At 72.3% G+C, this 100,828-nt stretch carries 73 protein-coding genes, 2 pseudogenes and 5 CRISPR repeat arrays; of the genes and pseudogenes, 37 read left to right on the forward strand and 38 right to left on the reverse strand.

The features are described 5' to 3' along the window. Positions 1-522 precede the first annotated feature (522 nt). Positions 523-1,648: direct repeats of the CRISPR family, unit length 29 nt; unit sequence GGAGCGATCCCCGCGAGCGCGGGGCCGAC. A gap of 710 nt (positions 1,649-2,358) precedes the next feature. The 3 genes from AB0P03_RS25980 to AB0P03_RS25990 all read left to right on the forward strand — a co-directional run bounded on the left by AB0P03_RS25980 (position 2,359) and on the right by AB0P03_RS25990 (position 6,357). Next, complete coding sequence (locus AB0P03_RS25980; RefSeq protein WP_363588674.1) at positions 2,359-3,516, forward strand: XRE family transcriptional regulator; 1,158 nt, start codon at positions 2,359-2,361, stop codon at positions 3,514-3,516. Then, entirely contained in the window at positions 3,513-4,040 is a 528-nt protein-coding gene (locus AB0P03_RS25985) for a hypothetical protein (RefSeq protein WP_363631026.1), read from the forward strand. Before AB0P03_RS25980 ends, AB0P03_RS25985 begins: the two co-directional genes overlap by 4 nt. 163 nt (positions 4,041-4,203) lie before the next feature. Beyond that, positions 4,204-4,596: a CRISPR direct-repeat array (repeat unit 29 nt; unit sequence GGAGCAATCCCCGCGTGTGCGGGGCCGAT). A 330-nt stretch (positions 4,597-4,926) separates the two neighbouring features. Then, a CRISPR array of direct repeats spans positions 4,927-5,563; the repeat unit is 28 nt; unit sequence GAGCGATCCCCGCGAGCGCGGGGCCGAT. A gap of 614 nt (positions 5,564-6,177) precedes the next feature. Further along, positions 6,178-6,357, forward strand: a complete 180-nt coding sequence (locus AB0P03_RS25990) for a helix-turn-helix transcriptional regulator (protein WP_363631121.1) — start codon at positions 6,178-6,180, stop codon at positions 6,355-6,357. 238 nt (positions 6,358-6,595) lie between these two features. Here the strand turns inward: AB0P03_RS25990 and AB0P03_RS25995 are convergent, their stop codons facing one another. Continuing rightward, positions 6,596-7,111 carry a hypothetical protein gene (locus AB0P03_RS25995; protein ID WP_363631027.1) on the reverse strand — a complete coding sequence of 172 codons (516 nt, stop codon included), beginning with the start codon at positions 7,109-7,111 and terminating at the stop codon, positions 6,596-6,598. Positions 7,112-7,781: 670 nt separating this feature from the next. Between AB0P03_RS25995 and AB0P03_RS26000 the strand changes: the two genes are divergently transcribed. Further along, positions 7,782-8,540, forward strand: coding sequence for a GntR family transcriptional regulator (locus tag AB0P03_RS26000; RefSeq protein ID WP_363621546.1), 759 nt, complete (start codon positions 7,782-7,784; stop codon positions 8,538-8,540). A gap of 1,309 nt (positions 8,541-9,849) precedes the next feature. Here the strand turns inward: AB0P03_RS26000 and AB0P03_RS26005 are convergent. The 4 genes from AB0P03_RS26005 to AB0P03_RS26020 all read right to left on the reverse strand — a co-directional run bounded on the left by AB0P03_RS26005 (position 9,850) and on the right by AB0P03_RS26020 (position 13,222). After that, positions 9,850-11,112: a cytochrome P450 gene (locus AB0P03_RS26005; protein ID WP_363631029.1), complete on the reverse strand. Its 1,263-nt coding sequence runs from the start codon at positions 11,110-11,112 to the stop codon at positions 9,850-9,852. A gap of 4 nt (positions 11,113-11,116) precedes the next feature. After that, a complete protein-coding gene (locus AB0P03_RS26010; RefSeq protein ID WP_363588662.1) occupies positions 11,117-12,175 on the reverse strand; it encodes a cytochrome P450 in 1,059 nt (352 codons plus the stop codon). A gap of 134 nt (positions 12,176-12,309) precedes the next feature. Continuing rightward, positions 12,310-12,390 carry a tryptorubin family RiPP precursor gene (locus AB0P03_RS26015; protein ID WP_224285092.1) on the reverse strand — a complete coding sequence of 27 codons (81 nt, stop codon included), beginning with the start codon at positions 12,388-12,390 and terminating at the stop codon, positions 12,310-12,312. Between the two features lie 211 nt (positions 12,391-12,601). After that, positions 12,602-13,222 (reverse strand): TetR/AcrR family transcriptional regulator, encoded by a 621-nt coding sequence (locus AB0P03_RS26020; RefSeq protein ID WP_363631031.1) that lies wholly within the window; start codon positions 13,220-13,222, stop codon positions 12,602-12,604. An 87-nt stretch (positions 13,223-13,309) separates the two neighbouring features. Here AB0P03_RS26020 and AB0P03_RS26025 point away from each other — a divergent pair, with 87 nt between their 5' ends. Further along, positions 13,310-14,797, forward strand: a complete 1,488-nt coding sequence (locus tag AB0P03_RS26025) for an MFS transporter (RefSeq protein ID WP_363631033.1) — start codon at positions 13,310-13,312, stop codon at positions 14,795-14,797. Between the two features lie 207 nt (positions 14,798-15,004). Here AB0P03_RS26025 and AB0P03_RS26030 read toward each other — a convergent pair whose 3' ends face one another. The 3 genes from AB0P03_RS26030 to AB0P03_RS26040 are packed head-to-tail and all read right to left on the reverse strand — an operon-like array spanning position 15,005 to position 25,806. Next, complete coding sequence (locus AB0P03_RS26030) at positions 15,005-22,420, reverse strand: thioester reductase domain-containing protein (protein WP_363631035.1); 7,416 nt, start codon at positions 22,418-22,420, stop codon at positions 15,005-15,007. Positions 22,421-22,477: 57 nt separating this feature from the next. After that, positions 22,478-23,335, reverse strand: coding sequence for a methyltransferase domain-containing protein (locus AB0P03_RS26035; protein ID WP_363588654.1), 858 nt, complete (start codon positions 23,333-23,335; stop codon positions 22,478-22,480). Next, positions 23,332-25,806, reverse strand: a complete 2,475-nt coding sequence (locus AB0P03_RS26040; protein ID WP_363631037.1) for a lantibiotic dehydratase — start codon at positions 25,804-25,806, stop codon at positions 23,332-23,334. Before AB0P03_RS26040 ends, AB0P03_RS26035 begins: the two co-directional genes overlap by 4 nt. A 242-nt stretch (positions 25,807-26,048) precedes the next feature. Between AB0P03_RS26040 and AB0P03_RS26045 the strand changes: the two genes are divergently transcribed. Further along, on the forward strand, positions 26,049-27,227 hold the full coding sequence (locus tag AB0P03_RS26045) for a M20 family metallopeptidase (RefSeq protein WP_363631039.1): 1,179 nt from the start codon (positions 26,049-26,051) through the stop codon (positions 27,225-27,227). Positions 27,228-27,334: 107 nt separating this feature from the next. On the opposite strand, the gene AB0P03_RS26050 is transcribed toward AB0P03_RS26045, so the two are convergent. From AB0P03_RS26050 to AB0P03_RS26110, 13 genes are all read right to left on the reverse strand, one after another. Further along, a complete protein-coding gene (locus tag AB0P03_RS26050; RefSeq protein ID WP_363586667.1) occupies positions 27,335-28,006 on the reverse strand; it encodes a VOC family protein in 672 nt (223 codons plus the stop codon). Next, positions 28,006-29,109 carry an FAD-dependent oxidoreductase gene (locus tag AB0P03_RS26055; protein WP_363631041.1) on the reverse strand — a complete coding sequence of 368 codons (1,104 nt, stop codon included), beginning with the start codon at positions 29,107-29,109 and terminating at the stop codon, positions 28,006-28,008. Before AB0P03_RS26055 ends, AB0P03_RS26050 begins: the two co-directional genes overlap by 1 nt. Further along, complete coding sequence (locus AB0P03_RS26060; protein WP_363631043.1) at positions 29,081-30,163, reverse strand: hypothetical protein; 1,083 nt, start codon at positions 30,161-30,163, stop codon at positions 29,081-29,083. The genes AB0P03_RS26055 and AB0P03_RS26060 overlap by 29 nt, the downstream gene beginning before the upstream one ends. After that, positions 30,156-31,421, reverse strand: a complete 1,266-nt coding sequence (locus AB0P03_RS26065; RefSeq protein ID WP_363631045.1) for a metallopeptidase TldD-related protein — start codon at positions 31,419-31,421, stop codon at positions 30,156-30,158. Before AB0P03_RS26065 ends, AB0P03_RS26060 begins: the two co-directional genes overlap by 8 nt. Beyond that, entirely contained in the window at positions 31,418-33,733 is a 2,316-nt protein-coding gene (locus AB0P03_RS26070; RefSeq protein ID WP_363631047.1) for a lantibiotic dehydratase, read from the reverse strand. Before AB0P03_RS26070 ends, AB0P03_RS26065 begins: the two co-directional genes overlap by 4 nt. Beyond that, the gene (locus tag AB0P03_RS26075) at positions 33,730-35,220 is read right to left on the reverse strand and encodes a hypothetical protein (protein WP_363631048.1); all 1,491 of its coding nucleotides are present in this window, start codon (positions 35,218-35,220) and stop codon (positions 33,730-33,732) included. Before AB0P03_RS26075 ends, AB0P03_RS26070 begins: the two co-directional genes overlap by 4 nt. 8 nt (positions 35,221-35,228) lie before the next feature. Further along, positions 35,229-37,550 carry a lantibiotic dehydratase gene (locus AB0P03_RS26080; protein WP_363631050.1) on the reverse strand — a complete coding sequence of 774 codons (2,322 nt, stop codon included), beginning with the start codon at positions 37,548-37,550 and terminating at the stop codon, positions 35,229-35,231. After that, a complete protein-coding gene (locus tag AB0P03_RS26085) occupies positions 37,547-40,045 on the reverse strand; it encodes a lantibiotic dehydratase (RefSeq protein ID WP_363631052.1) in 2,499 nt (832 codons plus the stop codon). Before AB0P03_RS26085 ends, AB0P03_RS26080 begins: the two co-directional genes overlap by 4 nt. Positions 40,046-40,049: 4 nt before the next feature. Further along, on the reverse strand, positions 40,050-41,837 hold the full coding sequence (locus AB0P03_RS26090) for a hypothetical protein (protein ID WP_363631054.1): 1,788 nt from the start codon (positions 41,835-41,837) through the stop codon (positions 40,050-40,052). Between the two features lie 14 nt (positions 41,838-41,851). After that, the gene (locus tag AB0P03_RS26095; protein WP_350882471.1) at positions 41,852-42,067 is read right to left on the reverse strand and encodes an ammosamide/lymphostin RiPP family protein; all 216 of its coding nucleotides are present in this window, start codon (positions 42,065-42,067) and stop codon (positions 41,852-41,854) included. A 190-nt stretch (positions 42,068-42,257) separates the two neighbouring features. Further along, positions 42,258-42,899, reverse strand: coding sequence for an NAD(P)H-dependent oxidoreductase (locus AB0P03_RS26100; RefSeq protein ID WP_363631056.1), 642 nt, complete (start codon positions 42,897-42,899; stop codon positions 42,258-42,260). 86 nt (positions 42,900-42,985) lie between these two features. Beyond that, entirely contained in the window at positions 42,986-43,816 is an 831-nt protein-coding gene (locus AB0P03_RS26105; RefSeq protein ID WP_363631057.1) for a BTAD domain-containing putative transcriptional regulator, read from the reverse strand. A 301-nt stretch (positions 43,817-44,117) separates the two neighbouring features. Continuing rightward, positions 44,118-44,438, reverse strand: coding sequence for a hypothetical protein (locus AB0P03_RS26110; protein ID WP_363631058.1), 321 nt, complete (start codon positions 44,436-44,438; stop codon positions 44,118-44,120). 848 nt (positions 44,439-45,286) lie between these two features. Here AB0P03_RS26110 and AB0P03_RS26115 point away from each other — a divergent pair. After that, positions 45,287-45,652, forward strand: coding sequence for a hypothetical protein (locus AB0P03_RS26115; RefSeq protein ID WP_363631060.1), 366 nt, complete (start codon positions 45,287-45,289; stop codon positions 45,650-45,652). 33 nt (positions 45,653-45,685) lie between these two features. On the opposite strand, the gene AB0P03_RS26120 is transcribed toward AB0P03_RS26115, so the two are convergent. Then, positions 45,686-46,663: a hypothetical protein gene (locus AB0P03_RS26120; protein ID WP_363631061.1), complete on the reverse strand. Its 978-nt coding sequence runs from the start codon at positions 46,661-46,663 to the stop codon at positions 45,686-45,688. Positions 46,664-46,990: 327 nt separating this feature from the next. After that, positions 46,991-48,839: a CRISPR direct-repeat array (repeat unit 29 nt; unit sequence GGAGCAACCCCCGCGAGCGCGGGGCCGAC). A gap of 172 nt (positions 48,840-49,011) precedes the next feature. On the opposite strand from AB0P03_RS26120, the gene cas3 reads away from it, so the two are divergent. The 8 genes from cas3 (at position 49,012) to cas2e (ending at position 58,544) form a co-directional block, all read left to right on the forward strand. Then, entirely contained in the window at positions 49,012-51,897 is a 2,886-nt protein-coding gene (gene cas3, locus AB0P03_RS26125) for a CRISPR-associated helicase Cas3' (RefSeq protein WP_363631063.1), read from the forward strand. A 232-nt stretch (positions 51,898-52,129) separates the two neighbouring features. Continuing rightward, on the forward strand, positions 52,130-53,845 hold the full coding sequence (gene casA, locus AB0P03_RS26130; RefSeq protein WP_363631065.1) for a type I-E CRISPR-associated protein Cse1/CasA: 1,716 nt from the start codon (positions 52,130-52,132) through the stop codon (positions 53,843-53,845). Next, positions 53,835-54,437, forward strand: a complete 603-nt coding sequence (casB, locus tag AB0P03_RS26135; RefSeq protein WP_363631066.1) for a type I-E CRISPR-associated protein Cse2/CasB — start codon at positions 53,835-53,837, stop codon at positions 54,435-54,437. Before casA ends, casB begins: the two co-directional genes overlap by 11 nt. A gap of 46 nt (positions 54,438-54,483) precedes the next feature. Continuing rightward, entirely contained in the window at positions 54,484-55,623 is a 1,140-nt protein-coding gene (cas7e, locus tag AB0P03_RS26140) for a type I-E CRISPR-associated protein Cas7/Cse4/CasC (protein ID WP_350882453.1), read from the forward strand. Then, positions 55,623-56,477, forward strand: coding sequence for a type I-E CRISPR-associated protein Cas5/CasD (gene cas5e / locus AB0P03_RS26145; protein ID WP_363631069.1), 855 nt, complete (start codon positions 55,623-55,625; stop codon positions 56,475-56,477). Before cas7e ends, cas5e begins: the two co-directional genes overlap by 1 nt. Positions 56,478-56,481: 4 nt before the next feature. Next, the gene (gene cas6e, locus AB0P03_RS26150) at positions 56,482-57,243 is read left to right on the forward strand and encodes a type I-E CRISPR-associated protein Cas6/Cse3/CasE (RefSeq protein ID WP_363631071.1); all 762 of its coding nucleotides are present in this window, start codon (positions 56,482-56,484) and stop codon (positions 57,241-57,243) included. Positions 57,244-57,246: 3 nt separating this feature from the next. Continuing rightward, a complete protein-coding gene (gene cas1e, locus AB0P03_RS26155; RefSeq protein ID WP_363631073.1) occupies positions 57,247-58,269 on the forward strand; it encodes a type I-E CRISPR-associated endonuclease Cas1e in 1,023 nt (340 codons plus the stop codon). Continuing rightward, a complete protein-coding gene (gene cas2e, locus AB0P03_RS26160) occupies positions 58,266-58,544 on the forward strand; it encodes a type I-E CRISPR-associated endoribonuclease Cas2e (RefSeq protein ID WP_350882445.1) in 279 nt (92 codons plus the stop codon). The genes cas1e and cas2e overlap by 4 nt, the downstream gene beginning before the upstream one ends. 18 nt (positions 58,545-58,562) lie before the next feature. Further along, positions 58,563-59,081: a CRISPR direct-repeat array (repeat unit 28 nt; unit sequence ATCGGCCCCGCACGCGCGGGGATGTTCC). Positions 59,082-59,192: 111 nt separating this feature from the next. Here the strand turns inward: cas2e and AB0P03_RS26165 are convergent. Next, positions 59,193-59,330 (reverse strand): annotated as a pseudogene (locus tag AB0P03_RS26165) (exodeoxyribonuclease III); the annotation flags it as partial. A gap of 125 nt (positions 59,331-59,455) precedes the next feature. Between AB0P03_RS26165 and AB0P03_RS26170 the strand changes: the two are divergent. The 3 genes from AB0P03_RS26170 to AB0P03_RS26180 are packed head-to-tail and all read left to right on the forward strand — an operon-like array spanning position 59,456 to position 60,986. Next, a complete protein-coding gene (locus tag AB0P03_RS26170; RefSeq protein WP_350882443.1) occupies positions 59,456-59,611 on the forward strand; it encodes a hypothetical protein in 156 nt (51 codons plus the stop codon). Between the two features lie 12 nt (positions 59,612-59,623). Beyond that, positions 59,624-60,625 (forward strand): recombinase family protein, encoded by a 1,002-nt coding sequence (locus tag AB0P03_RS26175; protein ID WP_363631122.1) that lies wholly within the window; start codon positions 59,624-59,626, stop codon positions 60,623-60,625. Continuing rightward, a complete protein-coding gene (locus AB0P03_RS26180; protein WP_363631075.1) occupies positions 60,597-60,986 on the forward strand; it encodes a hypothetical protein in 390 nt (129 codons plus the stop codon). Before AB0P03_RS26175 ends, AB0P03_RS26180 begins: the two co-directional genes overlap by 29 nt. Positions 60,987-61,021: 35 nt before the next feature. Here the strand turns inward: AB0P03_RS26180 and AB0P03_RS26185 are convergent, their stop codons facing one another. Next, positions 61,022-63,889: a hypothetical protein gene (locus AB0P03_RS26185; RefSeq protein WP_363631076.1), complete on the reverse strand. Its 2,868-nt coding sequence runs from the start codon at positions 63,887-63,889 to the stop codon at positions 61,022-61,024. A gap of 609 nt (positions 63,890-64,498) precedes the next feature. Here AB0P03_RS26185 and AB0P03_RS26190 point away from each other — a divergent pair. From AB0P03_RS26190 to AB0P03_RS26215, 6 genes are all read left to right on the forward strand, one after another. Continuing rightward, positions 64,499-65,014 carry a Pycsar system effector family protein gene (locus AB0P03_RS26190; protein WP_363631078.1) on the forward strand — a complete coding sequence of 172 codons (516 nt, stop codon included), beginning with the start codon at positions 64,499-64,501 and terminating at the stop codon, positions 65,012-65,014. A gap of 42 nt (positions 65,015-65,056) precedes the next feature. Next, complete coding sequence (locus AB0P03_RS26195; protein ID WP_363631080.1) at positions 65,057-65,710, forward strand: Crp/Fnr family transcriptional regulator; 654 nt, start codon at positions 65,057-65,059, stop codon at positions 65,708-65,710. Between the two features lie 107 nt (positions 65,711-65,817). Beyond that, entirely contained in the window at positions 65,818-66,648 is an 831-nt protein-coding gene (locus AB0P03_RS26200) for a hypothetical protein (RefSeq protein WP_363631082.1), read from the forward strand. 53 nt (positions 66,649-66,701) lie between these two features. Then, positions 66,702-68,942, forward strand: coding sequence for a hypothetical protein (locus tag AB0P03_RS26205; protein ID WP_363631084.1), 2,241 nt, complete (start codon positions 66,702-66,704; stop codon positions 68,940-68,942). Positions 68,943-69,058: 116 nt separating this feature from the next. Further along, entirely contained in the window at positions 69,059-69,616 is a 558-nt protein-coding gene (locus AB0P03_RS26210) for a hypothetical protein (protein ID WP_363631086.1), read from the forward strand. A 600-nt stretch (positions 69,617-70,216) separates the two neighbouring features. After that, entirely contained in the window at positions 70,217-71,287 is a 1,071-nt protein-coding gene (locus tag AB0P03_RS26215; RefSeq protein ID WP_363631088.1) for a DUF4236 domain-containing protein, read from the forward strand. A gap of 366 nt (positions 71,288-71,653) precedes the next feature. Here AB0P03_RS26215 and AB0P03_RS26220 read toward each other — a convergent pair whose 3' ends face one another. Then, the gene (locus AB0P03_RS26220; protein ID WP_363631090.1) at positions 71,654-72,457 is read right to left on the reverse strand and encodes an exodeoxyribonuclease III; all 804 of its coding nucleotides are present in this window, start codon (positions 72,455-72,457) and stop codon (positions 71,654-71,656) included. A 276-nt stretch (positions 72,458-72,733) separates the two neighbouring features. On the opposite strand from AB0P03_RS26220, the gene AB0P03_RS26225 reads away from it, so the two are divergent. After that, the gene (locus AB0P03_RS26225) at positions 72,734-73,507 is read left to right on the forward strand and encodes a GntR family transcriptional regulator (RefSeq protein ID WP_363586693.1); all 774 of its coding nucleotides are present in this window, start codon (positions 72,734-72,736) and stop codon (positions 73,505-73,507) included. A gap of 187 nt (positions 73,508-73,694) precedes the next feature. Here the strand turns inward: AB0P03_RS26225 and AB0P03_RS26230 are convergent, their stop codons facing one another. The 3 genes from AB0P03_RS26230 to AB0P03_RS26240 form a co-directional block, all read right to left on the reverse strand. Continuing rightward, positions 73,695-74,873, reverse strand: a complete 1,179-nt coding sequence (locus AB0P03_RS26230; RefSeq protein WP_363586694.1) for an ROK family protein — start codon at positions 74,871-74,873, stop codon at positions 73,695-73,697. A gap of 247 nt (positions 74,874-75,120) precedes the next feature. Then, entirely contained in the window at positions 75,121-75,270 is a 150-nt protein-coding gene (locus AB0P03_RS26235; protein ID WP_363586695.1) for a hypothetical protein, read from the reverse strand. Positions 75,271-75,290: 20 nt separating this feature from the next. Beyond that, complete coding sequence (locus tag AB0P03_RS26240) at positions 75,291-76,910, reverse strand: hypothetical protein (protein WP_363631091.1); 1,620 nt, start codon at positions 76,908-76,910, stop codon at positions 75,291-75,293. 431 nt (positions 76,911-77,341) lie between these two features. On the opposite strand from AB0P03_RS26240, the gene paaK reads away from it, so the two are divergent. From paaK to AB0P03_RS26265, 5 genes are all read left to right on the forward strand, one after another. Continuing rightward, positions 77,342-78,598: a phenylacetate--CoA ligase PaaK gene (gene paaK / locus AB0P03_RS26245; RefSeq protein ID WP_363586719.1), complete on the forward strand. Its 1,257-nt coding sequence runs from the start codon at positions 77,342-77,344 to the stop codon at positions 78,596-78,598. A 282-nt stretch (positions 78,599-78,880) separates the two neighbouring features. Then, positions 78,881-79,906: a substrate-binding domain-containing protein gene (locus AB0P03_RS26250; RefSeq protein WP_363586697.1), complete on the forward strand. Its 1,026-nt coding sequence runs from the start codon at positions 78,881-78,883 to the stop codon at positions 79,904-79,906. 45 nt (positions 79,907-79,951) lie between these two features. Then, a complete protein-coding gene (locus tag AB0P03_RS26255; RefSeq protein WP_363586698.1) occupies positions 79,952-80,683 on the forward strand; it encodes a 50S ribosomal protein L11 methyltransferase in 732 nt (243 codons plus the stop codon). Positions 80,684-80,749: 66 nt separating this feature from the next. After that, the gene (locus AB0P03_RS26260) at positions 80,750-81,217 is read left to right on the forward strand and encodes a GNAT family N-acetyltransferase (RefSeq protein ID WP_363631093.1); all 468 of its coding nucleotides are present in this window, start codon (positions 80,750-80,752) and stop codon (positions 81,215-81,217) included. A gap of 129 nt (positions 81,218-81,346) precedes the next feature. Beyond that, positions 81,347-81,985, forward strand: coding sequence for a hypothetical protein (locus AB0P03_RS26265; RefSeq protein ID WP_363631095.1), 639 nt, complete (start codon positions 81,347-81,349; stop codon positions 81,983-81,985). A 78-nt stretch (positions 81,986-82,063) separates the two neighbouring features. On the opposite strand, the gene AB0P03_RS26270 is transcribed toward AB0P03_RS26265, so the two are convergent. The 3 genes and pseudogenes from AB0P03_RS26270 to AB0P03_RS26280 all read right to left on the reverse strand — a co-directional run. Continuing rightward, positions 82,064-83,500, reverse strand: a complete 1,437-nt coding sequence (locus AB0P03_RS26270; protein ID WP_363631097.1) for an aminopeptidase P family protein — start codon at positions 83,498-83,500, stop codon at positions 82,064-82,066. A 192-nt stretch (positions 83,501-83,692) separates the two neighbouring features. Beyond that, positions 83,693-83,905, reverse strand: coding sequence for a DUF397 domain-containing protein (locus AB0P03_RS26275; protein ID WP_363586720.1), 213 nt, complete (start codon positions 83,903-83,905; stop codon positions 83,693-83,695). Between the two features lie 36 nt (positions 83,906-83,941). Then, positions 83,942-84,112: pseudogene (locus AB0P03_RS26280) on the reverse strand (DNA-binding protein); the annotation flags it as partial. Between the two features lie 190 nt (positions 84,113-84,302). Here AB0P03_RS26280 and AB0P03_RS26285 point away from each other — a divergent pair. Next, a complete protein-coding gene (locus tag AB0P03_RS26285; RefSeq protein ID WP_363631099.1) occupies positions 84,303-84,689 on the forward strand; it encodes a hypothetical protein in 387 nt (128 codons plus the stop codon). A 61-nt stretch (positions 84,690-84,750) separates the two neighbouring features. Here AB0P03_RS26285 and AB0P03_RS26290 read toward each other — a convergent pair whose 3' ends face one another. From AB0P03_RS26290 to bioB, 4 genes are read right to left on the reverse strand one after another with little or no spacing between them, the layout of a single operon-like run. Next, positions 84,751-85,197 carry a hypothetical protein gene (locus AB0P03_RS26290; RefSeq protein WP_363631101.1) on the reverse strand — a complete coding sequence of 149 codons (447 nt, stop codon included), beginning with the start codon at positions 85,195-85,197 and terminating at the stop codon, positions 84,751-84,753. A 54-nt stretch (positions 85,198-85,251) separates the two neighbouring features. Continuing rightward, the gene (gene bioD / locus AB0P03_RS26295; protein WP_363631102.1) at positions 85,252-86,010 is read right to left on the reverse strand and encodes a dethiobiotin synthase; all 759 of its coding nucleotides are present in this window, start codon (positions 86,008-86,010) and stop codon (positions 85,252-85,254) included. Beyond that, entirely contained in the window at positions 86,007-87,311 is a 1,305-nt protein-coding gene (locus tag AB0P03_RS26300; RefSeq protein WP_363631104.1) for an adenosylmethionine--8-amino-7-oxononanoate transaminase, read from the reverse strand. Before AB0P03_RS26300 ends, bioD begins: the two co-directional genes overlap by 4 nt. A gap of 22 nt (positions 87,312-87,333) precedes the next feature. Further along, the gene (gene bioB / locus AB0P03_RS26305; protein ID WP_363631106.1) at positions 87,334-88,566 is read right to left on the reverse strand and encodes a biotin synthase BioB; all 1,233 of its coding nucleotides are present in this window, start codon (positions 88,564-88,566) and stop codon (positions 87,334-87,336) included. Positions 88,567-88,872: 306 nt separating this feature from the next. Here bioB and AB0P03_RS26310 point away from each other — a divergent pair, with 306 nt between their 5' ends. After that, positions 88,873-89,724, forward strand: a complete 852-nt coding sequence (locus AB0P03_RS26310; protein ID WP_363631108.1) for a hypothetical protein — start codon at positions 88,873-88,875, stop codon at positions 89,722-89,724. A gap of 61 nt (positions 89,725-89,785) precedes the next feature. On the opposite strand, the gene AB0P03_RS26315 is transcribed toward AB0P03_RS26310, so the two are convergent. After that, positions 89,786-92,296, reverse strand: coding sequence for a DUF3516 domain-containing protein (locus tag AB0P03_RS26315; RefSeq protein WP_363586708.1), 2,511 nt, complete (start codon positions 92,294-92,296; stop codon positions 89,786-89,788). A gap of 153 nt (positions 92,297-92,449) precedes the next feature. Here AB0P03_RS26315 and AB0P03_RS26320 point away from each other — a divergent pair, with 153 nt between their 5' ends. Together AB0P03_RS26320 and AB0P03_RS26325 are read left to right on the forward strand one after the other, a co-directional pair. Then, on the forward strand, positions 92,450-93,649 hold the full coding sequence (locus AB0P03_RS26320; RefSeq protein ID WP_363631110.1) for an 8-amino-7-oxononanoate synthase: 1,200 nt from the start codon (positions 92,450-92,452) through the stop codon (positions 93,647-93,649). 83 nt (positions 93,650-93,732) lie between these two features. Next, positions 93,733-94,254, forward strand: a complete 522-nt coding sequence (locus AB0P03_RS26325) for a hypothetical protein (protein ID WP_363631111.1) — start codon at positions 93,733-93,735, stop codon at positions 94,252-94,254. A gap of 26 nt (positions 94,255-94,280) precedes the next feature. Here the strand turns inward: AB0P03_RS26325 and ligD are convergent, their stop codons facing one another. Then, positions 94,281-95,288 (reverse strand): non-homologous end-joining DNA ligase, encoded by a 1,008-nt coding sequence (gene ligD / locus AB0P03_RS26330; protein WP_363631113.1) that lies wholly within the window; start codon positions 95,286-95,288, stop codon positions 94,281-94,283. Between the two features lie 128 nt (positions 95,289-95,416). Here ligD and AB0P03_RS26335 point away from each other — a divergent pair, with 128 nt between their 5' ends. Further along, positions 95,417-96,478: an ATP-dependent DNA ligase gene (locus tag AB0P03_RS26335; protein ID WP_363631115.1), complete on the forward strand. Its 1,062-nt coding sequence runs from the start codon at positions 95,417-95,419 to the stop codon at positions 96,476-96,478. Between the two features lie 80 nt (positions 96,479-96,558). Here AB0P03_RS26335 and AB0P03_RS26340 read toward each other — a convergent pair whose 3' ends face one another. Then, the gene (locus AB0P03_RS26340; protein ID WP_363631117.1) at positions 96,559-97,992 is read right to left on the reverse strand and encodes a serine hydrolase domain-containing protein; all 1,434 of its coding nucleotides are present in this window, start codon (positions 97,990-97,992) and stop codon (positions 96,559-96,561) included. 467 nt (positions 97,993-98,459) lie between these two features. Here AB0P03_RS26340 and tdh point away from each other — a divergent pair, with 467 nt between their 5' ends. Together tdh and AB0P03_RS26350 are read left to right on the forward strand one after the other, a co-directional pair. Continuing rightward, entirely contained in the window at positions 98,460-99,488 is a 1,029-nt protein-coding gene (tdh, locus tag AB0P03_RS26345; RefSeq protein ID WP_363586714.1) for an L-threonine 3-dehydrogenase, read from the forward strand. A 32-nt stretch (positions 99,489-99,520) separates the two neighbouring features. Beyond that, positions 99,521-100,714, forward strand: coding sequence for a glycine C-acetyltransferase (locus tag AB0P03_RS26350; RefSeq protein ID WP_363631119.1), 1,194 nt, complete (start codon positions 99,521-99,523; stop codon positions 100,712-100,714). Positions 100,715-100,828: the final 114 nt, after the last annotated feature.

Genomic DNA, 100,828 nt, shown 5'->3' on the forward strand with positions numbered 1-100,828 from the left:
CGGATGATTTCGCCGATTTGGGTGTGGGCCGCACAACGGGACCACCTCTTGTCGGCCACAAATAGTCTCGCCTATAAGCCAGTTGCCCACGCTGGCGACGGGGGTGTCATACCCCGACCTGGAGGTCGACACCTTTCCGAAGGAGAAAGAAGCACGCGTTCGATTGAGCCCGTGTGGGCACCATGGCGGTTTCCGAAGACCCGGATGTCTCCCCAGAGATCACGCCATGGGCCCGAATCTGGGCCCATGACTGACCGAGCACCAGAACTAGCGGGATACGACGGCATGCCCCAAGGTCAACCGGGCGTTCCCGTCGACCAAGGACCACGCGAACGTGGCACACGGGACGAAGGAGCAGCACCAGAAAGTCCTGGCCTCCACCGACGACGGCATCCCCCCCAACTGCCGGGAGGGCCGGGAGCCGTCGCCCAGGTAGCGAGCCGACCAAGATCCCCCTGATGCCGACAACCCCCACCCGGAGGCGCGAGGCGGAAACGGCCTGCGGGCCGGGGAGCCGGGCCTGGAGCGATCCCCGCGAGCGCGGGGCCGACATCGACAGCGGGGCCCTGGCCCCTGGCGACCCGGAGCGATCCCCGCGAGCGCGGGGCCGACGACTTGAGCGCGGAGGTGTCGCTGGTCTGGCCAGAGCGATCCCCGCGAGCGCGGGGCCGACCCCTCCTGCTGGTAGCCCGCCCACCGGGCAAGGGAGCGATCCCCGCGAGCGCGGGGCCGACGGGACCACGGCTATGACCTCCTCCCCGCTGAGAGAGCGATCCCCGCGAGCGCGGGGCGACATGAGGTAACGCTGGGCGGTGCCGTGTTCACCGGAGCGATCCCCGCGAGCGCGGGGCCGACGACGGCGCGTTCGGTGGCCAGCTCGGCCTCCAGGAGCGATCCCCGCGAGCGCGGGGCCGACTGCTCCTGGACCCGCCGCTCCAGCTCGGCGAAGGAGCGATCCCCGCGAGCGCGGGGCCGACATCCCAGGCATCTGCGCCACCATGCCTGCCGCAGAGCGATCCCCGCGAGCGCGGGGCCGACAGTCACGGAGTGGCAGTAGGCCCACGGCCAAGGGAGCGATCCCCGCGAGCGCGGGGCCGACGTCAAGTCCTTGCGCAGGGTGGAGCCGCTCACGGAGCGATCCCCGCGAGCGCGGGGCCGACCTCACCGCCCACCAGACCGCCAACGACACGCTGGAGCGATCCCCGCGAGCGCGGGGCCGACGGGTCCTGCACGATGACGACGTACCGGCCCTCGGAGCGATCCCCGCGAGCGCGGGGCCGACTCCCCGGCGGCCAGCTGCAGATCCTCGATCCGGGAGCGATCCCCGCGAGCGCGGGGCCGACGAAGGGGCGGCGACGGCGAAGAACCAGATGGTGGAGCGATCCCCGCGAGCGCGGGGCCGACCGATCGTCAAGAGGTCCGTCCAGGTGTGCGGGGGAGCGATCCCCGCGAGCGCGGGGCCGACGTGATGCCGCCCAGCTCACCCAGAACCTCCCGGGAGCGATCCCCGCGAGCGCGGGGCCGACGTTGAGCCAGGTGCCCAGCGACGTCCCGTCTTCGAGCGATCCCCGCGAGCGCGGGGCCGACGAGGGCAAGATCAGCAAGCTGGCCTCCGACGCGGAGCGATCCCCGCGAGCGCGGGGCCGACACTTCCTGACCTGCGGCGATTCGTGTCAGGGACCGTCAGTTGATTCAGTTCGATTAGGCAGGCGGCGCGTGACGGACTTCATGCCTCTTCCTCTCGACGAGACCAGCTTCCGGTGGTCACCGGTGTGATGGGCTGGTCTCCCGAACCATCCCCGCGAGCGCGGGGCCGAGCTCTCCCAAGCCGTCCCCTTGGCCTTGTTCGGGGAACAATCCCCGCGTGTGCGGGGCCGACACCGCGGCCTTCGCCTTGATGGTGCCGAAGGTGGAGTAATCCCCGCGACAGTGGGGCCGACCCGTGCCACTGAACCGGCACTGATGCTAGCGGAGAGCAACCCCCGCGAGCGCGAGGCCGACTGCTGCTGAACGAGGAGGCGCGCCGCGTCACAGTTCTGCAGATCATCAGCCTCTCCTGACCGGCTGCGCAGCCGTGTCCTGGCCTACGCAGGGAGGGCTTGGGTGGACGCATCCCCGAAGCAATGACGTGCGGCGTGGTCTGTACCAATGATTGCAGCGGCCATTGCCGATCTGGCTCGCCACTGCGCCTGGCGGCGCCCAATCGCCGTGTGGCCGCGATTGTATCTCCACAGGTCAGGGTGCCTGTCGAGGCGTCGCCGTCAGTGCGCGCCGCGCACTCACTCAGGCGGGTGAACCCCAGGTCACAACCTGGTCATGTCGATTGCGAGAATCGCAACGCGACTGTACGGTCGCAGCATGGATGCCGGACTGATTGAACGCGTGCGTCAGGTCATCGGCTCAACGGGTGAGACCCAGGCCGTCATGGCGGAGCGCATTGGAATCTCCCCAGACAAGCTGTCGAAGTCTCTTGGCGGGAAACGCCGCTTCACCTCCCTCGAACTAGCGCTGATCGCCGATTTCGGCGGCAGAACCGTTGACTGGCTGCTGCGCGGCGTCGAGCCGCGCTCGGCGCTCGGCGCCGCCGCGCGGAAGGCGGGCGCCTGCGAGCACACCACCGACGAAGTGCGCACACTCCTGGGCCGGTACGAGCAGGTGATCGACGCCTTGGCGCGGATCGGGAGTGACCTGCCGAGGCGCGCCCACAACCGCCCAGAGGGAATCGACGGCACACAGCTCGCCCAGGCCGCCCTGGAAGCAGTGGGAACCGACCCCTGGACCCTCTCGACCCAGAACCTCGCCTCAAGTTTCGAGCAGGCCTTCGGCGTGGAGATCGCGGGCGTCGATCTTCCCGACAAGCTGGACGGCCTGTCCTGGTCGACCGACAGCTTCGACCTCATCCTCGTTGCCAAAACCAATGTGTGGACACGCCAGCGGTTCACCCTTGCCCACGAACTCGGCCATATCCTCGCCGGCGACGCGCATGACGAGGCAGTCGTCGAGAAGGTGCAACCGGGCCGGTCGACCACTGCGATGGAAGTGCAGGCGAACGCGTTCGCCGCGGAGTTCCTGATGCCGCGTACCACTGTTCTGGCCGACGCCCGGGACCGAACGGCCGGCGGTGACCTGGTGGCGGAGCTGGCCTGGAAGTACCGCGTGTCGCCGAGCGCGATGGCAACCCGGTTGAAGGTGTTGGGAGTTCTGACTGCTGATCAGCGCAGGCAGTGGGGCGCGATGTTGACAGCCGACGGCGCCAGGATCGCCGGCGCCGCGGGGGCCCTGGAGCAGCACATGGTCAACACCGAGCGCAGCCAACGTGGTTGGCATCCTCGACGACTAACAGAGCTGGCAATCAAGGCTTATGCTTCGGGTGATACGACAGTCCGGCCGCTGGCAGCCCTCCTGGACCTCGACCCGGACGTGCTCCTAGACCTCCTGGAGCCCGCCCAGCTCGAGCCTGAGCAGCAGCAGGCGGCACCGTCCGATCCCGGAACGGAGCTCGCGTTCAGCCCATGATCATCTGCTTTCCCGACAACACGGTCCTGTGCAACTTCACGTCCGTCTCCAGGCTCGACATCCTGGAAAACGTACTGAGCGGCCGGGGCCGATGGACGGAAGCAGTGGCGTACGAAGCCAAGCGATCATCTCGATTTCTGCCGGCCCTGGACCCACCTGACGTCTCCCGCTGGCTGGGGGATCCGATCGAAGTCGACGACCCCGAGGCCGTGGAGCGGATTCGACAGGGTGTGTTCTTCGGCAGCCCGTCGGATCCGCTCAAGCATCTCGGGGAGTCCGAGACCCTGCACGTCATCAGCACCCGGGTGGAGTTCAAAGAGGCCACGTGGATCAGCGACGACAAGGCGTCGCTGGACCTCGCGCGACACAGAGGGATCCCGACGATGCGCACCAAGGACGCGATGGCGGTGGCGTGCGTGGGGTTCATCGTCTCGAAGCAGGAGGGGTTCGCCCTTCTCCAGCGAATGGTGACGAACGGTCAGTCCATACGGCTGCCCGCCACCGCAGACGATCTGATGCGCTGAACACGCCGCTGCGCTCCACCCCGGGGTCTTCGGGGTGGGGCGCAGCGGCGTCCGGCGTCGCCACGCCGAACACCCCGATCGGATCGCACGACAGTGGCTTCTTGAAGCCCTCGCAGGTGCGGGGCCGGTTGGGCCGCCGAGATCACCGGCCGGGGGATGCCAAGGAGCAATCCCCGCACGCGGGGCCGACCAGGTTGCGATCATGCCCGCCGAGACGACGTCGGAGCAATCCCCGCGTGTGCGGGGCCGATGTAAACCGGACTGCGTAGCGCAGGGCCAACGCGGAGCAATCCCCGCGTGTGCGGGGCCGATGGCAGTACGACCAACGGCGGCACGGGGCTCTGGGAGCAATCCCCGCGTGTGCGGGGCCGATTTGGCGCGGCCAGTCACCGGGTCGATGGGCCGGGAGCAATCCCCGCGTGTGCGGGGCCGATCGAAGAACGGCGCTCTCAAGGTGGACAAGGCCGGAGCAATCCCCGCGTGTGCGGGGCCGATGATCATTCGCAGGACGGCTTCGCCCCGGTCGAGGAGCAATCCCCGCGTGTGCGGGGCCGATACTTTCTGACCTGCGGTGATTAGCGACTGAGGGGCTTGATTGATTCAGTTCGATTGGTAGAGGTCCCGTCGAACAGCCGATGTGCTGTTGTCATTTCTTCTTGTCCCAGGGCTGGTTGTCAGTGTCGTGGCCTGACTCCGCGAAGCGTACCCGCGCGTGGAGATTGAGACGATGATTGAGGACTGCTGGCATCGGTACCTGTCCGAGGTCAGGGGCTGGCTGGGTGCGCTGTGGGGTAAGTCCGCCGGGTGGGTTGGGGATCTGCCACGGATCAGTCCCCACAAATGTGGCGCCAACAGCGTGAGTTCGGCGATGGCGATGTGCCCCGCAGAACAATCCCCGCGAGCGCGGGGCCGACGGAATGCGCTCCCACAGAGCTTCATCGGGATGGAGTAATCCCCGCGAGCGCGGGGCCGATCACCTGCTCCCACGTGCCTCCGAACACCCGCTGGAGCGATCCCCGCGAGCGCGGGGCCGATTCGCCTCTGCGCCACGTGGCGAGGTGCCCGTCGGAGCGATCCCCGCGAGCGCGGGGCCGATAGCAGGGCGAGCACCCGGGCGGGGGCGAACAGCGAGCGATCCCCGCGAGCGCGGGGCCGATCTGGAGCTGCGGCCCGGCCCCTACCGGATCACGGAGCGATCCCCGCGAGCGCGGGGCCGATCCTCGATCCGCCGCTGGTGCCCTGATGGCCCGGGAGCGATCCCCGCGAGCGCGGGGCCGATTCCTGGACCATCAGCCGCATGCCCGGCACCGTCGAGCGATCCCCGCGAGCGCGGGGCCGATGCCGGGACGGACGACCGGGCGAAACTGCACCAGGAGCGATCCCCGCGAGCGCGGGGCCGATGACACCGCCGGCCGCATCTACCGGCATCGCTGGGAGCGATCCCCGCGAGCGCGGGGCCGATCTCGGCAGCTTGCCGTCCGCGAACTCGCCCGCGGAGCGATCCCCGCGAGCGCGGGGCCGATACTTCCTGACCTGCGGTGATTAGCGGCTGAGGGGCTTGATTGGCTCAGTTCGATCGGTAGAAGTCCCGTCGAACAGCCGATGCGTTGTTGCCATCTTTCCTTGCCCCAGGGCTGATTGTCAGTGTCGTGGCCTGACTCCCTGAAGCGTACCCGCACGTGGAGATTGAGACGATGATTGAGGACCGCTGGCAGCGGTACCTGCCCGAGGTCAGGGGCTGGCTGGGTGTGCTGTGGGGTAAGTCCGCCGGGCGGGTTGGGGATCTGCCGCGGAGCAGCCCACGCAAGTGTGTTGCCAGCAGCGCGAGTTCGGCGATGGCAATGTGCGGAACAATCCCTGCGAGCGCTGGGCCGACGAGACTGTGAGCAGCTGGGTCCGGGTCAGGTCGGAGCAATCCCCGCGGGCGCGGGGCCGGTATGGCGTAGGTGGCGCTCAGAGTGTGCTCCCGGTTGGTCCCTTCGGGCTGCGGTGGGTCAATCCTGTCGAACGGATGCTCTATAAGTGGCGGCATATCGGTACAGACTTTTGATCACGATCCGGTCAGCATCAAGGGGTACCTGCCCCGTACCAACCCGACGAACAGCAGATCCGCGACCGGCGAGACGTCGGGGCCCGGATTCTCTCGCTCAGGCGACAGGCGGACCCCATGCAGGAGCGGCTTGGGGAGCGCGCCGGACTTGACCGGCGCACGATTGGGCGGATCGAGAACGGCCTCGCACCTGCGACGCTCGACCAACTCGGCGCCATCGCGCGGGCAATCGACGTGCCACTCTGGCGCCTGGTCCGCGACGAGTAGCCCTGGCCGGCCATCGGGCCGGTCAGGGCCTTGACCTGCTGCTACTCGTCTCGAAGCGGCTCCATGACGAACCCGAGCCGCGGGGGTACAGGCTCGCCGTCGGGACGTTCGAGCAATGGCCCGAAAGCTTCGAAGTCCTGCTGCCGGTAGCACGCGACCAGGTCTGCGTACCGCGGATCGATCCACTCCATCGGATGCCTCCTACTCGTGTGCCGGCAGCCTACGCGTTCCGAGTCCGCTATTCAGCGGGCTTGGTGCAGGGCTTCTCCGGTTTCTTCATCGGCCTGATTGAACAGCTGGGCGAGTGCTGACAGCTCGCCGCTACGGTCACCAGGCTGTCGTCCGTCGGCGGCCGCCACAGTTCCTGGTCGACCTCGAAGCCCGCCTCCCGGATGGCAGCTTGGGTCTGCTCCATGATGTCCTGGTCGAAGTTGCCCGGGTCGAATCCCGGGCTGTGGTGCACGAACCGGCCCTCGCGCTCGCATAACTCGGCGTACGCCTCGGTGTGGACGAGGAACGCGTGCCAGCCCTCGTCCACGATCCTGGACGGCGCCATGGCCAGGTGCGGGCGGCGGGCGCCCACAACCACGAACGCGATGGCTTCCCGGGTGATCCGGGTGGCCATCGCGACGTCCATGCCCTCGTTGTTGGAGAGCACGGTGGAGATGGCGGAGTCGAACGTCGCCGCGCTCACGAACTGCTCCGGAGCGGTCGGGGGCGGCGCCAGCGCCGGGGTGGGTTCGGGAATGATCATGGTAGTGCTCCTCTCGGTGTGTCGAGTGGTGCAACCTCCTGGGCTGACGTCGTCGTCAGGCCCGGGAGGAGGCGGAGGGTTGATCAGGGCGTTTCGACCTGATCGCGAGGGGCTGGTTCGGGCCACCGGTGGGAGATCCGCTCGGCAGGTTGCGAACGCAGGGGCACCCCGATCGGCCGCAGAGGCATACCAGCACCCGAGCACCGCACTCGTTCCACAGTCCGCCGGGACGCCCGTGGTGGGCGCCGAGTTGGCACTCTGCGCTGACGTAGCGCCGGGCCTGGGCTGTGTCCAGAGTGATGACGATGCCGGACGGGACGTCCGGTCTGGCGATCATTGCGGCTCCTCCAGTTCGGCCCAAACGACCACCGCGCCAGTTGCGTCCGTGGATCCCCATGAGGTGCAGGACTGCACGATGGCCAGAACATCAGCCCAGCGTTCGACTGATTCGTCGACAGGCGCGAGGACGCTCAGGCGCACTACTCCAGCGTTGGGGCGCGTAACGCGTACGTGGGCGCCTGTGGCCTGACCGAGCGCAGCCTTCACGGCTCCTGCGCACATGCCGATCTGCACCGATCCCTCAGTACATGTAAGGATTAGGTCTACACATACAGTAGGGCCTGGCCGCATACTCTGTCACCCACCGAGCACGGAACGTAGGAGGACATGCATGGCAGGCGACGCCGAATCCCCCTACCTCCGCATCGCAGACCACATCCGCGAACGGATCCTCACCGGCCAGCTCGCAGCCGGAGCCCAGTTGCCGTCTCTCGCTGCACTGCGTGAGGAATTCGGCTACTCCCACGGCGTCGGCCAGAACGCCTACCGGCTACTCGAATCCGAGGGCCTGGTCGTCGCCCGCCATGGCCGCGGCTACTACGTCCGCAGCCAGGAACCGCCCACCGTCCTGGTGCGCCGTCAACGCGTACCCCGCGGCGACGGCAGCCCGACGGAGGCCACCCTCGCCAGACAGGGTGTCGCCGGTACTTGGCGGCACGAATCTCAGCCGCGTGCCGCCGAGGCCCGCATCGCGGCCCGGCTGGAAATCCAGCCCGGCGATCCGGTGATGCACACGACCTACGTGTACCTGGCCGACGGAGACCCGGTGCAGCTCGCAGAGAGCTGGGAACCGATGGCCACCACTGGCGGCAGCTTGGTTGTCCTGCCCGAGGCCGGTCCACACGCTGGTATCGGCGTCGCCGACCGCATGGCGATCATCGGCATCGACGTGGGCGTGCCCGTTGAGCGCGTGAGTGCCAGGGCTGCCACGCGACCTGAGGCTCAGACCCTCGGCGTTGCACCCGCTGTCCCGGTGATGGCAATTGAACGGACCTACTACGACCAGGCCACCGGGCGCCCAGTTGAGACCGCAGACATCGTGCTCACCTCGCGCTGGGTTGCTGAGTACGGGCGCGCCCCACGTTCCTGACCTGCATGGTCCGATGCCAGTCGTGTGGTGGCGGCATGGCCGGTACGCCGACGGACGGTCCTGGTATGAGCCGGACGCGGACGGCGTGTGGCAGTGGACGCACGACACCCCGTAACGACGAAGCGCCCCCGCCCGGCCGAAGCCGAGCGGGGGCGGAGCGATCCCCGCGAGCGCGGGGCCGATAAGGAGCGCAAGGCCCGATACCGGCCGGCGGAGGAGCAATCCCCGCGAGCGCGGGGCCGACTGGGCCGTGCTGTTCCCCGGCGAGCCGGTGCTGGAGCAATCCCCGCATGTGCGGGGCCAACCCGTACAAGGTGGAGCAGGACATCGAGCGGCGGGAGCAATCCCCGCGTGTGCGGGGCCGATCGCAGATCGCCGTCGCCATCGCGCGGATCCCAGGAGCGATCCCCGCGAGCGCGGGGCCGATGGAGTTGGAGCCACCCACCATCGCGACCGATGGGAGCGATCCCCGCGAGCGCGGGGCCGATGCGTGGAAGTCCGCCCACGCGATATCCGAGCGGGAGCAATCCCCGCGGGCGCGGGGCCGATTCGGTGCCGTGGCCTTCGCCCTTGCACGGGCAGGAGCAATCCCCGCGGGCGCGGGGCCGATGCTTTTTGACCTGGGGTGATTAGCAGTCGAGGGGCCTGATTGGTTCAGTTCGATTGGTGGAGGATCCGTCGAACGGCCGATGTGTTGTTGCCATCTTTCCTTGCCTCAGGGGCGGTTGTCGGTGTCGTGGCCTGAGTTCTCGAAGCGTACTCGCACGTGGAGGTTGAGGACCGTCGGCAGTGATGCCCGTCCGAGGTTAGGGGCAGCCTGTTGCTGTCGTAGATGCTGGACGCTGGGGCAGTGGCCGAGATTATTCGGGGCCGCTGCCTGCCGATGGTGACGTGGCGGCGCCTGAATGGTCTTGCGGGGCCAGGTCTGTTCGCCTGGTTGTGCGGGATGCGCGGCTGAGGAGGTTGTCCGCCGGGTGGTGTTCATGTGGGACAGGTGCGCGGCGGGTGCTGCTGGGCGGAGCGTAGTGGGGCGGGGCAGGTCGCCGGTTGCCACGGTGAGTGTTGCTGGCCTTGGGGTAGTTGGCCCCGGGCATGGGGAAGGTCGTAGAGCTTCAACGCCGCCGCAGTGAGGCCTGGAAGTCGGCGCGTGGGAGCACGGCTATCAGGGGGAGTTGCCACTTACCGCGGTGGAGACCGTTCTGGTGTGTGGAGTTGGTCCTCGACGGGGTGCGTCGGATGGGCGGGCCCGGACCGAGCAGGTGATGTGCTCGGCCCCCACCGGCGCTGGGCGGGTGGGGGCCTGCCGGCGTCAGTGCAGCAGTAGCTGCAGGCTGAGCAGCCCGCGGTGCCTCGGGTTGTCCTGCCACTGCGCGGTCTCGGCCGGTTCGGCCAGGCGCAGGGCGGGGAAGCGGCGCAGCAGTTCGGTGAACGCTACCTCGGCCTGGAGGCGGCCGAGTTGTGCGCCGAGGCAGTGGTGGATGCCGTGGCCGAACGCGAGGTGTCGGGTGGCGCCCGGGCGGGTGATGTCGAAGCGGTCGGGGTCGGTGAAGACGGCCGGGTCGCGGTTGGCGGCGAGCAGGGCGATCTGGACGAACTCGCCGGCCGGGATCGTGGTGCCCGCGATGGTCACCGGCTCGGTCGTGCGGCGCAGCGAGGCGATGCTGAACGGGCTCTCGTAGCGCAGGACTTCCTCGATCGCGCCGGGAAGCAGTGCCGGATCCGCGCGCAGCGCCGCGAGTTGCTCGGGGTGGCCGAGCAGAGCGTGGATGCCGTTCGCGATCAGGTTGACGGTGGTCTGGTGGCCGGCGATGGCGAGCAGGAACGCCATCGAGGTGATCTCGGCCTCGGTCAGCCGGTCGCCGTCCGCCTGGGCGGCGAGGAGTTCGGAGATCAGGTCGTCGCCCGGGTGGGTGCGCTTGTGGTCGACCAGGGCGCGCAGGTAGTCCGCCATGCCTTCGGCGGTCTCCACCGAGACTTCGCCGTCCGCTCCGCCGTCCGCCTCGCCGTCCGCCTCCGGGGCGGCATCGACCGCGTTGCCCCGCACTTGGAGGTTCTCCCGTTCGGCCTGCGGCGCGCCGAACAGCTCGAAGACGACCGCGAGTGGCAGCGGCAGCGCGAACTCGCTGATCAGCTCGATCGAGTCGGGGCCGTCCAGCTGGTCCAGCAGTGCGCCGACGTGGCGCTCGACCATCGGGCGTAGGGTCGCCACCTGCCGCCCGGTGTAAGCCTGTTGGACCAGCTTGCGCAGTCGGGTGTGCTCCGGGGGGTCGGAGTTGAGCATGTGCGACATCAGGTCGCGGCCCGGGCCGCCCTCGGAGTTCCCGACGTGTCGGGCGAACGCCTCGGTGACGGCCTTCTTGCTCAGCCGGGGGTCGGTGAGGGCGGCCCGGCACTCGGCGTGGCCGGTGACGACCCAGCCTTCGAGTCCGGCCGCGCCGCCGAACCGGACCTTGCGGGCGCCGCCCTCGCTGCGCCAGCGGCGGTACGCGGCGTGCGGGTCGGCGTAGAACTGGCCGTCGGCGAGCTCCGGTTCGGTGGCGCTGTGTTCGGTGCGTATGTGTTCGGCGTGCATGTGATCAGTGTGTATCGCGTGGCTTCAGGACGCGGACCTCGCTGACGCCGAGCAGGCCGAGCAGCGGCACCTTGGCGGTCCGCTGCTCGGGGTCGACGACCAGGCCGGCCGTACGGATCTGGTCCAGCAGCAGCTCGGCGAGCGGCATCACCATGTGCCGGCCCCAGCAGCGTTCGGAGGAGTGCCCGAACGGCAGGTAGCCGGGAGTGCTGTCCGGGTCGAGGTGGTCCCAGCGCTCCGGGCGGAACTCGTGCGGGTCCTCCCACAGGGCCGGGTCGCGGTGCGAGAGCAGCGGCAGGACGAGGACGTCGTCGCCCGCGCCGATCCGCGGGTCGATCGCGGGGTACTCGGGCGAGGCGCGGCGCAGGATGTTCCAGGACGGCGGCAGCAGGCGCAGCGACTCGAAGATGATGTTCCGGTTCGGCGTGCTGTCGTCGAACGGCGCGCCGAGCCAGAGCGCGTTCGCGACCAGGGTGGAGATGGTGAAGCAGACCGGTGCGGCGGCTCGGCGGTACATGCCGAGCGCGTACCGTCGGTCCTGGTAGTTGGCGGCCTTCGCGGTGAGCTTGCCGAGCTCGGTGAGGTCGTCGCCGGGCTTGGGCCTGCCGGGCAGTGCGGCGCCGGCCGAGATCACCAACCAGGTGAGCAGCGGCGTCAGTTCGAGGTTGCGGCTCATCAGGATCCGCAGCCGGCGCGGGTCCCGGCCGAGGATGAGGTCGCGCAGGAAGAGGTGTCCGGTGAGCGGCCACGGGCCGGACAGGTCGATGTTCGGCGGCAGCGGGGCCTTCAGTGCCTCGCGCACGTCGCTGCCGATCGTCCGGGTCACCGAGGACGCCTCGGTGCGGGTGATCGAACGTCCGTGCAGCGGTTTGAAGGTGGGCCGTTCGATCTCGGTGGCGCGCCGGGCGGCGAGGATCCGGTCGGTGAGCTCGGGCCCGGCGACCCCGATCGTGTCGGGTTCGAGCCGGACGGCGTCCTTGCCCAGATGGTCCCTGAGCAGGGCCTCAAGTCGGGGGGAGAGCACGGTGGTTCGCGAACGGGCGGAGGCGGGGGAGAGGGCCATGTGATGTCTCCGAGACTTTGCCGGGACCGGTCTCCGCCCCCGCCCCGGGCCCGATCTCCCGGCGGAGGCCGCGAGGGGGGGCAGGGGCGGGGGCGGATCAGCTGTTCAGGTACCGGAGGTACCGATCAGCCGGCTTAGTACCAGATGTACCAAGCGCTGGCCTTCAGGCTCTTCTTGGCGAAGGACGCGTCACGGATGGCGAACAGGATCTTCATCTTTGGGTCTCCCTTTCGTTACCAGGTGGCTGAGCGAACGTAAGCCGACTCTGCAGTCGCCCTACAGACGTAGACACGCAGCCGGCTCCCCATCAGGTTCACTGTCGGGGGAGGTTCTTGTCGAGAGGCTCGGGGAGGTGGGGGGTTTGCCAGCGGATTTCCTGATTCGCCCCCCCGGCTTTCCTGATTTGCCCCCCGGCGGCTGACGGTGTCAGTCGCCGGAGCAGTCCGCGCACCGTCGCGGGCGCAGCCCGTCGAGGATGATGCCCAGGTAGCGGCGCCAGTCGGTGACCCCGGCCTGCACGACGTGGCAGAGGCCGATGTAGAGCGGTGACACGTCCGCGACGGTCAGGTCCTCCCGCACCGAACCCTCGGCCTGGGCGCGCTTGAGCACCTTGTCGGTGAGTTCGTTGAGTTCGGCGATCGCCGCTGCGTCGAACGTGCTGCCGCCGACCATCGCGGTGACCGTCTCCGCGTAGCCCCGGTCCTGTTCCTGCATGATTCCGCAGAACTCCAGGGAGCGGGCGAGGCCGTGCCAGGGGTCGGGGTCGGGGAGCACCTCGTTCCTGAGGAAGTCCAGGGTCTGCTGGAACCGGTGCTCCACGATCGCTTCCGCCAGCGATTCCTTGGTCGGGAAGTGGCGGTACACCGTCCCGACGCCCACCCCGGCCCGGCGGGCGATGTCGCCCATCTGCGCGTCCCGCCCGGACTCGGAGAAGGCGGCTCGGGCGGCGTCGAGCACCTTGAGCCGGTTGCGGGCGGCGTCGGAGCGCAGCTTGCCGCCGGTGGGTGTGCTGGAACGGGAAGGGGGAGGGGAAGGGGTGTTTGACAAGGGGAACCGCGCCTCCGTATCGTCGCCATCCGGAACCGTGAGTCCGATTCCGGTTACCACTTTAACCCACAGGAGCGTATCCCTCCCATGGCCGTGCCTCCCACTTCCTCCTTATCGACCTCGACCTCGACCTCCTCCCCGGATCCTCTCCGCTGGAAGGCGCTCGTCGTCCTGGCCGTCGCCCAGTTGACGGTGGTGCTCGACGCCTCGATCGTGAACGTCGCGCTGCCCTCGATCCAGCGGGACCTGCACTTCGCCGACTCCGACGTCCAGTGGATCGTCAACGCCTACGCACTCGCCTTCGGCGGCTTCCTGCTGCTCGGCGGCCGGACCGCCGATCTGCTCGGACGGCGGCGGGTGTTCATGACCGGACTCGGCCTGTTCGCCGCCACGTCGCTGCTCGGCGGTCTCGCACCGACCGCGGGCCTGCTGATCGCCGCGCGGGTGGGGCAGGGCCTCGGCGCCGCGATCATCGCGCCGGCCGCCCTGTCGATCGTCACCACGACCTTCACCGAAGGCGCCGAACGCAACAAGGCCCTCGGCATCTGGGGCGCGCTCGCCGGAGCGGGCGGTGCCATCGGCGTGCTGCTCGGCGGTGTGCTCACCCAGTGGGCGGGCTGGGAGTGGGTGATGTTCGTCAACGTGCCGATCTGCGTCGTCGCCGCCGTCCTCACGCCGGGGTTCGTCCGCGAGAGCCGCGGCCACGAGCGCACGGGCATCGACTTCGCCGGTGCCGCACTGGTCACCGGCGGTCTCAGCGTGCTGGTCTACGCGCTCGTGGACGCCGAGCGGGCGGGCTGGGGCTCGGCCAGGACCATCGGGCTGCTGGGCCTCGCGGCCGTCCTGCTGCTGGTCTTCGCCCTGGTCGAACTGCGCCTCGTCAAGCACCCGGTGATGCCGTTGCGGATCTTCCGCAACCGCAACCTCTCCAGCGCCAACGCGGTGTCCCTGCTGGTGGGCGCCGCGCTGCTGTCGATGTTCTTCTTCATCTCCCTCTACCTCCAGCAGGTGCTCGGCTTCTCCGCGCTGGAGGCCGGACTGTCCTATCTGCCCTTCTCGGCGGCGAGCATCGTCGCCGCCGGTGCGGCCTCGCAGCTGGTGACCAAGGTCGGGCCCAGGCCCGTCCTCGCCTGCGGTCTGGCGCTCACCGCGGTGGGGCTCCTGCTGTTCACCCGCATCCCCGCCGACGGCACGTTCGCCGGGGACGTGCTCCTGCCCTCGGTGGTCGCGGCACTCGGACTCGGGTTCTCGTTCGTGCCCGTGACCATCGTCGCCGTCTCCGGTGTGACACCGCAGGAGTCGGGTCTCGCCTCCGGCCTCATCAACACCACCCAGCAGATCGGCGGCGCGCTCGGCCTCGCCGTGCTCTCCTCGGTGGCCAACGCCCGTATCAGGGAGCTCCTTGAGGGCAAGCAGGCCGGTGGCCCGGCCACGGCCGACGCGATGACGGAGGGCTTCCGGCTCGCGTTCGCCGTCGGGGCGGGCTTCGCCCTGCTCGGCGTGCTCATCACCCTGCTGGCCGTACCCAGGGGCGAGCGCTCCGTGCGCGAGGACGTGCCGGTCACTCCGGTCTGACGAACGGCGGCCTCCGGACGCGCGACCGAACAACGGCGACCGAACGGCGGCGACCGAACAACGGCGACCGAACGGCGGCCTCCGGACGCACGAAGGCGCTCACCCTGCCCTCGACGGCTACGGGGTGAGCGCCCTCGCGTGCTCCCTGTACGACGGTGCGCGGCGGTGCGCGGCGGTGTACGGCGGTGCCTCGGTAGGGACGGTGCCTCAGTAGGACAGCCCCGGGCAGTACACCCCCTGCTGCGGCGCCGTGTACGAGCCGCGCACCACCAGCGTCTCCAGCCGCTCCAGGGCGATGCCCCGGGTGCGGAACGCCCAGCTCAGGGTCTCGGGCAGCAGCCGGCCCGGGATCCGCAGCCGGGGCGGCGCGCCGTCGGGGACGGCCCGGCGCATCAGCTCGCCGGCGCCCGTGTACAGCGCCCGTGCCGCGGCCTCCGAGGCCGCCGTCAGATGGCCCAGGTCGGACAGGCCCGTGGTGTAGCCGGCGAGCGCGCCGCTCGACCGGTCCACGACCACGTACGGCTGCGACCAGCCGAAGGCCCGCTTGGCCGCCATGTGGATCTCTCCGTCCCGCGCATGGCCGTTGACCGAGCGGTACAGCTCCTGGCACGCGGTCACGTCGTCCTCGGTCATCGCGCGCACCGTGAAGCCCGCCATGTTCGCCGGGGTGGGCGGCGCGTACCCGGCGACCAGGGACAGCTGCTCGTACGGGACGAAGCCGAGCGAGGAGTAGAGCCGGTACGCGCCCAGGTTGTTGGTCACCTGGACGGCCCGGACCGAGTCCCGGTCGTGCCGGGCGGCCGCGCCGATCACCTCGTCCATCAGCAGCCGGCCCACACCGCCGCCCTGCGCGCCGGGCGCGACGCTGAGCGGGCCGAAGGCGGCGACGGACTCGCCCAGGACCAGGAAGTTGGAGCCCGTCACGGAGCCCGCGCCGTCGACCGCCACGTAGGCGAGGCAGCCCGGGGCCGCGAGCCGGTCCCGGAACATCTCCGTCACCTCGTCCACCGACGACCACTCCGGAGCGAGACCGAGCGAGGCGTTCAGGGTGTTGAAGGCCTCGAAGCAGATGCCCGCCATCGCCGGAAGGTCCTCCCACGCCGCCTCCCGGACCCGGAAGGCCTGCGCGCCGCCGTCCACGGCGTCGCCGCCGGGAAGGTGGCCGGCGCCCGGCTCGGGGAAGTAGCCGACGCCCGGTTCGGGGAAGCGGCCGGCGCCCGGTTCGGGGAAGTAGCCGACGCGGACGAAGAACCCGACGTACTTCTCGAAGAGTTCACGCGTCATCGGCGGGCAGTCGACGCCGGTACCGGCCAGCAGCTCCCGGGTCTGCGAGGTGTCGACGGACAGGTAGTGGTTGCGTCCGCTGTAGATGGTCGATTCGAACGCGTCGATCATCGGGACCATCGCGTTGTCGCGGTCGGCGCGGATGCGCCGCACCCAGGCGTCCCAGCGGAGTTCGTCCAGGTGGTAGCCGAGGGAGCGGAGGGATTCGGTCATCGCGGAGAACGGGAGGTGCGTCCCGTTGGCGAGGTGGTGGTTGCGGCCCGCCGCCCGGTCGTCGCGGGACAGCCGCAGGATCGCCGCGCTGACGTGGTCGACCGGCACCAGGTGGAAGATGCCGGCGGGATCCTGCGGTACGGCGCCGGCCTGCACGATGCCCTTCATGCTCAGCCAGACGAAGTCGTGGGTCTGGCAGAAGCCACGCTCCGAGTCGCCGGAGATCTCGTCCACCCGGTAGACCGAGACCGGCAGGCCCCGCCCCCTGGCGAGTTCGATGATCTGCTCCGCCACCAGTTTCGTCTGCCGGTAGCCGGACGACAGCGCCTCGGCGGGGCCCGGCGGATCGGTCACCTGGAGGGCCTGCCCGGGGACCGCCTCCGCGGCGAACACACCGGTGGACGAGACGTGGTGGACGGGCACGGTGCGGTGCCGTGCGGCCAGGCGCAGGATCTCCGCGGTGCCCGTGACGTTCGCGTCCTTCAACGCCGAGTACGGGTAGAGGCCGTTGACGGTCGCGGCGGCGTGGTAGACGCTGTCCACGCTGCGGGCGAGGGCGTCGAAGCGTTCGGGGGCCAGCCCCAGCAGCGGCCGGGCGAGATCGCCGACGACCACGGACAACCGGTCCGGGTCGATGCCGTCCCAGAACTCGTACCACTCCAGGTTCTTGCGCAGCCGCGCCCACGCGTCCGCCTCGTCGGCCCCGCGGACCAGGCAGTGCACGGTCGCACGGGTCGTCCGCAGCAGGTCGCGCAGCAGGTACGCGCCCAGGAACCCGGTCGCACCGGTGAGGAGCACCTCCCGCGGGTCGTCCGCGACCCGGATCACCTCGTCGGCGGGGGAGACGTCCGCCGCCAGGACGACCTCGGCGGCGAAGTCCACCGCGTCCTCGTCGACGCCCGGCGTGGCGGACACCGCGGCCAGCACCTTCGCGAGCAGGTGGTCGGCGAGCACCGCCGGGGTCGGGTGCTCGAAGACGAGCGTCGGGCGCAGGCTCACCCCGCAGAAGTCGCTGAACTGGTTGCGCATCTCCACGGCCATGAGGGAGTCGACGCCGAGTTCGAGGAACGGCACGTCGGGGTCGATGGCGTCCGCGCTGTCATGGCCGAGCACCGCCGCGATCCGGGTGGCGATCCGGTCCACCATGTGGAGCAGCTGCTTCTCCTCGTCCAGTCCGGCGAGCACGCCGGCCAGACGGGCGGCGACCTCCGGGTGCTCACCCGGCTTGAGCACCCGCCCGGACGGGGTCGTCTTCTCGGCGGTCTCCCCGGCGGTCTCCCCGGCCGTATCCGCGGCCGTCTCCCCGGCCGTCTCCCCGGCCGTCTCCCCGGCCGTATCCCCGGCCGCCGACTCCACGGCCACGGTCGGTACCGGTGACGCGGCGGGGGCGGCGAGTGCGGGCAGCCAGTAACGCTTGCGCTGGAAGGCGTAGGTCGGCAGCGTGACGTGGCGGGCGGCGGTGCCGTCGAAGAACGCCGCCCAGTCGACCGGGACGCCGGCGGTGTGGAGCGCGGCGGCGACACCGACGGCGGTCGCGGCACCGGGCCGGTCACGCCGGGAAACCGGCAGCGCACGGTGGCCGCCCGTGCGGCCACCCCCGTCACCCCCGTCACCCCTGTCGGCGTCGTCGGCGATCTGACGCACCAGGGCCGTCAGGGACGCGTCCGGGCCCAGTTCGACGAAGGTGTCGGTGCCCCGCTCCCGCAGGGTCCCCACCGCGGCGGCGAACCGGACGGCCGAGCGCAGCTGCCCGGTCCAGTACGCGGGTGTCAGCAGTTCCGCACCGGCGACGGCACCGGTGACCGTGGAGACGATCGGCACGTCCGGCGTACGGTAGACGACGGTCCGGGCCACGGCCTCGAACTCCTCCAGCACCGCGTCCATCCGGGGCGAATGGAAAGCATGACTCACCGTCAGACGCTTGGTCCTGCCGCCCCGTTCGGACACCGCCCGGGCGACCTCCGCCACGGCGTCCTCGTCGCCCGAGACCACGACGGACCGGGGCGCGTTCACGGCGGCGATCGCCAGCCGGGACTCCCGGCCGGCGAGCAGCGGCAGGACCTCGTCCTCCGTGGCCTCCAGCGCGATCATGGCACCGCCTTCGGGCAGCGCCTGCATCAGCTCGCCCCGGGCGGTGACCAGCCTGGCCGCGTCCGCCGGCGAGAACACCCCGGCGACGTGCGCGGCGGCCAGCTCGCCGAGGGAGTGGCCGGCGAGCGCGTCGGGACGCACCCCCCAGGATCGCAGCAGCGCGAACTGCGCGACCTCCAGTGCGAACAGGGCGGGTTGGGCGATACCGGTGCGATGGATGCGCCCGTCGTCCGCCGCGTCGCCGGCGGTGAGGAGCAACTGCCTTACCTGCGGCGCCAGATGGTCGCACACCGCGTCCAGCGCTTCGGCGAACACCGGGAACGCCTCGTACAGTTCACGGGCCATGCCGGCCCACTGGGAGCCCTGGCCCGTGAAGAGGAACGCCGTGGTCCGGGCGGCACCGGCGTGATCCGTGGTCAGCCCGGCCGCGGGCTCGCCCTCCGCGAGCGCGCCGAGGACGCGTAGCAGGCCCTCCGCGCTGTCCGCCCCGTCCGCGCCGCGACCGAGGTCCGCGACGACGGCGGCCCGGTGTTCGAGCCCGGCCCGGGACAGTGCCAGGGTGCGCCCCACGTCCACGGCATCCCGCTCGGGCGCCGCGCGCAGGAACGACTCCAGCCGGCGGGCCTGGTCGCGCAGCGCGGCCGGGGACTTCGCGGACAGCAGCCACGGTACGGCGGTGAGCGCCCGGACCGGGGCCGGGGTCTCCTCGGCCGAGGGGGAGTGCGGCGCCTCCTCCAGGACGACATGGGCGTTGGTGCCGCTGATGGCGAAGGAGGACACCCCGGCGCGCCGGGGCCGTCCGTCGGCCGCCGTCCACGGCCGCGCCTCGTCGAGCAGCCGTACGTTCCCCGACGACCAGTCGACGTGCGGTGACGGCCGGTCCACGTGCAGGGTCGCCGGGAGTACGGCGTGCCGCATCGCCTCCACCAGCTTGATGACACCGGCCATGCCCGCGGCGGCCTGGGTGTGGGCGATGTTGGACTTCACCGAGCCGATCCACAGCGGCCGTTGAGGGTCCCGGCCGCGCCCGTACGCGGCGAGGATCGCCTCGGCCTCGATCGGGTCGCCGAGCGTGGTCCCCGTGCCGTGGGCCTCGACCAGGTCGACCTCGTGCGCGGCCACCCGGGCGTTGGCGAGCGCCCGGCGGATCACCCGCTGCTGCGCCCTGCCGTTGGGCGCGGTGAGCCCGTTGGACGCGCCGTCCTGGTTCACGGCGCTGCCCCGGATCACGGCGAGCACCCGGTGGCCCGCCCGCTGCGCGTCCGAGAGCCGTTCGAGCAGCAGCACCCCCGCGCCCTCGCCGAAGGCGGTGCCGTCCGCCGCGCCGGCGAAGGCCTTCACCCGGCCGTCCGGGGCGAGGCCCCGGTGCCTGCTGAAGGTGATCATGTCGTCCGGGGTGGACATCACCGTGACCCCGCCCGCGAGCGCGAGCCGCGACTCACCGGAGCGCAGGGAGCCGCAGGCCAGGTGGAGGGCCACCAGGGACGCGGAGCAGGCCGTGTCGACGGTGACGGCGGGGCCGTGCAGACCGAGGGTGTAGGCCACCCGGCCGGACATCACGCTGCCCGAGGTGGCGAAGCCGAGATGGCCCTCGTACTCGGACCCGGGCGCGGCGAGCGTGCTGTACGTCTGTCCCTTGGTGCCGACGAAGACGCCGGTCTCCGAGCCGGCCAGGCCGGTCGGATCGACGCCCGCCCGTTCGAAGACCTCCCACGCGACCTCCAGCATCAGCCGCTGCTGCGGATCCATCGCGGTTGCCTCGCGCGGGGCTATGCCGAAGAATCCGGCGTCGAACGCGGACGGGTCGGCCAGGAAGCCGCCGCGCGCGACGTAGCTGGTGCCGTGGTGGTCGGGGTCGGGGTCGAACAGGGTGTCCAGCGCCCAGCCCCGGTCGGCGGGGAAGTCCGAGGTGGCGTCCCGGCCTGCGGCGACGAGGTCCCACAGCTGCTCGGGCGACTCCACCCCGCCGGGGAAGCGACAGGCCATGCCGATGATGGCGATCGGCTCGGCGCCGTCCGGGTCGGGCCCCGCAGGGGTCGTACGCTCGGCCGGGAACGCTTCGGCGGCCGTGCGGGTGCCCGGCGGCTCCGGCGGCTCCGATGGCTCCGTCAGCTCGGAGACCAGCCGGTCCGCGAAGGCGGCGGGCGTCGGGTGGTCGAACACGGCGGTCGCCGGGAGCCGCAGCCCGACCAGCGCGCACAGTTGCCGCCCGACCGCCACGACGGCGAGGGAGCCGAGGCCGAGGTCCACGAACGGCCTTGTGGGCGTGACCCGTTCGGCTTCGACGCCGAGCGCGCGCGCCACCTCGGCGCGGACCAGGTCCAGCACCGTCCGGGCCCGCTCGGCCGCCGTGAGCGCCGCGAGACGGCTCGCCCACTCGCCCCGGTCGGGCTCGGCCCCGCGCTCCCCGTGCTCCCCGGGCCCGCCGGTGGACGCCGTACCGAGCAACCGGGCATCCGCGTCCGCCAGCAGATGCCGGGTGACCTTCCCGGACGCGGTGCGCGGAACGCGCTCGACGGCGTACACCTTCTCCGGCACCTTGAAGAAGGACAGCCGCGTCCGGCAGTGCTCGAACAGCGCCTGGACGTCGACGCCTTCGGGACCGGGCACCACGTACGCGACGGGCACCTCGCCGAGCACCTCGTGGGGCTCCCCGCCCACCGCCGCGTCGGCCACGCCCGGCGCCGCGCGCACCACGTCCTCGATCTCCACGGGGTGGATGTTCTCGCCGCCCCGGATGATCAGCTCCTTGAGACGGCCGGTCAGGGTCACCTGCCCGAGGGCGTCCCGGCGGGCCAGATCGCCCGTGCGGTACCAGCCGTCCCGCAGCACCTCCGCCGTGGCGCCGGGCTGCCCGTGGTAGCCCAGCATCAGGTTGGGGCCGCTGACCCAGACCTCGCCCTGCTCGCCGTCGGGCACCTCGGCACCGGAACCGCCGTCCACCAGGCGGATGTCCACCCCCGGAACGGGCGGCCCGGCCGCCCCGGCGACCCGGTCGCCCGTCGGCCGGTTCGAGGTGATCGCGCCGGTCTCGGTCGATCCGTACTGGTCCACCAGCGGGACCCCGAACGCCTCCTCGAAACGGCTGCCGAGGGAGGCGCCGCCGGCCGAACCGGCGACGAACCCCAGCCGCAGCGAAGGCAGCCGGGTGTGCTCCTGGCGGGCGCGGTCCAGCAGGTAGTGGTACGTCGTCGGCACCCCGGCGAGGAAGGTCACCCCGTCGTCGCGCAGGGCGTCCAGCACCTCGGAAGGGGCGAAGCCGCTCATCAGCCGGGCGCCGGCGCCCACGGCCACGACCGCCATGACGCACAGGTTCTGGCCCAGGCCGTGGAACAGCGGCATCGGCCACAGCAGCCGGTCGTCCTGCGTCATCCCGAGCACACCCACGTGGCAGGCCTCCACCAGCCACAGCGAGCTGCGCAGGGAGTAGAGCACCCCCTTGGGACGGCCGGTGGTGCCCGAGGTGTAGAGCATCCAGGCCGGAGCGTCGAGCGGGTTCTCCTCGGGCGCCGGCCCGTCGTACGGGGTGGCCGCGAGCGTCTCGTACGCGGTGATGTCGTACCCGGCGGTGTCCGCGGTGTCCGCGGTGTCGTGCGCGGTGGCGCCGGGGGAGTCGCCGGTGAGCACGATCGAGGGCCGGGGCAGGCCGGACGCGGCCACCGCGCGCAGCAGCACGTCGAGCCGTGCCGGGTCGCACAGCACCACCGACGCCCCGGAGTCCCGCAGGAAGTGGACCAGTTCGGCCTCGGACGCCTGCGGATTCAGCGGCACGGTGATGCCGCCCGCCCGGATGACGGCGAGGCAGCTCTCCACCATCTCCACGCTGTTGCCCATGAGGACGGCGGCGCGGCCGTCCTTCTCCAGTCCCAGCGCGGCAAGCCGGCCGGCGAGCCGAGAGGTCCGCAGATCCAGTTCCCGGTAGCCGACGCCCCGCCGGGCGTCGGTGAAGGCCACCTTGTCCCCGATCCGGGCGGCGTGTCCGCCGAGCAGTTCGGACAGCGGACGGATCAGCGAAGGGGTCGTGTCAGGAGCCATGTCATCGCACCTCTCGGCTCTGTGTTCAGCGCTTGGTAGACGGTTGCGGTCGTGCCGTCAGCGAACGGCCAGCACGGTCCTGGTCGGGCAGGAGAACTCCAGGGAGCCGTCCGGCCCCGCGAGCACCCGCAGCGCCTCGCGCGCCTCGTCGGTCGCTTCGGCCACCCGCTCCGCGGGCACCAGGTCCCACTGCACGCGGGTGGTCACGGTCTTGGTCCACGCCAGGTAGTCGTCGATGGTCTCGAAGCGGGAGTCCGCCGGGACGTGGCGGATCCGCACATCGCTGAAGCCGGCGGTGAGGAAGGCGGCAGCCGTGGACTCCTCACCGGCCAGCGGGCCGCCGAGGCCCAGGACCACCTGCCACGGGTCGTCCACACCCTCGGGGAGGTGCTTGGCGAGCACTCCGGCGAGGATCTCGGCGGACTCCCAGCCGGCGGCCAGCCTGCCGTTCTCGGTGGGGAAGGTGGTCGCGGCGAACCTGCCCCCGGGGCGCAGCGCCGCGACGGCGCAGGACAGGGCCTTCTCCGCCTCCGGCAGCAGGAACAGGACCATCCCGGCGCTCGCCGCGTCGAACGGCTCGGCGAAGGCGAAGTCCTGGGCGTTGCCCAGCTCCGCGCGGGCCCAGCCGGACACCCCGCGGGCCGTGATGTCGGCCGTGCAGGCGTCGACCATGCCCTGGGCCTGGTCGATGCCGAGCACGAAGCCCTCCGGCCCCACCGCGTGGGCGATCGGGAACAGGCAGGCGCCGCGCCCGCAGCCGATGTCGAGCACCCGCTCGCCCGGCGAGAGCTCCAGGGTGTCGGCGATCATCTTCCCCAGCGGGTGGAAGATCATCTGACCGGCGGACTCGTACTGCTCGGCGGCCTTGTCGTAAGCGTCCCTCACCAGTGAGGTGATGCGGAGGTCCTCGGTCATGACGCGCTCTCTTCCTGTTGTTCCGGGGTCAGCGGATTGTCGGACGTCACCGGCCGCACGATGCAGCCGAGACGGAATTCGGCACAATGCGTTTCGTCCGCCACGCGCCACCACAACTGATCCGGGGTGGGCAGCATCTCGGACACGACGACTTCCCCTCCGGGAAGTCGCGCGATATCGATCACCGACAGCGGATCGGCGAAATCGACGTACAGCGGCTTGGGCTCGGCCGGATGCTTCACGTAGACGTGGCGCGGAATTCCCCGGGCGGCCCGGAGTCGCTGCACGGACAACCACTGGGTGACGGTGTCCGCGGTCTTCTCCGGAGCCCTTTCCGGAATGCTCAGCCGCCAGCGGGCCCGCTGGACCACGACACCGTCCACCACGATCCTGGGGGTGTACGCCCCGAGGTCGACCGGCACCGGGACCAGCGCGGGCCGGGACACCGCGCGGTGCAGCGTCGACGACAGGTCACCGGGGTAGAGCAGCCGCCGCCGGCCGTCCACCACCACCGCGTCGGCCGAAGCGGACACGACGGCATCCGCGATCGGCACCACGTCGGCCCGGTCCTTGCCCGAGAGGCCGCTCAGTTCGATGGCGGCACCGGGGAGTTCGGGGGTCACGTGGGCGCTGCGCCGGCGCGAGACGATGGTCGCGGCGGTCCCGGACGGCACGGCTCGCGCCACCCGCTCGGTGAAGCCGGCCCACAGCCCGTCCGGGTCGCTGTGCAGCGGACGCTCCAGCCCCCCGAAGATCGAGCTGCAGTCGTCGTGCAGCTCCGAGAGCACCCAGTCGGCGGTGGCCGGGTCGGGGCCCGCCACCATCAGGTCGGGGCTCGGCAGGCACGCGTCGTCGGGGCCGTACGTCACGGTGTCCCACAGCGGCGCCAGCGCCTCGGCCAGTTCGCTACGGCTCAGCTCCACGACCGGGGGGCGGCCGTCGGTCGTTCCCGCGGCCTCCACGGCCCGCCCGACCAGCCGGCGCAGCACCGCGTCCAGCCGGTCCCGGCGCGGTGAACGAGCGGGTATCTCCCGTGCGGCCAGTGCGGCGAGCGGCGCCGGGGCGCCCGCCAGCTCGGCGCGCAGGGCGTCGCGGGCGTCCTCCCTGGCCAGCAGCGCCGCGAGGAACACCAGCGGGAACACCGCCTCGGTGACCTCCCGGATGCGCTCCACGACCGGCGCCCCGAAGCCGACCCGCTCGCTCAGCGGACTCGACCTGTCCTCGTGGAACAGCTCGCGGTCGGCGTAGTGCCGTCCGCTGTCCTGCGAGACCCGCCCGCCGTCCGCCGCGCGGGCCGCCCGCACGGCGAGGAGGTGCGCCGCCCGCTCGGGCCAGGGCGCCTGCGCGTACGTGTCGCGGACCTCCGCCAGGTCCACCACCGTGTCCGCGGGGTGCTCGGCCGCCAGCCTGGTCAGCGCGTGCAGCTCGGTCGCCGGCAGCCGCCAGGGGGAGACGACCAGCGCCGGTCCGAGTGCCTTCACCAGCCCGGCGGCGTACGCGTCGTCCGCCCCCGCCCGATGCGGGGCCGGCACGGGGCCGGCGGCGCCGACGAGCGAGTCGAGCCGGCTCCCCGGCGCCGCGGCGGCGGCACTCCACAGGGCCAGCGCGGGCGCCGCGACCCTGAACCTGCGCCCGTCCACGGCCCGTTCCAGCACCGGGGACGAGTCCGGCCGGCGGAACAGCGGGCTGGGCCACACGCGCTGCCGCGTCAGCGGCACCTCGCGGGCGGCCTGCTGCCGCAGCTCCTCCACCAGCCAGGCACTCGCCTCCACCACGACCTTCTCGCGGCCGGGCGCGCCGACCAGCAGGGTCTCCTCCTGCCCCGGCACCAGACGGCCGAACAGCACCGGGCCGAAGAACGAGACGGTCTCGCACTTGGTGGCGAACCGGCGCAGATAGCGGTGCAGGGTGTCGACCCGGCGGCGCAGGGTCTGCGGCAGGGCGCCGCCCTCGTCCCGCGCCTGCGCCCAGCCCGGGTGCGTCAGCGGCGGGGTCTCCAGGGCCGTGTGGTGGAACGAGGGGTTCGACACGAACACGGCGTGCCCGAAGTCGTCGCGGCCGGCGGCCCGTGCGGTGTGCAGCCGGGCCCGCAGCAGGGCCGCCGCCAGCTCGGTCCCGGCCGCCGCCAGCCGCTCGTCGAGCGCGGCGACCAGGGCGTTCCAGCGGGGCGCCCAGTCCGGCGCGCCGGTCGCCGCGAGGACCGCTGCGCACCGCTCGTCCAGGGGCGCGCCCCCGTCCACCAGCCGGCGGCAGCTCTGGAGGGCGCGCAGCGACCGCTGGCGCGGTTCGACCGTCCGTACGGCCTTGCGCAGCCCCGGCCACAGCAGGTCCAGGAAGTGCGCACGCTCGGCGGCGACCGCCTGCTCCGCCGCGAGCACCCCGGCGGCGGTGCCGAGCAGTTCCTCGGACGCGAGCCCGTCCAGGAGCCCGGCGGGGAAGCCGGTCGCGCGCAGCAGCGACCAGGGCATCATCTCGACCGATAGCTCCCCGTCGCCCGCCCGCACGTTCCATGTCAGTGACGCTGTCAGTGACGTTGCCGGTGACGTTTTCAGTGACGTTTTCAGTGACGTCATGTCAATTCTCCAGACTGGTCTCGCTTTTCGTCGGAGACTCCGGTAGGAAGGAAAAGGCCAGGGAATTGTCCGGCCATCCGGCCGGCGGCGATCCAGGCCATTCGGAGGGGAAAGAGAAGATGCGAATCTCGTCTCGGATCATGCGTGGTTGTCGCGAAAGCGTCGAACGCGCCGAACACGAACTGATCGCGCTGTCGAGGAGTATTCACGCCGAGCCGGAGACCGCGTTCAAGGAGCACCGCAGCGCCGCCAAGGTGAGCGGCCTGCTGCGGGACGAGGGGTTCGAGGTGGTGCCCGGCGCCGGCGGCCTGGACACCGCGTTCACCGCCCGCTACGGCAGCGGCCCGCTCACGGTCGGGCTGTGCGCGGAGTACGACGCGCTGCCGGGCCTCGGCCACGCCTGCGGCCACAACATCATCGCCGCCTCGTCGGTGGGCGCGGCCCTGGCGCTGAGGGACGTGGCCGACGACCTCGGCATCACCGTCATGGTGCTGGGCACCCCGGCCGAGGAGGAGGGCGGCGGCAAGATCGCCATGCTGGAGGCCGGTGTCTTCGACGAGGTGTCGATGGCGATGCTCGTCCACCCGGCCCCCGAGGACAACTGCGCTCCCCGCCCCCTCGCCCTGGTCGAGCTCGAAGTCCGTTACACCGGACGCGAGTCGCACTCCGCCCTCGCCCCGCACCTGGGCGTCAACGCCGCCGACGCCCTGACCGTGGCGGAGGTCGCCGTCGGCGTGGGCCGCCAGCACTTCGAGCCGCGGCAGCAGGTGCACGGCATCGTGACCAGGGGCGGCGAGGTGCCCAACGTGGTCCCCGCGCACACCAGCGCGCTGTACAACCTGCGGGCCGCCGACATGGAGTCCCTGGGGCGCCTGGAAGCGCGCGTCAGGGCCTGCTTCGAGGGCGGCGCCGTCGCCACCGGCTGCACTCACGAGGTCCGCTCGACACCCGCGTACGCCGAACTGGCCCACGACCCGTTCCTGGTGGCGGCCTACCGGGCGGCGGCGACCGAACTGGGCCGCCCCCTGGTGTCCCCGGAGGAGGAGCGCGCGATGCCCACCGGCAGCACCGACATGGGCAACGTCAGCCGGGTCCTGCCCAGCGTGCACCCCAGCATCGGCATCGACAGCGGCGGCGCGGTCAACCACCAGCCGGAGTTCGCCCGGGCCTGCGTGACCCCGGCCGCCGACCGGGCGCTGCTCCAGGCATCCGTCGCACTGGCCTGGACGGCGGTGCGGGCCGCCGAGGACGACCAGGCCCGGGAGCGGCTGCTCACGGCCCACGCGGCTCGTCGTGACGCGGGCCGCACGGCCGGCTGACCGCCGCCGTCCGGACCCGCCCGGCCGGGCGGGTCCGGACGCCCCGGCCGCGGCGGTGCTGCGGCGGAGGCCGCCCGGTGCCCCCGCGGGTGCGGGGCGTGCGGGGGTCACGGAAGCCGCACCACCGTCTCGCCCTCGGCGGTGTCGATGTGCACCGCCGAGATGCGGGGGCCCGCCGCGGGGTCGACGAGGACGTCGAGCGCGGCGAGTCCGGGCCACCGGTCCGCCCAGTCCCGCTCCGGCGCCGGGCCTGTCTCCAGGAGCCGCAGCGACGTCGGGCACACCCGGTGCCCGGCCGCCTCGAGATCACCCGGCACCCGTGCCGCGCGCGCCTGCGGGTCGCCGTAGCTCAGGAAGAACGGCAGTACCCGGCTGCGCCACGACAGGTCGAACGCCGCCTCCGCCCACGGCACGCTCAGGCCGTCGGCCCGGACCGACTCGCCGCGGAAGAGGTCCGGATCCGCTCCGGTGACCGTCTCCACCTCGCGCGCGGTGGACTCGATGTCGTCGGTCAGTGCCGCCCAGTTGAGGAAGTCCGGCCCGTCCGCGGTCCGTTCCAGGAACAGCCGGCCGAAGTCCTCGCCCGCCAGCCGCCGTTCGTCGTGGGTGACGAGCAGTTCCAGGTACTGCACGTCGGGCGTGTCGAAGGGCACCACCCAGCTCGCCGTGCCGTCCGGGTTGGGGCTGCCGTCGGTGATGCCGAACCCGTACTGGTCCCACAGCAGTTCGCGCAGCGGCTCGATGGTCCGCGCGCCGAGGATCACGTGGTCGATGCGCATCAGGAGGCACCGCCCAGGGCGTGCGAGGGGCACATGCTGTACGGCAGGGCCTCCCAGTCGTCGCCGACCAGGCCGGCGGCCATGCCCTTGCCGGTGGCGCGCGCCGAGAGCAGCCCGTGCCCGGCGTGGCCGGCCGACAGGAAGATCCGCTCGTGGCCGGGCAGCGCGCCCGCCAGCGGCCGTCCGGTGCCGGACACCGGGCGCAGTCCGGCACGGAGCTCCACGGGCACCGAGTTCGCGAGCCCCGGCATGACGGTCGTGGCGAACCGCAGCAGGTGCGCGATGCCCTGGGTGGTCACGTGCTCGGCGAACCCCGTGTCCTCCTCCGTCGCACCGACGATCACGTCGTCACCGACCCCGGGCGCGAGGTAGTAGGCGGAGGACAGGATGCAGTTCAGCTCCTCGTCGGTCCGCAGCACCGCCATCTGCCCGCGCTGCGGCCGGACTCCGGTCGCCTCGGCCAGGCCCTTGCCCGAGCTCCAGGCGCCGGCCGTGATCACCACCCGGTCCGCGCGGAGCGTCCCGTCGGAGGTCACCACCGAGACGGCCGCGCCCTCCTCGCGCACCTCCCGGACCGTGACGCCCTGCCGCCAGTCGACGCCCCGGGCCAGGCACCGGCGCCGTACGGCGTCCAGGTAGCGGCGGCCGTCGATCATCAGCCCGTCCGGGTCGAGGAGGTAGCGCCTGCTGGTCGGCAGCTTGAGCCCGGGCGCGGCCTGCGCGAGGGCGCCGCCCTCCACCCAGTCGCCGACGCCGAGCCCGCTCAGCACGTCGCCGTGGGCCTCCACGTCCGTCTCGCGCAGGGCGCGCAGGATGGGCCTGGCCACGCTGAACGCGCCGTACTCCGGCTCCAGCCGGGCGACGTCGGCGTCCAGGTCCCGCTTGGCGGTCCGCAGCCAGTCGTAGAACTCCCGGTCGGTGAGGTAGCGCAGCGAGGGAACCGCCACCCCCGCCGCGCGGTTGGTCGCGTGCCCGGGTTCGGCACCGGAGTCGAGCACCCGGACCGACGCCCCGCTGTCGCTCAACTCCTCGGCGAGGCAGGCGCCGACGATCCCTCCGCCGATGAGCGTGAAGTCAGGGGGTGATGACGGTGACGACGGCATGTCCTGCACCTTCCATTTCGGCCGCGCCGGCGAGTACCAGCGAGCGGGTGGTCACGTCGCTGTCGCTGTGGACAGCCATGGGCGGGCCAGCCAGGCCGCGGGCCTGGCGCAGCAGGTGGACGGGCTTGCCCCGCAGGGCGAGGCGGAACCAGCCGCCGGGCCGGTCCGCGACCCTGGCCAGGCACTGGAGCCGGACGGTGCCGTCGCCGTGGTAGCGCTGGAGGCCCTCCACGCACCAGACGAGTTCCACCGCGTCCGGGGGCACCTCGGCCCGGGGCCCGCCGAGTTCGAGCCGGGCCAGCGGCGGCGGGCCGAACCCGCCGGTGTCGTGGTCCCACACGGCCCGGCCGAGCGCGATGCCCTCGGCGAGCGGGGGCGGCGGGCAGATCCGGCCGCCGTCGACCAGGACGGTGGCCGCCGCCGGGTCGCCCCGGTCGTCCAGCCCCGACTCGGGCGGCGCCGACGGCAGATCGGTCAGGGTCAGCTGCGGCAGTATGCGCCGCCCCGCCAGCCGGGCAGCGGTCGCGCGACCCCCGCGCGAGGTCAGCGAGAAGGCCGCACCGGCCACCAGCACCGCCGCCGCGGAGGGCCGCAGCAGCAGTGGCCGCTCGCGCCAGTCGTCCGGCGGGTCGGCCGGCACGAACGGCTCCGAGAGCGCCCCGAGTTCGTTCCAGGGCAGCGCCTCCACGAGCCCGGCCGGATCCCCCTGGCCGCTGGTGCCGAGCAGCACCGGACCGCCGGGGGTCTCGACGCGGGCCAGCAGCTCGGCCCGCCTCGACACCGGCAGGCCGTCGCCGTCACGCCACTCGTGGACCTGCGCCACCGCGCTCTGGAGTCCGGCGACGGCCGACGCCGTCCGCTCGGCCGCCTCGGTGAGCAGCAGCCCGGTCTCCTTGCCCGCGTCCTGGTCCGCCGACCCGGCGACCCGGCGGGAGCCGGTGACCCGGCCCTTCGCGTCCCGTTCGAGGCGCAGGGTGTCGAGCGAGACGGTCAGCCGCGCCGCGCCGCGGGTGGGCGTGACGATTCCGGAGGCACGTGTCCTGGTCTCAGCCACGGGCCACCGCCCGCAGCCCGACGAGTCCGGCCGGCAGCCGGAATCCGGCGTTGGCGAACGACACCGGCACCGGGTACTGCCCCAGCTTCCCGCAGCCTCCGGTGGCCCGCAGGTAGGCGGCGACCCGGTGCTCGTAGGGCCGCAGGCCCGCGAGCACCCGCGCTCCGTCACCGGTCACCGTCAGCGGGCCCAGCCGGGCGGTGCTGCCGTCGACGCGGTGCAGCAGGGAGAACGGGGCGTGGAAGACGAAGGCGCCCGAGGCGATGTTCATCATGTCCAGCCGCAGCCCGTACGGGGCGATCCAGTCGCCCGAGGGCGGCTCCGGCTCGGCCGCAGGCTCGATCAGGGCCACGGTGTGGGTCATCCGGGGGATCGCCGGATGCCGGTAGCTCTGTTTGCGCCCGTGGCCCGTGCCGGGGCCGCCGCCGAGCAGGGCGGCGAGCGCCCGGTCGGTCATCGGCCGCCCCACCGTGCCCCGGTCGATCAGCCGCAGGGTGCGGCACGGGGTGCCCTCGTCGTCGAACGGACTGCGGTAGCCCGGCCCGTCGTGCGCACCGCCGTCGACCACCGACAGCCACGCGGGTGCGACCCGCCGCCCGGCGCGCGCCCCGAGGTAGCTCGTTCCGGACGCGACCACGTCGGCTTCCATCGGGTGCCCGACGATCTCGTGGAAGAACGCCCCGGCGAGACCGGGCAGCAGCACGAGGTCGGCGCCCTCCGGGAGTTCGGTGGCGAGCGGCAGTGCGAGGCGTTCGCGCACCGCGTCGGCCGTCCGCACGGCCGCGTCCCTCAGCCCGTCCGGGGCGGAGCCCGCGGGGGCGCACAACAGCGACCGGGAGTGGACGGTGCCGTCGTCGCCGGTCAGCCTGGTCTCCAGGGTCGTGACGATCCGCTCCGTGGTGGCGACGCGGTCCGCGCTGCCGGCGGCGACGTGCTGCTGGGCCACACCCAGGGTCAGCTCCGCGCCGGTCTCGGCGGCGATCCCGGCGAGCTCGGCGCGCAGCTCGGGGGTCAGCTCGAACAGCGGCCGTTCCTGCACCTCGCGCAGCGCGTCGGCGGCCTCGGGGCCCGCTCCGGCGGCGCCCGAGGCCAGCAGGTCGTCGCCGTCGGCGAAGCGGTGCTCGGTGAAGCCCCGGTCGAGGTGCCGTTCGACGCTCATTCCGCGCACCGAGGTCCGCTCGGTGGAGACGGCGCCGTCCGGGAGCACGTCGGCCCGCATCCGCAGCGAGTGCTCGGCGAAGAGCGTGGTGTGCGTCATCGCGTGCTGCTCCCGTCGCTGCTGGTGCTGCCGTCGCTGTTCCTGCTGCCGCTGCTGCCGATGATCTGCATCCGCAGCTCGCTGGTGTAGCGCCGGCCCTCGCCGTCGCGCAGCCACAGCTCGTCCGGCCCCGGCGCCATCCGCTCCACGCCCAACTGCTCGGCGCCGCGCGCCACATGGCTGACCAGGTCGGCCGCGAGCGGTGAGGCCAGGTCGATCAGGTACGGCTTGCGCTCATGGGCGCTGCGGCAGAAGACGAACCGCGTTCCGGTCTCCCGGGCCAGCCTGCGCAGCGCGAGGAACCGCGCTTCGGGTTCCGGTGCCGCGAGCGCCGCGGTGGGCACCTGCCACCGGGACCGCTGCAGGACGACCGACCCCAGGGTCACTTCGGGCTGCGCGTCCTCGGTGGTGAAGGTGGGGTGGAGCAGCTGCGGATGCGAGAGGGCGGCGATCGGGGCGTACTTGACGAAGTCGCTCAGCGGGACGTACGCGCTGACAGCCTTGCCGTCCGGATCGTGCAGGGTGACGTCGTGCGGCCCGATGCGGACGGTGAGGTCCTCCGGCTTCAGCAGCTCCGGCTGATCGTGGTCGGTCCAGGTCAGCGGGCGCATCGCGACCTCACGGCCGGGGAAGCGGTAGTAGCCCTTGTTGCGGCGCCCGAAGTCGAGGCCGACGACCGCGCCGTCCTGCGCCGCCGTCCAGGCGGCGGCGTCCGCGCCGAGCCGGTCCGGATCCGGGTGCATCGTGCTCAGCCAGCTGCGCACCAGCAGGTGGTGGTGGGCGCGGGAGAGGACGAGCGGGGCGGCGGCGCCGAGCCCGGAGGCGTCCGGCGCCGCGGGGCACAGGTCGATGACCGCGTACCGGTCGCCGTCCAGCGCCCCGGCCTCCTCGGTCAGCCGCTCGACCTCGGACCGCCAGTCGGCGCCGGGGTAGACGGGTGCGTGGGCCGCCTGGAAGGTGCTGGTCGAGTCGGACCGGCTCGCGGCCGCTCGGGTCGCGTACGTGAGGAGGTCCAACTCCGTGGCCGGCGCCCCGACCGGGACCACCGCTCCCGCGGTGCCGTCCGTGAAGGCGTCGCGCACCGCGGCCGCCGCCGCGCGCTGGGCGGCTTGCCCGTGCGCGGCGCACACCTCCATCACGGGGGCGAGCTGCCGCTCCCAGTCGCCGACCAGCCCGGCTCCGAGGGTCAGCGCGAAGGGCGACGCGCACTCCTCGAAGAACACGGCGCGGTCGGCGTACGCCGCACCAGCGCCCCGCCTGGCCGGCCTGCCCGTGAACTCGGTGAACCGCTCCTCCAGGGCGGCGACGGCGGCCGCCTTGCGCTCCAGCGACACCTCCGCCAACTCGCCGATGAGGGAGGAGAGTTCGGCTGTCCGGTCGAGCCACAGCTCGCGGGCCGGCGAGGCGGGCAGCGCGGAGAGCTGGTCCCGCAGGGTCGCGAGGGGCTCCAGGTCGTAGTCGCCGCCGCCGAGGCCGATGGTGACGGCCTCCTCGGCCACCAGCCGCATCAGCGTCCTGGCCACGTCGCGGGCCGGCTGCCCGGCGGCGCGCACCACGTCGCGGAACACCGTTCCGTCCGGGGCCACGAGCGGCAGCAGCGGCTCCCGCGCCGCGTCACCACGTCCGGTGGAGTGGAACGCGAGATGCGGAAGGATCTTGGGGTCCCGGGCGATCGCCGTGGCCAGCGCACGCGCCGCCCAGTGCGAGAAGAACACCCGGCGGACACGGGGCACGTCGTCGCGCAGTACGGCGCCCTCACCCTCGCCCACCGTGCCGTACGCCATGGGCCCGAAGAAGCTCACCGTCTCGTTCTTCGCGCAGAACCGCTGCACGTACGTGAACATCTGCCGGCGCACCCGGCGCCAGCGCGAGGTCAGCGGGCCTTCGTACGCCAGCAGCGGGAGCAGCATGTTGCGGTACGCGTCCGGGTTGGACAGGAACACGGCCTCGGAGACCCCCGGATCCGCCAGCAGGTCCCGCAGCCGCTTGCCGGCCTCGTCGTCGGCCTGCCGGCAGGCGAGCGCGTAGCGTTCCCAGGCGTCGGCCCAGGCGCTCACCGCCCGGCTCCACTGCGCCCCGCCGGACGCCGGCAGCTGCCGCGCCCGTCCGCGCAGCACGTCGGAGCGCAGCGACTCGGCGCGGGGCCCGCTGAACTGCGCCTCCACCAGCTCCAGGACGGTCCGCTCGCGGTCGAGCAGCTCGTCCGCGAGTTCCAGCAGGGAGTGGGGCGCGCCCAGCTCCTCCAGCCAGTCGAACGGCATTCCCGCATGGCGCAGGATGAACTCCCGCCCGATGCGCCACTGTCGGCTCACTGGCTCCTCCGCATCACACCGGCCTGGACCAGCCGGTCGGTCAGTTTCCTTCGGGCACCGTCGCTGATCCGGTCCAGGACGGCGGTGTCGCCGGACGAGAGCCGCTCCACGACCGGCGTCAGCTTCGGATGCAGCCGGAACGCGCTGCCCGTCCGCAGGTTCACCACGAACGAACCCGGGCCCTGGCCGTCCGGGCCGGGCCCCTCCCCGGCCACGACGGCGGCCGACGGCTCCCACACCGAGGTCCCGTCCGGTGCGGCGAGCACGCAGCAGGCGAACCGGCCGGGGAACAGGTCGGCCACGGCACCGAGTTCGGCGTTGAGTGCGCCGATCGCCGCGGTGCGCGCCGTTTCGTCGAGCGTCCCGGGCCCGCTGAACCGGTCCCAGCGGGGCAGATCGTGCCCCGGGGCCGGGTGCCGGATCAGCGGCACGCCGTTCCAGGCCTGCGGTGCCGCACCGCCACCGGCCGTCGGCAGTCGGAACGGGCTGAGCCCCGCGAGCCGGGGGCCGGGCCCGGACAGCAGGCTCCGCGCCGTGCCGGTCGTCTCCTCGGCACTCACCCCGGGCGCCCCGACGAGCAGTTCGACCCGGAGCAAGGCCCCGTCCGCCCCGTCCGCCGCGTCCGCCGCGTCCAGGACGGCCCGCAGATCGGTACGGCTGCCGTCCGCCCCCGTCACCTCGGCCCAGGACTCCAGCCGTGCCACGGTCAGCGCCGCGCCCCGGCACTCGCGCCACGCCCCGGCGGGCAGCGCCGCCGCCTCGTCCGGGGCCAGCCAGCCCGCCCAGGGGGCGCCGGCCCGCCAGTCGGCCGCGCGGCGGACCCAGCGGACCGGCGTGCCGTCCCCCGACCACTCCTCACCCAGCCGCCAGGCCGGAGCCCAGTCGTCGAAGCCCGCCGCCGCCGAGAACGGGGCGAGCGCGCGCAGCGCCTCCCGGTGCGCGGTGGCGAAACGCCCGCACAGCACGACCCTTCCGGGGCCGAGCGCCTCCAGGAGCACCGCGGCCGCCGGGAGTTGCTGGTCGGTCTCGATCACCAGGTGCACCCGCCCGTCCGGGGCCGCCGCACGTGTCCACCGCGCCTCGGGCCCCAGCAGCTTGGTCCGCTGCGCGGCCAGCACCACATCGGCCCCGCACTCGGTGGTGCCGTCGACGAGTTCCACGTCGTCCGCGGCCAGCCGCAGGGCCGGATCGGCCTCGCCCGCCAGCCGCAGCGCCATGCCCATGGCCCGCAGCCGGCCCGCGCCATGGCCGCCCCGCGCGGTGACCAGCGCGGTGACCCGTGCGGCGGCCCGCGCGAACAGCGCCCTGGTCCGGTCCTCCGCGGGGTCGCTCCCGCCGCGCCTGCCGAGGGCGTAGTCGTCGGCCAGCGCGGCGAGTGCCCCGGTGCCCGCGAGGCGTGCGACGAAGTGCGCGTTCACGTCGATCAGTTCGTCGTCCGGCCCGAGTTCCGGTTCCAGACTCGGATCGAACAGGGGAGGGAGCACCACCCGGCGCGTCACCGCTCACCACCGCCCCGCAGATACACACAGCGCAGCTCGGAGGCGAAGCGCAACTCCCCGTCCCGCAGCCAGGCGTCCTCGGGTGCGGGCAGCGTCTCGGACAGCAGGAGCTGTTCCGCTGTGCCCGCCAGCCGGGCCATGCCCTTGAGGAGTTCGGGGCTCGCGGTGTCCACGTACACCGGTTTGCGTTCGGCCGGTGACTTCGCGAAGAAGCGGTCGGGCAGGCCCCGTTCCCGGAGCAGCCGGGCCGAGGCGAGCAGCCGCTCGGCCTCCCGCCGGCTGCCGTGCGCCTCCAGCAGCGCCGCGCTCGGCAGCGCCCAGCGGCGCCGCGAGAACACCACGTTGCCCCAGCGCAGCCGCGGCACGTGCGGCAGGTCCGGCAGCACCGGGCGGCGGATCCGGGGCAGTGCCAGCGCGGTGTGCACGGCGGTGTCGAGCTCGCCGTTGTGGAACAGCAGGCTCCGGCCGGGGTGGGTTTCGCCGCGCAGGACGACCCGTTCGCCGTCGCTCTCCAGCCACAGCTGGTCCAGGCCGATCCGCTCCCGGTCCGCGCCGGCCCTGCCGCCCAGTTCGAGCACCACACCGGGGAACTCCAGCGGCGGCAGCCCGGTCGTACGACGGGAGATCACGTTGACGGCCAGCTGGTCGCCCAGGGCCCTGCGCACCCCGGCGTCCCGCTCGGCGAGCAGCGCCGCGGCGTCCGGATGGAACTGCAGCGCCCACGGGGTGAGCAGCGCCGCGTCGTGGATGTCGCCGAGCACGAGCGGGGTCACCCCCGGCTCGTACCCGGCCAGGTCGGGCGCCGCGATCAGGACGTCGATGGAGCACAGCACCGGGGCGGCAGGCGGTGGCGGTGCGGCGAGCAGCCCCGCCACGTCGAGTTCGGCCCGGTCCGCGCCTTCGGCCTCGACCACCCGGCTCAGCTCGGCGCCGAGCTCTCCACCCGGCTCGATGGCGAGGTCCGCGCACTCCCGCAGCGCCCGCAGCAGCGGGATCCTTCCCGCTCCGAGCCGGGCCGCGACCGCCCGGTTGGTGCGTACGCGGGTCGCCTCGGCCTCGTGGGCCAGCAGGTCGAGCACCGGCGCGACGGCGTCGCACATGTCGCGGGCCAGCGGTCCACGGACCTCCAGCCCGGCCGTGCCGACGGCGGCCTCGTGGATGATGACCCGGTCGTTGTAGAAGCGTCCGCGTTCCGCCGAGCGGTCGGTGACGGGCAGCAGCGACTCCAGTTCGGCCTGGACGGTCAGTTTCCGCTCGGGCGGCGCCGACGGGTAGCCGTCGAGCAGTTCGAGCACCTTCACCAGCAGGGCCCGCACCCCGGCCGCGCGGGCGGCCGTCTCGGTGTCCGAGGCGTCGATGCGCTCCAGGGTCCAGCGCAGCGGGTCGACCACGGTCGCCGGCGGACACAGGGTGTGCGTCAGCGTCCCCTTCGCCACGGCGGCCGCGAACGCCTCCACCGCCTCCAGGGCACCGGCGCCGCACCCGGACGCGATCCCGGCCACCGTCCGTACGCCGTCGGCCTCCCGCAGCAGCGCCGCGCCGACGCCCGTGCCGCGGGGCGGCCCCGTCATCGTCTTGCGCACCGGCGCCAGCCGCTCGGCCAGCGCCGGGTCGCCCAGCAGCAGGTCCTGCACGGCGTCGTTGACCCGGGCCGCGGTGTGCGCCTGGCGGACCCGGATCGCCGTGTGGCCCTCCCAGCCCAGCGCCGTGGCGGCGTCGGAGCCAGGGCTGAGCCTGCCGTAGTTGATGGGCCCGAAGAAGCTCATCGTCTCGCTCTTGGACGCCAGCCGCTGTGCGTAGGAGGCGAGTTGGCGCCGGATCCGGCCGCCGGTCGCACCCCGTGCGAGATCGCGGTGGACGGCGGGCGATGAGCAGACGATGGCGTCGTTGACCCGCGGATCGGTGCGGACGGCGGCGAGCGCCTCGTCGACCGCCGCCGTGTCGGCCTCGACGGTGGCGGCGAGCCGCTCCTGCACCGCGCTCACCCGCTCCGCCGCGGCGTTCCACTCGGCCAGCCAGTCGGCGGGCAGGTTGTCCGACGCGGGCAGCGGCCGCAGACCGCGCAACTTCGCCTGCTGGCCCCGGGACAGCCGCCCCGCCGGGTGCAGCCGTGACGCCACGTCGGCCGACCGGGCCTCCAGGGCGAACAGCTCCTCGATGAGCAGACGGGTCCGTTCGCAGGCCAGTCGCTCGACCATCTGCCAGGGGAACCCGGCGCTGCGCAGGACGACCGTGGGCAGCAGCTCCCAGCCGTGCCGCCGCGGCGCCGGCGTCGACTCCTGCGGCGACAGGTCGGATCGGTCGGATCGGTGGGTCATGACGATGCCCTCTTCATGGCGATCCGGAACTCCGAGGTCACGGGGGCCCCGCCGTGGCGCAGCCACAGCGCGTCCGGCGCAGGCCTCATCTCGGCCAGCGACACGGTCGCGCTGTCACCGGCCAGCACCATCGCCACCAGGGCGTCGACGGCCAGCGGACTGTCCAGGTCGATTCCGACCGGTTTCGGCTCGTGCGCGAGGGAGGCGAAGCAGAACCGGGGCACTCCGTGCCGGGCCCGCAGCGACTGGACGGCGAGGAAGGCGGCGGCGGGGTCGCGCGCCGCGTCGACCCCGAGGTCGGCCCGGTCGAACCACCAGCGCGCCCGCTGCACGAGCAGGTCCCCGACCACGATCCTCGGCGCGAAGTCCCCGATCCGCACCAGCGGCAGCCCCACTCCGGGTGCGGCGAAGGCCCGCAGGTGCACGTGGTCGTCCTCGCCGGCGTACAGGGTCAGTTCCCCGTCCGGGGTGCGCAGCCGGGGCGTGCCGTCCACCAGGACGACGCTCAGATCGGTCAGCGGCACGGTCCGCTCCCGGTCGTCGGTGGCCACCGAGGTGATCTCGATGAAGCGGCCCGGGAACCAGTCGGCCACCAGGCCCTTGTGGCGCCTGCGGCGGATCACCGTGGCCAGCCGCTCGGGGCCGCCCCACGGTTCGAGACCCGCCGCGAAGTCGCCCAGCATCCGGTCCTGTTCGTCGCTGAACAGCCCCTGTGAACCCCAGGCGAAGACGTACGGGTGCAGCTCGCCCAGCACCAGCAGTCCGCCGCCGTCCTCCCGGCTCTCCAGCATCAGGTCAGGGCTGACGAAACGGGGCCGGCCGGGCTCGGGCGCGAACCCCGCGAGCTCGGCGGGGGAGAGCCGGGCCTCCTGGCCCCGCACGGCGGACTCCACCAGTGCCGCGTAGTCCCGCTTGAACCCGATCAGTGGCCCGGCGAGCCGGTCCAGACCGCCCGCCTCGACCGAGGCGCGCATCCGGCGGATCAGCTCGTCGTACGGCATGGCGCCGCCGCCCGCCTCGCGCAGGATCCCCGCGCACAGCTCGGCCGCCGCGTGCTGCTGGAGCTCGCCGTAGCGGGCGGCCACGTCCAGCACCGGGCTGAGCTCGGACTCCCAGCGCCCGGCCACGTCGCCACCGACCACCACCGGGCTCTGGTCGCCCTTGGCGTCCAGGGACACCACCAGCCGGTCCGCGTACATCCGGCCGCCGGCGCGACGTGCGTCGACGTCGGTGAGCCGGGTGAAGCACTCCTCGACGCGCTCCAGCGCGGCCGCCCGGGCGCGGTGGCCGTCGGCCGCCGCGTAGGCGTCGCCCAGGTCGCGCAGTTCCCGCAGCCGCACCGGCCAGGCGGTGCCCTCCGCGTAGCGGTCGGCCCAGGAGACCAGCCAGTCCAGCGGCCGCGCCGCCGTGGACGGCGGCTCGGGCCAGAGCCGGACGGCCCCGGCCTGCCGCAGCCGGTCCAGGACCCGGCGCGTCTCCGCGAGGTCGAGCCCCGCCAGCGCCGCCAGTTCGACGGGGGAACGCCGCCCGTCGACGGCCTCGGCGAGCTGCCACCGCACCCCGGACAGGGTGATCCGGCGGCCGTCGGCGGACTGGATCGTCCCCGACGCCGTCCCCGGCACCTCGCCCGACCCCGATGTCCCGCCCGGTGTCCTGCTCGGTGTCCTGCGGCAGGACGGCATCCAGGCCACGGGCGGGCGGTCCCGCACCTGCGGGTCCGTACCGATGAGCTTGGCCAGCTCGCACACCGCCCAGAACGCGGTCTGCGCCTCCAGGACGTGGTAGCCGCAGGCCGTCTCGGGGCCGAGGACGGTGCCCTCGGCCCCACGGTCGACCCGGCCGTGCACCAGCGGACCGAAGAAGCTGGTCGTCTCGTTCTTCGCGCCGAGCCGCTGGCCGTACAGGTAGACCCGGCGGTAGAAGGACCGGTCCTTGGCGCGGTTGCGGCCCGTCGCGCTGTCCTGCTGCTGCCAGCCGTCGACCCAGCGCACCGCCTCGGTGTGGAAGGACGGCGACAGCTGGAGCAGGGCGTCGCACACCCGCTCGTCGCGGAGCAGGTCGCGGACCCGCTCCGGCCGCCGCAGCACCTCCTCACCCAGCGCGGCGGTCAGCCGCTCGCCCGCCTGCTGCTGAGCGGAGTGCGCCGCGCGGTAGCCGTCGACCGCCGATGCCACGTCGCCGCCGCGCGGGTCGGGCTCCACCGGCAGCCGGCGGCCCACCCGGCCGCGCAGCTTCGACAGTTCGCGCAGTCCGGCCCGGTCCCGCTCGCGGTCGGCGCCGGTGACGGACTTGGCGATCGCCTCCTGGAGCCGGGCGCGGCTCCGCTCGAACCGCGCCACCACCTCCCGGTACTCCGCGGCCGCGGCACCCGCCGGTCCGTCACCGAGAGCGGTCAGCAGGCCGATGCCGAAGCCCGCCCGCCGCAGCAGCAGCCGATCGTAGAGCTGCCACCTGGCCCGCTGTCCCGTCTCCCCCTGGGTCGCATGGTCGGTCATGGCCTCAGTCCTGAAAGTTGATCAGGTCGAACGGGCGGTTGAGCTTGGTCCGCGGCCTGGGCAGCAGCCCTTGCAGGTCACCGCCGTCGGCGACGGCCTTGGCGAGGGCGTCCGCCGCACCGGGACGGGTGAGGCTCAGCGGCGCCATGGCCGCCACCGACCCGGCCGCGGCCACGGAGCCGGTCGTCATCACCCGACCCGCCTGGGCCAGCGCGATGCGGTACGGGTCGCCCAGCAGCCGCGCCGCGGACTCGGCGCGCTCGTACTGCTCGGCGCCCGTCCTCGCGTCACCGCCGGAGGCGTGCAGCATGCCCAGTTCGAGACGCACCTCGGTCTCGTGGAAGCGGTCACCGAGCTCGGCCGCGTTCTCCAGCGTGGTGTCCAGGTCCGCCAGGGCGGCGTCCCGCTCGCCGACGAGCAGCCGCAGCCCGGCGCTGCGGTACGCGTGGTGCTTGCGGAAGCCCGCGTTCGACGAGCCGGCGGCCTGCTTGAACTTCTCCCAGGTCGCCAGGGCCGAGGCGTGCTTGCCCGCCTTCTCCTGGAGCACGCTGATGTTCGAGTACAGGTTGATCCGCAGATGCGCGGCACTGGCGTCGGTCAGACCCGCCATGCAGGCCAGCGCCTGCTTCTCGTGCTCGAAGGCCGCCCCGAGGCGCCGCTCCGCGAACAGGGTCAGCCCACGCAGGTTGTGCAGCCAGCCGCGCTCGCGGCGTACGCTCTCGGCCTCGCCCGGACGTTCCCCGACGACCTCGAAGCCCTGCTCCACCTCGGCGACGGCCTCCGCCAGCCGGTTCTTGCGCTTGGACAGGGTGAGCGCGGAGTACAGGTGCGACTGGGCACGCAGCTCCGGGGAGAGGCCGGCGGCGTCCTCCCGGATGGCCCGGAAGCAGGCGAGGGCCGTGTCCTGGTCCCCGCGGAAGCCCGCCTGGATGCCGAGCACCTTGAGCAGGAAACCGCGTACGTCGGCGGTGCCGCGCAGGATCGCCGTCTCGAACTCGATGGCGTGGACGAGCTCCTCCTCGCGCTCCGCCTCGGCGAGCAGCCCGGGTATGCCCGACTCGGGGATGCCGGCGAGCAGCCCGATCGCCTCGTCGGCGACGACCGCCATGCCCTCCCAGTTCGTGGAGAAGAACGCCCGGCGGCAGTAGGCCAGCGCGGCGGCCACCCGGTCCACGGCGGAGCCCTCGGAGTCCCTTGCCCGCAGGAAGAGTTCGCCCTCCTCGGACACCGGCTCGAATTCGGCGTCCGGAGCCGTACCCAGGTCCACGGCCAGGTCGCCCTCGGTGACCGGCAGCCCCATGCGGCGCAGACAGCGCACCCGCTCCCCGCGGTAGTCGGCGTACCGGCCGACCGGCTCGCGCACGGACGTCGGTGCGTCCAGCAGCAGTTCGGCGCCCTCGACGAGCTGCGCGTGCTCGAAGGCCCGCATGAAACCGCGCAGCGAGGACAGGTCGGTGCCGCCCATCCCGCTGAGCAGCAGGGGCCTGCCCAACTGCGCGGTGCCCGTGCAGAGGGCGGTCGCGGCCACCGTCAGCACGCGGTAGACCTGCTCGCTCTCCCGGTGCAGCCGCCGCTCGGAGGGCGCGAGCGCGATCTCCTCCAGCGGCGCGGTGCCGGGCGCGGTCTCGGCGGGAAAGAGCTCCGCCCATTCGGACGGGTGCCCGGCCGCGAGGCCGGTGAAGTCGGCGCCCTCGGCACGCAGGGCGTCGATGCCCGCCCGCAGCCCCGTGTACGAGGCGGCCGGGCCGGTGTTCACGTCGACCAGGACGGAGTCGGTGGATACGCGGCTCACCTCGGCCGCCCGCGTCACCATCGCGAGGGCTCGGTGGTGGCGAGGGCGAGCGGCGCGATCTTGTTCTCGACCTCGTCGAGGTCGAAGTCGACGTCGTCCAGCTCGTCCAGCGCGTCCAGTTCGGTGTCCTCGGCGGTTTCCGCCTGGGGGGTTTCCGTCCCCTCGGTGGTCTCCTCGGGCTCTGCGGACTTCGCGGTGGACTTCGCGGTGTCTTCCATGGCGCGCTCCATTCGGAATCACGGTCGGACGTGGGAATGCGGATGCGAAGGATCCGGTGTCAGGGCAGCCGGAACCAAAAGGGTGGGCGGGAATCGTGACGGCGGACGTACCGGGGACGGACGTACGGGGGACAGACGTACCGGGGATGGACGTACGGGGACGTACGGCGGGCGGCCGCGGTCGGCGGCGGGCCCCGGACGCTCAGCCGACCGGCGTGCGCATCCGGGCGAACTCGACCACTTGCCGTCCGACGGTGGCCAGTTGCGCGGTGAGACGCGGGTCGCCGGTGCTGCCGCCGACGCTGTCGTCGGATGCCAGGGTGACGCTCTCCGTGTTGACGGCCACGCCCAGGGGAGTGGGCCAGCCCCTCAGGGCGTGCACGACGGAGCGCAGCCCCGCCAGCGTCGAAGCGGCCTGCGTCCCGCGCGCGGTGACGACACAGCCGACGGCGCGGCCGTGCAGATACGGACGCGCGTCCTCACGCAGGTCCTCCAGGTAGTCGAGGGCGTTCTTCACCAGACCGGAAACGCCCCCGTGGTACGCGGGCGTGCCGATCACCAGGCCGTCGGCGAGGGCGACGGCCTCGACCAGCCGCCGGGCCGCCGGGGTGCGCAGTGACTCCTCCGGTGCGTAGAGCGGCAGTTGAAGTTCCTCGGCATCCAGCAGCAGGGTCCGGGCCCCCGCCGCCGCGGAGGCCGCGAGTACCGCCCGGACCGCCCGTTCCGTCGAGGAACCGGATCGGACGGTGCCCCCGATGCCGACGATCAGGGGCCCGGTATCGGCCGGGGCACCAACACCGGGATCCTCCACCGAAAGAACGGAACCCTGGTTCGTCTCCAGCACGGTTACACCAATCTCCTTGACCGGTCGCGGTTTTCGGAGTCTAGACAGGGTGGTTATGCGCTGGTTATGAGCTGGTTATGCGGGGGTTATGCATCGGTTACGCGTGGGCCGGAGGTCTGGTCCACCGTCCGGGCGGACGCGTCCTGGGTACGCAGAACCCGCTCCAGAAGCCGCTGGGTGTCAGGGCTGACATCGATGTCCAGACCATCCGACATCCGGGCCCGGCACAGCTTGTACCAGGACCTCGCCTGCGCTAACTGGCCCAGGTCACCGTGCACTTGGATCAAGGTCCGGTAGACGTCCTCCTGGTACGGGTCGATGTCCAGCGTGCGGCGGCACATGTCGATGACCTTCGGCAACTCGCCCCGGTCCAGCGCCTCCTGGAGGAGGAAGTCCGCCGCTCCCAGCGCGAGGGACCGTACCCAGTCCCGCTGCTCCCTGGCCCAGTCGGCGGTCTCACCGGGCAGGAAGTCCCCGGTGTGGAGATCCAGCGCCCGGCGGTAGTGCTCCGCTGCCGCGCCCGGATCACTTCGGGCCGCCGCCCGGTGCCCTTCGTTGCACAGCCGCTCCAACTCCTCGAAGTCCAGCCAGGCGTCGTGGAGTTTGAGGGAGTACCCGTACTCGCTGCAGACGATCTCCGCGGCCGGCTGCTCCTCCGCAGCCTGCTGCCCGCTGAGTATCTGGTGCACCGCGTGCTTGGCGACCTTGAGGGAACTGGAGCCCGCCGACCGGGTGCGGTCGGGCCACAGCGCGGCGTGCAGTTCGTCGCGGTCGACCGTACGGCCCCGGTTGATGAGCAGGTAAAGGAACAGCGTGCGCGCTTTGCCGGCCCGCCAGCGTCTGACCGGGAGTCCCCTCAAGTCCAGTGAAAAGCCGCCGAGGCAGCGTACGACGGCAAGCGTGGAAATCTCGGTCATGCGGAAACCCTCCTTCTTCGTGGGGGTGACAGGATGCGAACGCGCTGGCGCGGTCGGTCGGGTCAGGCCTGTGGGGGAGGCAACCCGGTCGACCGGTGGTACGACCGGGGTGAGGGCCGGTCGCCTTACATGTGTTGACGTACGGGAACGCCGCCGTCGTTCGGAGAATGCCGGTCAGACGGACGACGGGAAGCGGAGTCTTCGGTTCTGTCCGGTTCGCGTCGGTGTCCGGCCCCGCCCGAGACGCGACGGCTCGGCGATCGCCCCTGCCCGGGCCGCGCCCGACCTGGAAGCCCTTGTCTCACCGGAAGATGCTGACGGCGTACTCGCCCATGGCGAGCTGTCGCGACACCCTGGACAGGCCCACATGCAACTCGGCCTGGATTCTCCGAACTTCGGCGCTCTTTCCGGCCTCGCCGATCAGCGACTTCACGAAGTCCATTCCGAGAAGGCGCCGACGATCCCCGCACTCGGGTCGGTGTACGCACGATCGCTGTGCTGATTGCGCCGACACGTCCCACTCCGCGGCAATGGCGGCGGAGGTGCTGGCCAGTGTGGCGAGCGTGAGTCCGACGACCACCCCAGCGGCGGCGACCAGGGTCCCAAGTGGCTTGCGCGGCATGATGTGCGTTCTCCAGAGTTGCCTGCCAGGCACCGTCCGGCCGCCCGAGTCAGGAAGATCAGTAATGACTCTGGCTTCTGGGAATAAACAAGCAATGAACAGCGGATACGGCCCCGGCGCCCGCCCGCTTCGGCTCCCCGGGTAGACGAACTACGACGCCCGAATGCCGAATCGAAGCCACCTGTCGTTCGTCCCCGCAGGATCGCGCGACGCGAACGGCCACCCGCCAGTTCTCGTGCTTGCGCGCACCATCCGAAGGATGAATCCTCGCCAGTCCGCCCGGGCACCCGCATACCGAAGCGCCCCACGCCCGCCCGACATGCCTTCGGCGCCGCCCACACCAACTCCGGCTCCACACCCGCACCTGTTTCCCCGTCCGCCTACGGCGGCGCGTCCTGCCCCGGAAATGCCGCATGCCTCGCCCCCCGTCACACCGGTCGGGCCATCTCCGTGGGTGCGGGGGTGAGGGCAAGGTCTCGCATCCGGTGCAGGCGGAGTCGGCGACCCGGCGCGCGGGTCTCGCAGGAGTGGGAATCGTCGGGCCCTTCGAAGACCTGGACGTCTCCGCCCAGATCACGCCGTGGAAGCGTCCCGACCTGGGTCCGTGACTGACCGAGCGTCAGGGTGAGTAGGGCGCGACGGTGCGGGCCAAGGCCGACCGGGTGCTCCGCTCCGCCAAGGACTCCGCGGACGTGGCGCACTGGGCGTCACGGCGGCGCACAGGCACCTGCGCGAGACGGACCGGTGGGGCCGGTGGTCAGCCGCCGTACGGGTACCGGATCGGGGACCGCCCGGGCGGTGGCCGAACGCCGGAGCCGGACCAAGTGACCTCGGAGGCGGTCCGGTCCATGGGCAAGCTCCTGCTGGAGGGGCGGAGTCGGTGGATGATCGCCACGGAGCTGGAAGCCGCGGGCTTCGACACCCCGGCGGCCCACGCGTACAAGAACCAGGGCGAGTCGCACTCGACAGAGCGCAAGGCGCCGCCGTCGAACCAGTGGAACCCGACCGGCGTGGGCAAGATCCGTCGTCCGCCGGCGACGGTCGGCGGGCGTCAGGCCGCGCTCCCGCCGCGGGCGCGGGCGTCGGTGACGAGCGCGGCGTGGATCGGGCCGGCGCCGGGCGGGTTTCGCGTCCGTGCGCGTCCGTGCCGCACCGCCGGCTTCTCCCGGCCTGGCACCGGGACGGGCGCAGGGCCTCGGGGAAGGCGGCGGTGACGGCCAGGCCGTTCACTACCCGGCGGTGGTGGTTCAGCCGCAGGTCTTGTCCGGGTGGTCATGGGTGATGGCGCAGATCATCGCCTGTGCCCGGCCGTTGTTCGGATACCTGCGCTGGAGTTCGTCCTTGAACTCCTTCCACTGGCGGGCGATGTCCTTGACGGCGAGGTCGTAGGCGCGGTCGAAGTTGTGGGCGACGGCCGAGCGGGGGCTGTCCTTGGTGTCCTTGTTCAGGACCCCGTCGTGGGTGACGCGGCCCGTGCAGTTGGAGACCGTCCCGGTGTGGTCGCGGTCCGGGTAGCAGCCCGTCGCCAGGTCGTGGGGGATGTGGCCGGTGGCGTCCTTGACCCAGTCGGCCCGGTTCATGGAGCTGTAGCGGGCGATGGAGAAGAACGCGGGCAGGTCGGTGCGCCCCAGTCCTGGGGGGTTCTTGACGCCGATGGCTCCGGGGGCGGCCTGGTCGGCCCAGTTACTGTGGGCGTAGAAGTCCTCGATCTGGTGCCAGCCGCGGCCCAGGTCCTCCAGCACCTCGCACTTCGCCCGTCCCGGTTGGTCGTTCCACGAGCAGGCCGGGGAGATGGAGGTCTGGGCGGCGATGACGTGCCCGTTCGCGTCGACCAGCCGGTCCGCGGCGGCGAGGGCCCTCCTGACATGGTCGACGGAGCTCTCGACGCAGTCGATGACCTCGGCGTCGGCCTGCGCGCGGGTGCGGGGGTAGCGGCTGTCGTACCGGGGGTCGAGGTAGTCGGCGTTGTCGCAGTGGAGCTTGCCGATGCCGAAGTACTGGTCGTGGTCGTTGGCGACGATCGCGCCCGAGTTCCCGTCTGCCATCGCCGTCAGCGAGTTCGGGTGCCAGCCCCCGGCTCCCAGGGCGGCCCGGGTGATCTTCTCGTGGTTGCCCCCGCTGAAGGCGTGCGCCGGTGTCGCGGCGCAGAGGACGACGGAACACAACAGTGCGAGACCGGCGGCGGGAGCGTGCGGGCGCAGTCGGCGGGAAACGCTGGGATTCACGAGGTCTCCAGGGGTGAGATGGACGTCTTCGGCGGGCGTGCATCCGGACGTGGCGTCCCGCCCATAGTAGACATGCCCCTGACAGGTAGTGGGCGAATTGCCACAGCGCACGCGGCCCGTGCGCCACCTCACATGGTCCGGGACCTGGAGGTCCTCGCCGAGGTCACGCCGTGGAAGCAACCGGATCCGGGTCGGTGGTTGACCGGGCGGCAGGGTGAGCCGGACGCGATGGTGTGGGCGAAGGCCGATCGGGCGCTCCGGTCGGCGAAGGACTGCGCGGACGTGGCGCACTGGGCGGAGGAGAACCACGAGGTCCTGGTCCTCGCAGGAGCAACTCCCGCAAGCGCGGAGCCGACCTGGGCGCGATCCGCTGGTCCCAGGCAGACGAGGAGCAACCTCCGCGAGCGCGGGGCCGACCGCAGGCCAATGGTCGTTCGGCCGCAGGCCGAGGAGCAACGCGGGGCCGAGGGTGGGCAGCGGCGATACGCGCGGCCTGGAGGGGAGCAACCCCCGCGAGCGCGGGGCCGATCCCGTGGTCCTGTCCGTCTCCGGCGTCGTCCTGGAGCAACCCCCGCGAGCGCGGGGCCGACGTCACCCGCGAGATGGCCCGCACCGACCCGCGGGAGCAACCCCCGCGAGCGCGGGGCCGACCAGGAGGAGGCAGATCAGATCCCAGATCATGTGGAGCAACCCCCGCGAGCGCGGGGCCGACATCGGTTGCCACCCGGTGGACGGCGCGTAGAAGGAGCAACCCCCGCGAGCGCGGGGCCGACTGCGCGAGCGTCTCGTCGCCCTCGTCAACCGTGGAACAACCCCCGCGAGCGCGGGGCCGACGAGAGTGCGCCTGCTCGTGCCGTCGCCTTGATGGAGCAACCCCCGCGAGCGCGGGGCCGACCGGATCCAGGCGGCCGAACCGGTCCGGGTGTGGGAGCAACCCCCGCGAGCGCGGGGCCGACAGGGCGGCGGTGTTGATCGCCACATGCACGGTGGAGCAACCCCCGCGAGCGCGGGGCCGACCAGCACACCCCGTACATGCGGTTGTTGTCGCTGGAGCAACCCCCGCGAGCGCGGGGCCGACCTTCTTCAGCGCGCCGAGCAGGGGCTTGGCGAGGAGCAACCCCCGCGAGCGCGGGGCCGACAGCACCCGCGAGGCGATGAACAGGGCGAGCACGGAGCAACCCCCGCGAGCGCGGGGCCGACTCGAAGTCGGGGGCGGCGAGCGCCTGGGCCCAGGAGCAACCCCCGCGAGCGCGGGGCCGACACGCCCTCGCCGACCGCGTCCGCCAGCTCGGGCGAGCAACCCCCGCGAGCGCGGGGCCGACTCACCGCCGCCGGTGCTCGTCGGACCGGTCGCGGAGCAACCCCCGCGAGCGCGGGGCCGACTCACCATGGGTGAACCCGACGTAGGCACCCTGGGAGCAACCCCCGCGAGCGCGGGGCCGACGCCGCGCGCAGTCCGCGCGCGGCCGCGGCCCGGGAGCAACCCCCGCGAGCGCGGGGCCGACAGCTGCGGGTAGACCGGCACGGTGCGCAGGGAGGAGCAACCCCCGCGAGCGCGGGGCCGACTTGTACCCGGCGCGCCTCAGGACTGCGAGGCAGGAGCAACCCCCGCGAGCGCGGGGCCGACCCTCCGCTGGCGATAGGCTCGGCCGGATGCCCGGAGCAACCCCCGCGAGCGCGGGGCCGACCCGCACTGGGAGCACATCAAGCTGGCCTTCCAGGAGCAACCCCCGCGAGCGCGGGGCCGACGTCGCGCAGGCCGTTGGTGAGAGCCGTCAGCAGGAGCAACCCCCGCGAGCGCGGGGCCGACGCGCTGGGCTTGGGCGTCGTAGAGCTCGGTGAGGAGCAACCCCCGCGAGCGCGGGGCCGACCGGAGGCGGCGGATCACCGGCCCGCCTCCGGGCGAGCAACCCCCGCGAGCGCGGGGCCGACGCGGCGGGACGGTGCAGGCGGATCGGCATCGGGGAGCAACCCCCGCGAGCGCGGGGCCGACGAGGACTGGTGCGGCGCCGAGACCCACACCCCGGAGCAACCCCCGCGAGCGCGGGGCCGACATCCTGGTGATCGGCGCGCTGTGGATCGAGATGGAGCAACCCCCGCGAGCGCGGGGCCGACTTCCACGCCTCGTGCGAGCTGAACGGCAAGCGGGAGCAACCCCCGCGAGCGCGGGGCCGACACTTCCTGACCTGCAGCGATTCTCCTCAGAGAGCGCCGATTGATTCAGTTCGATTTGGTAGGCGATCCGTAGCAGCGGTCATGTGGTGTCGTCGTCTCTTCTCATGGCCAAGTCCATTGTCGGTGCCGCGTTCTAGGCTCTTGAAGCGTACTCGCACATGGAGGTCGGGACGATGGCTGAGAACCGCTGGCAGTGGTACCCGCCCGAGGTCAGGGGCTGGCTGGGCGCGTTGTGGGGGAAGTCGGCCGGGCGGGCCGGGGGGTCTGCCAACCTCCTGCTGTCGCACATGTTGGACACTGCTGCGGTGGCGGAGGTCATCTGGGACCGCTACCTGCCGCCCGTGACAAAGCGGCGCCTGGACGCCGTCGCGGGCGGCCGGGGGAAGGGGCGGCGTCTGTTCGCCTGGCTGTGCGGGATCCATGACTACGGCAAGGCCGTCCCCGCCTTCCAGCATATGGACTCCGACTTGGCGGACGCCGTTCGCCAAGCGGGCCTCTCATGGAACAAGTACGCGGTGAAATCCGAGTCCTGGCGGCACGACAAGGCCGGCGGCCTTTTGCTGCGGGCGGCGCTTGCCGACGCGGGGTGGGTGGAGGAACAGGTCGACTGGGTCTGGCCGTTGGTCGCCGGCCACCACGGTCGCTTCCCCACACTGGGCCAGCTGCCTCCGAAGAAGGCGGACCTCCAGGGGAAGGGGCCGTCCTGGAAGCTGGCCCAGTCGGCGCTGGTGGAGGTGTTCTCCCGGGAGCTCGGCTTCGGGGGAGGGGCGCCGTTGGCCGGGGTGGAGCCCGTTCTGGTGCCGGGTCGTGCGGTGCAGCTCCAACTGTCCGGCTTCGTGGTGATGGCGGACTGGATCGCCAGCGACGAGCGGCACTTCGCCGGGGTTTCGGATCTGGAGAAGGTGACGATCGATCAGGCGCGGCAGCGGGCGGCTGCGGCCTGGTCGAGCCTCGGGCTGCGTGGCGGGTGGGGAACGCTGCCGACGCCCGGCCCGGAGACGTTTCGGGACCGCTTCGGTCACGGGACCCGGCCGTCGCAGGAGCTGGTCCTCGATGTGGTGCGCCGGATGGGCGGGCCGGGGCTGGTGGTCGTCGAGGCGCCGATGGGGGAGGGGAAGACGAAGGCCGCGCTGGCGGCGGCGGAGCTGCTGGCTGCCCGGTACGGCCTGGACGGAGTGTATCTGGGCATGCCGACCCAGGCCACCGCGGACCCGATGTTCACCCAGGTCCGATCCTGGCTGCGCAGCATCGAGGAGGGGCAGGAGGACCAGGTCGCGCTGCTGCACGGCAAGCGGATGTTCAACAAGGAATGGCGCGGCCTGCTGGAAGACACGGGGGAGGGGAGCCAGGATGCCGACGCCCGCTACTCGACGGTGGACGAGTACGGCGTGCAGTCCGATTGCTTCGACGGTTGCGAGGGCGGGGAGCGCAGGGCTCCGGCCGAGTGGTTCCTCGGCCGTCGGCGTGGCCTGCTGAGCCCGTTCGCGGTCGGCACGATCGATCAACTCCTGTTCGCCGCGACCCGGACCAAGCACGTGATGCTGCGGATGGCCGGCCTGGTCGGCAAGGTCGTGATCCTCGACGAGGTCCACGCCGCGGACGTCTACATGTCGCAGTTCCTGCTGGAAGGCCTGTGGTGGCTCGGGCAGGCCGGGGTGCCGGTGGTCCTGCTGTCGGCGACCCTGCCACCTGAGCAACGACGCCTCCTGGTCGCCGCCTACCTGGCCGGAACGCAATCGGCAGAGACCCCGGTGGCACTGGAGGTTCCCGAGCCGCAGGGGTACCCGAGCGTGACAGCAGCCTGGCCGGGACAGGATGGGAAGCCGGAAGTACTGGTCGAGAGCACGGAATCCTGGCGTGACGACCTGCGAGTGCGGGTCGAGGTCCTCGACGAACCGCCGACGCGGACCGATGCCCGGGCCGCGGAGAACGACGCCGGGCAGACGGACACCGCCGTGGTCGACTATCTGAGGGACTGCCTGGCCGACGGCGGGTGCGTCCTGGTCATCCGCAACACGGTGGACCGCGCCCAAACCACGTTCGACGCCCTCCGCAAGGAGTTCGGCGCCGACGTCCGACTCCTGCACGGACGCCTGCACACGGGCCACCGGGCCGATCGCACACAGGACGTGCTGAACCTCCTCGCCCCGCCGGCCGCCGGCGCTGGGCGTCCCGGCAGGCTGATCGTGGTCGCCACCCAGCTCGCGGAACAGTCCTTCGACGTCGACGCCGACCTGCTGATCACCGACCTCGCACCGATGGACCTGCTCCTCCAGCGCATCGGCCGCCTCCACCGCCACGACGGCGTCAAGCGCCCCGCCCTGCTGGCCCAACCCACGGTCGTCGTCACCGGCATCAGTCTCGACAGCGGAGGCACACCGCACATCCTGCGCGCCTCCGAGGGAATCTACGGCCGCTACCTCCTGCTGCGCACGGCCGCAGAGGTGGAGCGGGTGACTGCCGATGGAGGCCTGTGGAGCATCCCCAGCCGGGTGCCAGAGCTGGTTGCCCGGGTCTACGGCACGGACCCCGTCGTCCCGGCGGCATGGGCGGAGTCCGAGGCGCAGGCCCGGCAGGAGTGGGAGGAGCGGCAGTCCTTGCGTCGCGCGAAGGCAGTCGAGTATGTACTGACCCGCTCCGGGGAGCACGGGGCGCCGACACTGGCCGGCCTGCACTATGGAGGCCAAGGAAGGCTGGCCGAGGGGCAGTTCGAGGCACTCGTCCGCGACGGTGACCCGAGCACGGAGGTCGTCCTGGTACGTCGCATCGGGGAGGACGACTTCCGGGCGGTGACGGGCCGCAGGCTCGGGCCGAACGGCGAAGTCGCCGCGGAGGTGGTCGACGACGTGCTCTCCGGGACGGTGCGCCTTCCCGCCCGGCTGACCGAGGCGGCGAAGCAGGCGCTCGGCCCCCTGCCGGGGTGGCGGGACCATCCGTGGCTGCGCTACAGCCTGGCCCTGGAGCTCGACGGACAGGGCGAAGCGGCCATCGGTGACTTCCGGCTGCGCTACGACGACCTGCTCGGCCTCGTGGTGAGCGGAGGAAGACCGACCCGGTAGCGGGGCGTGTGGGTGGAACAGACGGAGTGTCGCCCCGCCCACACGCCCCAACCCCGCGAGCGCGGGGCCGACTTTCAGCCGGAACCGGCTCGAAGACAGAGCCAGGGGCCATCCCCGCGCACCAATCCTGCGGGGCCGAGGGGCAATTCAAGCATTCGCCCCACAACAGACCTTCGCCGATGCCACGATGAACCAGTAGCAAGCTAGACAAAGCCAGTTGGGAGATCGGCGCGTGCCTGGGTACAACCTTGTCGAGGAACCGTGGCTGACGGCGCGGCCCGTCGGCGGCGGCCCGCCCGTGGAGCTGGGGGTCGCCGAGACTCTGGCCCGGGCCCACGAGTTCGAGGGCCTCGTCGTCGAGTTCTCCACCCAGCTGCCGGCAGTCCTGCGCCAGGTCCTGCTGCCCGTCGTCGCCCACGCCACCGGCGTTCCTGGAACCCTGCGGGAGAAGGGTGACCGGCTCGCACAGAAGGACGGGTTCACGCAGGACGAGCTCGACAGGCTCCAGGCCTACCTCGACGAGCACCGTGCGAAGTTCGATCTCTTCGACCCGGCCGCCCCGTTCGCGCAGGTCGCCGACTTGCGGACGGCCAAGGGCGAGACGAAGGGCTCCGCCGCCCTGGTGGCGACGGCGGCGAGCGGCAACAACGTCCCGCTGTTCGCCAGCCGCAGCGACGCGGACCCGCTCGATCTGACGCCGGCCCAGGCCGCCCACTGGCTCGTGCACACGCACTGCTGGGACACCGCGGCGATCAAGACCGGTGTCGTCGGCGACTCCGAGGTCAAGGCGGGCAAGACGACAGGGAACCCGACCGGTCCGCTCGGCCAGCTCGGCGTCATCATTCCCACCGGGCGCACCTTGTACGAGACCCTCCTGCTGAACCTACCGGTCACCCCGGCCGGCGTCCTCGGAGCCCCGCAGTGGACAAGGGGTCCGCACGGCCCCGCCTGGACTCCGCGCCCGGCCGAGGGCCTGCTCGACCTGTGGACGTGGCAGGCCCGGCGGATCCGGCTCGTCCCGCACCAGGACGAGGACGGCCGGCTGAAGGTCGCCCGGGTCGTCGTCAGCGCCGGTGACCGGCTCACGCTCCTGCCCCTACAGGAGCCGCACACCGCCTGGACGTTCACCGCGCCCGCCAAGAAGTCCGCATCGGCCGTGCCCGAGCGCAGGCCGCGCCGGCACACCCAGGGCAAGGCTGCCTGGCGGGGTCTGGACGCCCTCCTCACCCCGGCCCGCCAAGGCCCGGACGGCGTCTTCGAGACCAGCGTCCTGCTGGACGAGGCCAGTGCCCTGCGGGTACTCGGGAAGCTCGACGCCGACTACCCGCTCCAGGTCGAGACCTTCGGCATGGTCTACGGCACCCAGTCCTCCGTCGTCGAGGACGTCATCCACGACGTGATCCCACTGCCGCTGCTCGCCCTCCACCAGGACAGCGAAGCCCACGAGCTCCTCCTGGACGTCGCCGAACAGGCAGAACGCCTCGCGAAAGCCGTCAACAACCTCTCCGCCGACCTGCGCCGAGCCGCTGGCACCGACCCCATCCCCTGGGACAAGGGTCAGCGCCCCGGCGACCTCCTCCTGCACACCCTCGACCCCCTGGTGCGCCGCCTGCTCGCCGGCGTCCGTGCCGCCGGTACCGACGACGACATCCTGGAGCGGGGCAGGCTCGCCTGGGAGGAACTCGCCCACCACCGTGCGCGGAGCACCGCGAACGAGCTCCTGCTGGCCGCCCCCGCCACCACCTTCGAGGGTCGCACCGTCAGCCCGGCCGGCAAGTCGGGCAAGCCGAAGACCTACACGCTCGGCACAGCCGGTGCCAACTTCCGGAACCAGCTCCACGAGATCCTTCCCCGGTACGCCGACGCCCTTCGGGAAGCGGCCGCTGCCCGGGCCGCCGAGACCGGACCCGACCCCGACCCCGCCCCTGGAGCGGACCTTGACGACTGAACACACCACCTCCGCCCGACGACGCCCGTACTGGGACGCATGCACCGCCCCCGACCACACCTGGCGCCTCGACCCCCGTAGCGGGCAACCGCGCCGCCCGCCCGGCGAAGACCTCGCGGCCCTGCGCTCCGGCCTCGGGCGCCCCGTCATGGACAGCCCCAAGATGTGGCCGCTCTACAGCTGCGAGGTCAACGACGTCCTCGCGCTGCGCGACGAGGTCTCCGACGAGCAGAAGGCCGAGCACGCCGCCCTCGCCCTCTACGGCCTGCACCAGCAGAGCCAGTCCACACCGATGCACCGCCGCGGTATCAAGCTCGGCGAAGCCCTGCGAGCCTTGCGCCGCAGCGGCAAGTTCAGCGAAGAGGCGCTCGACACCCGCGTCGCGCAACTCGCGGGCGCCACCAGCGTCTCCGCGCTGCTGGTCCACCTTCGCGGCCTGATCACCCAGCTGCGCACCGTCGGGCAGCCGCTGGACTACAACCACCTGATGGCCGACATCCAGGCCTGGCACCACACCGACCGGCGCCCGCAGGTCCGCCTCAGGTGGGCCATCGGCTACCAGGCCTGGAAGGACAAGGCCCCCGCCGACTGATCGCGCTTCGATCCACCCGGACTACCACCCATCTACGGAGTAGCGCATGACCGACCGCCTCTACATCGACGTGCACATCCTGCAGACCGTCCCGCCGGCGAACCTCAACCGGGACGACAACGGCAACCCGAAGGAGGCCTACTTCGGCGGCAAGCGCCGCTCGCGCGTCTCCTCCCAGGCCTGGAAGCGCGCCACCCGCATCCACTTCGCCGAGAGCCGCGACCGGCAGGACCTCGCCACCCGCACCAAGCGGATCGCCTCCCAGCTCGCCAAGGGCATCGCCGAGCGCACCGGCATCGAGGCCGAGATCGCGCAGCGGATCGCCGGCGCCCTGATCAAGTCCACCGGCATCTCGGCGGGCAAGAAGGAGGGCGACACCGCTTACCTCCTCTTCTACGGGCGCCGCCAGCTGGACGGCATCGTCGACCTGGTCGCCGACACCGCCGCCGACCTCGCCGCCCTCGACGCCAAGGCCCTGGAAGAGGCGGTCAAGGCGTTGCCGGTCAAGGAACAGCTCCAGAGCGGCCACCCCGCCGACGTCGCACTCTTCGGACGCATGGTCGCGGACATCCCCGGCCTGAACGTGGATGCCGCGACGCAGGTCGCGCACGCCATCTCCACCCACGCCGCCGAACTCGAATTCGACTACTACACGGCCGTCGACGACGAGAACACCGCCGAGGAGACCGGCGCCGGCATGATCGGCACCATCGGCTTCAACTCCGCCACCCTCTACCGCTACGCCACCGTCGGGCTGCACCAACTGCGCGGCAACCTCGGCGACGACAAGGCCGCCGTCGACGCCGTCGACCTGTTCGTCGACTCCTTCGCCCGCTCCATGCCCACCGGTTACGGCAACTCCTTCGCCCACCGCACCCGCCCCAGCCTGGTGGCCGTCGTCGTGCGCGCCGACCAGCCCGTGAACCTCGTCTCCGCGTACGAGAACCCGGTCCCGGCGAGCCGGGGCATCGTCGCGGAATCCGCGCGCCGCCTCGCCGGGGAGTTCGCCACCGCCACCGAGCAGTGGGGCGACACCCCGCTGTACGTCGGCATCTGCCACACCTTCACCGAAGGCGCCGACGAGACCGGGGAGGAGCTGACGAAGGCTTTCGGCGCGAACCGCACCTTCCCCGAGCTGCGCGAGGGACTGCGCACCGCCCTCACCGAGCGGGTGAACGACAACTGATGCCCGCCAACCCCACCCCCACGCAGGCCACGGCCGACGAGGAACAGGCGGTCCTCGTCCTGCGTCTGGCCGGCCCGCTCCAGTCCTGGGGCGACCGTAGCGCCTTCAACCGCCGTGACACCCCGCCCCAGCCGACCAAGTCCGGCGTCGTCGGCCTGCTCGCCGCCGCCGCCGGACTTGGTCGCGAAGCGGACATCACCGCCCTGGTCGGCCTGCGCCTGGGCGTGCGCATCGACCAGCCCGGCACGCTGCTGCGCGACTACCACACCGTCAGCGACTACCGGGGTCGGCCGCTTCCGCAGGCCGGCGTCAACGCCAAAGGCCTGCAGAAGCCGACCTCCCCGGCCAAGGACACCCACGTCACCCACCGCTACTACCTCCAGGACGCGGTGTTCGTCGCCGCCGTCCAGGGCCCGGCCGCCCTCGTCACGGCACTCGCCGAGGCGGTCCGCCGCCCCGCCTTCCCGCTCGCCCTCGGCCGGCGCTCCTGCGTCCCCACCCAGCCGATCGCCCTCGGCGAGGTGCGCGGCGGCACCGTGGAAGACGTCCTGGCCGAGGAGCCCTGGCAGGCGGGCCAGGCTGCCAAGAACGCCTACCGACGGCGGGCCGAGCGGGCCCCCGCGCCGTTCTCTCCCCACCGGATCGACCTGGCCGCGACCTTCGACGACCCGTCGGGCGGCGACACCTTCCAGGACGTCCCGCGCTCCTTCGACCCCCGCGAACGCGGCTTCTCCACACGGCGGATCCGCCACGCCTGGCTCGACGTCCCCAGCGGGCTCGACCCGATGACCACGCCCGCCGAACCGGCCGCCGCGGCCGACGGCCACGACCCGTTCGCCCTGCTGGGCTGGTGACCCGATGACCTACCTCTCCCGCGTCCGCATCAACCCCCTGCGCGCGGCCAGCCGCAACCTGCTCGCCAACCCCCGGGCCCTGCACGGCGCCGTCACGGCAGGCGTCCCCGACACCGCCCCTGGTGACCGGATCCTGTGGCGCCTGGACGCCGACCACCCGCGCCGCCCCACGCTGCTGGTCCTCACCCCGTCCAAGCCGGACTGGACCCACATCGTCGAACAGGCCGGATGGCCCGACGCCGACGGCGAGCACTACGCGATCCGCGACTACAGCCCGCTGTTCGCCCAACTCGCCGTCGGCCGGGAGTTCGCCTTCCGCCTCAAAGCGAGCCCCGTCCAGAACACCTCCAAGCCCGACAAGGCGAGCGCGCACCGCACCAGGACCGCCGCCGAACTCCACCACCGCTCCTACCGCATGGCCCACCGCACCGCCGCCCAGCAGCTCACCTGGTTCCTGGACCGCACCGACCGCTGGGGCTTCACCATCCCCGAGGCACGCACCGACGGTCCGGCGCCGGGCCTCGAACCATCGGCCACCGACGCCCAGCCGGCCCGCGAGGTACGGATCACCGACCGCAGCCGCACCACCTTCACCAAGCCCGGCACCCGCACCGCCGTCACGCTCACCACCGCCACCTTCGAAGGCCGCCTGTCCATCACCGACCCGGGCCTCCTTCAGGCCGCCCTCCTCGGCGGCATCGGCCCCTCCAAGGCCTACGGCTGCGGCCTGCTCACCCTCGCCCCGCCCCCCGCCGGAGCCCGCTGACCGATGGCCGACATCTGGTGGAAAGCCCACCCCCACGACCTGCACCGCCTCGCCGACCGCGTCTCCAGCGTCTACGTGGAACGCAGCCACATCGACCGCGACGAGAACGCCGTCGTCGTCATCAACAAGCGCGAGACCGTCCGCGTCCCGGCCGCCATGGTCGCCGTGATGCTGCTCGGCCCGGGCACCCGCATCACCCACGGCGCCGTCAACCTCCTCGCCGACTCCGGCACCACCGTGTGCTGGGTCGGCGAGCAGGGCGTGCGCATGTACGCCGCAGGACTCGGCCCCAGCCGTGGCGCGGGCCTGCTCAACCGGCAGGCCTGGCTGGTCAGTCGGACCAAGGAACGCCTCGCCGTCGCCCGGACCATGTATCGCATGCGATTCCCCGGCGAGGAGATCAGCACGGCCACCATGCAGCAGCTGCGCGGCCGCGAGGGCGCCCGCATCCGCAAGCTCTACCAAGCCGAATCACGCCGAACCGGCGTCCCGTGGAATGGACGCGTCTACAAGGCCGGCGACGCCCACGCCGCAGGCGACGACCTCAACCGCCTCCTGTCGGCGGCCAACGCCGCGCTCTACGGGATCTGTCACGCCGTCATCACCGGCCTCGGCGCCAGCCCCGGCCTCGGCTTCGTCCACACCGGACTGGCGACCTCGTTCGTCCTCGACATCGCGGACCTCTACAAGGCCGAATACACCATCCCCCTCGCCTTCGACCTCGCCAAGCAGGGCCACACCGAGGAACGCGACTCCCGCCTCGCCCTGCGCGACCGCATCGCCCAGGACAAGCTGCTGGGCCGAATCGTCCACGACGTCAAGACCCTCCTCAGCCCGGACGGCACCGACATGCCCGACGTCGAGGTCAACGAACTCTGGGACGAACGTGTCGGAACTGTCCAGGGCGGCGTCAACTGGTCGGGCACCGAAGGCCCGTCGGTGCCCGCCGCCTCCGACCCGGGAATGGGCGACGAACACCTGGCCATCATCGGCCCGGAGTTCACCCAGGACACGAGCAGCCCATGACCGTCATCATCCTCATCGCCGCCCCCGAAGGCCTGCGCGGCCACCTCACCCGCTGGATGGTCGAGGTCAACGCCGGCGTCTTCGTCGGCACCCCAAGCCGCCGCATCCGCGACCGCCTCTGGGACCTCCTCGCGACCCGCATCGGCGACGGCCAAGCCGTCCTCGTCGAACCCGCCACCAACGAACAAGGCTGGACGGTCCGCACCGCTGGCAAGGACCGCTGGAAGCCCGTCGACTTCGACGGACTGATCCTCTCGGCCCGCCCCCGCCGATAAACCAGCAGGTCACGAAGCATCGGCCCCGCACGCGCGGGGATGTTCCCCCCGGTCCACCGCAGCGGATGGCGGTGGACCGATCGGCCCCGCACGCGCGGGGATGTTCCCCTGCACGGCGGGATCGTCGATGAGCTGCACGTATCGGCCCCGCACGCGCGGGGATGTTCCCGAGCCGGATACGGGTCGGCCTGCCGGGCAGCAATCGGCCCCGCACGCGCGGGGATGTTCCCTGGAGACCGAGGTTGAGCGGCTGTCGGCCGACATCGGCCCCGCACGCGCGGGGATGTTCCGCGCGGGTCGCCGTCGAGGCCGGGTTCGCCGCGATCGGCCCCGCACGCGCGGGGATGTTCCCCGGACTGGTTCAAGAAGCTCCGGGACAAGGCGATCGGCCCCGCACGCGCGGGGATGTTCCCTTGATGTCCACGCCGAGGCGGACGCCGTTGGCATCGGCCCCGCACGCGCGGGGATGTTCCCCCCCGCCGTCGACCGAAGCGAGTTGGCGAATCAGATCGGCCCCGCACGCGCGGGGATGGTTGGTCCTGGAAGGGCGGGGATGTTCCCTAGGAACCGGTCCTTCGCCCGGGCTATGACGATGGAGACGTCCGGGCAGAGTTCCTGTCTTCCTGGGGCCCTGCCCGTGGCGAGCTGTCAGAAATGGTGGTCGAAAGCCACGGTCACCGGCGCGTGGTCGCTCCAGCGTTCGGTGTGGGTGGCAGCCCGCTCGACGTAGGCCTCGACGGCCTTGGCGTCGAGGCCGGGGGTGGCGACCTGGAGGTCGATGCGCCAGCGGAACGACGCCTTTTCGAAGGAGGTCCACCCGTTCGGGCATGTGCTATTCGAGGGTGCCTGCTGGCCTGGGCGGTAGGGGGAAGCCCATGGGCATTGTGACGGCTACGGCACCGGTTCGAGCTGTGGTGGGCTCGCGTGTCTCGGACACGCACGGGGACGAGGGCAAGGTCTCGCACCTGGTGCAGGCGGAGTCGGCGACGCGGCACGCGCTGTCGAAGGAGTGGGAGATCGTCCGGTCCTTCGAGGACCTGGACGTCTCCGCCGAGGTCACGCCGTAGAAGCGCCCGGACCTGGGTCCGTGGTTGACCGAGCGGCAGGGCGAGTGGGACACGATGGTGTGGGCGAAGGTCGACCGGGCGTTCCGGTCCGCCAAGGACTGCGCGGACGTGGCGTACTGGGCGGAGGAGAACCACAAGGTCCTGGTGTTCACCGACGACGGGATCACCCTGGACTACCGGGAGGGTTGGGAGTCGTCGTTCGGGAACGAGCTGGCGAAGGTCTTCCTGATGCTGGTGTCGATCTTCGCGGAGTTGGAGCTCAAACGGATCAAGGCCCGCGTCGGCACCGCGCACAAGCACGTGCGCAAGACGGACCGCTGGGCTGGCGGGCAGCCGCCGTACGGGTACCGGATCGTCGACCGCTCCGGCGGCGGCCGCACCCTCGAACCGGACTCGGTCACCTCCGAGGCCGTCCGCTACATGGGCAAGCTCCTGCTGGAGGGGCAGAGCCAGTGGACGATCGCCACGGGCCTGGAAGCCGCCGGCTTCGACACCCCGTCGATGCACGCGTTCAAGAATCAGGGCGAGTCGTACGCGAGCAAGCGCAAGACCGCGCCGTCGAACCACTGGGACCCGACCAGCGTGGCCAAGATCCTGCGCTCGCCGGCGACGATGGGCCTGAAGCTGACCGGCCGCTCCGTGAAGGCGCGCAAGATCGCCCGCGACGCTAAGGGTCTGCCGATCCAGATGGCCAAGCCCCTCTTCACCGAGGGGGAGTGGGCCGCGATCCAGGCAGTGATGGCCCGAGCGGTCCATCACCAAGGAACGATCGAACGGCGCCTCGCCCTGGCTCGGCGTGCCGCACTGCGACCGCTGCGGCGACCGGTTCTACCGGCAGGTGAACCTCGCCAAGAACGGCAAGATCTACGAGTACTACCGGTGCGCGAAGACGGCAGGCAAACCGGCCTGCAAGGGCCAGTCCACCGAGGGCGATCGCGTCACCGCGGCGATCGCCGCCCTGGTGGAGCGGTTGGCCGGCCTGGCGATGACTGTGCGCAGGTTCATCCCCGGTGAGGGCCACACCGAGCAGCTCAACCACGTCACCGTGGTGATGAAGGATCTCCGGGAGGAGAAGCGCCGCAACCTGTTCGACTACCCCGGCGGCGACGACGAGTACTCCGAAGCCCTCGAAGTCCTCGTCGACGAACGCCGCCGCCTTGCCGCCCTCCCACAACGCCCCTCCGCCTGGGTCGAGGTCGAGACGGGCCAGACCTTCGCCGACGCCTGGACCCAGGCCGACCAGGAACGACGCCGCCAACTCCTCCTCGGCCTCAAAGCCCGCCTACACCTGACACCCACCGTCGAAGGCTGGTATCTACCTGCCGAACTCGAAGCACGAGTAAGGCAGCTCGAGTACGCCGAAAGGTCGGCATAGCTCGGGTGGTCCGGGTTCTTCTCGTAGCTGTTGGCTCAGCGGTGACGCCAGAGCGAGTGCAGCCGCAGAACGTCCATCTGCCAGTGCTGTTGGAGGCCGTTCTGCGGGTGCGGTAGCTCCCTGCCGAGCGCTGACGCGACCTCGCGGTAGACCGCAGTCGGGGCGTGGTCACCCGTCACGACAAGAGCGGACAGCAACGGCTCGTCGGCTGGCGTGTCACCGTCGATCCTGGTGAGCAGCTCACGTTGGTTGGACCCCTGGAGCCAGGGAAGTTCGCGGTTCAGCCGTCGGCCGATCCCCGACCAGGTGATGGTGGATTGGTGCCGGGCGACATCCCGCAGAACGCGCCCCACGTTCTCGGCGAGTTCGACGAGCGTGGCCTCCGGGAGGGCACAGTTCTGCACCGCATCCCTGGGCTTCTCGCTGGCCGTCGCCCGCGTGTCCTCGGCCGCTGTGGTGGCGGCAGACGGAGGCGCCGAGCCGGCGGGTTCGGGTCGTGGCGAGGTTGTCCCCACCAAGGTGGCCCGCAGTTGGGAGCAGATCTCGAACAGCTCCTGAAGATTCTGGGGGACACCGCAGACGAGCTTGCGCCGGAGGATCCTGGCGTGGGCGAGATCGCTGCGCAGGGTGAGCGGGTCCCCGTTCTCGCCCGCCCGGCGGGCGTTCTCCAGCAAACCGCGGATGCGAGCCAGGACGTCGCCCTCCTCGCGCGAACCGATCCACTTGTGCAGATCCCCCAACAGTCGACGAAGGGTTTTGGCCGTCGTGCCGGGCACCCCGGGTGCGCCGAGGGCGCGCACCGACTCCTCACGGACTCCGGTCGCGGCGGACACGTCGTCGGCAGCCTTGGCCCGCGCGAAACGGGACACCAGGTCGGCGGCCCGGGAGGCGTGGCCGGACGAGGGGTGATCCGCCTGGCGGGGGGCCGGGATCCCGGGCTGCCTTGTTCCAGTGGTGTCTTCGGCCTCGGCAGCGGGTGTGGGCTTGCCGGCATGCTCGGCCCTGACGGCGACTGCCGCCACGGTGACGCGTTCGGGTCGTGTGGGGCGGTTTCCCGAGCTGGGTAGGCCCGGTCGGCCGGCGACCGTGGTTCCCGTGGTTCGATTCGCACCGCTGCGGGTGGCTTGGACGGTGTGTCCGAGCACCCTGGCGAATTCTTCGAGGAGGGTGGGGCTGGGCAGCACGACGACGCCTTCGGCGCGGGCGGTCTCGAAGTTGTGCAGTTGTTGTTCCGCCTGCCGGATCGCGGTGGCCAGTCGGCCGGCCCGCCTGCCTTGCGTGCGGGGCCGGAGGTCCTGAGCCTCGCGCAACACCTGCCGTAGTTCCCGAACCTTCGGCGGCTCCGCGTGGTCGGGCCGGGAGCGCGGTGCAGCGGTCGAGGCCGGTGCGGACCGGTAGTGGTCGTGGGTCGCTCGGACCGCCTTCTCGCACCAGCGCTGGAAGGCGGCCTCCGCCACGGGTACCTCCGCGTTCAGTTGACGCAGCACGGTTCGCAGGTAGGGGAGGACGCGCCCGGACCGGCCTTGGACCAGGACGCACAGCGGGGCTCGGCCCGGGTGGAGCGGTCGATCGACCTCGACCAGGAGGGAACGCCGCTTCGGGTCAGGCAGGTGTGACAGATCGAAGTGGGCCCGATCGGAGAGGTCCTCCCATGAGGTGGTCTCTCCCGCGCGAGCGACTCTGATCAGCACCTGGCGGAGGAGTTCCGCGAGAGGGCTGCGCGGGGTATCGTCGGGTCCGGTCTCGACTCGGGTCGGAGCCGCTTTCGGCGGGGCTGAGGCCGGCGGGCCGGCGGGGGCAGGGTCTTCCAGAGCGACCTCGGGGCGCCAGAGGCCGGTCCGTTCGGCTTCCAGACCGGACAGTCGGGTCAGGCCGTCGGCGTGGACGGCCCAGCCGGTGTTCCCACCGGAGGCGTCGAGGTCGTCGACGAGCAACCGGGCCACCCCGCTGAGCCGGTAGACGTACTGCTCGGTGGGGGTCGGCACGGCATCGGGCAGCGAGACGTAGGAGCGGACGATCCGGCTGGCGGCCGCCTTCACGAACGCCGCGACCAAGTAGCGGCCGGCCACGGCGAAGTGCGACGCGGCCGGGGGAGCCGCGGTCGTATCCACCGCGAAGACGACCTCCGCGCCCCGGAGCGGCAGGCTCGCCGGAAACGGGGTCTCTCCCACGGTGCGAGTGAGCAACGAGCCCTCGGCTCGCAACGTGTCCAGTGCGGGGGGAATCAGGCCCTCGCTGGTCATCCGGCACGACTCGAGCGGCGCCCACGGGATGGCCCCGGTACCGGCGGTCACCAGTCCGATCAGGACACGGCGGTCGGTCCCCTGCGTCTCGCAGCGGACCCGCAGGGCGTAGCCGCGTCGGGCCACCATGTCGTTGACCACGACGCCGTCCCGACCGAAGACCCATTCGACCCGGCCGGTCTTCGCACCGAGGCTCTCCACGGCTCGCCGCCAGCTCCGGTAGTCGCCGGGGTGGAGCGCGAACCGCAGGTGCTGCTCGGTGGCGCGCAGCCAGAAGTCCACGGCGTCCCCGGGCCCGTGGCCCAGGCTGCGGAGGTCGCCCTGGGCCAGGTGGCCCTGGTCGGCCAGCCAGGCTTTCACATCGCGTTTGATGAAGAGGTGGTCGGCGCTTTCCACGCCGGTCGCGCTGCGGTGGCAGGTGGGCTTGCTGCCGTCGCGGTCCGGGTAGTGGGAGAAGTGGCAGACCTTCCACTCGTACCGTTTGGTCATCAGCTTCTCGCCGCAGCCGCCCAGGTGCGTGCCGCACCAGAACTGGTCGGTTCCGAAATGGCGTCGGAACTCGTCCAGATTGTGCGGTTCCTCGGGGGCGATGACGGGCCGGTCCGAGTCCGGGCCTCCGATGACGGCCGTCTGTACGCGTCGGCTGTCGACTGCTGCCACTGGGTTACCGCCCGATCGGTCCGTCGCTTGCTTGCGGCAGAGGATATGTCATGCCTGAGCGACGGCCATCGTCCGTTGCCCGAATCGTGACCCGTGTACGAATGGGCTGGAGCCCTCTAAAGTTTCGGCCACTCAGCGGGCCGTGAAGGCCGCCGTGTTCTCGCGGGCCCATTGGGGGGTGTGGGCAGACGGCCGGGGAGCGTGAACGGTGTCGGCACTGGGGGCGGGCCGTGGGTGGGTGGCTTTCCGGTGGCCGAGGAGGGAGGCGGTCATCGGCACGGGCATGTGACTGCCCAATATCGTTCGGCCGAAGTGCGGATTGATCTGCTCGACCGCCACGGAACCGATCACGGAGGACGGGGCGCAGGACACGACGCGGTGACCCAGAACATTGGGGGAATGGGCGTGCGGGCTCTACCTCGAACAGTGGACATTTTTTGACGTCGGCATCTTTCGCACGCTCTACCGGGTGGCTGACGCCCAGTTGGCGGCCGCGTGTCCGGCTGTGACGCGGCGAACAGTGGCGGTGCCCGGTGCTGGGCTTCCGTTGGTACCCGCCTCCCGGAAAGTGGTCACGACCGAATCGTCCGACCATCTCAAGGGGTTTCGATGCCGGAGACGAACAGTGGGACTGCCGATCCCTCGCCCATTTCGGTGGAAGCGGTGCTCGGCGCTAGGTCGGCGGCGGTGCTCGTGGAGCTCCAGCGTGCCGACGGGAAGGCTGCCGCGCTCTGCGCGCTGGCCGGCGGGATGCTGGCCGCAGCGGTGGCGGCTGTCCCGGTCTGGTCTACCGGACCGACGGTGATGACCGCGGCGGTGCTGTGCGGCTGTGGGCTCCTGCTCGCTGCTGCGACAGCCGCGCTTGTCGCCATCCGGCCCGTGCTACCGCCGGGGCGGTCGCTGGCCGAGCTGGAATCCTTCCGATCCGGTCCGGCGGTGGCGAGCGACCTCGCCGACCTGGCGGCTCTGGACCGGACTGCCCTGGTCGAGCTGGAGGCGCAGCGCCTGTGGCGGCTGGCCGGGCTCGCCGAGCGGAAGTTTTGGGCCGTCAGGACATCGGTGGACCTGATCGCTGCGGCGGGCACAGTGACTGGAATCGGCCTGTCGATTTCCTGCATTAATTGAGAGCATCATGCCGCTGTAGTCCGAGGAAACTCAGGGAGGCACATGTATCTTCGTCATGAATCCCTCATCGGTGATCAGCTCTGGTCAGAAATGCGCAATCTCGCACCGGAACGTATCCGTCCCGCCAGATCCATGCTGCTCCGCCAAGGTGATCCCGGCACCCAGGTGATCTTGCTCAGCTCCGGATCCACCCTGGTCACCCTGGCAGGCATCAACGGCGAGCGGACGCTGCTAGCCGTCCGCGGCGCAGGCGAACTACTCGGCGAACTCGCGGTCCTGGACGCCCAGCCGCGCTCGGCCTCGGTGATCGCCGCCGAACCATGCCACGTTCACCTCATCCCCGTTCCCGACTTCCTCGCCTTCGTCCACAAACACGATCTGACAATTCCCTTGCTGCGGCATGCCATCGCGCGCGTCCGGGAGGCGGAGGTGGTCCGGTTGGAAATGGCGACCGCGCCCGTGCCGGTGCGTCTGGCCGCGGCGCTGGGCCGACTGGTCCAGGCAGCTTCCCGGCACAGTGCCGAGACCGTGGTGCGATTGACCCAGACCGAGCTGTCGCAGCTGATCGGTGCCTCCCGGAACGGCGTGGGCACCGCGATCAAGCCGTGGCGGGAACGGGGCTGGCTCGGGACCGAGGCCGGCGGCGGACTGGTCATCCGGAACATGCCGGCCATCCAGGCCCACGCGCTCGCCTGAGTGACGCAGGCCACCGCGGCGGTGCCCAGTAGTGGGCACCGCCGGTTCGTTCGGCCGAGCAGCATGGGGCCTCGTCCACCGCCCCGACTGCCGAAAGGCCAGCACCCGTGACTTCCTACGCCTCCACGCCGGACCTCGATGCAACGGGCCACGACGTGCCGCCCGAGCAGGCCGTCATGGTCGTTGACATGAAGGGCTACAGCCGGCTCCCCGAAGTGCAGATGGCGCCGGTCCGGTCCGATCTGGACAGCATCCTGGAGACCGTCTTCGCCCAGAGTGGACTGCCCTCGCCCTACACCTTGGGCACCGGGCACAGGGACGCGGGCGACGGTGTCATCCTGCTCCTCCCGCCCCGGCACGTCGCGCGGCTGGTCGATCCGCTGCTGGGGAGCCTGAGTGCCGCGCTCCAGCGCTACGAGGGCATCCGGATGGCCGCCGCACCGGCCATCTGCCTCCGCGCCGCCATCCACGTCGGCCCGCTGAGCGTCCCCGACCACCGCGGCGCCGCGATCAACGACGCCTGCCGGCTGGTCAACAGCGACGCCGCCTACCAGGCCATCGCGGCCGCGGCCGACAACGGGCTGTTCCTGGCGGCCGTCCTCTCGGAGCCCGTCTACCGGCGCTCCGTGCAGGCCGGGCGCACCTGCCCCGAGCTGCCGGAACACCAGTTCCTTGCGGCCACCGCTCGGGTGGCTGACAAGCCCGGGTTCGAGGAACCCTGCCGGCTGCTCGTCCCGGGCCTGTCCGCCGACTCCCTGCGCGGGTACCTGCCCGACCCCAACAGCGCCGCTCCGCGCCCCGCTTCGGTGTCCCCGGCGGACCCCGCGCTGGAGCGGCCCGCCAGGGCGGGGGCCGTCTTCAACTTCCACAGCGAGCTCAACGACTCGGTGATCAACGGACACGTCGAGAAGTTCCGGATCGACCGCCGCAGTCGTTGAGCCGACACCACTTCATCCGTCGCATCCGTCGCATCCGTCCAAGGGAGAAGTCTGTGTCCGAAACCCTCCACCCGCCCCGGTCCGCTGACGAGCCGAACGACGAGAGGCGCAGCGGCGAAGAGCTCGAGTCCCGGCTGCCGAAGTGGGTACAGCCCCGGCAGGACCACCGCTCGGAGCCGCCCGATGCCCCGCTGGCCTCGGTCGAGGAGGTTCCGGAGCAGCCCGCCACCCAGGAGATGGCTTCTGGTGTCCACACGGTCGCCGGTCTGGTGGCGAACTTCCACAGCCCGGTCGAGGTCGTTGCCGGCGTCGTCGAGCAGTTGATCCTCGAGACCCGCAAGCGGGATGTCCTCGAGGGCGAGGAACTGGACCGCGAGGCCTTCCTGAAGCAGCCGTTCGTCCGTGACGCGTGGGTGGGCGCCTGGCGGGAAACGCTCGACCCGGACACGGGCGGGTTGCGGGCGTCGGTCCTGGTCGTCGTCGCCCCCCGCGCGATCGGCGCCACTACCTTCGCGCTGCGCCTGCTGGCTGAGCACACCGCGCCGAGCACCCCGTTGGTCAAACTGCAGGCGGATTGGAACTCGCCCAGCCGGAACCGGTTGCCCTTGGAGGAACGGCGGGCCTTCCAGCTCGACCTCAAGGATCCGGACACAGACCGGGTCTCGGCCGACTTCCTCGCCTCGCTGGGGAAGCATGCCGAGCACCTCGCCGACTGTGGGTCCAACCTGGTGCTGACGGTGGCCCAGGAACTCTGGGATGCCCCCGGCCTGGTCTCCCGGCCCGGCGTTCAGGTGCTCCGTCTGACGGAGCCCCCGGCCGCGGGCTCGGTGGTGGAGGCCCACCTCGAGGCCGGTGGCCACCACGAGCCGGCCAGGGAGATCAAGGCGTCCACGCAGGCCCGGTCTCAACTGCACGGCTTGAACGCGGTGGAGGCGGTCCGGGCGGTCCACCGGATCCTCGCGGTCTGGGAGGAGCACCGCCTGAACCAGCAAGTGCCTTCCCTGCTCCGCAGCGGAGCGGAGCGCGACGCGGCGAAGACGTTCGAGGACCGTGTGCTCGACGCGCTGTCGGACTGGCGTGGGGAGTTGGACGAGCTCTTCGGGGACCGCACCGTCGCTAGTGGCAGGACCGAGCGGTCGTTGGCGATCGAGGACCGCTACTTGTTGCTCGCCCTGGCGGTGCGGCAGTCCGCGCCGGTGTCCCTGGTGTCCGCCGGTGCACGGCAGTTGCAGGCGGCGGTGGAGTCCGCCAACAGCGGCCCAACGACAGGGTCGGCCGCCCAGGCGCCCTTCGCGGGTCGTGGTCTGCGCCGCCGGATCCAGGACGTCGGTGCCACGGTCGACGGGCGCGACGTGGTGCTCTTCGACCGGCCGGCCTACGGGCGGGCGGTGCTCGAGTACGTCTGGGACAACTACGAGGACATGCGCACGCCACTGCTCGGCTGGCTCGCGAAGCTCGCGGACCGGCCGGACCCGACGGACCCGGTGGTCCGGACGCTCGCGTCGCTGGCCCTGCGTCACAGCACCAGGGAACACCTCAACAAGCTCGCAGAGCTGGTCGCGTCGGACCTGCTGGGCGCCGTCCTCCGGACCGCGGTGTACGACGAGCATGTCGGACGCCTCGTCTGGGCCACGCTCTACCAGTGGGCCGACACGAACGGCAGCGCGCCCATCGTGGTCTCCACCTGCCGCCTCGTTCTGGCCGATCCCGACGTCGGCTCCGCTGTCGCGAAGATGGCCGTGGTCCGGCTGCGGCGAGTGGCACAGCGAACCAACGACCCGGCCGTCAGGCAGAGCGTGCTCACGGTATTCGAGGAGCTGGCTCGCCAGCCCAAAGGCCGTCCCCGGTTGGTTGCGGAGGTCCGGACCTGGCAGCAGGCGGAGAACGCGTCCCGAAACGGGAGGAGCGGGAACCTGGCCTTCCTGGCCCTGATGTCGGTGGACGGCCCGGGGCTGCCCTGGCTGCTGTCGGCCGATGCGCCGGAGATCGACGTCCAGCGGGCCCTTGCGGAGCTGCTCGGCGACCCGGACACCGCGGTCGAGACCATCTCGCGGATCACCGGCTGGATCCACTCCTGCGCGGGCGACGCCGACTCCGACAGCTACGGGCAGCTCCGTGACCAGCTGCTCGTGCCGCTTCGTGGGCACCGGATGTTCCAGGCCGGGATGGACCTGATGCAGGCGCTCACGGGCTCCGTCACGGCGCAGGGCGTCAACATCGCCGAGGACTTCTACCAGCACCTGGTCGGTGCCCCGTTCCACAAGCTCTTCGTGCCCGACGGCACTGCTCGATGAGGTGGCCGTGGCAGCGGGCCGCGCGCACCATCGGTTGCCCGCGGCCGTGCCAACTTCCCAGCACCGAAGCGGGTGTACCGTTCGAGGCGACCTTCACTCTGACCTGGCGGCCCGCCTTGCGGCAGCGGGCCAACCTGGCGGAGCAGATCCGCAGCGACCTCCGCGCCGCCGCCGCGGAAGTGACCTCCGGACTGCAACCCGACGACCTGCTCGGGGCTGAGGACACCCTCAACGCTGTGCTCGGCACGACCGATGGGCGGCGCACCCCGCACTACCGACTGCTGTCCGCGAAGTTCACCCTCCGCCTGTCGCCCACCGCGCAGAAGACCCTGGCCACCCGGCGGGCCGACACCGAACGGATCAAGCGGCTGGAGTTCCTCAAGACAGCTCTCTACGACCACCCGGACCTCGTGGTGCTAGACCGCGTCGAGGGGACCTCCGAGCTTCCGGACGAGGACCGGGTAGCTGACTTGCAACGGCTCTCACGCGCGATCAGGTCCTGCAACGCGTGGTGGTACCCGCTCCTCGAGCAATGGGAGGCGGTCGGCGCCGGATTCCAGGACCCGGAGACCCGGCACGAGGCCATGAAGGTCCTGCTCCAGCACTCCGTCTCGGCCTTGAAAGTGGCCACCGTGCCGCCGAACCGGGCCGCCTTGGACGGACGGGCCGAATGAGGGTGGCCCTCTGGCGGGTCCTGCTCGCCCCGCTCACGACCCTGCGGGCGCTCCGCCTCCAGAGGCTCAGCCGATCCCCGTTCGACTTCGACAGCGCGTGGCGGCAGGCCCGGATGCGCTGCGCGCCCGACGAGGTCGAGTACCTCTTCCAGCGACATATCCAGGAGGCGGAGGCCCGCAGACCCGATCCGTAACTCGGCCGGTTCCTCCTTCCAAGGAGAACCGCGACGGGCCGCGCCAGCCGGACATGTTGGTAAAGGACCCACTGGCTGCTTCCCCTTATGGTGAGGCAACGGGACGCAGTCGTTCGAAGCGGGAGATGCGAGTTCCGGCCCCGTGGTGTTTCGATGCGCCACGGGTCGAGCCGGGCAAGGTGCGGGAGTTGCCCCAAATGTTGGACGCCGGAGACACGCGGACCGTGATGGGTGCGGACGAACGGGAGTCCGGCATCGGCGCGCGAGCTCAGGCCGCTACGCAAACCCTACTGGCCGCGAACCCGTCGCGAATGCCGTAGTTAACCGACTGTCCGTGAGATAGACGCAGGAAACGATCGGGTAAACACACGTTCTGCCCACCAAGCCCGCTGGCAGGCTGCGCAACATGGGTGTCTATCTCCGCACGAGCCTCAAGGCCGGTCCGTTCCGGTTCAACCTCTCACGGTCCGGGATCGGCGTGTCGGCCGGAGTGCCGGGCTTCCGGGTCGGCACCGGCCCCCGGGGCAACTACGTGCGGATAGGGGCCCGTGGTGTCTCCTACCGGTCGACGGCCGCCAGGCCGAGGCAGAGCGGGACGCCTTCCCCTGGTGCGTACAGTCCGGCGACCGACGCCATCCTGGCAGGGAGCGTCGCGGTACAGGAGATCCCGACTGCTACCGTCGAGGAACTGCAGGGCTCCAACCCGAGCGAGTTCATCAATCAGCTCCAGGCCGCCGCACGACGCCGATCCGTGTGGCCATGGGCGGCAGTCGCAGCGCTGCTGCTCTCCGCCCCACTTGCACTTCTTCCCCTTCTGGTCCTCGGGCCGCTCGTGAACTGGCTCTACCTGCGGGACCGGGCCGCACAACGGGTTGTCGCCTTCTACGACTTTGAGGCCATCCCGGCAGAGCGCTTCTCGAGTCTCGTCGATGCGGCAGAGGCGTTGCGGAGCTGTGCGAAGAACTGGTCGATCACAGCCTCCGGGCGCGTCGTCACCACGACCCAGCACAAGATGAACAGCGGCGCGTCGTCGATCGTGCGCCGAGAGCCCGCTGCGGTCCGGATGACCGGTCCTCGTCACCTGGTGACGAACATCGCCGTTCCCACGTTCACCTGCGGGAAGACGTCGCTGTACTTGCTCCCTGACCGGGTACTCATCTGCGAGGGCAGGACCTTCGCCGACCTGCCATACGCGGCGCTGTCGGCCACCGCGCAGAACCTGCAGTTCATCGAACCCGGCAGCGTTCCCAAAGACAGTCAACGGGTCGGCACCACGTGGAAGTACGTCAACGTCAAAGGCGGACCGGACAAGCGGTTCAAGAACAACCCGCAACTGCCCGTCATGCTCTACGGCAGGCTCGGCTTCACCACCCCCAGCGGCCTGAACATCCTCTGGGACTGCTCCAGACCGACAGCAGCCGCGCAACTGGCCCGCTCGGTCTCCTCCTACGCCGCTCCGCCCCAACTGCAGCAGTAGCCAGGACGCACAGAGAAGGACTGCGTCGCGCACGGGCTCACGGCGCGCCCCTCAGCCGCCTCGCAGAAGAACGATCACGCCTACCGATGAGGCACCGCAGGGCGGGCCGTCGGCGACGCACTCGCGATAACACACCGCCTCGGCGATCACGCTCCGTGGCTGGTGGACAGGCTGCCCTGCTTACCACCGCGAGTGCGGGGCCGACCGGGCAGACGCGTCGGCCCCGGGTGCGAAAAATCCAATCGGAGGGTGTCGTGGGACTTCTCTCGCCGCTGGCGTAGTTGCTACCGAGGGGTAGCCCCGGCGTGTGGAGTACCGCACGCCGGGGCTACCTCTTGATTCTGTCGAACTACCCGTTCTTGCCGGTTAGTTGTTCAGGTCGAACACTGCGGTGACGGGCGCGTGGTCGGACCACCGTTCCGTGTGGGTGGCTGCGCGCTCGACGTGGGCCTCGATGCATTTGTCCGCAATGCCCGGAGTTGTCACGATTAGGTCGATGCGCCAGCCGGAGTCGTTGTCGAAGGCGCGGCCGCGGTAGGACCACCAGGAGTAGGGGCCGGTGCGGTCGGGGTGGAGGGTGCGGACGACGTCGACGTAGCCGGCTTCGTCGTAGACGCGGGAGAGCCAGGCGCGTTCCTCGGGGAGGAAGCCGGCGGACTTCTGGTTGGCCTTCCAGTTCTTGAGGTCTTCGGGGCGGTGGGCGATGTTCCAGTCGCCGCAGACGACGACCTCGCGGCCGTCGGCGGCGGCGCGGGTGCGGAGGGCGGTGAGGTGGACGAGGAATTCCGCCATGAAGCGTTCCTTCTCGTCCTGGCGTTCGGTGCCGACCTCGCCGGAGGGGAGGTAGAGGCTGGCGACGGTCAGCCCCGGCAGGTCGATCTCGACGTACCTGCCGGTGTTGTCGAACTCCTCGGACCCGAATCCGATGACGGTCCGCTGCGGCTCCTGGCGGGACAGGACGGCGACGCCGGCCCGGCCCTTGGCGACGGAGGGGGCCCAGACCGCGTGCCAGCCGTCGAGGTCGCGCAGTTCGACGGGCAGTTGCTCCGGCTCGGAGCGCACCTCCTGGAGGCAGACCACGTCCGCCTCGGTGCCGGCCAGCCACTCGACGAAGCCCTTCTTGGCCGCCGCCCGGATTCCGTTCACGTTCACACTCGTCACCACGATCACCCGGGCAGCCTACCGAGTGCCGGGGCCTGCGCCGAAGCGTGACGCGCGCCGCCGCGGGATGACGTGAACGCGGCATGAATGTGTGCGACAGTCGCACCAAGCCGCGCCATTGGTCTTGACCATCTCCGGACGATGCCCCTAGGGTCGCTTACTGCAAAGACCTTTAATAAAGAAGGACGGATAAAAGCCCGCTCTCCCACCTGCCGCATCCGCGGACAGCGGGCCCGGGATCCGCCCTCCTTACCGCAGGGTGGACGAAGCAGGGTGGAGGACACGGTGGGGACGACTGGACAGCTTTCGGCGGTGCCGGAACCGAAGTACTGGCACCTGCGTACGGTGCTGCTGCGGGCCATCGACTCGGAGTTCTCCACCGGCCAGGTCCTGCCCAACGAGCGCGAGCTCTCCGCCCGCTTCGGGGTCGCCCGGGCGACCCTGCGGCAGGCCCTCGACCAGCTGGAGCTGGAGGGTCGCCTGGTGCGTCGCCGGGGGATCGGCACCCTGATCGCCGCCCCGCGGGTCGGCGTCCCGGTCAACCGGCAGGAGGAGGGCTGGCCCGGCGTCGGCCGCAGCCACGCCTGGAGGACGGTCGACTGCACCACCGCCCCCGCCCCGGCGCAGCTGGCCAAGGGCCTCGGCATCGCCGAGGGCGCCACCGTGCACACCGTTCGCCGGGTTCGCCTGGTGGAGGGCCGGGCGGTGGCCACCGAGTCGCTGCACGTGCCGGCCGCCGCGCTGCCGCACCTGCCCGGCTTCCGGGCAGAGAGCGACCGGGCCCGCTCGGTGCTGCGCCAGCTGGAGCGGCTGGAGGTGGACGGCGAGTCCCGCGCGGTCGAGCTGGGTGTCGCCGAGGCCGACGAGGCCGCCCTGCTGGAGCGCCCGCCCGGTTCGCCGGTGCTGGTGATGACCACCCAGTACGCGTCGGCCGGCCGCCTGGTGGCGCTCGCCGTCGCCACCTACCGGGCCGACACCTGCAAGCTGACCTTCGGCTCGACCGGGCTGGTCGAGGTCACCCCGGTCGGGGCTGCGGCCGAGGTCCGCACCGCCTCCTGAACCACTTTTCCGACACCCTCAGACCGAGGCCCGAACGCCCAACTGGCGTCCGGGCCTCGGCCGTTGTGTGGGTTGAGTTGTGTGGGCGGAGTGGTCCGGGCGGAGCTGGGTCCGGACCGCTGCCCGGGCGGAGCTGAGTCCGGACCGCCGCCCCGGGTTCAACCCAGGGCGGGGCGGTCCGGGGCCGTCAGGCGCGGCCGTTGCCGGTGGTCGGCGGGTCGACGGCGAACAGCTGGTCCTCGACGTGGTCGAGGGCGACGCGGAGCGCGCCCATCGCCACGACCTCGGAGCCGAGCGCGGCGAGCGCCACCTCGGGCGCGCGGAGGGTGAACTGGGCGAGGCGCTCGCGCAGCGGCTCCAGGACGCCGTCGAGGCCGGCCGCCCAGCCGCCGATCACGACGAGCTGCGGGTCGATGGCGAGGACGAGCGCGGCGACGCCCTGGACCAGGCGGGTGAGGAAGCGGTCCATGGCGACCTTCGCGACCTCGTCGCCCTCCCTGGCGAGCCGCAGGACGCGGGCGACGGCGGCCTCGTCGAGCGGGTTGAGCGGCTTGCCGGTGGTGGAGAGGAGCCGCTCGGGGGTGACCTCCTGGCCGAGCAGGTGGAGGGCGCCGATCTCGCCGGCCGCCCCGCCGTAGCCGCGGTGCAGCCTGCCGTTGATGAGGGAGCCGGCGCCGGGGCTGAGGCCTGCCATGACGAAGACGACGTCACCGGCGCCGACCGCCGCGCCCTGCCAGTGTTCGGCGATGGCGGCGAGGTTGGCGTCGTTCTCGATCAGGACGGGGCAGCGGAAGGAGCGCCGAAGCCGGGCGCCGAGGTCGAGGCCGGTCCAGCCGGGCATGGCGGTGCCGAGTTGGATGGTGCCGTCGCGGTCGACGATGCCGGGGGTGCCGATGCCGACGGCCCAGAGGTTGTCGCGGGAGATGCCGGCCTTGCGCAGGACCTCGGCGACGGCGGTGCGGACGGCGGCGAGCCGGTCCTCGGCGTCCAGGGTCTCGTCGACCGGCTTGAAGTGACTGCCCACCACCTCGCCGGTGAGGTCGGCGAGGATGACGTGGATGTCGTGCACGCCGACCTCGATGCCGAGGATGTGTCCGGCCTCGGCGCGGAAGCGGAACCAGCGGGCCGGTCGGCCGCGCCGGCCGGTGCCGGGCTGGCCGTCCTCCTTGGGCTGGTCGACCTCGGCGACCAGCCCGGTTTCGACCAGACCCTCGATGACGCCCTCGACGGTCGGGCGGGAGAGCCCGGTCTCGCCGACGAGCTGGGTGAGGGTCACGGAGTGGCCGGTCCGCAGCGCCCGAAGCGTGACCGCCGCGTTGATCCGCCGCAGCAGCGAGGAGTCTCCTCCGGTGAGCCGATCCGCCAATGCGATGCCCTTCGCCGTTCGCGCGACTGCCCTGGCGCGCGGTGTCGAGTGCGCGGTGCCCACCGAATGGCCCGCGGGGGTGTGCCACCCCCGGAACGCGGCACGGCGGCGCGGGGCCGCCTGCGCCAGGGCCGGAGGACAAGCGGAGCCTACCCGGGGGTGGGCCCGCTGGGCGAGAATCCTTGCAGCTCATCCCGGCTTCGGTATCGAAATGGTACGCATCGGGTGGTGGTGCACGACCCGGGCTTCACGGCCCGGCCACGGGCCGCCCGCCGCCGGGCCGCCGGGACCGTACCGACCAGCGGGAACGGGCGGAGAACAGCGAGCCGAGGCTCAGCCGGGAGCCGGCCGACAGGGCGCTGAGCACGGAGCCGGCCGCCACGGGGGAGTCGGGCATGGCCCGATGGTAGCGGCGGCTCAGGGCATCCGCGCCGCGAACAGCCGCTGCCCGAGCAGTCCCATCGGGTGCCCGTCCTCGGGCAGCGCGAGGACGGTCGGGCAGCCGGCGGAGGTGAGGGCGGCCCGCCAGCGCTCGGCGGGGAGCGCCGGGAAGGCGGGGAAGCCGGGGGCAGCGGCGGACACCGGGAAGGTGGGAGCGGCAGGGTGGACAGGGGAGGCGGGGAAGGCCGGGGGGTCGGTGCGGGCCTCGGCGTCCCCCGTGATCAGCAGGTCGAGCTGTTCGCCGGTGGGCGCGAGCAGCAGCAGGTGCCCACCGGGCGCGAGCTGGTCGACCAGCTCCGGGACGACGGTGTCCGGGTGGCCGGTCACGGTGGCGACGACGAGGTCGTAGCGGCCGCCGTCGGGCAGCTGGTGGTGGTCGGCGCCGGGGCGGGGCCGGGTGGCGAGGGCCCGGGTGACGGTGGAGTCGGCGTCGTCCTGGCCGAGTTCGAGGATGCGCAGCGGCTGCGGCCCGTCGTGGGTCTCGGCGATGCCGCGGACCAGCGCGCCGAGGGCGGCGCCGAGGTAGCCGCGGGCGGCCGTCCAGCGGATCGGGGCGGCGGCCGGGCGGGGGGCCTCCTCGCCGGTGATCAGCCGGGGCAGCCGTAGTGCGCCGCGCCGGATCCGGTCCAGGGCGGAGACCGGGCCGAGTCCGTCGTTCCAGGCCTCGACGGCGGGCCGCCAGGCCTCCCGGACCTCGGCCGCGGTGAGCTCGGGTCGGCCGTAGTGGACGTCGCCGTGCCGGGTGATCAGGCCGTGCCGGGTGAGGGCGTCGAGCCAGCGGCCGACCCGGGGCCGCTGGGCGGGGGTGACGAGGGCGGCGGCGAGGATCTCGGCCTCGGTGTGTCCGCGCCCGGGGTCGGTGAGGACGCCGCTCTGCTGGAGGGTCAGCAGCAGCGCGGACAGTACGGCGTGGTCGAGGTGGGTCCCGAAGGCCTGGACCTGTTCGGCGGTGACGCCTATGGCGTGCTTCCAGGCGATGGCGTCGGCGGCGTCGGCGGCGGTACGCAGTCGCCGGTCGGCGGCTTCGGCGTGGCTGTGCGGGGCGCGGACGTGGGCGAGGACGGCGCCGAGCGCGTCGACGGCGGCGTACACGTCGTCCTGTCGGGGTTCGGGGCCGACGTGCAGGACGAGCCGCAGGGCGCCGAGGTCGTGGTCGGCCAGGTCGGGGCGGCGGCTGAGTCGCCACAGCAGGGTGGAGGGCAGGCTGAGGTGGGTGGTGGCGCTGGCGGCGAGGTCGACGAGCTGCCGCTCGGGGTCCTGCCGGGGGTCGCCGCAGTGGACGGTCCCGCCGGCGAGCAGGGTGGCGAGGGCCAGTTCGACGGCGAGGTCGGTGGCGGGGTGGAGCACGGTGTGCCGGATGGGCGGCGGGCCGAGGACGCCCGCCCAGTGCCGCAGCCGCTGTTCGGCGGTGCGGGCGGCGGAGGGCGGCAGCGCGGCGTGGGCGGCGACGCGCTGGGCGAGGGCCCGGGGCAGGCCGCCCGGCGGGGAGACGCCGAGCAGCAGGCCGATGCCGCTGATCGCGCGCCCGTCGGCGACGACGGCGGGTCGGTCGCCGAGTTCGCGCAGCGCGCTGACCAGGGCTGGAGTCGTGGGCACGGTGATCACTCCGGGGTGCGGGGGAGAAGCCGCACTACTGAACCACGCGGTCGGGCCGGGTGATGCCGTGCACGGGTCAAACTTCTGTAATGATTTTCATATCGGACAGCCAAGGTGGGGGTCCGATCTCCACCCGAAGTGGTCGGAACTTCACATTCCGGATCCGGTGTGCGACCCCTTGACAGTCGGTGCGGGCGCTGGGTTACTTGGCGTGGGGGTCGTCCTGACCGAACGATCGGTCGGTGCGCCCGTCCTGGCCGACCTGCGGAGGAGCGACGATGACCGGCAGCGCACCCGCCCCGCGCCCGTACGGCGATGAGCCCGCCTACGGCGAAGCGCCCGTTTACGGTGAAGCGCCCGCCTGCGGCGAAGTGCCCGCCCGGCGCCTGGGTGAGCCGATCCCGCCCGCGCTGCTGGACGCCGGCGAGCGGATGGGCGTTGACGAGCTGCGCGCCCACCAGCTCACCCGTCTCCGGGCCACCCTGCGCCACGCGTACGACAACGTCGAGCTGTACCGCCGCAAGTTCGACGCGGCCGGCGTCGGCCCCGAGGACTGTCGCACCCTGGCCGACCTCGCCCGCTTCCCCTTCACCACCAAGGCCGACCTGCGCGAGGGCTACCCGTTCGGCATGTTCGCCGTCCCGATGGAGCGGGTCCGCCGGCTCCACGCCTCCAGCGGCACCACCGGGCGCCCGACCGTCGTCGGCTACACCGAGCACGACCTCTCGATGTGGGCCGACGTGGTCGCCCGGTCGATCCGCGCGGCCGGCGGCAGGCCCGGGCACAAGGTGCACATCGCGTACGGCTACGGGCTGTTCACCGGCGGCCTGGGCGCGCACTACGGCGCCGAGCGGGCCGGTTGCACCGTCATCCCGGCCTCCGGCGGCATGACTGCCCGGCAGGTGCAGCTGATCCAGGACTTCCGTCCCGAGATCATCATGGTCACCCCCTCCTACCTGCTCACCCTGCTCGACGAGTTCGAGAAGCAGGGCGTCGACCCGCGCAGCACCTCGCTGCGCATCGGCATCTTCGGTGCCGAGCCGTGGACGGAGGAGATGCGGCGCGAGATCGAGGACCGGCTCGACCTGCACGCCGTCGACATCTACGGCCTCTCCGAGGTGGTCGGCCCCGGCGTCGCGCAGGAGTGCGTGGAGACCAAGGACGGGCTGCACATCTGGGAGGACCACTTCTACCCGGAGATCGTGGACCCGTTCACCGACCAGGTGCTGCCCGACGGCGCGAGCGGCGAACTGGTCTTCACCTCGCTCACCAAGGAAGCGCTGCCGGTCATCCGCTACCGCACCCGCGACCTCAGCCGGCTGCTGCCCGGCACCGCGCGGCCGGCCTTCCGACGGATGGAGAAGGTCACCGGCCGCAGCGACGACATGATCATCCTGCGCGGGGTGAACGTCTTCCCGACCCAGATCGAGGAGGTCCTGCTGCGGACCCCGGGCGTCGCGCCGCACTTCCAGCTGCGGCTCACCCGGCAGGGACGGCTGGACCGCATGACCGTCCGGGTCGAGGCGCGGCCGGACGCCCCGGCCGAGCAGCGGGCTGCGGCGCGGGAGGCGATCGTCCGGGGGGTGAAGGACGGGGTGGGCGTCACGGTCGCGGTCGAGGTGGTGGAGCCGTACGCGCTGGAGCGCTCGGTCGGGAAGATCCGGCGGGTGGTCGACGAACGGGGGTGAGGCCGACGGGGGCCCGCAGCCCTGGGGCCTGCCGGAGGCGTAGGGCTGTCCGGGGGGATGCCCTACGCCTCCGGCGTCTATCGCCGTCCCGGCGGCCCCCGGCCGCTGCCTGCTGTCCCGCCAGCCTCCGCCTCGCGGACGCCTTTTGACGGACACCTTTTGACGGACACCCGCCGACGGAAGCTTGAGACCCATTCGGCGCACCGGGATCGTGGTCGCGGCCGAAGGTTCCCAGACTCGAACGAAAGAGGGGTGGACCCAACCAATCGGAAAGGCATCCTCATGAGCATCGGGCTGCGCCGCGTCCTCGCGGTGACCGCAGCGATTTCCCTCGGCCTGGGCGCGGCGTCCTGCGACAGCGCGTCGCAGTCGTCCAGCGGCGGCTCCGGCGGCGGCCCGGCTCCCCTCCCGGCCGCGGCCGGGAGGGGAGCCGGGCGGATAGCCCTGCTGCTGCCGGAGACCAGGACGACCCGCTACGAGCAGTTCGACCGGCCGCTGATCGAGAAGAAGATCAAGGAACTGGCGCCGGACGCGCAGATCGACTACTACGACGCCGGCCAGGACGCCGCCGTCCAGCAGACCCAGATCGACGCCGCCGTGAAGAAGGGCGCCAAGGTGCTGATCCTGGACGCGGTGGACGCCAAGTCGATCCAGGCGTCGATCCAGAAGGCGCACGACGCGGGCGTCAAGGTGGTCGCCTACGACCGCCTCGCCCAGGGGCCGGTCGACGCCTACGTGTCCTTCGACAACCGCAAGGTCGTCGAACTGCGGGGCCAGGCCGCGGCGGCGGTGGACGGCACGGCGGACGGCGGCGAGACGATCACGACCAACGGCTCGCCCACCGATCCCAACGCGGCCGACCCCAACACGGCTGACCCGAACGCGGCCGACCCCAACACGGCTGATCCGAACGCTGCCGCACCCAGCGCGGTCGACTCCAGCGCGTCCGGTTCCGAGGTGTCGGGCCGGAGTGTCCCGCTGACCGGCCAGGACTTCCAACTCGACGGCGTGCAAAGGATCCTGGCGGGCGCCCAGGCCATGTCGGTCTACAAGCCCTTCAAGTCGGAGGCCGACGTGGCCGCGCAACTGGCCGTCGACCTGGCCTACGGCCAGGAAATCGGCGGTGCCCTCGTGCCGACCACGGTGACCAGCGGCAGCAGCGACAAGGTGCCGGCCGGCCTGATCGCCCCGGTCGCGCTCACCAAGGACAACATCAAGGCCACCGTGGTCGCCGACGGCCTCTTCACCGTCGCCCAGATCTGCACGCCGGACTACGCCGCCGCCTGTTCCGCGGCCGGCCTCCAGTAGCTGCGGCGGGCGTGAGCACCCCCGTGCGGGCCCTATGCTGCGGAGATGCCGAGTGAGCTGCGCACTCTCAAGCCGGAGACCGATCAGCCGGAGACCCACCAGTCGGAGACCCACCAGTCGGAGGCCGATCCGTCGGAGGCCGACCTCGCCTTCATCCGGCGCGAGACTGAGCTGAAGCCCGTCCCGTTCGTCCCCGAGGTCGGCCTGCACATGGCCGAGGACGCGATCACCCTGTGGGAGACCACCGAGCGGGCGCGGGGGGAGGTCGGACTGCCGCCGCCGTTCTGGGCGTTCGCCTGGGCGGGCGGGGTGGCCGTCGCCCGCCACGTGCTGGACCACCCCGAGCTGGTGGCCGGGCGGGCGGTGCTCGACGTGGCCGCCGGGGGCGGGGTGGTCAGCGTCGCGGCCGCGCTGAGCGGCGCCGCGTCCGTGCGTGCCGCCGAGATCGACGCCTACGCGGTGGCCGCCATCGGCCTCAACGCCGAGGCCAACGGCGTGCGCGTGGAGGCCGCGCTGGTGGACCTGGTGGACGGCGACGGCGCCCCGGCCGACGTGGTGCTCGCCGGCGACGTCTTCTACGAACGGGCCATGGCCGCCCGCTTCCTGCCCTTCCTGGAACGGGCCGCCGCGCGCGGCGCCACCGTCATCGTCGGCGACCCCGGCCGGGCCTACCTGCCCCGGGAGCGGTTCACCGCGCTCGCCGCCTACCAGGTGCCGGTCGTCGCCGACCTGGAGGACACCGCCGTCAAGACCACCACGGTGTGGCGGCTGGGCTGACGGCCCGTCCGTCCAGGCTGCGGAATTCCCGGCCGTCGGGCGGAACCGCCTGCTAGACAGGCCGCCATGACCGAAGAGATCGCCCCGCGCACCGCTGCCCCCGACGGGATCGCCCTGCGCACCGCCACCCCCGACGAGATTCCCGCCCTGCTCGCCCTCTGGGCCCGGGCGGCGAAGGGCGCCAGCATCACGGACGACGCCCCGGGCGTGGCCGCGCTGCTCGCCCGGGATCCGGAGTGCCTGATCGTTGCCACCCCGGCGGGCGACCCGGCCGCCGTCCTCGGCACCGTGATCGCCGGCTGGGACGGCTGGCGCTGTCACCTCTACCGGCTCGCCGTCGACCCCGACCACCGCCGCCGGGGCATCGGCGCCGCCCTGCTCGCCGCCGCCGAGGAGCGCTTCGCCGCGCTCGGCGGCCGACGCGCGGACGCCATGGTGCTGGACGACAACGCCCTCGGCCACCGCACCTGGGCGTCCGCCGGTTACCGCCCCGAACCGCAGTGGAGCCGCTGGGCCAAGCCGCTGACCGCCTGATCCCGCCCCCGTCCGTGGACGCCGTCCAGCGGGTGGGGACGGCGCTGGGGAAGCTGAAGTAGCCGCAGCCCGCCGGGACCTGCCCTGGCGGCGGGAGGAGGGCGCGCGACGGTCGATACCGTGGGACGTATGCGAATGCCGAGGCGGTGGTTCCGTCGGCCGGACCACGGCGAGGAGGCCTTCCAGGACGGGCTCCAGAGGTCGCTGGAGCGGTTCCACGGCGACCTGCTGAACTACCCCGCGGACGGGCCCTGGGACGAAGTCGCCTACTGGGACCCGCTGTCGGCCGTCCGGCTCTCCGGCGGCGGGGTCGGTGACGGGCGCTGGGAGGACCGGAGCCGGCTGGGCGTGCCCGGACCGTTCTACGCCGGCATGACGGACACCGGCCTCAACGGGCCGTTCTACCTGCCCGCGCACGTCCTCTCCGGCGAGGAGCACTGCGAGTTCGTCTACCGCCAGCCGGGCGGACTCCGGGAGTTGGCGGCCCTCGTCGGGGTCGCCCAGATGGAGCCGATCGGCGGCTTCAACTGCGACGGCGACGACTACTGGACGCCGGAGACCGTCCGGGCGTGGTGGCACGGGCGGGACGCCGTCCGGGAGTGGATCGCCGCCGAACTGGCCGACACCGACGGGCGCAACGACCCCGAGTCGTTGCGCGGGTACGCGGCGTACCTGGACGACGGGCTGGAGGACTACCTGCGGGGCTACGTCTTCTGGTTGACCGAGGGGCGCGAGCCGGGGCTCGACGAACCGCTGCCGACACTCTGACGCCTCACGCTCTGGACGCGGCACTGCGACGTGCGGCACCCGGGCGTTCCCGGGTGCCGCAGCTGTCGTTCCGGGGGCTCAGCCTCGCAGTTCGGCGAGCCAGGCCTCGACCTCGGTGGAGGTGCGGGGGAGGCCGGCCGAGAGGTTCTCGTTGCCGTCCTCGGTGACCAGGATGTCGTCCTCGATCCGGACGCCGGTGCCGCGGTACTCCTCGGGCACCGTCAGGTCGTTCTGCTGGAAGTAGATGCCCGGCTCGACGGTGAGCACCATGCCCGGCTTCAGCGGGCCGTCGACGTGCTCCTCGGTGCGCGAGTGGGCGCAGTCGTGGACGTCGATGCCGAGCATGTGGCCGGTGCCGGCCAGGGTGAAGCGGCGGTGCAGGCCCAGCTCGTACACCTTGTCGGCGGTGAGGTCGCCGAACAGGCCCCAGGAGGTGAGGTGTTCGGCGAGCTCGCGCTGGGCGGCGTGGTGGAAGTCGCGGAAGTCGGCGCCGGGCTTCACCGCGGCGATGCCGGCTTCCTGTGCTGCGAACACCGCGTCGTAGACCTTGCGTTGCAGGTCGGTGAAGCGGCCGCTGACCGGGAGGGTGCGGGTGACGTCGGCGGTGTACAGGCGGTTGGTCTCCACGCCGGCGTCGAGCAGCAGGAGGTCGCCGGGCTTGGCGTGGCCGTTGTTGCGCACCCAGTGCAGGGTGGTGGCGTGCGGGCCGGCAGCGGCGATGCTGCCGTAGCCGATGTCGTTGCCCTCGATCCGGGCCCGGACGAAGAAGGTGCCCTCGATCAGCCGCTCGGGGGTCTCGGTGTCGGTGCCGAGGATGCGCACCACGTCCTCGAAGCCGCGGGCGGTGGCCTCGCAGGCGAAGCGCAGCTCGGAGATCTCGAACTCGTCCTTGACCAGGCGCAGTCCGGACAGGAAGACCTCGAACTCCGCGTCCCGCTCGGCGACGGCCAGGCCCTGGAGGGACTGCTCCACGCCCGCGTCGTGGCGGCGCAGCACGCGCACCGGGCCGGTGGCCGCGCGCAGATCGGCGTGGACGGTGCGGACGTCCCGGCAGGGCAGGCCGAGCAGCTGCTCGCTCTCGGTCAGGCTGTTGCGGCGGCCGTCCCACAGCTCGCCGTGGTTGTCCAGCCAGAACTCGCCGTTGTCGGTCCGGGAACGGTCGCGCAGGTAGACGGCGGCCCGGTGGCCGGCGTCGCCGGTGGGCTCCAGGACCAGCACGGCGTCCTGGGACTGGTCGCCGGTCAGGTAGACGTAGTCGGAGGACGGGCGGAACGGGTAGTCGGTGTCGTTGGCCCGCACCTTCGGGTTGCCGGACGGGACCACCAGCAGCTCGCCGGGGAAGGCCGCGGACAGCTCGGCGCGGCGGCGGGCGGTGTGCGCAGCCTGCGGGATCGGCTCCAGGGCGAGGCGCTCGGTGTCGGCCCAGCCCTGCTTCATGTTCTCGGCGAGCTCGTCCGTGACGCCGCGGGTGAGGCCGTTCTTGCGGTACTTGATGGTCTCGGCGGGTTCGGTCACAGCAGACTCTCCAGGTGAGGGTGGTGGATGCAAGGTGCTTCGCTACGCTGACCTGCCCGGTACGTAACAAGCGTTATGTACGGTATATCGAGCAGAGTTCGAAGAGAAGGGGTAGACACCTCGCGGAACCGGCCGGCCCGGCGGCCGGGCCTTCCACCTGCGCAACGACAACGCCACCCGGCGGCCTGGATCTCAGACGGTGCCGAAGTCGCCGGACTTGACTCCGGTGACGAAGGACCGCCAGGCGTCGGCGCCGAAGGCGAGCTGAGGGCCCTCGGGGTCCTTGCTGTCGCGGACGGGGAGGATGCCGGGGAGTCCGGGTGCGACCTCGACGCATTCGCCGCCACCGTTGCTATACGAGGACTTCAGCCAGGAGGTGGGCTTGACCGTCGCGATGGGGAACATGGCGTGGAACTCCTTGAGACGGGCGTGGATGAGGGCCAACGAGTCCTCGCATGAGAGGGCTTGGGCCTGGAGCCAATGGTAAGTCCTTGCGAGGGAACGGATCTTGTTCTCGTCCTCGCGCTCGACGTAGCCCCGTTGGATGGTTTCGAGGTAGGCCATCCACTTCTCGTCCGGGCGGGTCAGCAGCGTGAACGGCGTGGTCGCCGGGAGGGCTTCGCCCGTCCGAGCCCTACCGGCCGGCCGTTGTCGGCGAGCGGGTCTACGACGTCCGCTCCGGGTGCTGGGCCGTCTTCATGGGGTGGCAGCACGGGCTGGCCTTCCTCCGGCCCGTCGGAGGTGGCGTGGAGTGGGACACCGAAGGGCGTTGGATCACGAACAGCGAAGAGTGCGATGCCCCATGAGCAGCATGATCGACAAGGTCACGGCCGAGGACCGTCGCGCCGCGGCCGACATCCTCGACGACCTCCAGGCCGTCCTGAGCGCCGCCGAGGTCAAACTGCCCTCCCTCGGCATCGACTGGCGCTCGGCCAAAGCCACCGGAGTCATCCTGATCGACCTCGGAGCCGCCCGGCCGGACGTCATCGAGCGGCTGGTCGTCGTCCTCCGCAGGGGAATGCGACCGTCATCGCCTCCGGCGCCATCGCCATCGGGAGCTTCGCGCTCGCGGGTGTGGTTTTCCTCGCGATTCCTGAGCGTGTTCCCACGGAGGCGAGTGCCTTGGTGTTCGTCCTCGTCTTCATCGCCTCCTCGACGGGGGGATTCGCGCTCGCCGCAGGGTGGATGAGGGTGCAGACATGACGGCGCGGGCTTCGAGAGGTCTCGAAGCCCGCGCCGAGGTTCCGGTGTCAGGTGCCGTTGAGGGCGTAGGTGCGGAAGGTGGCCAGCAGGGGGAGGACCTCGGTCTGGCTCGGGTCCTCGGTCACGGCGCGCATGGAGTCGATCACCGCGCGGGCGATGGCCTTGGTCACCGCCAGGTCGTCCGGGGGCGCGAGGGCGCCCCAGGTCTTCAGGGCCTGGGTGAGCAGGGCGCTCATCCGGGCGCCGATGTTGGAGCTCACCGCGTCGGAGAGTTCGGCGATCTCCTCGTCGCTCATGGTGGACCGCAGGCCGAAGGCCAGGGCCATCAGGGTGTCCATCGCGTGCTCGCCGTACGCGGCGACCAGCGCCGGGAGCGACCGCTCGTCCGCACCGCCCGCGGCGAGGGCGGACAGCGCCTCGTCGTCGTCCTTCCACGCAGCCTCCAGGGCGGCCAGGGCCCGAAGAGACTCGTCTACCGTCATCCCGTCTGTCATGGGAGGAACGGTATTGAGCCCGTAGCGTCCGAACCCAGGATTCGGGCGCCGGAATCACCCCTTCGAGCGAAGCGGGGCCTGTTCGGGCCGATGGGTGTGCGCGAAGTGCTTCGCGTCCCAGCTGCCGCCCAGCTCCGGGGCCAGCGAGGCGAGCGCGAGGGCGGCGAAGTCCGCGGCGGCTGCGGCGCGTTCCGGCAGGGCGCCGAGCAGCGGGGCGCCGGCCGAGCGCGGCAGGTCGGCGAGGTTGCACCGTTCGGCGAGCCCGGGGGAGGAGGGCCAGGAGCCGACGACCACGCCCGCAAGCGGGAGTTGACGCGAAGTCAGGGCCTCCGCCGAGAGCGCGACGATGTTCAGCGTGCCCAGCCCGGCGGAGGCGACGAGCAGGACCTCGGCCGGCAGCCCGGCGTCCAGGACGGCCCGGGCCTGGTCGGCGAGGGTGCGGCCCTCGTCGTCGTAGCGGACGAGCAGCCCGCCCGCGCCCTCGACCAGGACCAGGTCGTGCGCGGCGGCCAGTTCGGCGACGGCGGTGGCTACCTCGGCGGGGGAGAGGAAGGGCATCCCGGCCCGCCGGGCGGCGGTGTCGGGCGCCAGCGGCTCCGGGTAGCGGACGAGTTCACGAATCGTCAGATCGCCTGCCAGGCGCCGGACTTCGTCGGCGTCACCGGGCTCGCCGGGGGCGATCCCGGTCTGTCCGGGCTTGAGCACCGCGACCCGCAGGTCGGCCCGCAGCGCCGTCGAGGCGAGGGCTGCGGTGGCGACGGTCTTGCCGACCTCGGTGTTGGTGCCCGTCACGAACAGGATGCGGGCGCTCATCCGGCCACCGCCGCAGCGGTCACGGCGTCGGCGATGCGTGCCACGTCCTCGTCCTCCGTCACGTAGGGGGGCATGGTGTAGATCAGGTCCCGGAAGGGCCGCAGCCAGACGCCGGCCCGGGCGGCCGCCTCGGTGGCCGCCGGGACGTTCACCGGGTGGTCCAACTGGACGACGCCGATGGCGCCCTGGACCCGGACGTCCCGGACGCCCGGGAGGTCGGCGGCGGTCGCGAGCCCGTCGGCCAGTCCGGCCTCGATGCGCTTGACCCCGACCGTCCAGTCCTGGCCCAGCAGCAGCTCCAGCGAGGCGCTGGCGGCCGCGCAGGCCAGCGGGTTGCCCATGAAGGTCGGCCCGTGCGCGAGCACCGGCATCTCGCCGCGGCTGATGCCGTCGGCGATCTCGCCGGTGCACAGCGCGGCGGCGAGGGTCAGGTAGCCGCCGGTGAGCGCCTTGCCCAGGCACATCACGTCCGGCGAGACGCCCGCGTGGTCGGCGGCGAACAGCGCGCCGCTGCGGCCGAATCCGGTGGCGATCTCGTCGAAGACGAGCAGCACCCCGTACCGGTCGCAGAGTTCGCGCAGCATCCGCAGGTAGGCGGGGGAGTGGAACTGCATCCCGCCGGCGCCCTGCACCACCGGTTCGACGATGACGGCGGCCAGCTCGTCGGCGTGCCGGGCCATCAACTCCTCGAACTCGGCCGCGTACCCGGCGTCGAGCGGGGCGTCGAACCCGGCCGGCGGCTGCGGGGCGAACAGCTGCCCGGGCAGCACCCCGCCCCACAGGTGGTGCATGCCGCCGTCCGGATCGCAGACGGACATCGGGTGGAAGGTGTCGCCGTGGTACCCGCCGCGCCAGGTCAGCAGCCGGCGCTTGGCCGGGCGGCCGGTGGACTGCCAGTACTGGAGGCACATCTTCATCGCGACCTCGACGGCCACCGAGCCCGAGTCGGCGAGGAAGACGTGCTGCAGCGGCTCGGGCGTGATCTCGACCAGCGTCGCAGCCAGTCGGACGGCGGGCTCGTGGGTGAGCCCGCCGAACATGACGTGGCTCATCCGCCCCAGCTGCTCGCGCACGGCCTCGTCCAGCACCGGGTGCCGGTAGCCGTGGATGGCCGCCCACCAGGACGACATCCCGTCGACGAGCTCGCGCCGCCCGTCCGCGACGGGCTCGGCGAGGCGCAGCCGGACCCCCGAGGCGGATTCGACCACGTACGGGGTGGCGGTGCCGGGCATCGGCCCGTACGGGTGCCAGACGTGGGCGCGGTCGAGGGTGAGCAGCGTGTCCGCGGACAGCTGGGGCATGATGCGTCAGTCTCCAGAACTATCAGGCATTGGGCGCGAGTTCGGTGCCGGCGCCGCGCAGCCGGACCTTGACGAGGTCGCTGCGCAGCTCCCCGTCCGAGGCGGCGGCGTCCTCCGCGGCCGACGCAGCGGTGTCCTCCGAGGCCGGGGCGTGCGCGTGCCCGCCGCACGGGCCGCAGCCGCCGCCGCTGCCGCAGGCCGACGCGGCGGTGCCGCAAGCCGACGCGGCGGAGGAGGCCGCCGCGACGTCCGCGCGGTGGCGGGGCAGGGTGGCCTCGCCGGCGCCCTCGACCTCGAACCCGGCGTCCTTGATCATGTCGAGGTCGGTCTGCCCGGCCTGGCCCTCGCTGGTCAGGTAGTCGCCGAGGAAGATCGAGTTGGCGAGGTGCAGGCCGAGCGGCTGCATCGAGCGCAGGTGCACCTCGCGGCCGCCGGCGATCCGCACCTCGGTGTCCGGGTTGACGAAGCGGACCATCGCCAGGATGCGCAGGCAGCGCTGCGGGGTGAGGTTCCACTCCTTGGCGAGCGGCGTGCCCTCGAACGGGATCAGGAAGTTGACCGGGACGGAGTCCGAGCCCAGCTCGCGCAGCGCGAACACCACGTCGACCAGGTCCTCGTCGCTCTCGCCCATGCCGGCGATCAGGCCGGAGCAGGCGGACAGGCCCGCGCCGTGCGCCTTCTTCACGGTGTCCACCCGGTCCGCGTAGGTGTGGGTGGTGGTGATGTCGCCGTAGGTCTTCTCGGAGGTGTTGAGGTTGTGGTTGTAGGCGTCGGCGCCGGCCGCCTTCAGCCGCTCCGCCTGGTTGTCGGAGAGCAGGCCGAGGCAGACGCAGATCTCGACCTCGGGGTCGGCCTCCTGGATGGCGGCCATGGTGTCGGTGACCCGGTCGATGTCACGGTCCGTCGGGCCGCGGCCGCTGGCGACCAGGCACACGCGCTTGGCGCCGCCGGCCACCCCGGCCCGGGCCGCCTCGGCGGCCTGGTCGGGCTTGAGCCAGGTGTACTTGAGGATCTCGGCCTTGGAGCCCAGCCGCTGCGAGCAGTAGTTGCAGTCCTCCGGGCAGAGCCCGCTCTTGAGGTTCACCAGGTAGTTGAGCTTCACGCGCCGGCCGAACCACCTCCGGCGGACCTTGCCGGCCGCGGCGACGACGTCCAGCAGCTCGTCGTCGGTGGTGGCGAGGACGGCCAGCGCCTCCTCGCGGGTCGGGACTTCGCCGCGCAGGCCCTTGGCGGTGAGGGTATCGAGCAGATCCATGGGGCCGATCCTGCCTGGTGGCGCTTGAATGGCGCCAGAGGAAACCCGCCAGAAGATCGGCGGAAGGATGTGCCACTTGCCACAGTGTCGAAGCTCACGGTGTCGCCGCTGGTCACGAGCTTGACGCCGGTACGAATCGGAGGTTACCGGCCGGTAGGCGGTGGTCGCGGCGAAGGGCCGGGGAGGCCGGCGCAGGGCGGTCGCCGGTACGCGTGCCGGACGGTCGCGGACGCCCGCGCGCGGCGGTGACCGGCAACCGCCCACCCAGTGATCCACGCCACCCGACGGTTGCTTAGAATCTGCGCCATGACCACGCAGGGGGAGCGCACCCCGACTCCGGGAGAGGGCCAGAACGGCCAGGCAGTGCGGCGGACCGGCGGGGCCCCCGCCAGCGCGGGCACGGACCTGATCGGTAGTCGGGGCGGCGGCAGGGGCAGGCGGTTGACGGCCCGCCGGGCGGTGGGCTGGGTCGTCGTGGTGGGAGTGGTGGCCGCCGGCGGATGGATCATCACCCGCCCGATGCCCGGCGACTACATACCCGGGCTCGGCCCGTCCACCAAGGATGCGGCCAGGACGCCCCCGGTGGTCGGCACCCCGCCGCCGCACACCGACTCCGAGGGCCTCAATGCCGACAGCCTCTTCCCCGCCCAGCGGCCGGTCGAGGCCGCCGGGTACAAGGCCCGGCGTGGCGCCATCCGGCAGGGCGAGAACTGCGCCGAGGTCCTGCAGGACCGCACCCAGGAGCTGTTCCGGGACAGCGGCTGCCATGCCTACCTGATCGTCAGCTTCTCCGGCGTCGACCGCCCGGTGCTCAGCAGCGTCACCGTCCTGCGCTTCGGCGACCAGGCCGCCGCCACCCGGGCCGCCGACACCCTGCGCGGCAAGCCCGGCGCACTCGCCTTCATCCTTCCGGACGCCAACACCGCCCCCGCGCCGTCGTCCGGCGCGCCCAAGTCGGCCGAGCCGCGGGTCGAGGCGGTCGGGCACTACGTGACGGTGACCGGCTCCCGGCTCAGCGAGGCCCGCACGCCCGGCCCCGGCGCCCCGTCCACCCCGGCCGCGACATCGTCGGGCCCGGCGCCCAGCGCCGAGCAGACCCTGGAGGAGGCGACCCGCGCGCTCTCCTACGCGGCGGGCGCGCCGTTCGTCTGGATGTGACGCCTCGCCGGCCCCCCCCGCTCCGGGGGCCGGCGACTTCGAAGCCGGGGTTGACGGTCCGTCAGCCGCCCAGTCGGTCCACCGCGGTGACCCGCAGCACCGCCCGGCCCTCCTCGTCCGAGCCGTACAGGTCGACCTCGGCGCTGATGCCCCAGTCGTGGTCGCCCTCCGGGTCGTCGAAGATCTGCCGGACCTTCCAGGCGGAGTCCTCCTCCTCGATGATCAGCATCTTGGGGCCGCGCGCGTTCGGGCCGGTGCCGAGGTCGTCGTACTCCTCCCAGTACCCGTCCATGGCGTCCGCCCAGCGGTCCGCGTCCCAGCCGTACGAGCCGTCCAGCTCGGCGAGCTCCTCGTAGTGCTCCAGCGCGCACAGCTCGACCCGGCGGAACAACTCGTTGCGCACCAGCACCCGGAACGCCCGCGCGTTCGCCGTCACCGGCGCCGGCTTGTCGTCCAGCGTCACCTCGGGGGCCTGCGGGTCCGTCGGGTTGGCCAGCTGCTCCCACTCGTCCAGCAGGCTGGAGTCGACCTGGCGGACCAGCTCGCCGAGCCAGGCGATGACGTCCTTCAGGTCGTCGGTCTTCACGTCCTCGGGGACGGTCTGCTCCAGCGCCTTGTACGCGCTCGCCAGGTAGCGCAGCACGATGCCCTCGGTGCGCGCCAGCTCGTAGAAGCCGACGTAGTCCGAGAAGGTCATCGCCCGCTCGTACAGGTCGCGGACCACCGACTTCGGCCTCAGCTCGTGGTCGCCGATCCACGGGTGCGCCCGGCGGTACACCTCGTACGCGTGGGTGAGCAGTTCCTCCAGCGGCTTCGGGTAGGTGATCTCCTGGAGCCGCTCCATCCGCTCCTCGTACTCGATCCCGTCGCGCTTCATCTCGCCGATGGCCTCGCCGCGCGCCTTGTTCTGCTGCGCGGCGAGGATCTGGCGCGGGTCGTCGAGGGTCGCCTCGACCACCGAGATCACGTCCAGCGCGTACGAGGGCGAGGTCGGGTCGAGGAGCTCGAAGGAGGCCAGGGCGAAGGTGGAGAGCGGCTGGTTGAGCGCGAAGTTCTCCTGGAGGTCGAGCGTCAGGCGCACGATCCGGCCCTCGGCGTCCGGCTCCGGCAACCGCTCGACCACGCCGCCCTGCAGCAGGGAGCGGTAGATCGCGATCGCGGTGCGGATGTGCCGGCGCTGCGCCGCGCGGTCCTCGTGGTTGTCGGTGAGGAGCTTGCGCATCGCCTCGAAGGCGTTGCCGGGGCGGCCGATCACCGACAGCAGCATCGCGTGGCTCACCTTGAAGCGGGAGACCAGCGGCTCCGGGTCGGCGCCGATCAGCTTGTCGAAGGTCTCCTCGGTCCAGCCGACGAAGCCCTCCGGCGCCTTCTTGCGCACCACCTTGCGCTTCTTCTTCGGGTCGTCCCCGGCCTTGGCGATCGCCTTGTCGTTCTCGATCACGTGCTCGGGCGCCTGCGCCACCACCTGTCCGACGGTGTCGAACCCGGCCCGGCCGGCCCGCCCGGCGATCTGGTGGAACTCGCGGGCGCGCAGGATCCGCACCCGGTTGCCGTCGTACTTGGACAGCGCCGTGAACAGCACCGTACGGATCGGCACGTTCACCCCGACGCCCAGCGTGTCCGTCCCGCAGATCACCTTCAACAGGCCTGCCTGGGCCAGGCGTTCGACCAGCCGGCGGTACTTCGGCAGCATGCCCGCGTGGTGCACGCCGATGCCGTGGCGCACGAAACGGGACAGGTTGCGGCCGAACTTGGTGGTGAAGCGGAAGCCGCCGATCAGGTCGGCGATGGCGTCCTTCTCCGCCTTCGAGCACATGTTGATGCTCATCAGCGACTGCGCCCGGTCCACCGCCTCCTTCTGCGTGAAGTGCACCACGTAGACCGGCGCCTGGCCGGTCTGCAGCAGCTCCTCCAGGGTGTCGTGCATCGTGGTGCGGCGGTACTCGTAGAACAGCGGCACCGGGCGGGTCGTGTTGCGCACCACCGTCGTCGGGCGGCCCGTCCGGCGGGTCAGGTCCTCCTCGAAGCGGCGCACGTCGCCGAGCGTCGCCGACATCAGCAGGAACTGCGCCTGCGGCAGCTCCAGCAGCGGGATCTGCCAGGCCCAGCCGCGGTCCGGCTCCGCGTAGAAGTGGAACTCGTCCATGACCACCTGGCCGACGTCCGCCCGGAGCCCGTCGCGCAGCGCGATCTGCGCCAGCACCTCGGCCGTGCAGCAGATGATCGGCGCGGTCGGGTTCACGCTCGCGTCGCCGGTCATCATGCCGACCTGCTCGGTGCCGAACATCTTGACCAGGTCGAAGAACTTCTCCGACACCAGCGCCTTGATCGGCGCCGTGTAGAACGTCCGCTTCCCCTCCGCCAGCGCCGCGAAGTGCGCGCCCGCCGCCACCAGGCTCTTGCCCGACCCGGTCGGCGTCGCCAGGATGACGTTGTTCCCCGACACCAGCTCGATCAGCGCCTCCTCCTGCGCCGGGTACAGCGTGATCCCGCGCTCCTCCGCCCACGCGGCGAAGGTCTCGTACAGCGCATCGGGCGTGGCGGGCTTCGGCATCAGATCAAGGAGGGTCACCCGGCTATCTTGCCTGCTCGCCGCCACCCCGGGCAAAGCCCGCCCTCCGCCGGCACCCGCCCCGGGACTGTCCGGATCGCTGCACCGGCGGCCGCGAAGCCGTGCGCGGCCGCCCATTGATCGCGGCGGCGGCGCCGTGCCAGAGTGCCGGGCATGGTCCAACCGCTCGCGTCCGCAACGCACACCACCGACCTCGCCCCGGCGGCCGTCTTCGACTGGCTCGACGAGGCCGCCGAACTGCGGGCCGAGGCCGGGCTGACGCGCCGGCTGCGCAGCCGCGCGGCGCAGGACCCGGTGCTCGACCTGGCCGGGAACGACTACCTGGGGCTGACCAGGCACCCGGCGGTGACGCAGGCGGCCGCCGAGGCGGCGCTGCGCTGGGGCGGGGGGTCGACCGGGTCGCGGCTGGTGACCGGGACGACCGCGCTGCACACCGAACTGGAGGAGGAGCTCGCCGCGTTCTGCGGGGTGGAGGCGGCGCTGGTGTTCTCCTCCGGCTACACCGCCAATCTGGCCGCGCTGACCGCGCTCACCGACCCGGACACGCTGATCGTGTCGGACGCCTACAACCACGCCTCGCTGATCGACGGCTGCCGGCTCGCCCGCGCGGACGTCCACCGGGCCCCGCACAGCGACCCGCAGGCCGTCCGGGAGGCGCTGGAGCGCCGGACGCAGCGGCGGGCGCTGGTGGTCAGCGACTCTGTGTTCTCGGTGGACGGCGACGCCGCCCCGCTGGCCGGGCTGTCCGCCGCCGCCCGGGCGCACGGCGCCGCGCTGCTGGTCGACGACGCGCACGGGCTGGGCGTCCTCGGCCCCGGCGGCGCCGGGGCGCTCGCGGCGACCGGGCTCGCCGGGCAGCCGGACACCGTCGCCACCGTCACGCTCTCCAAGTCGCTCGGCTCGCAGGGCGGCGCCGTGCTCGGGCCGCGCCGGGTGATCCGCCACCTCACCGAGACCGCCCGCACCTTCATCTTCGACACCGGCCTCGCCCCGGCCGCCGTCGCCGCCGCCCTCGCCGCGCTGCGCCTGCTGCGCGCCGAGCCGCACCGCGCCGACCGCACCCGCGAGGTGGCCCGCGGCCTCGCGGCCCGGCTGACCGCCGCCGGGCTCCGGGCCTGCGAGCCGGACGCGGCCGTGGTGTCGGTGCGCGCCCCGGGCGCGGAGGCCGCCGTCGCCTGGGCCGCCGACTGCCGGCGGGCCGGGCTCGCCGTCGGCTGCTTCCGCCCGCCGTCCGTCCCGGACGGGGTGTCCCGGCTGCGGCTCACCGCGCGCGGGGACCTGACGGACGCGCAGCTCGCGGAGGCGGTCCGGATCATCGCCGAGCTGGCGCCGGAGGGCGCCCGGGTCGGCTGACACCTGGGCCGGGAGGGCCGCCCGCCCGGCCGCCCGTGCAACCGTCCGGCCGTCGGTGGCGTCACCCCAGCGGGGGTGAGCCGATGGGGGTGGCGGTGCGGCGGTGGGGGCCGGTGGCGGCCGGGGTGCTGTTGGTGCTGCTGGCCGGATGGCTGGTGGGCGGGCCGGTGCGGCAGTTCGGGCAGGCGGCCGGGCTGGTGGGGGCGCCCGGGACGTTCCGCGCGGAGCGGTGTCTGATCCCGGCGAACGAGGACGGCCCGCCTCCTTCGGACTGCCGGGGCGTGTTCCGCCCGGACGGCGGCGGCCCGGCGCACGAGCACGCCAGGATGCGGGCGGGCGCGCCGGTCGGCGAGGACGTCTGGGCGGTGTGCGAGGGCGACGAGTGCCACCTGGTGTCGGACGCCGAGGTGGCGCGGACGGTGATGCTGCTGGCGCTGGCCCTGGCACCGGGTGTGGCGGGCGTGCTGCTGACCGGCGTCGGCCTGCGCGCGCGGCGCGTCGGCCGGGGGCTGCTGCTCTCCGGCGCGGTCGTGGGCGTCCTGCTGTTCACCCTGATGGTGCTGGGCGGCGTCTTCTGGTTCGTGCTGGCCATGACGGGGGTGTGAGCCCGGCGAGATCGGCCGGACAGGGCCTACGTCTTGCGGGCCCGGCTGGGCTGCACCCTGGTCGGCTCGCCGGCCGCCTTGGGGTGGTCGGGCGGGTACGGGAGCTCTCCGAGGCCCTCGTCGCGCAGCTGCTTGTCGTACAGCTCCAGCAGGCCGTCCAGGCGGTACGCCCGATCGTCCATCTCGGCGTTCAGGTCCCCGAGTTCGGCGAAGCGGGCGGGGACGGTGCGCAGGTCGAAGTCCTCGGGGGAGGCGTCGTCGAGCTCCTCCCAGCGCAGCGGGGTCGAGGCGGTGGCGCGCGGGCGGGCGCGCAGGGAGTAGGCGGAGGCGATGGTGCGGTCGCGGGCCATCTGGTTGTAGTCGACGAAGATCCGCTCGCCGCGCTCCTCCTTCCACCAGGCGGTGGTGACCTGCCCGGGCATCCGCTGCTCCAGGACCCGGCCGAGGGCGATCACGGCGTGCCGGCCGTCGGTGAAGGTCCACTCGGGCACCAGCGGGACGTACACGTGCAGGCCGCGCCCGCCGGAGGACTTGGGCCAGCCGCGCAGCCCGTACTCCTCCAGCAGCGCGCGCAGTTCGTGGGCGGCGCGGACGGCGTCGTGGAAGTCGGTGCCGGGCTGCGGGTCGAGGTCGATGCGCAGCTCGTCGACGTGCTCGGTGTCGGAGCGGCGGACCGGCCAGGGGTGGAAGGTGAGGCAGCCCAGGTTGGCGGCCCACAGCACGGCGGCCGGCTCGGTGGGGCAGATCTCGTCGGCGGAGCGGCCGCTGGGGAAACTGATCCGGGCGGTGGGCAGCCAGTCCGGCAGGCCCTTGGGGGCGCGTTTCTGGTAGAAGAACTCGCCGTCCACGCCGTCCGGGAAGCGCTGCAGGGTGGTGGGCCGGTCGCGCAGTCCGCGCAGCACCCCGTCGGCGACGGCCAGGTAGTACTGCGCGACGTCCAGCTTGGTGAAGCCGCGCTCGGGGTAGTACACCTTGTCCGGGTTCGACAGCCGGACGCTGCGCCCGGCGACATCCAGTTCCACGGCTGAGCCCATGCCCCTCACGCTAAGGGCGCCGTGCCCCGCGCGCGTCTTTTCGCCGTGGGCCCTTTCCGCGGTGGGCCCTCTTCGCCGTGTGCCCTTTCGTCGCGCGGCTTCCGGCCGTGCGCGCGAGGATCGGAGCCATGGACCTGCCCGTGATGCCGCCGGTGGCGCCGATGCTCGCCAAGTCGGTGGCGAAGATCCCGCCGGGGATGCAGTACGAGGCCAAGTGGGACGGCTTCCGGACGATCGTGTTCCGCGACGGCGACGAGGTGGAGCTCGGCAGCCGCACCGGCAAACCGCTGACCAGGTACTTCCCCGAGCTGGTCGCCGCGCTGCGGCGGGAGCTGCCGCCGCGCTGCGTGCTGGACGGCGAGGTGGTGATCGCCCGGGACGGCCGGCTGCGGTTCGAGGAACTGCTGGAGCGCATCCACCCCGCGGCGAGCCGGGTGCGGCTGCTGGCGGAGCGGACGCCCGCCTCCTTCATCGCCTTCGACCTGCTCGCGCTCGGTGACGTCGCGCTGCTGGACGAGCCGCTGTCGGTGCGCCGCGCGGCCCTGGAGACGGCGCTCGGCGCCGCCCGCGACCCGGTGTTCACCGCCCCCGCCTCCACCGACCGGGACGTGGCGCAGACCTGGTTCGCCGAGTACGAGGGCGCCGGGCTGGACGGCGTGGTGGCCAAGCCGCTGGACCAGCCGTACCGGCCGGGCGAGCGGACCATGTTCAAGATCAAGCACGAGCGCACCGCCGACTGCGTGGTGGCCGGCTACCGCGAGCACAAGAGCGGCCCGGTGGTCGGCTCGCTGCTGCTGGGCATCAACGACGCCGAGGGCCGGCTCCAGCACGTCGGCGTCTGCGCCGCGTTCTCGATGGCCCGCCGCCGCGAACTCGCCGAGGAACTGGCCCCGTTGCGGATGGCCGACCTCTCCCGCCACCCGTGGGGCGGCTGGGCGGACGAGGCGGCGCACGCCGAGGGCCGGCTGCCGGGCGCGGTCAGCCGGTGGACCGGCGGCAAGGACCTCTCCTGGGTCGCGCTGCGCCCCGAGCGGGTGGTCGAGGTCGCCTACGACCACATGGAGGGCACCCGCTTCCGGCACACCGCGCAGTTCCGCCGCTGGCGGCCGGACCGCACGCCGGAGAGCTGCACCTACGCGCAGCTGGAGGAGCCCGTCTCCTACGATCTGGCCCGCGTGCTGGGCAGTTGACGACACCTCGGAGGCCCGGCCCGGTGATCCGGGCCGGGCCTCAAGCGGTCTGGCGCTCAGGCGCCCGGTCGGTCCGGAGCTCAGGCGTTGACCGTGGACGGCGCGCCGGAGGGGGACCCCGGGGCGCCGGGCGAGGCCGGGGACGAGGCCGACCCCGAGGGCGAGAGCGAGGGTGACGGCGACGCGGACCCCGAGGACGAGGCCGACGGCGAGGCCGTGTTGTTCACCGGCGGGATCGAGTAGACGTTCTTCGGCGAGACGATCTGCGTGATCGCCTTCGCGAGCAGCGAGGACGGCTCCGAACCCCGGTACGGCACATCGGTGTTGAGCAGCACCACCAGGGTGGCCTGGGACTGCGGCAGGTACACCGCCACGGTCTCGTAACCGGGCAGCGAGCCGTTGTGCCCGATCCACCCGTTGTTGTTGAACAGCCCGAGGCCGTAGCCGACGCCGGGGTCCCCGGTCGGCTGGGTCTTCAACCGCTGGGACTGGGTGTCCTGCTTCAGCAGGGAGCCGGTGGCCAGGGACTTCGACCAGTTCTGCAGGTCGGTGAGGTTGGAGATGACCGCCCCGGCCGACCAGGCCCAGGACGGGTTCCAGTCGGTGGCGTCCGTGGTCTGGCCGTTGGGCGTCTGGTCGGTGTAGCCGCGGGCGTGCGGGTCGGGGAAGGTCGCGTCGGTCGGGAAGACCGTCCCGTTCAGTCCGGCCTGGCTGAACACCTGGTCCTTGAGGAACTGGTCCACGGGCTCCCCGCCGGCCTTCTCGATGACCTTGCCGAGCAGGATGTAGTTGCTGTTGCTGTACTGGAACTTGCTGCCCGGCGGGAAGTTCGCCGGGTGCTTGTACCCGTAGGCGAGCAGCTCGTCGGGCGTGAACACCCGGTTCGGGTCGCTGATCAGCGCGTTCACGAAGTCCGGGTCGGAGGTGTACGGGAACAGGCCGCTGCGCATCCCGGCGAGCTGGCGGATGGTGATCTTGTCGCCGCCGGGCACGCCGTCCACGTACTTGGAGACCGGGTCGTCCAGGCCCACCTTGCCCTGGTCGACCAGCCGCAGCACGCCGGTCGCCGTGAAGGTCTTGGTCTCGCTGCCGATCCGCATGTTCAGGTCGGGCGACATCGGGGTGCCGGCGGACTTGTCGGCCTGGCCGAAGGCCCGCTGGTAGCTGCCGTCGGGGGTGGTGATCCCGACGATCACGCCGGGGGTGGAGGTCTGGTTCAGCACCTGCTTGATCGCGGCGTCCAGCTGGTTGGCGACGTCGGGGGTCAGCGGCACCACCGCGCCGGCCGAGCCGCTCGCCGAGCCGCTCGCGGCGCCCGAACCGGCGCTGGAGCCCGACGCGGACGGGCTGAGCGCGGCGGGCTCGGCGGTGAGGGCCGCGCCGCCGGCCTGCTTCGGCGGTGACCCGCCGGAGCAGGCCGCGGTCGCGAGCAGGCCGGTCAGCGCCAGGGCGGCGCAGGCCGCTCGGCGGGTGGAACGGGACGCGGCCGGATGTGGCCGTCGGAGCGTGGTCATAGGTCGAGGCGCCTCTCTGCGGCGGACGGCCCCGGAGCGCTGCTCCACGAGGCCGACGGGGGAGCGCCGCCACCGTAAGCACCGCCGGTGCGGCCCCGCTCGTCGACCGCCGCAGGGCTGACCCGAACGGACCGGCGGTCAGCCGACTGCCCCAGCCGGCTGGCGCATATCGCCTCTCGTGCTGTCAAGGACCACTGCCCACTGGGGGGTTGGTGTCGCGGAAGCGGGCTCGCGCTCGGCCGAACAGGTGAGCACCGGCACGCCGCACCCGTCCCCGGCCCCGGCTCGGGCACGATCGTTTAGCCCAGCTGTGGCCGCCCTTAAGAATTCCTCGATGGACCGAACCCACCCTCACCAGGCAGATTTCTGCCTGCCCGGATCGCGTCCGCCAGGAACGGCCACACCGGGGCCACTCGGCCTGCCCACCCGCGAAGGCCGCCCCACTCGCACGTCAGGAGCCGACGCCCGTGAAGGCACTCGTCAAGCAGAAGGCCGAGCCCGGGCTCTGGCTGGTGGACGTCCCGAAGCCGGAGATCGGCCCCGGCGAGGTGCTGATCAAGGTGCTGCGGACCGGCATCTGCGGCACCGACCTGCACATCCGCAACTGGGACGGCTGGGCGCAGCAGACCATCACGACCCCGCTGGTGCTCGGCCACGAGTTCGTCGGCGAGGTCGCCGAGATCGGTGCCGGCGTCGCGGACATCGCGGTCGGCGACCTGGTCAGCGGCGAGGGCCACCTGGTCTGCGGCAAGTGCCGCAACTGCCAGGCCGGCCGCCGCCACCTGTGCCGCAACACGGTCGGCCTCGGCGTCGGCCGGGACGGCGCCTTCGCCGAGTACGTGGCCCTGCCCGCCTCCAACGTCTGGGTGCACCGGGTGCCGGTCGACCTGGACGTGGCCGCGATCTTCGACCCGTTCGGCAACGCCGTCCACACCGCGCTCTCCTTCCCGCTGGTCGGCGAGGACGTGCTGATCACCGGCGCGGGCCCGATCGGCATCATGGCCGCCGCCGTCGCCAAGCACGCCGGCGCCCGCAACGTGATGATCACCGACGTCTCCCCGTACCGCCTCGACCTGGCCCGGAAGGTCGGCGTCACGCTGGCGCTGAACGTCGCCGAGCACACCATCGAGGAGGGCCAGCAGAAGCTCGGCCTGCGCGAGGGCTTCGACGTCGGCCTGGAGATGTCCGGCCGCCCCGAGGCGATGCAGTCGATGATCGCCAACATGACCCACGGCGGGAAGATCGCCGTGCTCGGCCTGCCCGCCGAGCAGTTCCCGGTCGACTGGGCCTCGGTCGTCACCTCGATGATCACCATCAAGGGCATCTACGGCCGCGAGATGTTCGAGACCTGGTACGCGATGTCCGTGCTGCTGGAGGGCGGGCTGGACCTCGCCCCGGTGATCACCGGCCGGTACGCCGCCGACGACTTCGCGGCCGCCTTCGACGAGGCCGCCGGCGGCCGCTGCGGCAAGATCATCCTCGACTGGACCGCCTGAGCCCCCCCGTTCGTCCTCGTTAGGAGTCCGCAGTGTTCGACAACGTGCGCGCCGACATCGCCACCACCCTCGACGAGATCCGCGAGGCCGGGCTCTTCAAGCCCGAGCGGGTCATCGGCACCCCGCAGAGCGCCGCGGTCACCGTCACCGGCGGCGGCCGCCCCGGTGAGGTGCTGAACTTCTGCGCCAACAACTACCTCGGCCTGGCCGACCACCCCGAGGTGCTCGCCGCCGCCAAGGACGCGCTGGACCGCTGGGGCTACGGCATGGCCTCGGTGCGCTTCATCTGCGGCACCCAGGACGTCCACAAGGCACTGGAGGACCGCCTCTCGGCCTTCCTGGGCCAGGAGGACACCATCCTGTACTCCTCCTGCTTCGACGCCAACGGCGGCGTCTTCGAGACCCTGCTCGACGACCGCGACGCCGTCATCTCCGACGCGCTCAACCACGCGAGCATCATCGACGGCATCCGGCTCAGCAAGGCCCGCCGCCACCGCTACGCCAACCGCGACCTGGCCGACCTGGAGCAGCAGCTCAAGGAGACCCAGGACGCCCGCCGCCGCCTGATCGTCACCGACGGCGTGTTCTCGATGGACGGCTACGTCGCCCCGCTGCGCGAGATCTGCGACCTGGCCGACCGCTACGGCGCCATGGTCATGGTCGACGACTCGCACGCCGTCGGCTTCGTCGGCCCCGGCGGCCGCGGCACCCCCGAACTGCACGGTGTGATGGACCGCGTGGACATCATCACCGGCACCCTCGGCAAGGCGCTCGGCGGCGCCTCCGGCGGCTACGTCGCCGCCCGCCGGGAGATCGTCGCCCTGCTGCGCCAGCGCTCCCGCCCGTACCTGTTCTCCAACTCGCTCGCCCCGGTGATCGCGGCGGCCTCGTTGAAGGTGCTCGACCTGGTCGAGCAGTCCAACGAGCTGCGCGAGCGGCTGGCGGCCAACACGGCGCTGTTCCGCAGCAGGATGACCGAGGCCGGCTTCGAGATCCTGCCGGGCGACCACCCGATCGCCCCGGTGATGATCGGCGACGCGGCCAAGGCCGGCCGGCTCGCCGAACTGCTGTTGGAGCGCGGCGTGTACGTGATCGGCTTCTCGTTCCCGGTGGTCCCGCACGGTCAGGCCCGGATCCGGGTGCAGCTGTCCGCCGCGCACTCCACCGAGGACGTCGAGCGCGTCGTCGCCGCCTTCGTCGACGCGCGCGCCGCGCTGGGCGAGTAGCCCGGCGGTCGGTGAGGCGGCGGCCCCATGAGCTGCCCGCGGGCCGGTCCGCTCGGAACCGGACCGGCCCGCGGGCTCACCACCGTCGTGCGGTGGGGGCGCATCGATCCGCCC

It is taken from the genome of Kitasatospora sp. NPDC088779 (assembly GCF_040685395.1).
In the GTDB taxonomy this organism is placed as follows: domain Bacteria; phylum Actinomycetota; class Actinomycetes; order Streptomycetales; family Streptomycetaceae; genus Kitasatospora.

Bases quoted from the DNA above. Each gene is read 5' to 3' on its own strand.
- AB0P03_RS25995 (WP_363631027.1), bottom strand. From the start codon at position 7,111: ATGATCATTCCCGAACCCACCCCGGCGCTGGCGCCGCCCCCGACCGCT.
- AB0P03_RS26255 (WP_363586698.1), top strand. From the start codon at position 79,952: ATGCCGAGTGAGCTGCGCACTCTCAAGCCGGAGACCGATCAGCCGGAG.
- AB0P03_RS26030 (WP_363631035.1), bottom strand. From the start codon at position 22,420: ATGGCTCCTGACACGACCCCTTCGCTGATCCGTCCGCTGTCCGAACTG.
- AB0P03_RS26275 (WP_363586720.1), bottom strand. From the start codon at position 83,905: ATGTTCCCCATCGCGACGGTCAAGCCCACCTCCTGGCTGAAGTCCTCG.
- bioB (WP_363631106.1), bottom strand. From the start codon at position 88,566: ATGGATCTGCTCGATACCCTCACCGCCAAGGGCCTGCGCGGCGAAGTC.
- AB0P03_RS26340 (WP_363631117.1), bottom strand. From the start codon at position 97,992: ATGACCACGCTCCGACGGCCACATCCGGCCGCGTCCCGTTCCACCCGC.
- AB0P03_RS26290 (WP_363631101.1), bottom strand. From the start codon at position 85,197: ATGACAGACGGGATGACGGTAGACGAGTCTCTTCGGGCCCTGGCCGCC.
- AB0P03_RS26095 (WP_350882471.1), bottom strand. From the start codon at position 42,067: ATGGAGCGCGCCATGGAAGACACCGCGAAGTCCACCGCGAAGTCCGCA.
- paaK (WP_363586719.1), top strand. From the start codon at position 77,342: ATGGGCGTTGACGAGCTGCGCGCCCACCAGCTCACCCGTCTCCGGGCC.
- AB0P03_RS26055 (WP_363631041.1), bottom strand. From the start codon at position 29,109: ATGCCGTCGTCACCGTCATCACCCCCTGACTTCACGCTCATCGGCGGA.
- AB0P03_RS26235 (WP_363586695.1), bottom strand. From the start codon at position 75,270: ATGCCCGACTCCCCCGTGGCGGCCGGCTCCGTGCTCAGCGCCCTGTCG.
- AB0P03_RS26045 (WP_363631039.1), top strand. From the start codon at position 26,049: ATGCGTGGTTGTCGCGAAAGCGTCGAACGCGCCGAACACGAACTGATC.
- AB0P03_RS26015 (WP_224285092.1), bottom strand. From the start codon at position 12,390: ATGAAGATCCTGTTCGCCATCCGTGACGCGTCCTTCGCCAAGAAGAGC.
- AB0P03_RS26265 (WP_363631095.1), top strand. From the start codon at position 81,347: ATGCGAATGCCGAGGCGGTGGTTCCGTCGGCCGGACCACGGCGAGGAG.
- AB0P03_RS25980 (WP_363588674.1), top strand. From the start codon at position 2,359: ATGGATGCCGGACTGATTGAACGCGTGCGTCAGGTCATCGGCTCAACG.
- AB0P03_RS26180 (WP_363631075.1), top strand. From the start codon at position 60,597: ATGACTGTGCGCAGGTTCATCCCCGGTGAGGGCCACACCGAGCAGCTC.
- AB0P03_RS25985 (WP_363631026.1), top strand. From the start codon at position 3,513: ATGATCATCTGCTTTCCCGACAACACGGTCCTGTGCAACTTCACGTCC.
- AB0P03_RS26040 (WP_363631037.1), bottom strand. From the start codon at position 25,806: ATGATGCCCTGGTCGCTGCTGCGCGCGACCGGCTTCCCCGCCGGGCTC.
- cas1e (WP_363631073.1), top strand. From the start codon at position 57,247: ATGGCCGACATCTGGTGGAAAGCCCACCCCCACGACCTGCACCGCCTC.
- AB0P03_RS26320 (WP_363631110.1), top strand. From the start codon at position 92,450: ATGGTCCAACCGCTCGCGTCCGCAACGCACACCACCGACCTCGCCCCG.
- AB0P03_RS26025 (WP_363631033.1), top strand. From the start codon at position 13,310: ATGGCCGTGCCTCCCACTTCCTCCTTATCGACCTCGACCTCGACCTCC.
- cas5e (WP_363631069.1), top strand. From the start codon at position 55,623: ATGCCCGCCAACCCCACCCCCACGCAGGCCACGGCCGACGAGGAACAG.
- AB0P03_RS26080 (WP_363631050.1), bottom strand. From the start codon at position 37,550: ATGACCCACCGATCCGACCGATCCGACCTGTCGCCGCAGGAGTCGACG.
- AB0P03_RS26335 (WP_363631115.1), top strand. From the start codon at position 95,417: ATGGACCTGCCCGTGATGCCGCCGGTGGCGCCGATGCTCGCCAAGTCG.
- AB0P03_RS26190 (WP_363631078.1), top strand. From the start codon at position 64,499: ATGCCGGAGACGAACAGTGGGACTGCCGATCCCTCGCCCATTTCGGTG.
- AB0P03_RS26105 (WP_363631057.1), bottom strand. From the start codon at position 43,816: ATGACCGAGATTTCCACGCTTGCCGTCGTACGCTGCCTCGGCGGCTTT.
- cas2e (WP_350882445.1), top strand. From the start codon at position 58,266: ATGACCGTCATCATCCTCATCGCCGCCCCCGAAGGCCTGCGCGGCCAC.
- AB0P03_RS26000 (WP_363621546.1), top strand. From the start codon at position 7,782: ATGGCAGGCGACGCCGAATCCCCCTACCTCCGCATCGCAGACCACATC.
- AB0P03_RS26085 (WP_363631052.1), bottom strand. From the start codon at position 40,045: ATGACCGACCATGCGACCCAGGGGGAGACGGGACAGCGGGCCAGGTGG.
- cas6e (WP_363631071.1), top strand. From the start codon at position 56,482: ATGACCTACCTCTCCCGCGTCCGCATCAACCCCCTGCGCGCGGCCAGC.
- AB0P03_RS26285 (WP_363631099.1), top strand. From the start codon at position 84,303: ATGAGCAGCATGATCGACAAGGTCACGGCCGAGGACCGTCGCGCCGCG.
- AB0P03_RS26065 (WP_363631045.1), bottom strand. From the start codon at position 31,421: ATGACGCACACCACGCTCTTCGCCGAGCACTCGCTGCGGATGCGGGCC.
- AB0P03_RS26195 (WP_363631080.1), top strand. From the start codon at position 65,057: ATGTATCTTCGTCATGAATCCCTCATCGGTGATCAGCTCTGGTCAGAA.
- AB0P03_RS26310 (WP_363631108.1), top strand. From the start codon at position 88,873: ATGACCACGCAGGGGGAGCGCACCCCGACTCCGGGAGAGGGCCAGAAC.
- AB0P03_RS26260 (WP_363631093.1), top strand. From the start codon at position 80,750: ATGACCGAAGAGATCGCCCCGCGCACCGCTGCCCCCGACGGGATCGCC.
- AB0P03_RS26215 (WP_363631088.1), top strand. From the start codon at position 70,217: ATGGGTGTCTATCTCCGCACGAGCCTCAAGGCCGGTCCGTTCCGGTTC.
- bioD (WP_363631102.1), bottom strand. From the start codon at position 86,010: ATGAGCGCCCGCATCCTGTTCGTGACGGGCACCAACACCGAGGTCGGC.
- AB0P03_RS26250 (WP_363586697.1), top strand. From the start codon at position 78,881: ATGAGCATCGGGCTGCGCCGCGTCCTCGCGGTGACCGCAGCGATTTCC.
- ligD (WP_363631113.1), bottom strand. From the start codon at position 95,288: ATGGGCTCAGCCGTGGAACTGGATGTCGCCGGGCGCAGCGTCCGGCTG.
- cas3 (WP_363631063.1), top strand. From the start codon at position 49,012: ATGGCTGAGAACCGCTGGCAGTGGTACCCGCCCGAGGTCAGGGGCTGG.
- AB0P03_RS26010 (WP_363588662.1), bottom strand. From the start codon at position 12,175: ATGGCCCTCTCCCCCGCCTCCGCCCGTTCGCGAACCACCGTGCTCTCC.
- AB0P03_RS26035 (WP_363588654.1), bottom strand. From the start codon at position 23,335: ATGACCGAGGACCTCCGCATCACCTCACTGGTGAGGGACGCTTACGAC.
- AB0P03_RS26110 (WP_363631058.1), bottom strand. From the start codon at position 44,438: ATGCCGCGCAAGCCACTTGGGACCCTGGTCGCCGCCGCTGGGGTGGTC.
- AB0P03_RS26115 (WP_363631060.1), top strand. From the start codon at position 45,287: ATGGGCAAGCTCCTGCTGGAGGGGCGGAGTCGGTGGATGATCGCCACG.
- AB0P03_RS26300 (WP_363631104.1), bottom strand. From the start codon at position 87,311: ATGCCCCAGCTGTCCGCGGACACGCTGCTCACCCTCGACCGCGCCCAC.
- AB0P03_RS26005 (WP_363631029.1), bottom strand. From the start codon at position 11,112: ATGCACGCCGAACACATACGCACCGAACACAGCGCCACCGAACCGGAG.
- AB0P03_RS26050 (WP_363586667.1), bottom strand. From the start codon at position 28,006: ATGCGCATCGACCACGTGATCCTCGGCGCGCGGACCATCGAGCCGCTG.
- cas7e (WP_350882453.1), top strand. From the start codon at position 54,484: ATGACCGACCGCCTCTACATCGACGTGCACATCCTGCAGACCGTCCCG.
- AB0P03_RS26325 (WP_363631111.1), top strand. From the start codon at position 93,733: ATGGGGGTGGCGGTGCGGCGGTGGGGGCCGGTGGCGGCCGGGGTGCTG.